This window comes from Vibrio sp. 03_296, from assembly GCF_002265885.1.
On sequence record NZ_NPKW01000148.1, the window covers coordinates 1 to 115,343 of the forward strand.

Annotated in this window: 97 protein-coding genes, 4 tRNA genes and 3 pseudogenes (1 of these 104 running past the window's edge); 74 read left to right on the forward strand and 30 right to left on the reverse strand. The window is 45.0% G+C overall.

The genetic code is table 11. From position 1 onward, the window contains the following. Positions 1-169 (reverse strand): annotated as a pseudogene (locus CIK04_RS20105) (IS5/IS1182 family transposase); the annotation flags it as partial. Positions 170-498: 329 nt separating this feature from the next. Here CIK04_RS20105 and CIK04_RS20110 point away from each other — a divergent pair. The 7 genes from CIK04_RS20110 to nspC all read left to right on the forward strand — a co-directional run bounded on the left by CIK04_RS20110 (position 499) and on the right by nspC (position 6,839). After that, positions 499-572 (forward strand) — tRNA-Cys (locus CIK04_RS20110). 3 nt (positions 573-575) lie between these two features. Next, positions 576-651 (forward strand) — tRNA-Gly (locus CIK04_RS20115). Positions 652-710: 59 nt separating this feature from the next. Continuing rightward, positions 711-797, forward strand: a tRNA-Leu gene (locus tag CIK04_RS20120). 25 nt (positions 798-822) lie between these two features. Further along, a tRNA-Gly gene (locus CIK04_RS20125) sits at positions 823-898 on the forward strand. 589 nt (positions 899-1,487) lie between these two features. Continuing rightward, on the forward strand, positions 1,488-4,367 hold the full coding sequence (locus tag CIK04_RS20130; RefSeq protein WP_097353080.1) for a pyridoxal phosphate-dependent class III aminotransferase: 2,880 nt from the start codon (positions 1,488-1,490) through the stop codon (positions 4,365-4,367). 15 nt (positions 4,368-4,382) lie between these two features. Further along, entirely contained in the window at positions 4,383-5,627 is a 1,245-nt protein-coding gene (locus CIK04_RS20135) for a carboxynorspermidine synthase (RefSeq protein ID WP_017422337.1), read from the forward strand. A 78-nt stretch (positions 5,628-5,705) separates the two neighbouring features. Next, positions 5,706-6,839, forward strand: a complete 1,134-nt coding sequence (gene nspC, locus CIK04_RS20140; RefSeq protein ID WP_097353079.1) for a carboxynorspermidine decarboxylase — start codon at positions 5,706-5,708, stop codon at positions 6,837-6,839. A 62-nt stretch (positions 6,840-6,901) separates the two neighbouring features. Here the strand turns inward: nspC and CIK04_RS20145 are convergent, their stop codons facing one another. Both CIK04_RS20145 and CIK04_RS20150 read right to left on the reverse strand, forming a co-directional pair. Then, entirely contained in the window at positions 6,902-7,414 is a 513-nt protein-coding gene (locus CIK04_RS20145; RefSeq protein WP_026060845.1) for a glycine cleavage system protein R, read from the reverse strand. Positions 7,415-7,611: 197 nt separating this feature from the next. Beyond that, positions 7,612-8,508 carry a DUF3943 domain-containing protein gene (locus tag CIK04_RS20150; protein ID WP_176463392.1) on the reverse strand — a complete coding sequence of 299 codons (897 nt, stop codon included), beginning with the start codon at positions 8,506-8,508 and terminating at the stop codon, positions 7,612-7,614. 184 nt (positions 8,509-8,692) lie between these two features. Here CIK04_RS20150 and CIK04_RS20155 point away from each other — a divergent pair, with 184 nt between their 5' ends. After that, a complete protein-coding gene (locus CIK04_RS20155; RefSeq protein WP_097353077.1) occupies positions 8,693-9,928 on the forward strand; it encodes a CinA family nicotinamide mononucleotide deamidase-related protein in 1,236 nt (411 codons plus the stop codon). A 93-nt stretch (positions 9,929-10,021) separates the two neighbouring features. Here the strand turns inward: CIK04_RS20155 and yfaE are convergent, their stop codons facing one another. From yfaE to nrdA, 3 genes are all read right to left on the reverse strand, one after another. Next, the gene (gene yfaE / locus CIK04_RS20160) at positions 10,022-10,300 is read right to left on the reverse strand and encodes a class I ribonucleotide reductase maintenance protein YfaE (protein WP_017422333.1); all 279 of its coding nucleotides are present in this window, start codon (positions 10,298-10,300) and stop codon (positions 10,022-10,024) included. After that, positions 10,300-11,433, reverse strand: coding sequence for a class Ia ribonucleoside-diphosphate reductase subunit beta (gene nrdB, locus CIK04_RS20165; protein ID WP_011080847.1), 1,134 nt, complete (start codon positions 11,431-11,433; stop codon positions 10,300-10,302). Before nrdB ends, yfaE begins: the two co-directional genes overlap by 1 nt. Before the next feature lie 80 nt (positions 11,434-11,513). Further along, on the reverse strand, positions 11,514-13,796 hold the full coding sequence (gene nrdA / locus CIK04_RS20170) for a class 1a ribonucleoside-diphosphate reductase subunit alpha (protein WP_097353076.1): 2,283 nt from the start codon (positions 13,794-13,796) through the stop codon (positions 11,514-11,516). Positions 13,797-14,064: 268 nt separating this feature from the next. Between nrdA and CIK04_RS33470 the strand changes: the two genes are divergently transcribed. Further along, complete coding sequence (locus tag CIK04_RS33470; RefSeq protein ID WP_325205728.1) at positions 14,065-14,208, forward strand: hypothetical protein; 144 nt, start codon at positions 14,065-14,067, stop codon at positions 14,206-14,208. Positions 14,209-14,263: 55 nt separating this feature from the next. Here CIK04_RS33470 and ubiG read toward each other — a convergent pair whose 3' ends face one another. Beyond that, positions 14,264-14,971, reverse strand: coding sequence for a bifunctional 2-polyprenyl-6-hydroxyphenol methylase/3-demethylubiquinol 3-O-methyltransferase UbiG (gene ubiG / locus CIK04_RS20175; RefSeq protein WP_011080845.1), 708 nt, complete (start codon positions 14,969-14,971; stop codon positions 14,264-14,266). A gap of 289 nt (positions 14,972-15,260) precedes the next feature. Here ubiG and gyrA point away from each other — a divergent pair, with 289 nt between their 5' ends. The 3 genes from gyrA to CIK04_RS20190 all read left to right on the forward strand — a co-directional run bounded on the left by gyrA (position 15,261) and on the right by CIK04_RS20190 (position 19,298). Further along, the gene (gene gyrA, locus CIK04_RS20180; RefSeq protein WP_097353075.1) at positions 15,261-17,972 is read left to right on the forward strand and encodes a DNA topoisomerase (ATP-hydrolyzing) subunit A; all 2,712 of its coding nucleotides are present in this window, start codon (positions 15,261-15,263) and stop codon (positions 17,970-17,972) included. Between the two features lie 145 nt (positions 17,973-18,117). Further along, positions 18,118-18,759 (forward strand): hypothetical protein, encoded by a 642-nt coding sequence (locus CIK04_RS20185; protein ID WP_097353074.1) that lies wholly within the window; start codon positions 18,118-18,120, stop codon positions 18,757-18,759. Between the two features lie 308 nt (positions 18,760-19,067). Next, positions 19,068-19,298 (forward strand): hypothetical protein, encoded by a 231-nt coding sequence (locus CIK04_RS20190; RefSeq protein WP_039540077.1) that lies wholly within the window; start codon positions 19,068-19,070, stop codon positions 19,296-19,298. A 62-nt stretch (positions 19,299-19,360) separates the two neighbouring features. Here CIK04_RS20190 and nrfA read toward each other — a convergent pair whose 3' ends face one another. Then, on the reverse strand, positions 19,361-20,785 hold the full coding sequence (nrfA, locus tag CIK04_RS20195; protein WP_097353073.1) for an ammonia-forming nitrite reductase cytochrome c552 subunit: 1,425 nt from the start codon (positions 20,783-20,785) through the stop codon (positions 19,361-19,363). Between the two features lie 451 nt (positions 20,786-21,236). Between nrfA and nrfB the strand changes: the two genes are divergently transcribed. The 7 genes from nrfB to CIK04_RS32790 all read left to right on the forward strand — a co-directional run bounded on the left by nrfB (position 21,237) and on the right by CIK04_RS32790 (position 26,616). Beyond that, positions 21,237-21,824: a cytochrome c nitrite reductase pentaheme subunit gene (gene nrfB / locus CIK04_RS20200; protein ID WP_097353072.1), complete on the forward strand. Its 588-nt coding sequence runs from the start codon at positions 21,237-21,239 to the stop codon at positions 21,822-21,824. 1 nt (position 21,825) lies between these two features. Further along, positions 21,826-22,512, forward strand: coding sequence for a cytochrome c nitrite reductase Fe-S protein (nrfC, locus tag CIK04_RS20205; protein WP_039540081.1), 687 nt, complete (start codon positions 21,826-21,828; stop codon positions 22,510-22,512). Position 22,513: 1 nt separating this feature from the next. After that, the gene (gene nrfD, locus CIK04_RS20210) at positions 22,514-23,470 is read left to right on the forward strand and encodes a cytochrome c nitrite reductase subunit NrfD (protein ID WP_017790663.1); all 957 of its coding nucleotides are present in this window, start codon (positions 22,514-22,516) and stop codon (positions 23,468-23,470) included. A 13-nt stretch (positions 23,471-23,483) separates the two neighbouring features. Continuing rightward, positions 23,484-25,403 (forward strand): heme lyase CcmF/NrfE family subunit, encoded by a 1,920-nt coding sequence (locus CIK04_RS20215; RefSeq protein WP_097353071.1) that lies wholly within the window; start codon positions 23,484-23,486, stop codon positions 25,401-25,403. Beyond that, positions 25,384-25,905 (forward strand): DsbE family thiol:disulfide interchange protein, encoded by a 522-nt coding sequence (locus CIK04_RS20220; RefSeq protein WP_097353070.1) that lies wholly within the window; start codon positions 25,384-25,386, stop codon positions 25,903-25,905. The genes CIK04_RS20215 and CIK04_RS20220 overlap by 20 nt, the downstream gene beginning before the upstream one ends. Continuing rightward, entirely contained in the window at positions 25,886-26,323 is a 438-nt protein-coding gene (gene nrfF, locus CIK04_RS20225) for a heme lyase NrfEFG subunit NrfF (protein ID WP_097353069.1), read from the forward strand. Before CIK04_RS20220 ends, nrfF begins: the two co-directional genes overlap by 20 nt. Positions 26,324-26,439: 116 nt before the next feature. Then, positions 26,440-26,616, forward strand: coding sequence for a hypothetical protein (locus CIK04_RS32790; protein WP_011149954.1), 177 nt, complete (start codon positions 26,440-26,442; stop codon positions 26,614-26,616). Positions 26,617-26,712: 96 nt separating this feature from the next. On the opposite strand, the gene CIK04_RS20230 is transcribed toward CIK04_RS32790, so the two are convergent. After that, a complete protein-coding gene (locus CIK04_RS20230; RefSeq protein ID WP_045613763.1) occupies positions 26,713-27,525 on the reverse strand; it encodes a hypothetical protein in 813 nt (270 codons plus the stop codon). A gap of 315 nt (positions 27,526-27,840) precedes the next feature. After that, a complete protein-coding gene (gene metG / locus CIK04_RS20235; protein WP_038940253.1) occupies positions 27,841-29,913 on the reverse strand; it encodes a methionine--tRNA ligase in 2,073 nt (690 codons plus the stop codon). 156 nt (positions 29,914-30,069) lie between these two features. Between metG and apbC the strand changes: the two genes are divergently transcribed. The 3 genes from apbC to CIK04_RS20250 all read left to right on the forward strand — a co-directional run bounded on the left by apbC (position 30,070) and on the right by CIK04_RS20250 (position 34,224). After that, positions 30,070-31,149 carry an iron-sulfur cluster carrier protein ApbC gene (gene apbC / locus CIK04_RS20240; RefSeq protein ID WP_097353068.1) on the forward strand — a complete coding sequence of 360 codons (1,080 nt, stop codon included), beginning with the start codon at positions 30,070-30,072 and terminating at the stop codon, positions 31,147-31,149. 182 nt (positions 31,150-31,331) lie between these two features. Then, a complete protein-coding gene (gene udk / locus CIK04_RS20245; RefSeq protein WP_011080832.1) occupies positions 31,332-31,973 on the forward strand; it encodes a uridine kinase in 642 nt (213 codons plus the stop codon). Positions 31,974-32,115: 142 nt separating this feature from the next. Further along, positions 32,116-34,224: an AsmA family protein gene (locus CIK04_RS20250; RefSeq protein WP_097353067.1), complete on the forward strand. Its 2,109-nt coding sequence runs from the start codon at positions 32,116-32,118 to the stop codon at positions 34,222-34,224. Positions 34,225-34,296: 72 nt separating this feature from the next. Here the strand turns inward: CIK04_RS20250 and cobO are convergent, their stop codons facing one another. After that, the gene (gene cobO / locus CIK04_RS20255; RefSeq protein WP_045588867.1) at positions 34,297-34,938 is read right to left on the reverse strand and encodes a cob(I)yrinic acid a,c-diamide adenosyltransferase; all 642 of its coding nucleotides are present in this window, start codon (positions 34,936-34,938) and stop codon (positions 34,297-34,299) included. A gap of 80 nt (positions 34,939-35,018) precedes the next feature. Between cobO and CIK04_RS20260 the strand changes: the two genes are divergently transcribed. Then, entirely contained in the window at positions 35,019-35,477 is a 459-nt protein-coding gene (locus tag CIK04_RS20260; protein WP_026060841.1) for a low molecular weight protein-tyrosine-phosphatase, read from the forward strand. A gap of 46 nt (positions 35,478-35,523) precedes the next feature. Here the strand turns inward: CIK04_RS20260 and CIK04_RS20265 are convergent, their stop codons facing one another. Both CIK04_RS20265 and rne read right to left on the reverse strand, forming a co-directional pair. After that, entirely contained in the window at positions 35,524-37,083 is a 1,560-nt protein-coding gene (locus tag CIK04_RS20265) for a SulP family inorganic anion transporter (RefSeq protein ID WP_097353066.1), read from the reverse strand. Positions 37,084-37,343: 260 nt separating this feature from the next. Beyond that, positions 37,344-40,475 (reverse strand): ribonuclease E, encoded by a 3,132-nt coding sequence (gene rne / locus CIK04_RS20270; protein WP_097353065.1) that lies wholly within the window; start codon positions 40,473-40,475, stop codon positions 37,344-37,346. Positions 40,476-41,132: 657 nt separating this feature from the next. Here rne and rluC point away from each other — a divergent pair. After that, positions 41,133-42,080 carry a 23S rRNA pseudouridine(955/2504/2580) synthase RluC gene (rluC, locus tag CIK04_RS20275; protein ID WP_097353064.1) on the forward strand — a complete coding sequence of 316 codons (948 nt, stop codon included), beginning with the start codon at positions 41,133-41,135 and terminating at the stop codon, positions 42,078-42,080. A gap of 39 nt (positions 42,081-42,119) precedes the next feature. Here the strand turns inward: rluC and CIK04_RS20280 are convergent, their stop codons facing one another. Continuing rightward, on the reverse strand, positions 42,120-42,704 hold the full coding sequence (locus tag CIK04_RS20280; RefSeq protein WP_017422311.1) for a nucleoside triphosphate pyrophosphatase: 585 nt from the start codon (positions 42,702-42,704) through the stop codon (positions 42,120-42,122). Between the two features lie 149 nt (positions 42,705-42,853). Between CIK04_RS20280 and yceD the strand changes: the two genes are divergently transcribed. The 15 genes from yceD to CIK04_RS20355 all read left to right on the forward strand — a co-directional run bounded on the left by yceD (position 42,854) and on the right by CIK04_RS20355 (position 55,968). Continuing rightward, the gene (gene yceD / locus CIK04_RS20285; protein WP_011080824.1) at positions 42,854-43,378 is read left to right on the forward strand and encodes a 23S rRNA accumulation protein YceD; all 525 of its coding nucleotides are present in this window, start codon (positions 42,854-42,856) and stop codon (positions 43,376-43,378) included. A 35-nt stretch (positions 43,379-43,413) separates the two neighbouring features. Beyond that, positions 43,414-43,584 carry a 50S ribosomal protein L32 gene (gene rpmF / locus CIK04_RS20290; protein WP_011080823.1) on the forward strand — a complete coding sequence of 57 codons (171 nt, stop codon included), beginning with the start codon at positions 43,414-43,416 and terminating at the stop codon, positions 43,582-43,584. 10 nt (positions 43,585-43,594) lie between these two features. Next, complete coding sequence (gene plsX, locus CIK04_RS20295) at positions 43,595-44,620, forward strand: phosphate acyltransferase PlsX (protein ID WP_017790652.1); 1,026 nt, start codon at positions 43,595-43,597, stop codon at positions 44,618-44,620. Between the two features lie 5 nt (positions 44,621-44,625). After that, the gene (locus tag CIK04_RS20300; RefSeq protein WP_017790651.1) at positions 44,626-45,576 is read left to right on the forward strand and encodes a beta-ketoacyl-ACP synthase III; all 951 of its coding nucleotides are present in this window, start codon (positions 44,626-44,628) and stop codon (positions 45,574-45,576) included. A 75-nt stretch (positions 45,577-45,651) separates the two neighbouring features. Then, positions 45,652-46,575 carry an ACP S-malonyltransferase gene (gene fabD, locus CIK04_RS20305; RefSeq protein ID WP_038940245.1) on the forward strand — a complete coding sequence of 308 codons (924 nt, stop codon included), beginning with the start codon at positions 45,652-45,654 and terminating at the stop codon, positions 46,573-46,575. A gap of 12 nt (positions 46,576-46,587) precedes the next feature. Next, positions 46,588-47,334 (forward strand): 3-oxoacyl-ACP reductase FabG, encoded by a 747-nt coding sequence (fabG, locus tag CIK04_RS20310; RefSeq protein ID WP_011080819.1) that lies wholly within the window; start codon positions 46,588-46,590, stop codon positions 47,332-47,334. A 165-nt stretch (positions 47,335-47,499) separates the two neighbouring features. Then, positions 47,500-47,736 carry an acyl carrier protein gene (gene acpP, locus CIK04_RS20315; protein ID WP_011080818.1) on the forward strand — a complete coding sequence of 79 codons (237 nt, stop codon included), beginning with the start codon at positions 47,500-47,502 and terminating at the stop codon, positions 47,734-47,736. Between the two features lie 91 nt (positions 47,737-47,827). Next, positions 47,828-49,069 (forward strand): beta-ketoacyl-ACP synthase II, encoded by a 1,242-nt coding sequence (gene fabF / locus CIK04_RS20320; protein WP_017422308.1) that lies wholly within the window; start codon positions 47,828-47,830, stop codon positions 49,067-49,069. Positions 49,070-49,154: 85 nt separating this feature from the next. After that, positions 49,155-49,958, forward strand: a complete 804-nt coding sequence (gene pabC / locus CIK04_RS20325; RefSeq protein WP_097353063.1) for an aminodeoxychorismate lyase — start codon at positions 49,155-49,157, stop codon at positions 49,956-49,958. Beyond that, a complete protein-coding gene (gene mltG / locus CIK04_RS20330; RefSeq protein ID WP_039447714.1) occupies positions 49,955-50,971 on the forward strand; it encodes an endolytic transglycosylase MltG in 1,017 nt (338 codons plus the stop codon). The genes pabC and mltG overlap by 4 nt, the downstream gene beginning before the upstream one ends. Further along, positions 50,968-51,606, forward strand: a complete 639-nt coding sequence (gene tmk / locus CIK04_RS20335; RefSeq protein ID WP_017422305.1) for a dTMP kinase — start codon at positions 50,968-50,970, stop codon at positions 51,604-51,606. The genes mltG and tmk overlap by 4 nt, the downstream gene beginning before the upstream one ends. 4 nt (positions 51,607-51,610) lie before the next feature. Then, on the forward strand, positions 51,611-52,567 hold the full coding sequence (locus tag CIK04_RS20340) for a DNA polymerase III subunit delta' (protein ID WP_097353062.1): 957 nt from the start codon (positions 51,611-51,613) through the stop codon (positions 52,565-52,567). Then, on the forward strand, positions 52,558-53,325 hold the full coding sequence (locus tag CIK04_RS20345) for a TatD family hydrolase (protein WP_097353061.1): 768 nt from the start codon (positions 52,558-52,560) through the stop codon (positions 53,323-53,325). The genes CIK04_RS20340 and CIK04_RS20345 overlap by 10 nt, the downstream gene beginning before the upstream one ends. Positions 53,326-53,767: 442 nt before the next feature. Beyond that, the gene (gene ptsG / locus CIK04_RS20350; RefSeq protein WP_013572065.1) at positions 53,768-55,198 is read left to right on the forward strand and encodes a PTS glucose transporter subunit IIBC; all 1,431 of its coding nucleotides are present in this window, start codon (positions 53,768-53,770) and stop codon (positions 55,196-55,198) included. A 368-nt stretch (positions 55,199-55,566) separates the two neighbouring features. Continuing rightward, a complete protein-coding gene (locus CIK04_RS20355; RefSeq protein ID WP_017422302.1) occupies positions 55,567-55,968 on the forward strand; it encodes a hypothetical protein in 402 nt (133 codons plus the stop codon). Between the two features lie 67 nt (positions 55,969-56,035). On the opposite strand, the gene CIK04_RS20360 is transcribed toward CIK04_RS20355, so the two are convergent. The 3 genes from CIK04_RS20360 to CIK04_RS20370 all read right to left on the reverse strand — a co-directional run bounded on the left by CIK04_RS20360 (position 56,036) and on the right by CIK04_RS20370 (position 58,642). Continuing rightward, entirely contained in the window at positions 56,036-56,131 is a 96-nt protein-coding gene (locus CIK04_RS20360; RefSeq protein ID WP_017422301.1) for a MetS family NSS transporter small subunit, read from the reverse strand. A gap of 2 nt (positions 56,132-56,133) precedes the next feature. Then, a complete protein-coding gene (locus tag CIK04_RS20365) occupies positions 56,134-57,594 on the reverse strand; it encodes a sodium-dependent transporter (protein WP_011080809.1) in 1,461 nt (486 codons plus the stop codon). Positions 57,595-58,048: 454 nt separating this feature from the next. Beyond that, complete coding sequence (locus tag CIK04_RS20370; RefSeq protein WP_026060840.1) at positions 58,049-58,642, reverse strand: hypothetical protein; 594 nt, start codon at positions 58,640-58,642, stop codon at positions 58,049-58,051. Between the two features lie 125 nt (positions 58,643-58,767). Here CIK04_RS20370 and CIK04_RS20375 point away from each other — a divergent pair, with 125 nt between their 5' ends. Both CIK04_RS20375 and CIK04_RS20380 read left to right on the forward strand, forming a co-directional pair. After that, a complete protein-coding gene (locus tag CIK04_RS20375; protein WP_026060839.1) occupies positions 58,768-58,860 on the forward strand; it encodes a YnhF family membrane protein in 93 nt (30 codons plus the stop codon). Between the two features lie 15 nt (positions 58,861-58,875). After that, on the forward strand, positions 58,876-60,054 hold the full coding sequence (locus CIK04_RS20380; protein ID WP_017422298.1) for a patatin family protein: 1,179 nt from the start codon (positions 58,876-58,878) through the stop codon (positions 60,052-60,054). A 32-nt stretch (positions 60,055-60,086) separates the two neighbouring features. Here CIK04_RS20380 and pyk read toward each other — a convergent pair whose 3' ends face one another. Then, a complete protein-coding gene (gene pyk, locus CIK04_RS20385) occupies positions 60,087-61,535 on the reverse strand; it encodes a pyruvate kinase (protein ID WP_097353060.1) in 1,449 nt (482 codons plus the stop codon). Between the two features lie 269 nt (positions 61,536-61,804). Here pyk and CIK04_RS20390 point away from each other — a divergent pair, with 269 nt between their 5' ends. Beyond that, the gene (locus CIK04_RS20390) at positions 61,805-63,022 is read left to right on the forward strand and encodes an ROK family protein (protein ID WP_011080805.1); all 1,218 of its coding nucleotides are present in this window, start codon (positions 61,805-61,807) and stop codon (positions 63,020-63,022) included. A 182-nt stretch (positions 63,023-63,204) separates the two neighbouring features. Continuing rightward, positions 63,205-64,146 (forward strand): chemotaxis protein CheV, encoded by a 942-nt coding sequence (locus CIK04_RS20395; protein ID WP_017422296.1) that lies wholly within the window; start codon positions 63,205-63,207, stop codon positions 64,144-64,146. Positions 64,147-64,206: 60 nt separating this feature from the next. On the opposite strand, the gene CIK04_RS20400 is transcribed toward CIK04_RS20395, so the two are convergent. The 4 genes from CIK04_RS20400 to CIK04_RS20415 all read right to left on the reverse strand — a co-directional run bounded on the left by CIK04_RS20400 (position 64,207) and on the right by CIK04_RS20415 (position 70,252). After that, positions 64,207-67,281: an error-prone DNA polymerase gene (locus CIK04_RS20400; protein WP_039547520.1), complete on the reverse strand. Its 3,075-nt coding sequence runs from the start codon at positions 67,279-67,281 to the stop codon at positions 64,207-64,209. A 15-nt stretch (positions 67,282-67,296) separates the two neighbouring features. Beyond that, complete coding sequence (locus CIK04_RS20405; RefSeq protein ID WP_176463390.1) at positions 67,297-68,694, reverse strand: DNA polymerase Y family protein; 1,398 nt, start codon at positions 68,692-68,694, stop codon at positions 67,297-67,299. A 2-nt stretch (positions 68,695-68,696) separates the two neighbouring features. Continuing rightward, the gene (gene imuA / locus CIK04_RS20410) at positions 68,697-69,380 is read right to left on the reverse strand and encodes a translesion DNA synthesis-associated protein ImuA (RefSeq protein ID WP_097353058.1); all 684 of its coding nucleotides are present in this window, start codon (positions 69,378-69,380) and stop codon (positions 68,697-68,699) included. Between the two features lie 128 nt (positions 69,381-69,508). After that, positions 69,509-70,252 carry a YciK family oxidoreductase gene (locus CIK04_RS20415; protein ID WP_013572058.1) on the reverse strand — a complete coding sequence of 248 codons (744 nt, stop codon included), beginning with the start codon at positions 70,250-70,252 and terminating at the stop codon, positions 69,509-69,511. A 130-nt stretch (positions 70,253-70,382) separates the two neighbouring features. Here CIK04_RS20415 and sohB point away from each other — a divergent pair, with 130 nt between their 5' ends. The 14 genes from sohB to CIK04_RS20485 all read left to right on the forward strand — a co-directional run bounded on the left by sohB (position 70,383) and on the right by CIK04_RS20485 (position 87,965). After that, positions 70,383-71,444, forward strand: coding sequence for a protease SohB (sohB, locus tag CIK04_RS20420; RefSeq protein WP_039451644.1), 1,062 nt, complete (start codon positions 70,383-70,385; stop codon positions 71,442-71,444). Between the two features lie 192 nt (positions 71,445-71,636). Beyond that, positions 71,637-72,317 (forward strand): (d)CMP kinase, encoded by a 681-nt coding sequence (gene cmk, locus CIK04_RS20425; RefSeq protein WP_011080798.1) that lies wholly within the window; start codon positions 71,637-71,639, stop codon positions 72,315-72,317. Positions 72,318-72,426: 109 nt separating this feature from the next. Further along, a complete protein-coding gene (rpsA, locus tag CIK04_RS20430) occupies positions 72,427-74,097 on the forward strand; it encodes a 30S ribosomal protein S1 (protein ID WP_017422289.1) in 1,671 nt (556 codons plus the stop codon). A 250-nt stretch (positions 74,098-74,347) separates the two neighbouring features. Beyond that, positions 74,348-74,629 carry an integration host factor subunit beta gene (ihfB, locus tag CIK04_RS20435; protein WP_008078046.1) on the forward strand — a complete coding sequence of 94 codons (282 nt, stop codon included), beginning with the start codon at positions 74,348-74,350 and terminating at the stop codon, positions 74,627-74,629. A gap of 138 nt (positions 74,630-74,767) precedes the next feature. Continuing rightward, positions 74,768-75,034: a LapA family protein gene (locus CIK04_RS20440; protein WP_011080795.1), complete on the forward strand. Its 267-nt coding sequence runs from the start codon at positions 74,768-74,770 to the stop codon at positions 75,032-75,034. A gap of 15 nt (positions 75,035-75,049) precedes the next feature. Beyond that, the gene (gene lapB, locus CIK04_RS20445) at positions 75,050-76,219 is read left to right on the forward strand and encodes a lipopolysaccharide assembly protein LapB (RefSeq protein WP_011080794.1); all 1,170 of its coding nucleotides are present in this window, start codon (positions 75,050-75,052) and stop codon (positions 76,217-76,219) included. An 84-nt stretch (positions 76,220-76,303) separates the two neighbouring features. Beyond that, entirely contained in the window at positions 76,304-77,002 is a 699-nt protein-coding gene (gene pyrF / locus CIK04_RS20450) for an orotidine-5'-phosphate decarboxylase (protein WP_038964552.1), read from the forward strand. A gap of 542 nt (positions 77,003-77,544) precedes the next feature. Further along, positions 77,545-78,567, forward strand: coding sequence for an ABC transporter permease subunit (locus CIK04_RS20455; protein WP_011080792.1), 1,023 nt, complete (start codon positions 77,545-77,547; stop codon positions 78,565-78,567). Further along, on the forward strand, positions 78,567-79,610 hold the full coding sequence (locus tag CIK04_RS20460; protein ID WP_011080791.1) for an ABC transporter permease: 1,044 nt from the start codon (positions 78,567-78,569) through the stop codon (positions 79,608-79,610). The genes CIK04_RS20455 and CIK04_RS20460 overlap by 1 nt, the downstream gene beginning before the upstream one ends. A 26-nt stretch (positions 79,611-79,636) precedes the next feature. Then, complete coding sequence (locus tag CIK04_RS20465) at positions 79,637-81,478, forward strand: extracellular solute-binding protein (RefSeq protein WP_097353057.1); 1,842 nt, start codon at positions 79,637-79,639, stop codon at positions 81,476-81,478. Between the two features lie 18 nt (positions 81,479-81,496). Continuing rightward, the gene (locus CIK04_RS20470) at positions 81,497-82,363 is read left to right on the forward strand and encodes an ABC transporter ATP-binding protein (protein WP_011080789.1); all 867 of its coding nucleotides are present in this window, start codon (positions 81,497-81,499) and stop codon (positions 82,361-82,363) included. Between the two features lie 2 nt (positions 82,364-82,365). Continuing rightward, positions 82,366-83,178 (forward strand): ABC transporter ATP-binding protein, encoded by an 813-nt coding sequence (locus CIK04_RS20475; RefSeq protein ID WP_097353056.1) that lies wholly within the window; start codon positions 82,366-82,368, stop codon positions 83,176-83,178. Positions 83,179-83,424: 246 nt separating this feature from the next. Next, complete coding sequence (locus CIK04_RS20480; protein ID WP_013572052.1) at positions 83,425-84,291, forward strand: hypothetical protein; 867 nt, start codon at positions 83,425-83,427, stop codon at positions 84,289-84,291. Between the two features lie 29 nt (positions 84,292-84,320). Continuing rightward, positions 84,321-87,965 (forward strand): zinc-dependent metalloprotease, encoded by a 3,645-nt coding sequence (locus tag CIK04_RS20485; RefSeq protein ID WP_097353055.1) that lies wholly within the window; start codon positions 84,321-84,323, stop codon positions 87,963-87,965. A 70-nt stretch (positions 87,966-88,035) separates the two neighbouring features. Here CIK04_RS20485 and miaE (CIK04_RS20490) read toward each other — a convergent pair. From miaE (CIK04_RS20490) to CIK04_RS20510, 5 genes and pseudogenes are all read right to left on the reverse strand, one after another. Then, positions 88,036-88,671: pseudogene (gene miaE, locus CIK04_RS20490) on the reverse strand (tRNA isopentenyl-2-thiomethyl-A-37 hydroxylase MiaE); the annotation flags it as partial. A gap of 206 nt (positions 88,672-88,877) precedes the next feature. After that, entirely contained in the window at positions 88,878-89,642 is a 765-nt protein-coding gene (gene miaE / locus CIK04_RS20495; protein ID WP_097353054.1) for a tRNA isopentenyl-2-thiomethyl-A-37 hydroxylase MiaE, read from the reverse strand. Positions 89,643-90,012: 370 nt separating this feature from the next. Continuing rightward, positions 90,013-92,214, reverse strand: coding sequence for an AAA family ATPase (locus tag CIK04_RS20500; protein ID WP_097353053.1), 2,202 nt, complete (start codon positions 92,212-92,214; stop codon positions 90,013-90,015). Between the two features lie 141 nt (positions 92,215-92,355). Continuing rightward, a pseudogene (gene miaE, locus CIK04_RS20505) lies at positions 92,356-92,505 on the reverse strand (tRNA isopentenyl-2-thiomethyl-A-37 hydroxylase MiaE); the annotation flags it as partial. Between the two features lie 71 nt (positions 92,506-92,576). Then, positions 92,577-93,341 carry a hypothetical protein gene (locus CIK04_RS20510; RefSeq protein ID WP_011149997.1) on the reverse strand — a complete coding sequence of 255 codons (765 nt, stop codon included), beginning with the start codon at positions 93,339-93,341 and terminating at the stop codon, positions 92,577-92,579. 336 nt (positions 93,342-93,677) lie between these two features. On the opposite strand from CIK04_RS20510, the gene cysB reads away from it, so the two are divergent. Both cysB and CIK04_RS20520 read left to right on the forward strand, forming a co-directional pair. Beyond that, positions 93,678-94,652 carry an HTH-type transcriptional regulator CysB gene (gene cysB, locus CIK04_RS20515; RefSeq protein WP_011080770.1) on the forward strand — a complete coding sequence of 325 codons (975 nt, stop codon included), beginning with the start codon at positions 93,678-93,680 and terminating at the stop codon, positions 94,650-94,652. Positions 94,653-94,710: 58 nt separating this feature from the next. Beyond that, positions 94,711-95,913 (forward strand): methyltransferase, encoded by a 1,203-nt coding sequence (locus tag CIK04_RS20520; RefSeq protein ID WP_097353052.1) that lies wholly within the window; start codon positions 94,711-94,713, stop codon positions 95,911-95,913. 116 nt (positions 95,914-96,029) lie between these two features. Here the strand turns inward: CIK04_RS20520 and ald are convergent, their stop codons facing one another. Continuing rightward, on the reverse strand, positions 96,030-97,154 hold the full coding sequence (gene ald, locus CIK04_RS20525; RefSeq protein WP_045594480.1) for an alanine dehydrogenase: 1,125 nt from the start codon (positions 97,152-97,154) through the stop codon (positions 96,030-96,032). Positions 97,155-97,309: 155 nt separating this feature from the next. Here ald and lrp point away from each other — a divergent pair, with 155 nt between their 5' ends. From lrp to serS, 5 genes are all read left to right on the forward strand, one after another. Then, positions 97,310-97,804, forward strand: coding sequence for a leucine-responsive transcriptional regulator Lrp (gene lrp / locus CIK04_RS20530; protein ID WP_011080767.1), 495 nt, complete (start codon positions 97,310-97,312; stop codon positions 97,802-97,804). Positions 97,805-97,948: 144 nt separating this feature from the next. Beyond that, positions 97,949-100,906, forward strand: coding sequence for a DNA translocase FtsK (locus CIK04_RS20535; protein WP_080532718.1), 2,958 nt, complete (start codon positions 97,949-97,951; stop codon positions 100,904-100,906). A gap of 72 nt (positions 100,907-100,978) precedes the next feature. After that, entirely contained in the window at positions 100,979-101,575 is a 597-nt protein-coding gene (gene lolA / locus CIK04_RS20540) for an outer membrane lipoprotein chaperone LolA (protein ID WP_097353051.1), read from the forward strand. Positions 101,576-101,581: 6 nt separating this feature from the next. Continuing rightward, on the forward strand, positions 101,582-102,931 hold the full coding sequence (locus tag CIK04_RS20545) for a replication-associated recombination protein A (protein ID WP_097353050.1): 1,350 nt from the start codon (positions 101,582-101,584) through the stop codon (positions 102,929-102,931). A gap of 91 nt (positions 102,932-103,022) precedes the next feature. Next, positions 103,023-104,330 (forward strand): serine--tRNA ligase, encoded by a 1,308-nt coding sequence (gene serS, locus CIK04_RS20550; RefSeq protein ID WP_017422278.1) that lies wholly within the window; start codon positions 103,023-103,025, stop codon positions 104,328-104,330. A 60-nt stretch (positions 104,331-104,390) separates the two neighbouring features. On the opposite strand, the gene bioA is transcribed toward serS, so the two are convergent. Continuing rightward, positions 104,391-105,668 carry an adenosylmethionine--8-amino-7-oxononanoate transaminase gene (bioA, locus tag CIK04_RS20555; protein WP_039448962.1) on the reverse strand — a complete coding sequence of 426 codons (1,278 nt, stop codon included), beginning with the start codon at positions 105,666-105,668 and terminating at the stop codon, positions 104,391-104,393. A gap of 140 nt (positions 105,669-105,808) precedes the next feature. Between bioA and bioB the strand changes: the two genes are divergently transcribed. The 4 genes from bioB to bioD are packed head-to-tail and all read left to right on the forward strand — an operon-like array spanning position 105,809 to position 109,491. Beyond that, a complete protein-coding gene (bioB, locus tag CIK04_RS20560; RefSeq protein ID WP_097353049.1) occupies positions 105,809-106,861 on the forward strand; it encodes a biotin synthase BioB in 1,053 nt (350 codons plus the stop codon). Further along, positions 106,845-108,002, forward strand: a complete 1,158-nt coding sequence (gene bioF, locus CIK04_RS20565) for an 8-amino-7-oxononanoate synthase (RefSeq protein ID WP_097353048.1) — start codon at positions 106,845-106,847, stop codon at positions 108,000-108,002. The genes bioB and bioF overlap by 17 nt, the downstream gene beginning before the upstream one ends. Then, entirely contained in the window at positions 108,002-108,811 is an 810-nt protein-coding gene (gene bioC / locus CIK04_RS20570) for a malonyl-ACP O-methyltransferase BioC (RefSeq protein WP_097353047.1), read from the forward strand. The genes bioF and bioC overlap by 1 nt, the downstream gene beginning before the upstream one ends. Continuing rightward, positions 108,808-109,491 carry a dethiobiotin synthase gene (gene bioD / locus CIK04_RS20575; RefSeq protein ID WP_017422273.1) on the forward strand — a complete coding sequence of 228 codons (684 nt, stop codon included), beginning with the start codon at positions 108,808-108,810 and terminating at the stop codon, positions 109,489-109,491. Before bioC ends, bioD begins: the two co-directional genes overlap by 4 nt. Before the next feature lie 50 nt (positions 109,492-109,541). Here the strand turns inward: bioD and CIK04_RS32795 are convergent, their stop codons facing one another. Then, positions 109,542-109,709 (reverse strand): hypothetical protein, encoded by a 168-nt coding sequence (locus tag CIK04_RS32795; RefSeq protein WP_013572034.1) that lies wholly within the window; start codon positions 109,707-109,709, stop codon positions 109,542-109,544. Between the two features lie 352 nt (positions 109,710-110,061). On the opposite strand from CIK04_RS32795, the gene htpX reads away from it, so the two are divergent. From htpX to CIK04_RS20605, 6 genes are all read left to right on the forward strand, one after another. Beyond that, positions 110,062-110,928 (forward strand): protease HtpX, encoded by an 867-nt coding sequence (gene htpX, locus CIK04_RS20580; protein WP_097353046.1) that lies wholly within the window; start codon positions 110,062-110,064, stop codon positions 110,926-110,928. A 241-nt stretch (positions 110,929-111,169) separates the two neighbouring features. Further along, positions 111,170-111,589, forward strand: a complete 420-nt coding sequence (locus CIK04_RS20585) for a nuclear transport factor 2 family protein (RefSeq protein WP_097353045.1) — start codon at positions 111,170-111,172, stop codon at positions 111,587-111,589. Next, positions 111,586-112,311, forward strand: coding sequence for an SDR family oxidoreductase (locus CIK04_RS20590; protein ID WP_097353044.1), 726 nt, complete (start codon positions 111,586-111,588; stop codon positions 112,309-112,311). Before CIK04_RS20585 ends, CIK04_RS20590 begins: the two co-directional genes overlap by 4 nt. 16 nt (positions 112,312-112,327) lie before the next feature. Next, positions 112,328-113,620 (forward strand): NAD(P)/FAD-dependent oxidoreductase, encoded by a 1,293-nt coding sequence (locus CIK04_RS20595; protein ID WP_097353043.1) that lies wholly within the window; start codon positions 112,328-112,330, stop codon positions 113,618-113,620. Continuing rightward, positions 113,617-114,390 carry a DUF1365 domain-containing protein gene (locus CIK04_RS20600; protein ID WP_039467769.1) on the forward strand — a complete coding sequence of 258 codons (774 nt, stop codon included), beginning with the start codon at positions 113,617-113,619 and terminating at the stop codon, positions 114,388-114,390. The genes CIK04_RS20595 and CIK04_RS20600 overlap by 4 nt, the downstream gene beginning before the upstream one ends. Positions 114,391-114,425: 35 nt before the next feature. After that, on the forward strand, positions 114,426-115,343 hold the 5' portion of the coding sequence (locus CIK04_RS20605) for a cyclopropane-fatty-acyl-phospholipid synthase family protein (RefSeq protein WP_038968618.1). 339 nt of this gene lie beyond the right edge of the window; the window shows 918 of its 1,257 coding nt (coding positions 1-918); it begins with the start codon at positions 114,426-114,428; the stop codon falls past the right edge of the window.

The window sequence follows — 115,343 nt, forward strand, 5'->3', positions numbered from 1 at the left end:
CAACAGGTGGACGCCCATTATCTTTACAATAAAGATGAGCGACTTCATCACGAATGAATTCAAAGTCGATAGCATTATCGATTTTGCGCACTAAATGGTCTTTAGGAACTAACTGTTCCATCGTCACCATTTCCAGTTCGTATTGTTGCGGGGTGGGTTCTTGAAGCATATCGGAGTATCCATATTTCGATACCCCTATTAGATCAAAGGTCTAGCTCGAAAGCTAGACCTTTGTCAGCAGTCTGAACGGGCGCAAGCCCGTTTTTTTATGCGTGAAGTTCGCGATCAAGGCGTAAGTATAAGTTGTGTAAGACAAGGATTATTCTAGATAATCTTGACTCTATGTGGRAAAGTCTGCCTTWAAATGAGCAATTTGTGGCTTTTAGCATATTTTGTGCTCAAACGATTTAAAAACAAAAAATAGTGTTGACTCGTTTTAATGAATGGGTAGAATGCATCCCGTACCCAAGAGAGAACAACCTCTTAAGGGGGATGTAAGGCGCGTTGGCAGAGGGGCTATGCAGCGGATTGCAAATCCGTGGACCTCGGTTCGACTCCGGGACGCGCCTCCATTTGCGACACTAGCTCAGTTGGTAGAGCGCAACCTTGCCAAGGTTGAGGTCACGAGTTCGAACCTCGTGTGTCGCTCCAAATTTTAAGATATGGCGAAAGCGATATCGACATGGTGCAAGCCATAACAAGTTTTGTGTGCCCTGGTGGTGAAATTGGTAGACACAAGGGATTTAAAATCCCTCGACTTTCGAGTCGTGCCGGTTCAAGTCCGGCCCGGGGCACCATTTAATATCGTTCGAAAGAACAGATGCGACACTAGCTCAGTTGGTAGAGCGCAACCTTGCCAAGGTTGAGGTCACGAGTTCGAACCTCGTGTGTCGCTCCAAACACAAAAGCTCAGCAGAAATGCTGGGCTTTTTTGTTTTCAGCGATTCTTCAAGTCGATGTTGCCCGTGTGGTGTCGTTTCGTCCCGTTTTCTTCTTGTTATTCTCTATTCTTGCATTTTATAGTGCGAGCTAATCAGCAAAATTATTATTAAAACTTGTTGCCAGTCTATTTCTAATTGTGCTAAATTCGCGCGCAATCTCGGACAGTAGTTCTGGGGGACACGCGTAGTGACCATTCAAGCTGATTGTGACACTACGTAGGGTAGGTATCGACAGAGCCTTTTGTCGATAGACGGGATACTAATGTTGCTTAAGCAGCGGCATGTAAATGGGAAACCCAACGTTGAACTTTTTTAATAATCACACATTAATCAGCTTCATACTTCCTGAATGCCCTGTTTTGCAAAACAGAAGCATTACCGAGCCTTGATTTTAAGACCGATACTTTACCATTCGATGTAATGGTCGCTATTCCGTACCCGTTATTTAACGCCAATCGGAAGGCTTGGTCATGTCCCAATTACGTACTAAGAGTTACTGAGTGCGCCGGGGGCGAGAATCATTTTTTTTATTTCAAGGGAAAATGTATGAGCACCGCCTTTGAAGTCGATACTAACACTATCGCGACTATCTTTTCTTCTCAAGTTCCTGTTGTTGAAGGAATTTATGATTTAACGCCAGATCAAGTGTTACTTGATCAGGCTGAGCACGAGTCAGAAGTACGTTCTTACCCACGCCGTTTGCCTATCGCAATTAAGCAGGCTTATGGCTGTCTAGTGGAAGATACTCGCGGTCAGATCTTTTTGGACTGTCTTGCTGGTGCGGGTACTTTGGCACTGGGTTACAACCACCCGGAAATCAATCAAGCGCTAAAAGAGCAGCTCGATTCTGGTCTTCCATATCAAACACTTGATATTGCGACGACAGCAAAAACCAATTTCATCAAATCGGTAAAAGCCTTCCTACCTGAAGAGCTTAGCAACAACTGTGTGATCCAGTTCTGTGGCCCATCTGGCGCGGATGCTGTGGAAGCGGCCATCAAACTGGCGAAACAAACTACTGGTCGCAACACCATGTTTGCTTTCCGCGGTGCATACCACGGTATGACGAACGGTACCATGGGTATGATGGGTAACTTGAATACCAAAGCTCGTCGTACTGGTTTGATGTCGGATGTGCATTTTATGCCTTTCCCATACAGCCTACGCTGTCCGTTTGGACTGGGTGGTGACGAAGGTGCAAAAGCGAGTATTCGTTACATCGAACGTCTGCTTAATGATGACGAAGCGGGTATCATGAAACCGGCAGCGATCATTGTTGAGCCTGTGCAAGGTGAAGGCGGTGTTATTCCTGCTCCAGCTTTTTGGTTACGTGAACTTCGTCGTATCTGTGACGAACACGGTATGCTATTGATTTTCGACGAGATCCAATGTGGTGTCGGCAAATCAGGTTATCACTTCGCGTTTGAAGAAGCGGGCATTGTGCCTGACGTATTGTGTCTATCTAAAGCCATTGGTGGTGGTCTACCAATGTCGCTACTAGTGATTAACAAAAAGCATGACACATGGCGTCCGGGTGAACACACGGGTACCTTCCGTGGTAACCAGCTCGCGATGGTTTCTGGTGCAAAAGCGCTTGAAATTATCACGCGTGATAAGCTTGTTGAACACGCAAATGTGGCAGGTCAGTACCTACGTCACGGCTTGGAAAAAATCCAACAACGCGTCGATTGTATTGCGGAAGTTCGTGGCAAAGGCTTGATGCTGGGCGTTGAAATCCGTAAGCCAGGCTCAGAGTTGAATAAGTTTGGTGAGCCTGTTTCTGATGGTCAGCTGACTCTTGCCATTCAACGTGCTGCGCTAGAGCGCGGTTTGATGGTCGAGAAAGGCGGTCGTGACGGTTCGGTTATCCGTTTCCTTCCTCCTCTGATCATCTCTTTTGAGCAGCTTGATTTTGCCCTACGCATTCTGGAAGAAGCGATTCTCGCGGCGGGTGGCAATCTAAAAGCGGTTGAAGAAAATGCCGAGTGGAAAAAACACTTTATCCACACCGGCGTAAACGGTAGCAAAGAGTTCGCATCGGTGATGAACCACACGACTGCGGCACTGAAGAACGCGTTTGAAGAAGTGGATGCACCTTACTCAGGTATGGATCCGAAAGCGTTAGAATCTGCGATTTACGCGGTTGATCTAGACAACAAAAACGCACCACTTAAAGCGATCATCGACGAAACAACAGAGCTCGTTGTTAAGAACTCAATCTTTACTCAGCACCCTGACTGTATCGCGCATTTGCACACGCCTCCACTGATGCCAGCGGTGGCTGCAGAAGCAATGATCGCTGCATTGAATCAATCTATGGATTCATGGGATCAATCTTCATCTGCCACTTACGTTGAACAGAAAGTGATTAACTGGCTGTGCGACAAGTATGAGCTGGGTGCGAAAGCAGACGGTATCTTCACCAGTGGCGGTACTCAAAGCAACCAAATGGGCCTAATGCTGGCTCGTGATTGGATTGCAGACAAACTGAGTGGCCACTCAATCCAGAAGCTTGGTCTTCCAGATTACGCTGACAAACTACGCATTATCTGTTCTAAGAAGTCGCACTTCACAGTGCAAAAATCCGCTTCTTGGATGGGCTTGGGCGAAAAAGCGGTTTTGACCATCGATGCACATGCCAATGGCACAATGGATGTGACTAAGCTGGAAGCTGCGGTAGAGCAGGCGAAAGCCGAAGGTTTGATTCCATTTGCTGTTGTGGGTACAGCCGGTACGACAGACCACGGTGCGATTGACGATTTGAACACCATTGCTGACGTGGCAGAAAAACACGATCTGTGGATGCACGTTGACGGTGCTTACGGTGGTGCTCTGATTCTGAGCAGTCAGAAAGCGCGCTTAAAAGGGGTTGAGCGTGCGCAATCAGTGAGTGTTGATTTCCACAAACTGTTCTATCAAACAATCAGTTGTGGTGCTGTGCTTGTTAACGACAAGCAGAACTTCAAGTTCTTGTTGCACCATGCCGATTACTTAAACCGCGAACACGATGAACTACCAAACTTGGTGGACAAATCGATCGCAACTACTAAACGTTTTGACGCTTTGAAAGTGTTCATGACGATGCAAAACGTGGGTCCGAAAGCGCTAGGCGCGATGTACGACCACATTCTAGGTCAAACACTTGAGGTGGCTGACTTAGTGCGTAATACAGAAGGCTTCGAATTATTGGCTGAGCCTTCACTATCCACTGTCTTGTTCCGTTCTACTCTAGGTTCGGATCTGGATGAGTTGAATAAAACGCTGAGACTGGAGGCACTGACTCGCGGTGTGGCAGTCCTGGGTGAAACAATCGTTGATGGCAAAACAGCGCTGAAATTCACGATTCTTAACCCATGTCTGAAGATGTCAGATTTTGAATCTTTACTATCTAAAATCAACACTCTAGCGGCTGAGCTAGCGCAATAAAGGTAACGGAAAACTATGGCAATTTTACAAATTGGTGCAGGCGGCGTAGGCTGGGTAATTGCACACAAAGCAGCACAAAACAACGATGTTCTAGGTGACATTACTATCGCTTCTCGCACTTTAGACAAGTGTGAAAAGATCATTGAATCGATTCATGGTCGTAACAACCTGAAAGATTCAAGTAAGAAACTTGAAGCTCGTGCTGTGAATGCTGACGATGTGGACTCGCTGGTTGCACTGATTAAGGAAGTAAAACCTGACTTGGTTATCAATGCAGGCCCTCCTTGGGTAAACCTGACCATTATGGAAGCGTGTTACCAAGCGAAAGTGTCTTACCTAGATACATCGGTAGCGGTTGACCTATGTAGTGAAGGTCAGCAAGTACCAGAAGCTTACGACGAACAGTGGAAATACCGTGCTAAGTTCGAAGAAGCGGGCATCACGGGCATCCTTGGTGCGGGTTTCGATCCTGGCGTTGTTTCTGTTTTCGCAGCGTATGCAGTGAAGCACCTATTTGATGAGATCGATACCATTGACGTGATGGACATCAACGCAGGCGATCACGGTAAGAAATTTGCAACCAACTTTGACCCAGAAACGAACCTATTGGAAATCCAAGGGGATTCTTTCTACTGGGAAAACGAAGAGTGGAAGCGCGTTCCTTGTCATACTCGTATGCTAGAGTTTGATTTCCCGAAATGTGGCAACTTCAAAGTGTACTCAATGGCGCACGATGAAGTTCGCTCGCTGAAAGAGTTCATTCCTGCTAAGCGTATTGAATTCTGGATGGGTTTTGGTGATCGTTACCTAAACTACTTCAACTGCATGCGTGACATCGGTTTGTTGAGCCCAGAGCCACTAACACTCCATGACGGTACTGTGGTTCAGCCTCTGCAAGTGTTGAAAGCGATGTTGCCAGATCCAACGTCTTTGGCTCCAGGTTACACCGGTTTGACGTGTATCGGTACTTGGGTTCAAGGTAAGAAAGACGGCAAAGCGCGTAGTGTGTTCATCTACAATAACGCAGACCACGAAGTTGCTTACAAAGACGTCGAGCACCAAGCCATTGCCTACACCACAGGTGTTCCTGCGATTACTGCTGCACTGCAGTATTTCCGCGGTGCTTGGGCAGAGGCTGGCGTATTCAACATGGAACAGTTGGATCCAGATCCGTTCCTAGAAACCATGCCAGCCATTGGTTTGGACTGGGATGTGCTAGAGCTAACACCGGGTCAACCAACGATTCATACACTGAAGTAAGCCTTTCGCTGTATTATTCAGTCCTATCTTCAAGCCGGTGCGTTGCACCGGCTTTGTTCAGTTAAAGTGATGATAAAGATGAACAAAGAGCAATTGAAAACTCCATTTTTCATGATTGACGAAGCAAAGTTGATCCAAAACCTAGAGATTGCTAAGCAGTTAAAAGAAATTTCTGGGGTTAAATTGGTATTAGCACTGAAGTGCTTCTCGACTTGGGGTGTATTCGACATCATCAAACCTTACCTAGACGGTACGACGAGCTCAGGCCCGTTCGAAGTGAAGCTAGGTTATGAAAAGTTTGGTGGCGAAACACACGCTTACAGTGTGGGGTATAGTGAAGATGATGTTCGTGAAGTTGCGGAACTGTGCGATAAAATCATTTTCAACTCACAGTCTCAGCTGGCAGCACACCGTCATATCGTTGAAGGCAAAGCATCTATCGGTTTGCGCTTGAATCCTGGTGTGAGTTACGCAAGCCAAGATTTGGCAAATCCCGCTCGCCAATTCTCACGTTTAGGTGTACAGGCTGATCATATTGATCCGGCAGTATTTGATAGCATCAACGGCGTCATGTTCCACATGAATTGTGAAAACAAAGATGTGGACGCCTTCATCGCGCTACTGGATTCCATCTCTGAGCGTTTTGGTGCTTACCTCAACAAACTTGATTGGGTCAGCATGGGCGGAGGCGTGTTCTTCACGTGGCCAGGTTACGATGTAGAAAAACTGGGTCTAGCGCTGAAAGCGTTCTCTGAGAAGCACGGCGTACAGATGTATCTAGAGCCAGGTGAAGCGATCATCACTAAAACCACCGATTTGGTTGTGACCGTGGTGGATTTGGTTGAAAACGGCATGAAAACGGCAATCGTAGATTCTGCAACAGAAGCACACCGCCTTGATACGCTGATCTACAAAGAACCTGCATCAGTGCTTGAAGCATCAGAAAATGGCAAACATGAGTACGTGATTGGTTCTTGTTCTTGTCTGGCTGGTGACCAATTCTGTGTGGCTAAGTTTGACCAGCCTCTGCAAGTTGGCCAGCGTCTGCACATTCTTGATAGTGCAGGTTACACTATGGTGAAACTGAACTGGTTCAACGGTCTGAAGATGCCTTCCGTATACTGTGAGCGCACCAATGGTGAAATTCAGAAACTCAACGAGTTTGGCTACGAAGACTTTAAACGTACATTATCACTTTGGTCGGTACAGTAAGTCCGGTTATGGTTATATAGAGTAAGAAAGGAGAGCAGCCAGTTGGCTGCTCTTTTTGTTTGTTAAGACTCGATAATCACGCGAGTGTCTTCACTCAAGGATTCTAGCTCGTTGGCGACGTCTTCTATATCGAGCTCGACAGGCAATTTAATCGCCATATTAGCGGTAAATAAACTGGAGCTTACACCACCACCGCCAGCAATAAATACGCGTTGGCAATCCATGTCAAGAATGCTGATGCCTTGATTGTCGAGCACGTGAGTGATCTCATTGACAATACCGGCTCGATCATTCGAATCGAGACGAAGTTGGAAGATGGTTTCTTTGTCGTGAATCGTTGAGTCTGAATCCACAAACTGAACAATCAAGTCTGGGTGAGAGCTGAAGGCATCTTTAACGGTTTGAACGTGCTGTGACGGCATGTCAATTTTAATCACTGCGGCCACTTGGTCTTCAATGAAGTTAACCTTGCTGATTAGCCATTTACCCCCATTTTCATGAGTAATAGCCGCTAACTGTTTGATCGTTGTTGGAGAGGCTCTACCAACGAAATTAACGATGAATACACTGTTCATAACTTCCCCCTGACACATCAAGCAACTTGTTGATTAAAAGAAATAATCCTTGTCTGATTTCAGTGTAGAAGCTATCGATGTATGACAGGTTTGACTAAGGTCAAGTTTTTCACCTAATCCCCAAAGTGGATGGAGAAATTCAGTGGTAGGGCACAAAAAGGGCGACCGTTGAGGTCGCCCGATACAAAAATGGCTGGTTAGAATGTGACTTTGAAATCAAACCCATAGAACTGGTTGTCGTAAGCGTAGCCAGAGTCTAAGGCATATTTGGCCGCATCCTGATTACCAAACCAAGGATTAGAAACAAAGTTGACTTCGGCACTGCCACCCCAAGCGTTACTGACCCAGTAATGGATATGACCAACAGGGTTAAGGAAAAACAGTGACACATCGCCCACGGTTTCGGATCCTAAAACTTCACCACCATTGGCGATAATGTTTTGCTCCGTTTCGAGCATGATTTCACCAACCACGGCACCGAAAAATGGCGTAATGAAGATATCTTGCCATGATGGTACTTCTGCAAACGCTTCTACGCCGTATTCCCAGAAGAACGTCGACATGACAGAAGAGTAAAGAAACGATTCAAATTCGTTGTATCCAGCGTGACGTGCTGCTGTGTAGTACACACCACCAAAATATGGGTGCATGATGTAGTTTAAGAAGTGCTCGTCGCGGTCCCATACTGGACCCGAGGAAACGTTGTCTTTCCACTTGCTACCTAGATTACTGATGTCTCGAGCATCGTCATCCCACTTGGTAATGCTTTCTGGTAACAAAGTCATCAAGCCTACTGTCGCTACACTCAAACCAAGAATGGTGTAAGTTTGGCCCATCAGATAGTCCCAGTCTTTATCTTGCGGGACAATGTAGTGCTTAGGTTGCGTACCGGCGTCCAAATTCAGTTCATTGCTCGGCTCATCTAAAGACAACGTAGTAGCAGGCTTGTAGCTATACAAGTTGTCGCTGACACAGTACTCTTGAAGGCAGTTTGTGCTGTATGAAAATTCTATATGCTTACTGAAGTCGTATTGTTCGGTAGCAGATGCAGAAGCGGTAAGAATGAGTCCACTCAAAGCTGTAGTTTTTAAGATTTGCTTTGACACAAAAGGTCTCCAAGTTGTGTTAGATGATCGAGTTCACAATTATCCCTTAAAGTGACCTTTATGGGAACAGTTGTCATCAATTTAGCCGAAACAATTGGCGTAAGAGTTTGGTCTAACCGAAATATATCGCTTTAAGAGTGAATGACTCCAGATTATTTAAGGAATACGATTCGTGAAAATTGCCATGTTGAGTACAGGTGAAGAAGTCCTTCAGGGTGACATTGTCGACACGAATGCCGCTTGGCTTTCAAGCGTCATGTATGAGCAAGGCTTTGCCCTGACTAAGCGTTCGACCGTTGGGGATCAAATGAATGCCTTGGTCGAAGAGCTACTCATGCTGAGCTTTAACAATGATGTCGTCATCGTCAATGGTGGTTTAGGACCAACCACAGATGATATGAGTTCGGCAGCGGCAGCCAAAGCCGCCGAATGTAAAATTGTGCTGTTTAAAGAGTGGTTGACTCGCATGGAAGAGATGTACCGTGAGCGCAATCGCCCTATGCCGGACAGCAACTTGAAACAAGCCATGTTGCCTGAAATAGCCGAGATTGTAGATAACCCGATTGGTACTGCGTGTGGTTTCAAAATGAATATCAATGAGGCGGTATTTTACTTTACGCCTGGTGTGCCACGTGAGTTCAAAGTGATGGTGGAAACGCAGATTTTGCCAGATTTGAAAAAACAATGGCCAGACAACGAAGCGTTTCAATGTAGCCGTTTGTATACGTTTGGCCTGTCTGAGTCTGGCATTTCAGATAAGCTCGATGCACTGAAGCTGCCTCAAGGCTACGAGTTAGGTTACCGCTCAAGTTTGCCATTTATTGAAGTGAAACTGTTTGGACCAAAAGATGCCCTTGATGAACGTGTCAAGGTAATGCAGCTGATTTACAAGTTGCTGGAAGGCAACGTGGTGAGTGTCGATGAGTCGATGACGCAGCACATAGGTCATATGTTGAAAGAGAAAGGACTCACCTTGGCAACCGCTGAACAGAGTAGTTTTGGCTATTTAGCGAGTTGGTTGCAATCGGATGACAACATTGCAGAGCAAAGTGGTCATGCTTGGGTGTTGTCGGCGAAAGGCAGTGAGAGCATTGATAACAGCAATCCGCTGGCTGCCGTCTTTGCCTTGGCAGGAGCGACGCGTGAAAAATGTTCGACGGATCTGGCATTGGTGACCGGTAAACTCAACGGAAAACAATTCTCTGTGGCGTTATCAGCACATGGTGGTGAGTGGGGCATGGTGCTTGAGCTCAATCGAGTATATGGTAAAGAAGACGCGAGTAGAGTGATTAGCACGGTGGCTGCAGATTTATTACGCCGCTATTTGGAAAAGAAACCGATGTTTGGTGAGTATTTCTCGGTGACAAAAGTCAAAGAGATGTTTGTACCGAGCAGTCTCGTGAAATAAATCTGTTGGGTTAAGCGCGATTTGTTTTTGCCCACGCAGAAATGAAAAGAGCCAGCATATTTTTGCTGGCTCTTTGTCTTTCGGTCAAAAACACTAAGCGCGTTTTTCTTTCATCACGTAATTGACGTCACTCAATATCACATCAGTTTTCGCGCGGCAGATACACGGCAAAATCTCATTGCTTTGCGTATAGGCCATGGCAAAACCCACATACTCCACTTCGCCAGACTCAAGCTTGCAGCGACATGCACCACAGTGCCCATCCCGACAGTTATATTCTGGCAGCAACCCTGCTTGTTCCATCGTTTCCAAAATGGTGTTAGCACGATTAGATTCAAAACTGTGTAGTTTGTTGATGCGGATTTTAGGCATTAGAGTTCAAAGCCCTCAAAATCGTCTGAGTGAACTTCGTTGTCAATTTGTCCTACCAAGTAAGAGGAAATTTCCGCTTCCTGTGGTGCCACTTGCACGTTATCAGAAGACAACCAAGCGTTAATCCAAGGAATTGGGTTCGAGGTTGCATTCGGGTACGCGACTGGAAGACCAACGGCTTGCATGCGGATGTTGGTAATGTATTCAACGTACTGACAAAGAATGTCTTTGTTCAGGCCAATCATCGAACCATCTTTGAACAGGTATTCTGCCCATTCTTTCTCTTGCTCAGCCGCTTCTTTGAACAAATCAAAACACTGTTGCTTGGCTTCTTCTGCTATTTGCATGAAAGAGAAATCATCTTGACCATTGCGCAGCAGGTTAATCATATGCTGAGTACCGTTAAGATGCAGTGCTTCGTCACGAGCGATCAGTTTGATGATTTTTGCATTGCCTTCCATAAGCTCACGCTCTGCGAAAGCAAATGAACATGCAAAGCTCACGTAGAAGCGAATGGCTTCGAGCGCGTTAACGGACATCAGACACAAGTAGAGCTTTTTCTTCAGTTCGTACAGGCTAACTTTAATGGTTTCGCCATTCACCACGTGCTCACCTTCGCCAAAGCGGTGGTAGTCGTTGGTCAATTGAATCAAATCATCGTAGTAGTGTGCGATATCTTTCGCACGCTTAAGAATATGTTCGTTTTCGACGATGTCATCAAACACGACACTTGGATCATTGACGATATTACGAATGATGTGCGTGTAAGAACGAGAGTGAATCGTTTCAGAGAAAGACCAAGTTTCAATCCATGTCTCTAGCTCAGGAAGAGAAACTAACGGAAGCAATGCCACGTTCGGGCTACGGCCTTGGATCGAATCAAGCAGCGTTTGGTACTTCAAGTTTGAGATGAAGATGTGCTTCTCATGATCAGGCAGTTTGTTGTAGTCGATGCGATCGCTCGATACGTCGACTTCTTCTGGGCGCCAGAAGAAAGACAATTGTTTTTCGATCAGCTTTTCAAAGATCTCGAACTTTTGCTGGTCGTAACGTGCAACGTTAACCGATTGGCCCAAAAACATCGGTTCTTTGAGCTGGTCATTTTTAGTTTGGTTAAAAGTACTGTAAGCCATGATGCCTCAATTCCTTTTAACCTCCCCTTCAGGGGAGGCATTCGATAGTCTGTATTGGTTTCGATTATGGGTGGGGAAGATTAAATCTTACAACCGCCGCCTGCACAATCGTCATCTTGTGGTTGAACTGCGTCTTTTTGCTCGTCTTTCGCGCCATCACGGGTGTTATGGTAGTAAAGCGTTTTTACGCCAAACTTGTACGCGGTGAGCAAATCTTGAAGCAGTTTCTTCATTGGCACTTTACCGCTCTCGTAGCGAGAAGGATCATAGTTCGTGTTTGCCGAAATGGCTTGGTCTACGAACTTCTGCATGATACCAACAAGATGTAGGTAGCCATCGTTTGAGCCGATATTCCACAATAGCTCATAGTTGTTCTTCAACTCGATGAAGTCAGGCACAACCTGCTTCAAAATACCGTCTTTCGATGCTTTGACCGACACATAACCACGTGGTGGCTCGATACCGTTCGTCGCGTTAGAAATCTGAGAAGAGGTCTCGGAAGGCATTAGCGCGGTGAGTGTCGAGTTACGTAGACCATGTTCCATAATCTCAGCACGCAGTGCATCCCAGTCGTAATGAAGGGGTTCATCACAGATCAAATCGATGTCTTTCTTGTACGTGTCGATCGGCATTAAGCCTTTTGCATAGTTGGTTTCGTGGAACAGTGGGCACTTACCTTGTTCTTTCGCCAACTCAACCGACGCTTTCAATAGGTAGTACTGAATCGCTTCAAACGTACGGTGAGTCAAACCATTGGCACTGCCATCTGAGTATTTCACACCATGTTTGGCAAGGTAGTACGCGTAGTTGATCACACCCACACCCAAAGTACGACGGTTCATCGTTGATTTGTACGCCGCTGGTAGTGGGTAATCTTGATAATCAAGCAGTGCATCCAGAGCACGCACCACCAATTCAGACAACTCTTTTAGATCGTCAAGTGTGTTGATTGCACCAAGGTTGAAAGCCGACAAGGTACAGAGCGCGATTTCGCCTGAATCATCTTCTACGTTAGCAAGTGGTTTGGTTGGCAGTGCAATTTCCAGACACAAGTTTGACTGGCGAACTGGTGCGACTTCTGCATCAAACGGGCTGTGTGTATTACAGTGGTCCACGTTCTGAATGTAAATACGGCCAGTAGACGCACGCTCTTGCATGAGCAATGTAAACATCTCGAGCGCTTTTACCGTCTCTTTCTTAATTGACGGATCGTTTTCGTATTTCACATACAGACGTTCAAATTCCGCTTGGTTCTCGAAAAACGCATCGTAAAGTCCTGGGACATCGGATGGTGAGAACAGAGTGATGTTGCCACCCTCAACTAGACGTTGGTACATCAGTTTGTTCAACTGAACGCCGTAGTCCATGTGGCGGACACGGTTTTCTTCAACGCCGCGGTTGTTTTTCAGTACCATGAGTGAGCGAGCTTCGCCGTGCCACATTGGGTAGAATACTGTTGCTGCACCACCACGCACACCACCCTGAGAACAACATTTCACGGCAGTTTGGAAGTATTTGTAGAACGGAATACAACCCGTGTGGAACGCTTCACCACCACGGATTTCAGACCCCAACGCACGAATACGACCTGCGTTGATACCGATACCCGCACGTTGAGAAACGTAACGTACGATAGAGCTCGCTGTCGCATTAATCGAATCTAGGCTGTCACCACATTCGATCAGAACGCATGAGCTGAACTGACGAGTCGGTGTACGCACGCCAGACATGATTGGCGTTGGTAGCGAAATCTTAAAGGTCGATGTCGCGTCATAGAAACGCTTAACGTAATCTAGGCGTGTCTCTCTTGGGTATTTTGCAAATAGGCAAGCGGCTACCAAAATGTACAGGAACTGTGCACTTTCGTAGATTTGACCACTTACACGGTTTTGCACGAAATACTTACCTTCAAGCTGTTTTACAGCTGCGTAAGAGAAATCGAGGTCACGTTTGTGATCGAGGTAAGCATCCAGCTCATCGAGCTCTGCTTTGGTATAGTCTTCAAGGATATGCTTGTCGTATTTGCCCATATCAACGAGGCGCGCAACGTGATCGTACAGCGTTGGTGGCTCATATTGACCGTATGCTTTTTTACGCAAGTGGAAGACTGCAAGACGAGCCGCCAAATATTGGTAATCTGGCGTCTCTTCAGAAATCAAGTCAGCAGCAGATTTGATGATAGTCTCGTGGATATCGCTCGTCGTGATGCCATCATAGAACTGAATGTGAGCGCGCAGTTCTACTTGTGAAACAGAGACGTTGTCTAGGCCTTCGGCGGCCCAAGTAATCACGCGATGGAGCTTCTCTAGATCGATGTTTTCTTTACGGCCATCACGCTTGGTGACGGTAAGTTGTTGGTTCATTCTGCTTTCTTTCCCTAACAAAACTGATAAAAGCCTTATTTTTGTGTGTTTCTATTGAAACAACTGTAAATTTCTTCGTGGCTTTGTGATCAAAGTCTATCTACATATTGTAGTTCAAACACAACATATAGGGGTACTAATGTTTTCGGGTTACAAGATAGTGCTATTGGCATCTGTTTTCAAGGCACAGACTCTGGATGACTTGTGGATAACTTGCAAAATTACAAAAAACTGTAAGTAAACACTTACCGATGAGAAAAGAGCGCACTTGGATGAAGAAAAGTGTGATTTTTGGATCGGTTTATTCTTAACCGCAAACGAAAATATTTTTCTTGATCTTTATGCTTTTTTGTATGCGAAAACTGGCTTGATTAAAATGGAATCGCAAGCACAAAAAACGTGCATGCGTTAACTAAAAAAGGCAGTAGTTTTGTGCTACTGCCTTTAAAAAATACATTCACTTTACGTTAAAACTTCTGAGTGTGAACGATGTAATTGACATCAACATTACGCCCTAATTTGTAGGTGTCGCTCAGCGGGTTGTAGTGCAAGCCGGTGATGCCTTGTTCACACAAATCGGTTTGGTCGATCATCTTAATCAATTCAGAAGGGCGGATGAACTTGTCATGGTCGTGTGTTCCTTCGGGAACGATTTTCAATAGTTTCTCCGCACCAACAATCGCAAACAGATACGATTTGATATTGCGATTTAAGGTAGAAAAGAACACGTGGCCGCCCGGTTTAACCAGTGCGGCACAAGAACGAATTACAGACAGTGGGTCGGGAACGTGCTCTAGCATTTCCATGCATGTCACGACATCGTACATTTGTGCATTTTCAGCAGCGTGATCTTCAATAGTGCTTTGGATATACGTGAGTTTGGTACCGGTTTCAAGAGCATGCAGACGAGCAACCTCAAGGGGTTCTTTGCCCATGTCCAATCCCGTCACAACAGCGCCTTCTTTTGCCATGCTTTCGGCTAAAATGCCACCGCCGCAGCCGACATCGAGCACTTTCTTGCCAAATAAACCATCTGCTTTTGACAGTACGTAATCCAGACGCAACGGGTTGATTTGGTGAAGTGGCTTAAACTCACCTTCCAAGTCCCACCAGCGAGAAGCCATGTCTTCGAATTTTTTGATTTCGTTTGGGTCAACGTTTTGTGTTTTAGTCATAAGCGCTGCTCTGGATGATTCTGCTTCCTTGAAAATAGGACGGCATTATAACGCCTTCGCTTTTTTCCTCCATAGAGAAACTGCTTTTTGTGCTGAACTGGTCAAAATTACACCCTTTATCAGCAGCATAGACAAAAAATGTGCAATTTCTCTTCGATTGATTCTCAACCGAGGTCACAACCTGATAAAAGGACAGGGAAAGTGATGCCGAACTAGGGAATTGTGTGTTATATTTTTGCACCTTACACGTATTGTACATACGATCAGAAAATAGAGGGATAATGGCTCTATGAGCGATCTAGCTAAAGAGATCACGCCCGTAAACATTGAAGATGAGCTAAGAGGTTCATACCTTGACTACGCGATGTCCGTTATCGTGGGTCGTGCTCTTCCGGATGTGCGTGATGGCCTAAAACCAGTACACCGCCGCGTGCTTTACGCGATGAATGTACTAGGCAACGACTGGAATAAACCATATAAAAAATCTGCCCGTGTCGTCGGCGACGTAATCGGTAAATATCACCCTCATGGTGATAGTGCGGTATACGACACCATCGTGCGTATGGCACAACCGTTCTCGCTACGTTACATGCTGGTCGATGGCCAAGGTAACTTTGGTTCGATCGATGGTGACTCCGCGGCAGCAATGCGTTATACCGAAGTTCGCATGGCGAAAATCGCCCACGAGCTTTTGGCTGACCTAGATAAAGAAACCGTGGATTACGTACCAAACTATGACGGTACAGAACAGATCCCTGCGGTTCTTCCTACGAAAATTCCAAACCTGCTGGTCAACGGTTCTTCCGGTATCGCAGTAGGTATGGCAACCAACATTCCTCCGCACAACTTGACGGAAGTGATTGATGGCTGTCTTGCATACATCAATAACGAAGCCATCACGATTGATGAGCTGATGGATTACATTCCTGGTCCAGATTTCCCTACGGCTGCTTTGATTAGCGGACGTAAAGGCATTATTGACGCGTACAAAACTGGTCGCGGCAAAATCTACATGCGTTCAAAAGCGGAAATCGAAGTCGAGAAGAATGGCAAAGAGACCATCATCGTTACTGAGATCCCATATCAAGTGAACAAAGCTCGTTTGATCGAAAAGATCGCTGAGCTGGTGAAAGATAAGAAAGTTGAAGGCATCAGTGCACTGCGCGACGAGTCAGACAAAGACGGTATGCGCATTGTTATTGAATGTAAGCGCGACGCAGTGGGTGAAGTGGTTCTAAACAACCTTTACGCCCAAACTCAGTTGCAAACGACTTTCGGCATCAACATGGTTGCGCTTGATAACGGCCAGCCAAAGCTATTCAACTTGAAAGAGATGTTGAAGTGCTTCGTTGATCACCGTCGTGAAGTCGTCACTCGTCGTACTATCTTCGAGTTGAAGAAAGCACGCGATCGTGCCCATATCCTTGAAGCATTGGCGCTGGCTCTTGCGAACATCGATGAAATCATCGAACTGATCCGTAACGCAGCGACTCCTGCAGAAGCGAAAGCGGGCTTAGTAGCTCGTGGCTGGGATCTGGGCAACGTAGCTGCCATGCTTGAAAGCGCCGGGACTGACGCTGCTCGTCCAGATTGGCTTGAACCTCAGTACGGCATCCGTGATGGTCAGTACTTCCTAACGGAAACTCAGGCTCAAGCGATCCTTGATCTACGCCTACACAAACTGACCGGCCTAGAGCACGAGAAGATCCTAGATGAGTACAAAGCGCTACTGGACGAAATCAAAGAGTTGATGCATATCCTTGCAAGCACGGAACGTTTGATGGAAGTGATTCGTGAAGAGCTGCAATCGGTTCGTGATGCCTTTGGTGATGTTCGCCGTACCGAGATCACAGCGGCTACGCATGATATCGATTTGGAAGAGTTGATCGCTCGTGAAGACGTTGTTGTAACGCTTTCTCACGAAGGTTACGTTAAGTACCAAATTCTAAGCGACTACGAAGCACAGCGTCGTGGTGGTAAAGGTAAGAGCGCAACTAAGATGAAAGATGAAGATTACATCGAACGTCTGTTGGTTGCGAATACGCACGATAACATTCTATTGTTCTCAACACGTGGTAAGACTTACCGCCTGAAAGTATACCAATTGCCTCTCGCCAGCCGCACGGCTCGTGGTAAGCCAATTGTTAACTTGTTGCCGCTTGAAGAAAACGAACGTATTACGGCTATTCTGCCTGTGACAGAGTTCAGTGCTGATAAGTTTATCTTCATGGCGACTGGTGATGGTACCGTTAAGAAGACCTCACTTGATCAATTCTCTAACGTACGTGCAAATGGTCTTATTGCTGTTAACTTACGTGACGAAGATTCGCTGATTGGTGTTGATATCACTGACGGCGAAAGCGAAATCATGTTGTTCTCTAAATCTGGTAAAGTGGTGCGCTTCAAAGAAGCTGAAGAGAGCCCAGTACTGGATGAAAATGGTCAACCAGTTCTTGATGAGAATGGTCAGCCAGAGATCAAGTTCAAAGGTGTACGTCCAATGGGCCGTACCGCGGCGGGTGTTCGCGGTATGAAACTCGCTGACGGCGATCAAGTTGTATCGCTGATCGTGCCTAAGAATGAAGGCGATGTACTGACTGTGACTGAAAATGGTTACGGTAAACGTACTGTGTTGTCAGAGTACCCAACCAAAGGCCGCGGCACTCAGGGTGTTGTGTCTATCAAGGTTTCTGAGCGTAACGGTAGTGTTGTTGGCGCGGTTCAAGTTGAAGACGGCGACGAATTCATGATGATCACGGACGCTGGTACACTAGTACGTACTCGTGTGGCGGAAGTGAGCCAAGTGGGTCGTAACACTCAAGGTGTCACCCTGATCCGTACTGCAGAAGACGAATCGGTCGTGGGCTTACAGCGCATTGATGAAGTTGAAGAAACTGAGCTGCCAGAAGGCGAAGAAGTGGACGCAACGGAAGCAACTGAGCAAGCACCTCAGACACAAGCTCCTCAAGCAGACAACGATGACGCAGCCGACCAAGAGTAATCTTGCTTAGCAACGACATAACAAAGCCAGATAGTGCAAACTATCTGGCTTTTTTCTTTTTTGTCGATAGGAAGTTGGCAATGGGTCAAAGCGGGCGCTGAAAAAGTTTGCTAAGCTGAATGCTCATTTTCTAAAGGATAATCATATGGATAGCTGGTTAATTATCGCGACAATTATGATGCTGTTTTTTCTGATCAGTATCTGGATGGCGGCCGCGAAATGGGCGGCGAAACAATGGTATCTACTTAGCTTCTTAACGCTGGTTGGTGCTGTGATTACCTATGGTGTACTGCAGAGCTCCCGCCCTGAACCAAAGCCAGAAAATACGATGTTAAAGAGCATGACGGTGGAGGACTTGATGGCGCAACTGCAAGTTCAATTAAAAGAGAATCCGAATGATGCGGAGTTGTGGTTTCAACTTGGGCAAGGGTACCTGCTTAATAAAGAGTTGGATGCTGCTTTGATCTGTTTCGACTATGCAATACAGCTGACCGAGCAGCCGTCCTCTACTCAACTTGCGGCAAAAGCAACCGCATTGTACTACCTTGGATCTCAGCAAATGAGTGGTGAGGTAAGCCTTTTGCTTGAGCAAGCCTTACAGCTTGAACCTTACAATGAGGCCGCCTTATCGCTGCTCGCGAATGATCATTTTATCTCTTTTCGTTTTCAGCAAGCGATTGATACATGGACCTATTTGCTGGATTCCAATGATCCTAAATTGGACAGAGAATCGGTCATCCGATCCATTGATCAAGCCAAGACATTGATGCAGACGTCAACTCGTTAAGCGTTTTGTTGATAAGAAATCTAAGCGATCCATTAATTGGCGTTGTTCAAGTAAATGTTGCCAAACATGAGATGGGTTTCGGTATTTTTGAAACTGAGTGCTGCCATATGACCATTTTCCTAACCAACTCTGCTATCCTCCTCAGGTAATTCCTTGGCGCAAGCGTCAGCAAGGTTGTTGTTTGGCTTACTCACTCTAAGCAAAGAGTTTGCTGTGTTTAAACAGGTGGCCTGACCGCGAACTGTAACGCTAAGCTGCTAGGGTATTGTTTAGGTATATGGAAGTATTCTTATAGGGAGGTAACCAGGATGGAACTACTCTCAACCTATCTGACGATCATTATGGTAATGCTTATTGCTTATCCGTTTGTTTTAGTCGGTTTAAAAGCGGCCAGTAACGGATGTGAGGTTACAAAAGTCAAAGTAACCAATCGTTTTAACTATGGATTTTCGTTGATTCTTTTGATTTTCATGATAGCGCATATCCAGACAGAAACTTTTCACGCCGCAGGTTTGCTTGAAATGTTCAAACCAGAATAAGCAACAATCGCTCAATAAAAACGTCAGCCTGAAGGCTGACGTTTTTGGTTAATTGTACTTGGCTAGTATTTAGACTCGCGCTCCGCAGCCGCTTTATCCCAGTCAGGCACAACGGTTTTTAAGAAGTGTTGTTTCTCTGCGTTCATTTTCTCCATATCCATACCAAGTGCTTTTTGTGCAGCAGCTTTGCTGGAAATGTCGGGAATTTGAACCGGCTCGGTGATGCCTTTTTTGGCAAGGAGACGAACGAGCTTGGTTCTGGCATCTGCTGCACGATCGACCGCAGTGCCTAACACTTCAAGTGCCACTTCAGGTGCGTGCATATGGACGCCGTGTGATGCGATCGCGTAGTCCCAACGCCATTGAGCATGACGAATATCTTGCAAAATTGGTTTCATCTCATCTTCAGTAGCGCCCGCTTTCCACGCTGCACCCGCTTCAAAGTGAGCCGCTACGATTTGTTTTTCGGCAGTCAACTTCATGTTTAGTACCTGCGCTTTGCGGGTAGAGACAATTTCACGTAGCTGATCTTTACTCTGAGTGTGGCACTGCGCACAGGTATCTTCGAAACGGTCGAAAGGATTACCTACTTTGTGATCGGTGTAGACGGTACCATCTTCTTTCTTCACTTTTGGCATATGGCAATCAACACAAACCACTTTATTTTTGCCATGAATGCCTTCACGCCACGTCTCAAACCCTGGGTGCTGCGCTTTTAACATGGGTGCTTTAGAGACCGCATGCGTCCAGTCAGCGAAGCCTAGAGCGTCATAGTACTCTTCCATCTGTTGCACGCCTGTGCCCATATCCCAAGGGAATTTGACGGCCTTGGTTGGGCCAGTGAAGTAGTATTCAACGTGGCACTGAGCACAAACCGATGCTTGTTTGTCTAAGCGGGATTGCTGCTCAAACGGTTTGTTGATCGCTTGGAAAGCGCGTTCTACATAAGGGCGGGTCAGTGCTAGCTCAGGCTCACCGTTTTTGAACTTCTCGCTACGAGTATCGTGACAGTCGGCACAGCCAATAGGATTAGCAATTTCCGCCCCTAAACGTGCCCACTTACCTTCAAAGTAACCATCTTCGCCACGCTCATCAATTACGCGGGCAACATCTGGGCTTTTACAGCTCCAACAAGCCATTGGCATTGGGCCTGATTTCGCATCTTGGGGTCCGCCAGTACGCAGTGTCTGTCTGACATCGTCCAATGCGTAAAAGTGGCCGCGCGCTTTGTTGTAATCTTTAGCAAAGCCATAGCCAGCCCAGAGAATCACCATATTTGGATCTTCTGCTAAGGCATCTTCAATTTCGACGCTTTCAGAGGTTTTTTTCCAAGATTGATATTGGTCTGGGTGATTTTGTTCAAATGCGTCGTTACGCGGATCAACCAGTCCTTTTTCTTCTGCAGAAACTGCAGTGATATTCAGCAATGCTGTCATCACAAGGGCAGTCACTGAGACTGAGGAAGCCATCCAGTGTTTTATGCTCACGGTGTTATCTCCATATTCGTTTTTATTAGCAGCGTTGTGAGTTTGCTATTTCCAAATAAGAATTGGAGATCTGATGTTTATATTAGGTCAGTAACATTTAGAAAAGAATTGGCGAAAATATATTCATTGCTTTAGATCAATTTAGATAGGTGATCGCTATCACGATAAGATTTATATACCCCTAAAGGGGTAGATTTATTCTTTTTTAACTCAATGATTTAGCAAAATTTCACAACAGAAAATGAGTGACTAAGGTCGCTTTTTAAGCAAAAAATAGATACTACTAAAGAGTAGTAGAGTTATGATGATTGACAGGTATAGCGTTGTGGCTTTTCCGAAATAAGAATTGATGTCATTTGAAATAATCGTGTTATTTCGAAGGAATTAATTTATCACCAAAGAAATAATTGAAAATGATTCTCAATTATTATTTGGATAAGGAAAGGATAAAATGGGCAATATAAAATTGGCCATAGTCATAATGCTGAAATCTATTCTCGCATTCTCTTTCTATGGCTATTCATTCTCAGCGATAGCAGACACTTCTGTAGCCACAGAAGCCACTGACTCGTCGCGATTCCAGGTCGAACTGATCCGTGACCGTGATTACAAATGCGTTCAATGCCATAAGGACTCGAAGGAAACACTTTCTGGTTCTCATGGAGAAGATGCGCATAAAATTCTCGGTCGAGAAGTTAACTGTACGGAATGTCACAACAACATTGGACCAGACCACCGAGAGGGCGCCCCCCTTGTTACTAAATACTCTTCGGCGCAATCTAAACAAGGTTCGGAAAAAGTGTTCATGGACACCAGTGCTATTCTGAAAGCCAACAGTGCTTGTACCGACTGTCACCAACCTCAGTATCTGCGAGAAGACAGTTGGACCCATGATGTGCACGCGAAAAATCTGACTTGCTCGAATTGTCATGATGTTCATGCCAATAAAGCTAAAGTATTGGGCTTGGAGCGCAAAGAGAAAATCAAGATGTGTGTGGATTGCCACTCTGACTTTAACCAGAAAGAAGAGGAGAGGTAATATGAGTTGTTCAAGACGAAATTTCCTAGCTGGTGGTGGTGCGTTGATCATGACAACGGGCATTGCTGGCACTTCTATGGTGACTGGGCGCTTAGCGTTTGCGGAGGAGGAGAAGGGTCAAGCGATTCGTTATGGCATGATCCACGACGAGACCGCCTGTATCGGATGTACGGCTTGTACCGATGCCTGCCGAGAAGTGAATAAGGTTCCTGAAGGTGTGAGTCGGTTGGAGATCATACGCAGTGAGCCGCACGGTGAGTACCCGAATGTCGATTACCGTTTCACCCGTAAATCTTGCCAACACTGTGAAAACCCACCTTGTGTTTATGTTTGCCCTACTGGTGCGGCGTACAAAGATGAAAAAACGGGTATCGTGGATGTACACAAAGAAAAATGTGTCGGTTGCGGTTATTGTCTTGCCGCGTGTCCATATCAAGTGCGCTTCTTTAACCCAGTTGATCACTCGGCCGATAAATGTAATTTCTGTCGTGACACCAATTTGGCTCAAGGCAAGCTACCTGCATGTGTGGAGTCTTGTCCAACTAAGGCACTGATTTTTGGTGATTTAAATGATCCGCAAAGTGACGTGAATCGAGTATTGACTGACAAGGTCTATTACCGAGATAAAGTGCACTTAGGCACGAAACCCAAATTATTCAAAATCCCACATCAAAAAGGGGAGGTGTAGCATGAACGGATTTGAATCTGCATTCCACTTTGATTCTCTGGTCTGGGATTGGATCATTGCGATCTATCTTTTCCTTGCCGGTATGTCTGCAGGGGCGGTGATGATCACCGTGTACTTAAAACGCAAGGTGATTGTCGGCGATCCAGCACAAAATGGCATCATGAAAGCGATGGCTTGGCTGGCGCCGTTTGGCATCATTTCGGGTTTAACGATCTTGATTTTTCACTTAACCAAACCTCTTGAGTTTTGGAAGATCATGATTTTCTACAATCCAACTTCCGTTATGTCGATGGGGGTTATTCTCTTCCAAGTGTACATGGCTGTGTTGTTTGTTTGGATTGGGATTATCTTTCAGAAAACGATCGTTGATTTTCTCGGTGATAAGTTGACCTTTGTTGATGGTTTGTTGACCTGGTTCAAGCGTTTTGAAAACAGCATCGAGTTGTTTTTGGCCTTTTTAGCGTTAGTGCTCGCGGCTTATACGGGTTTCCTGCTGTCTGCATTGAAAACGTATCCGATGCTCAATAATCCAGTGTTGCCACTGCTGTTTCTTTTCTCCAGTTTGTCTTCAGGTGCTGCCGCGTGTTTGATGTTCGGTATTTTGGTGTTTAAAGAGTCAGTAAAAGATCCAAGTGTCAGTTGGGTACATGGCTTTGAGCGTCCTGTGGTCTTGTTTGAGTTATTTGTATTGGTCACATTCTTCACCGGGTTGATCTTTGCGGGTGGACAAGCGGAAATGGCGGCTTGGAATGCTATCTCTGGTGGATTTTGGGCGCAGTGGTTTTGGGTTGGTGTGGTGCTGATTGGTATGTTGCTACCGCTGGCACTCAACTGGTTAGTACCAGCCGAAGTGAGGCATAAACATGCTTATATTTTTGTGGTCACGACACTTAGCATGGTTGGCGTTTTGATGCTGCGTACGTTTATTTTGTACGCTGGCCAGATGACGGTTGTCTAATTAAGGAGTATAGATGGAGGCAGAACTGGGCCTAATTTGCCTGATTTTTGCGGCAGTCGGCAGTAGCGTAGCAGTGATACTGCACGCCATGAATCGACTGTTATCGAAGCAAACACCCCTCGCATTAATGTTGGGTTGTGGGTATTTAGTGGCGCTCAGCTCTGCTTTTTCCTTGTTGTATCTGATTCTTGCTTTCGTTGCGGATGATTTCGCATTGGCTTATGTGGCAAGCCATTCCAATAGCCAATTACCCGTGATCTTTAAAATTGCGGCGAGTTGGGGAGGACATCAAGGCTCGATGCTGTTTTGGGTCGTCACCTTAAGTTGGTGGGCTTGCTTGATTCGATCTCGTGATGAGTTCTCATCGCAGTATAAAGCCGATTATATTGCGGTAATGCTCATGCTGACCGCCATTTTCGCCTGGTTTACTCTGTTAACCTCAAACCCATTCGAGTACGCGCCATCACTGGCCAGTGATGGACGCGATCTCAACCCAATGTTGCAAGATGTTGGGCTCATTTTGCATCCTCCGTTACTGTACCTTGGTTATGTTGGTTTCGCTTCTATCCTGGCGTTGGGGGTGGCGGCGTTGTTACAGCCATCGGCCATCCATCATTGGTTTCAGGCTGGCCGAGACTGGGCGATGGTTGCGTGGGGCTTTCTCACCTTAGGCATTATTGTCGGCTCTTGGTGGGCATACAATGAATTAGGCTGGGGAGGCTGGTGGTTCTGGGATCCGGTTGAAAATGCCTCTTTGCTACCTTGGTTAACAGCAACCGCCTTGTTACACACACTTGTCCAATCAAAGCGGCAAGGTGGGGTCAATAAATCCAGCTATGTGCTCGCTTTTTTGACCTTCGGTTTCAGTGTTCTCGGCACTTTTATTGTCCGCTCGGGGATTTTGACATCGGTCCATGCGTTTGCCGTGGATCCAACCAAAGGTATTGTGCTTTTGCTAGTCATGGCGTTCATTTTTTTACTCACTTTTGCGTTATTGATCCTCAAAAGCGATAGCATTCCCGCCAAAGCCATTACCCATTGGCTAAGTCGCCAATACCTTACGCTGGTGGCGATGGGACTGTTATTGATCGCAACCAGTACCGTGTTCCTTGGCACCTTCTACCCAATGATTTATGAGCTGTTGCGGCTTGGAAGCATCTCAGTGGGTGCACCGTATTTCAATACGATGATTGCGCCATTAAGCCTCTTAGGGCTGCTAGCAATGGGCTGGGGGCCGTTACTAAAATGGCAACAAGGACTGTTTCAGAGCCGCAAACGCGTTTTGATGGAGTTTGTGCTCTCAGCGTTACTCGGTGCCATGCTCTATTTGCTGCAAGTGCAGGTATGGGCGCCAATGACTTTGTTGTTCTGGTGTGTTACGACCTGGGTGAGCGTCAGTCACCTTCGGCTATTGTTTGTGATGCCACCGACAAAGAGGCGCCAAAAACTGCCAATGGTGCTTTCTCATATTGGTATTGCATTGGTGTGCTTGGGCGCGATGATGAATGCCCAACATTCGTTTGAACGAAATGTTCGTGTGGAACCTGACTCGTACCATCAGTTTGATGGCTTTTCCATTCGTTATCAGGGGATTGACTGGTCCATTGGACCAAACTATACCGCAGAGCGAGCGTCGGTCTCACTCATCCTTGCCGATAGGCAATTTCAATTGTTGCCTGAAAGACGTCATTATCCGGTGAGGGTTATGAACATGACAGAGCCCGCGATCAAGTCTTTTTGGCATGGGGATTACTACCTGACTCTGGGTGAGAAAGTCGGGCCCAAAGCCTATGCGTTGAAGATCCAATACCGTGCTTACATTTGGTGGATCTGGCTAGGCGGTTTGATGGTTGTTGCTGCGGTGTTCACTGCATTGCAGCCAGTTCAGCAACGCGTTAAGGTGGAGCGCTACTGTGAACAACAAAGTTATTAAGTTGCTTGTGTTGGTGAGTATGGTCGGCATCGTTACGTTTACCGCAGTTTTGGGCATTGAACGACAAAATGCTGGTCACACAACGCCTGCCACTGTGATTCCCTTGCCCAATATTGATGCAAAAGATCTTTTTTCGGCGAATACGATCACAACGCAAGATCTTATTTCCGATCAATACCGTGTGATGAACGTTTGGGCATCTTGGTGTGGGATTTGTCGAGATGAGCATACGTTTATTATGTCGCTTAAACAGCAGGGTATTGACGTGATTGGCTTAAATTATCGTGATAATAAGCGAGAAGCGTTGGACTATTTGGAAAGTGAAGGTAACCCTTATTCCAAGGTTATTTATGATCCAGACGGGATCGTCTCAATCGATTTTGGCGTGATTGGCACACCGGAAACCTACTTAATAAACCCTAATGGGGAAATAATGATCAAATTTCGAGGTAAATTAGATCGAAAACAGTGGAATAAACATTTTGCTACGTATTTTAAATAGAACATTATTATCGACATGGATTATCTTATTCATTGCTTTTGTCTCTTTCTCTAGTCAGGCAGAGAACGTGAATACAAGCTCTAATCACGTTGATTTGTTTCAGTTTCATAGTGTCGAGCTGCAAGAGAGAGCAATACGTTTATCCAAGGAACTGCGCTGCCCCCAATGCCAGAATCAGAATCTGCTTGAATCCAATGCGCAAGTGGCGCGAGATCTGCGTTTTATTGTGTATAGACAAGTAAATGATGGGAAAAGCGATCAAGAAGTGGTGGACTTCATGGCCAGCCGATATGGCAATATGGTGTTATATAATCCGCCAATAAATAGCAGTACATTATTACTTTGGATCTTTCCTGTCGTTATTTTGATCATTTTCTTTGTTATTTCGATCCGAAATATTCACACAGAAAGAATGTGACAATTATTCCATAACAAGCAATTAATTGTGCAATTATCATGCAAGCTGTTATCATTTTTGAAAATTATATGAAATAGTTAATTCAGTTATTGTAGGTTTACTGACGGGTAATCAGAGTGGATACAATTAAGACGCAATTAAAAAAGGATTTTTATTCGCAAATTTATTCACTGCAATCAAGTGCATCGTCGCATACGACTTCAACACTTGCTTTACTTACAGAAGAAGAAATCAGTGAACTTGAAGCGTTATGGATTGAATTGGTGGTTTGGAAGAAGAGCCAAACACATTAAAAGCAAACGAATTTAAACAAAAAACCTCAAACCATGTTTGAGGTTTTTTGTTTCTCAGCATCCCGTAGGTGCATTGTCCTTCGCAGCAAGTGCATGCTAGTTAAAACGCAGTGCTAATCTGGGTAACGGCAAGTAGAGGCTCTCAATCATTTCATCCAGCATCTCATCGTAGCAACGGAAAATCGTGGCTGAGATGAGCGAGGTTAGCTCATAGGCGTTAACCTTGTTCAACTTTTCCTGCTGCAAGTTAGCGTACATTTCTAGCTCGCGTATGACTTCTACGCTCGCCGGTGCTGCAATGTGATAAGGGCTAAGTAAAGTGAGCTGATTCAAACGCCTAACCATGCGCTGAGCATAATGTGCAAAGCGTTCTCTTCCTTGTGGTTGATGTAAGTCTTGAATCGCAATACGCAATTGCGTCAATGCATCGAGATTTTCAATGATCACCTGCCAATGACAATGATACTCATCAATTAATTCGTCGCGCTCAGATTCCGCTAGCCAAGCCACGGTCGTTTCATCGACAAGAAACAATGTGTGGCGCAGCATTTTGCCGTGCAAAAACTGATTCTTGGCAATGCTCTGTTCCTGCCAGTGTGAGAATAGAGTTTGATATTGACTGAGTAAAATCCGATACAACGGTTTGCTTTCTCCTGAAGCAAGCTCGATCAGTGCTTGGCATTTGGCCAGTACTTCCGTTTGGGTACGATGGATTTCGCTAGAGTGCACTTGTTTATACAAAAGACTCAAGTGGGTTGCGCTGCGATGCTGTCTCAAAAGTTGCACAATCTCACGTAGTGTGCTGATCACTTGATATTTTTGCTCTTGTTGACGCTCTCGTTTGTGGGAGAGATAAAACAGTACGAGCAAGATTGCAATTGAAATGAGAGATGAGAGTAGAACGAACATAGCAGACTCCTTGTATGCATGATACTCAGCCCTTCCATGTTGGATCTACTACGGTGCGTTGTGGTTCTCTACAGCACAAGATCTCTATGCGTAAGGAGAATCACTCATACTCTATCGACCAGCAGTAGCAACTGGCTTGGGCATGGCATAATAGGAGCAGTTTTGATGCCATATTAAATCTCTTTACAAAACAATGAGATGAAATGTTCTAATTTGAGTCTATGGTTAATTTGGTGCATCAAATGCACTAATAGTGTGATTTTGGGCACAAAAAAGCCCTGCAGGTGCAGGGCTTTGAAAGATTGAAGCGTTGAATTACATCACGCGCATGCCTGGCTGTGCGCCTTCATGTGGTTCAAGGATCCAAAGATCTTTGCCACCAGGGCCTGCCGCTAGGATCATGCCTTCAGACATACCAAACTTCATCTTACGTGGTTTCAAGTTTGCCACAACCACTGTGTACTTGCCGACAAGATCTTCAGGATTGTACGCCGCTTTGATACCAGAGAAGACTTGACGCATTTCACCGCCGATATCCAATTGGAATTTCAACAGTTTGTCAGCTTTTGGCACCGATTCACAAGAAACGATTTTGGCAATACGAAGGTCCACTTTGGCGAAGTCATCAAACTCAATTTCTTCGGCAATTGGATCTTTGCTTAGCTCAGTCTCTTGAGCTGCATTAGAGGCTTCTGCTTTCTCTTTTGCCGCCATTTCAGCCGCCGCATCTTCTTTTGATGCTTCAATCATGGCTTCGATGTTTTTCGGATCGATACGATTGAACAGCGCTTTAAATGCGGTGATTTCGTGTGCCGTTAATGGCTGAGCAACACCTTCCCAGGTCAGCTCTTCATTTAAGAAGGCTTCAGTGCGAGCTGCAAGAGCAGGCATGACTGGTTTCAAGTAAGTCATTAGAACGCGGAACAGGTTAATACCAACAGAACAGATTTCCTGAAGTTCCTGATCTTTGCCTTCTTGTTTTGCCACAACCCAAGGTGCTTTTTCATCAACGTATTGGTTAGCTTTGTCCGCCAATGCTGTGATTTCACGGATTGCACGACCGAACTCACGCGCTTCGTAAAGTTCAGCAATACGATCTGCCGCGGCAACAAATTCGTTGTAAAGCTCTGGCTCGACGAAGTTTTCAGCGAGCTTGCCTTCAAAGCGTTTCGCAATGAAGCCTGCATTACGTGATGCTAGGTTAACAATTTTGTTGACGACGTCAGCGTTTACACGCTGAGTAAAGTCTTCAAGGTTAAGGTCTAGGTCGTCAATGCGGCTGTTTAGTTTCGCGGCGTAGTAGTAACGCAGACACTCTGGATCTAGGTGGTCAAGGTAAGTGCTCGCTTTCACGAACGTACCTTTAGACTTCGACATCTTCGCACCGTTTACGGTTACGTAGCCGTGAACAAAAACGTTGTTTGGCTTACGGAAACCAGAGCCATCTAGCATTGCTGGCCAGAACAGGCTGTGGAAGTAAACGATGTCTTTACCGATGAAGTGGTACAGCTCCGTTTTGCTGTCTTTATTCCAGTATTCATCGAAATCAAGATCATCACGCTTATCACAGAGGTTTTTGAATGAACCCATGTAGCCGATTGGCGCATCTAGCCAAACGTAGAAAAACTTGTCTTTTTCGCCTGGAATTTCAAAACCGAAGTAAGGTGCATCACGTGAGATATCCCACTGCTGCAGACCAGACTCAAACCACTCTTGCATTTTGTTTGCGGTTTCAGTTTGTAGAGAGCCAGAGCGAGTCCACTCTTTTAGCATGCTTTCAAACTGAGGCAGGTCGAAGAAGAAGTGCTCTGAATCTTTCATCACTGGCGTCGCGCCAGAGACGGCAGATTTTGGATTGATCAATTCTGTTGGGCTGTAGGTTTCGCCACAAGCATCACAGTTGTCACCGTATTGATCTTCAGATTTACACTTCGGACACGTTCCCTTCACGAAACGATCGGGTAGGAACATCTCTTTTTCTGGGTCGAACAGCTGAGAAATAGTGCGGCTTGAAATAAACCCATTTTTTTTCAGTTGCAGATAAATGTGAGAAGCCAGTTCACGGTTCTCATCGGAATGCGTACTGTGATAGTTATCGAAGCTAATATCAAAGCCAGCGAAATCTTTTTGGTGCTCGATGCTCACCGCAGCAATCATCTCTTCTGGAGACATACCCATCTGTTGCGCTTTAAGCATGATTGGCGTGCCGTGAGCGTCGTCAGCACAGATGAAGTTTACAATGTTGCCGCGTAGGCGTTGGTAACGAACCCAAATGTCCGCTTGGATATGCTCAAGCATATGGCCAAGGTGGATCGAACCGTTAGCGTACGGAAGGGCACAAGTTACCAGCAATTTCCTTGGGGGAAAGTTTCTTGGATCGTTTGCCATACTTAATATTCGCTTATCTCGATAGGTATAAAAATTGATTGGTAATACTAACTCAGGAAACCTTTAAGTCCAAGGTGCTGACAAGGATAATCACCTGGTTTTTTTAGGGTTCAGTCAGACAAGACTCGGTGATAGGATGTCGAAAAAGGAGGAGTTATGCATCAGTTCACTTCTAAACAAGATTTTTGTCATTGGTTGAATCAGTTTGAGCACGAAACGTTAGCCCCGCAATGGAGCGAAGTGCATGGTGTTGTGATGGTTCAAGCCGATGGTACTTTCGCCATTCAGTTCCCATTTGCTGCTCAGCAACTTCAAGACGCGCTCAGCGAGTGGATTGTTCAGCAACAGCAGCGTGGTGCGGTTCCAGCGTTTGCTTTCACGGTAGGTCAGCAAGTTAAGGCGTTAGAAACTCAAGTTTCTCAGCCTGTTCGTGGGGTTAAGAATATTATTGCCGTCACGTCCGCTAAAGGCGGTGTGGGTAAATCAACCACAGCGGTGAATTTGGCGCTAGCGATCGCTTCTCAAGGCGCAAAAGTGGGGTTACTAGACGCGGATATCTATGGGCCTTCTTTGCCTATCATGCTGGGGAGTGTCGATCAAAGACCGGATGTTCGTGACGGAAAATGGATGCAGCCGATCCTCGCGCACGGCATCTACACCAACTCTATTGGTTACTTGGTGGATAAGAATGAAGCGGCCATTTGGCGTGGGCCGATGGCATCGAAAGCGCTCTCTCAATTACTGAATGAAACTGAGTGGCCAGATTTGGACTATTTAGTGATCGATATGCCTCCTGGCACTGGGGATATTCAGTTGACTCTTTCACAGCAAATACCCGTTACTACCAGTGTTATCGTCACCACACCGCAGGATCTTGCGTTAGCCGATGCGAAGAAGGGCGCCGCGATGTTTGAAAAGATCGGTGTTCCCGTGGCGGGTATTGTGGAAAACATGAGCTACCACATTTGCAGTCAATGCGGTGCCAAAGAGCACATTTTTGGCCAAGGTGGCGCGGTACAAATGGCGCAACAGTTTGGTTTATCTTTGCTGGCGCAAGTGCCATTGCATATCAGCGTTCGTGAAGATCTCGACTCGGGTGTGCCGACGGTGGTCGCAAGGCCAGAGAGCGAGCACGGCAGAATATACCGTCAGCTTGCTTTGCAGATATGCAGCTCGATGTATTGGAATGGTAAGGCAAAGCCTGAAACGATCCTGTTTACCCGTATAGACGGATGATTTTATTGCGAGTTAAAGAATAAATAATGACCAGGTAAACGTTTGCCTGGTTTATTATTCTTCGTAGTACACACAATGCACCACGAAACTGGGAAAAGCGACTAGTATCTAATGAGTGAACTCCTTATAATCAGGCGGTTTATCTTATTCCCACTGCAAAAAATCATCATCGGGTGCAACTAATGTCTGAAAAAAGTCAATGCGTCATCGTCGGTATTGCTGGCGCTTCTGCTTCTGGTAAAAGCCTCATCGCCAGTACGATTTATAACGAACTACGTGCAAAGGTGGGAGACCATCAAATCGGTGTGATTACGGAAGATTGCTACTATAACGACCAAAGCCATCTGAGTATGGAAGAGCGCGTTAAAACGAACTATGACCACCCGAATGCACTTGATCACGATCTTCTTTGTGAACACTTAGAAAAGTTAATGAAAGGCGAGTCGGTTGAAGTACCTGAATACAGCTACACGGAACACACTCGTACAGAAAACACCACCACGATGACACCAAAGAAGGTGATCATTCTAGAAGGCATCCTGCTTCTGACGGATCCTCGTCTGCGTGATTTGATGCATGCGACAGTGTTTATGGACACGCCACTTGATATCTGTCTACTTCGCCGTGTGAAACGCGATGTGGAAGAGCGTGGTCGTACGATGGAATCGGTACTCAAACAGTATCAAAAAACCGTTCGTCCAATGTTTATGCAGTTTATTGAGCCGTCTAAACAGTACGCAGATATCATCGTTCCACGTGGTGGTAAAAACCGCATCGCGATTGACGTACTGAAAGCGCACATTGCAAAACTATTGAAAGCTTAAGTCATTGTCTTGTCAGTGAGCTTTATTTTTATTTAAGAAAGTGGCACTTTAAGTGCCACTTTCTTTTTTTGGAACAAGAACCGCGTAAAATAGGTGTTATCTCTGTTCTTGTCTCAACTCTTGCATGCAAAGGAATACGCATATGAAAAAACTGTTCCTTATTCTGGCTGCGCCTATCGCGGTTGTCGTGATGGCTGCGATAGCGCTAGTGACCTTAGTGAACCCCAATCAATTTAAACCGCTGATCACCGAACAAGTGGCCAAGCAAACGGGTTTAGAATTGGTGATTGAAGGCGACATTGAATGGCAATTTTTTCCTTCGATTGGTTTTTCTCTAGGCAAAACGGAATTAAAGAATCCTCAGGGCTTTTCTCAAGAAAACTTGTTTAAAGTTGAGAGCGTTGGGATCGATATCTCGGTGATGCCTCTGCTTGATAAAGTCTTGCAAATTGGTGATGTTCGCCTTGATGGTGCGGAGTTCCATCTAGAGACGCGTAAAGATGGGCAAAAGAATATTGATGCGTTGACTCAGCAGCAGAAAGCGCAACAAGAAACGGTTCAGCAAGAGGTGAGTTCGGAGCCTACTACGGATGCATCCCAGCAACCTGGTGCGGCGGCAGGTTGGCGTATGGAGCTGGCCGGGATCACGGTGAGCAATGCCAAGCTCGTTAACCAAGATCGACAAGCAGGTACTTCACTTGAACTCTATGATGTGAATTTCTCACTTTCAGAATTCGCCTTTGATCAATGGACCAAAGCGGAATTTTCAGCCAAAGGAAAAAACAACCAGCAACAGTTCAGTGCAAACGGCAAGCTTGAGTTTCAGTTGGCGCAAGATTTCTCTTCTTATGCTCTGCGTAATATCGAGCTAAACAGCCAGTTTAGCGATCCAGCCACGAAGATGGATACCATCAAGTTGGTACTGGACACTTTCGAGTTTGATAAAGACAACGCACTGACATTTGAAATCAAAGGCCAAGCATCGGGCATGGAGCTTTCGGCCAATGGCTCGGCGCAGTTGCATGTGGATGCAGCCATCAACACAGTGATGGTGAAGGCATTCCAGTTGGAGTCACAATTAAATGGGAAATCACTGCCTCAATCGCCAATGAAGGTGGCAATGAGCTCTGAGGTGACCTTTGATGTGCCAAGCAGCCATCTATCGCTTGTGCTGAATAAATTGACCGCCAACGCCATTGCATTAGACGGTAAAGCCGATGTGACGTTAGCTGAGATTCCGAAAGTGCGCTTTTCACTGCACAGTCCAGAGATTGATCTCGATGAATTTCTCGGCCTAACGCAGCCATCGCAAGAAACGGCAAGCACAAACAGCAGCAATGACAAAAACGCGCATCCAGAGGCAAATAACGAAGTTGAGCCTGACCTGAGTGCATTAAAAACGTTGGATGTGATTGGCCAAGTGAGTATTGATAAGTTCAAAGCCAATAATGCCAAGCTGCAAAATGTCATCACCAAGTTCACGGTGAACCGTGGCATCGCGACGTTAGATCGCTTTGATGCCAATCTATATCAAGGTTCTATCAATGCCAGCGCGAAACTGGATGCACGTCGTTCACCAGCCACTTATAGTGTGAAAAAGCGCATCAAAGGTGTTCAGGTGCAACCGCTGTTGGTGGACGTGGCACAAAACGACAAGCTGGAAGGTACTGGCAATATCGATGTTGATGTGAAGGGATCAAGCTTAACGCCAAGCGGTATTCAGAAAAACCTTGTCGGCACGGTTGAAATCAATTTTGCTGATGGTGCCGTCAACGGCATTAACGTCGCGCAAATGATTCGTGAAAACTACGCCAAGATTAAAGGTAAAAAGTTAGATGCCACTGATGGGGTGCAAAAAACCGACTTCAGTTCAATGACGGCAACGTTGACGTTGAACAAAGGCAAGGTGACAACCAATAACATGCACATGCAATCTCCGCTACTGCGTATTCGTGGGAAAGGGGAAGCAAACTACATCAATCAAACGGTTGATTTTACGGTCAGCACTTCAATTGTGGGATCGCTAGAAGGCCAAGGCGGTAAGGACATCGACGAACTGAGAGACGTGACCATTCCTATTAATATTTCAGGCAGTTGGGCGGATCCAAAATTCAAGTTGGTGTTTGATGATGTGTTAAAGCAAAAAGCCCAAAAAGAGATTGACCGCGGAGTCGAGAAGTTGACCGATAAGATCAAAGATGAGAAAACCAAAGAGGCGGTGGATGGTTTACTTAAAGGCTTGTTTAACTAGCTAAGTCATAGAAAGAGCAGGGCGACATCATGTCGCCCTGTTTATAGATTGGCGTAGGTAAAAGCATTTCCGTTACCAGTCGACACCTTTTAGTGCCTTGATGCCCGATTCAAACGCATGTTTCACATTTTTTACTTCGGAGACGGTATCAGCCATCTCAATTAAGGTGCGATGAGCGCCGCGTCCAGTAATGATGACCGATTGCATTTTGGGCCTATTATTGAGCGCTTCAACCACCTCTTCTAATTCGACATAGCCATAGCTCACCATGTAGGTTAGCTCATCAAAGAGCACCACATCGATCGAGTCGTCTTGAAGCATACGCTGACACTCTTTCCATACCGTTTGAGCGGCTTGAGTGTCGCTTTCCTTGTTTTGTGTTTCCCAAGTGAAACCCGTCGCCATCACTTGAAACTCAACGCCCAGTTTTTCTAAAAGATTACGCTCGCCATTGTCCCAAGTTCCTTTAATGTACTGAGCGACGGCGCATTTTTTCCCGTGCCCAACTGCGCGAGCGATCGTCCCAAAACCGGAGGTTGATTTGCCTTTTCCATTGCCCGTAATGACGAGAAGCAGTCCCTTTTCTTCCTGAGCTTGAGCAATTTTAGCGTCGACTTGCTCTTTCACTTTTTGTTGGCGCTCTTTGTGTCGCTGAGCTTTTACTTGCTCTGTGGATAGGTTTTCGCTTGATACGCTTTCGTCAGACATAGACATCCCTTTTCAGCTTTTCGATTTTGCGGCTATGATAGACCATGTCGAATGGAAGAAAAACCACTGATATTACAGGGGATAGAATGAAGAAAATTTTGGTTGTCTGTATGGGAAACATTTGTCGTTCCCCAACTGGAGAGGCCGTATTAAGAGCAAAAGCACAGCAACTGGGGGTTGATGTAGAAGTGGACTCTGCAGGGACGATAGGTTACCACGCAGGCAATACCCCGGATCATCGGGCCATGCAGGCAGGGCAGCAACGTGGTTACTCTTTTAGTGGCATTCGTTCGCGTCAAGTTGACGCCGAAGATTTTGTTAAGTTCGATATGATTCTAGCGGCAGACAAAGCGAACTTAGCTGACCTTTTTGATATTTGCCCAAAGGAGTATCGTCACAAAGTGTCACTGTTTCTCAGCCATGCAGAGTTGGATGTGGATGAAATTCCTGATCCTTATTACGGCGGTGAGGAAGGGTTTGATTTGGTGCTGGATCTTATCGAAGCCGCGTCAGAAGCGATTCTTGAGAACGTTGCAAAGAACTAACGACCCTACAAAAAAGGGGATGACGTGAACTCATCCCCTAAAGTGATTATCCCGCGAGTACGTCGGTGGCGACTTTATAGCTCGGATCTTCTTTGACGTTAATCTCGACCAAACTTCCAGCCTTATCAAGCAACTTGCGGCAATCTGGACTCAAATGACGCAGGTGCAGCGTTTTGCCAACGGCAGAGTATCGCTCCGCTAATGTTTCGATCGCTTCGATTGCCGAGTGATCGGTAACACGAGAATCGGCAAAGTCGACGATGACATCGCTTGGGTCTTGCTGCGCGTTGAATAGTTCAAGGAAGTTAGCCGTTGAACCAAAGAAGATAGGACCATGAATCCTGTACTCTTTAGAACCTTCCTCGTTCATACGGGTATCTGCGTAAATGTGTTTTGCGTGGTTCCAAGCAAACATCAGTGCTGAAGCTATCACGCCGACAGCAACTGCCACTGCTAGGTCTGTCATCACTGTTACGACCGTCACGAGCACGATAACAAAGAAATCTTGCTTAGGTACGCGGCGTGCCAGCTTGAAGGTGGCCCATTCAAAGGTACCGATCACCACCATAAACATTACCCCAACGAGAGCAGCAAGAGGGATCATTTCAATCAGTGCGGCAGCAAATAAGATAAACATCAGCAGCGCCACAGCAGCAACGATGCCTGAAAGACGCCCTCGGCCACCTGAATTGACGTTGATCATCGATTGGCCGATCATCGCACAGCCACCCATTGCTCCGAAGACAGAACAGGTCATGTTTGCCATACCCTGCCCGATACACTCTCGGTTTGACTGACCACGGGTGTTGGTCATTTCGTCCAACACGGTGAGCGTTAATAGTGATTCAATCAAGCCAATAGCCGCAAGAATCACCGCGTATGGGAAGATGATTTGCAAGGTTTCCAGATTAAAAGGAACCATAGGTAAAGCAAAGGTCGGTAGGCTACCCGCGAGAGTGGCGCCTTCGTCACCAGACATGGTACGTAGGAAATCAACCACCGTACGAGTCTCAAGATCAAAGCCAATCACTAAGCCTGTTACCGTCACGATGGCAACAAGAGATGAAGGGACGACCGTGGTTAACTTTGGTAAGAAGTGGATGATGGCCATAGTAAGAGCGACAAGGCCCAACATCAGCAACATCTGATCTTGAGGTAACCAAGTGAGTCCACCTGCTGCATCCGCCATTTTAAACTGGCCGAGTTGCGCGAGGAAAATCACGATCGCGAGACCATTGACGAAGCCGATCATAACTGGATGCGGCACGATACGGATAAATTTGCCCAGTTTAAATAGACCTGCGGCAATCTGCAAAATACCTGCGAGCATAATCGCGGCAAACAGATACTGGACACCATGTGAAGAAACGAGCGAAACCATGACAACTGCCATTGCGCCAGTTGCGCCGGAAATCATACCTGGACGTCCACCGAAAATCGAAGTGACTAAACCCACAATAAAGGCTGCGTAGAGGCCAACCATAGGGTCAACGCCAGCAACGAAGGCAAAAGCAACGGCTTCTGGCACCAATGCTAGCGCAACGGTGAGCCCGGAGAGCACATCATTTTTTACTGAGTGCTTTGAAAATTGAGGAAATTCGAACATGTGTTTTGGCTAATATCGTTAAATGAATTTACCCGACACAAGTTCGCAAAGCATTAAAACTGAAACCTATCCTTGATCTGCGATTAAGGTTCGCTGATTGAGGAAAAAAGAGCTTGTTTGCACCCGTGCCGAAAAGCTGAGTCGCAAGATGCTACAGAAAAGTGTGATTAAGTTCAATAATGATTAGGGTGATGAATGGATATTTACAAGTAATAAAAAGGGCCATCCGAAGATGACCCTTATGTTTTTAGCTTAAGGCGTTACACCATGTCTGGCTTTGTCATTGCCGCTGAGGCTTGACTTGTCGCCACTTGGCTACCCGCACCACGCTGTGAATAGCGCTCTGCTTTAAATGGTGCCGCGACAACTTGGATCTCAATAAGCTCTTGAGGGCCAGGTGCCTTAGTCATCGGTGCTGAAGCTTGCGCTTTAATTACCTTGATAGAGCTTTCGACTACTGCCACAGTTGCTTCGGTTTCGTTTGAGACTGTTTCCGTTGCGCTTTCCACTTCTGCGACAACCTCAGTCGTTTCAACGATTTCTGCCACTACTTCTGTAGTTTCGATAGAAACCTGTTCTACTGGTTGTGAAGCACTTTCAACTTGAGGCTCGATTTTCTGAACTTCAGTTTCTTGAATCGGTGCTACAGCCGCGTTCTCTACCATTGGTTCTTCAGTAACCACCTCAACAACGGCTGCTTTTGCTGGCCTGTTGTTACGAGATTTAGAACGTTTTGGCTTCGTTTCAGTCGGTGCTTGTGCAGCGGTGATATCGCGACTGATGATCACTTTACCCATCGCCATTTCTGGACATGCGACACCACCTTGCATTGCAGGTACTGCAGCAACGGCTGTTACAACCTCTTCTTTAACCGCTTCTTCTTTCTTAGCAACTGGTTTTGGAATGTAACGAGGCATCACTTTACCCATGGCCATTTCTGGAGAGGCAACCCCACCTTTACGTAGGCGGAATGGGTTAGGGCGACGATCACGACCGCGACGACGACGTTGTCCACTTGCTCGTAGATGACGAGGAGAACGACGATTACGACGTGGTTTTTCTTCGTTTTCGTTGTTGTCCATCGCATCGACAGAGTCAGCAACCACTTTCTCTGATTTCTCAGATACCGGTGTGTTTTGCTTATTAAAGACTTCTGCTTCAACGACTGGAGCTACATCCATAAGCGTTTCTTCAGCTTGTTCTAGCTGATCTTTCACGCGAACAGGTTTGTTGAGTTTACGACGCTGACGGCGCTCTTTCACTTTCTCCGCTTTGCTTGGCGTTTTCTGACCTTCTTGCTTCGACGCACCTTGTGCTTCGGCAGCAAGCTGTAGGCCTTTCTCTGCCACTTTCGCGTTTGCTTTGCTCTCTACTGCATTATCTGCTTTGTTTTGAGCCGGTCTCTGCTTACGCTTTTGCTGAGAACGTGGTTTGATTGCTTCATCTTGAGTCTCAACGACGTTTTCATCACGATTGCGCTGACGACGTTTGCCATCACGGTCACGATTGTTGTCGCGGTTGTCACGGTTATCACGGTTATCACGGTTATTACGACGACGATCGTTACGGTCACGTTTTTGACGACGGTTGCCTTTCTCACGGTCGTCTTTGCGTTCGGTCTTCTCTGCTTCTGCTTTTTCTTCAGCAGAACCGAATAAGAAGCTACCCAATGCTTTGATTAAGCGACCAAACAAACCCGGTTTCTCTTCTACCTGCGGTTTTTCATTTGCCACTTTAGCAACCACTGCTTTTGGCGCTGGAGTTGGAGCTGGCACAGATTGCGCTGGAGAAGCAAAACCTTTAAGCACAGGCTCTTCGATTTTCTTCGGCTTGTATTCGGTTTCGGGGCTCTCTTTGCCTTCCGCTTCTTTCATTGCTTCGAGTTTCTTCGGTAGCAGGTAAGAAAGCAGATCCACTTCTTCACCTTCACGCACACGAATCACTTCGAAATGCGGCGTTTCCATATCAGAGTTTGGAACAACGGTGATCTTCACTTCTTGAATACGTTCAATGTGGTTCACAGAGCGACGTTTTTCATTTAGAAGGTAAGAGGCGATAGGCACAGGTACAACAGCCAATACTTGTGCAGTGTTGTCTTTAAGTGCTTCTTCTTCGATAAGACGAAGAACAGAAAGAGCAAGAGATTCGTTATCGCGAACCACACCTGTACCACTACAACGAGGACAGATATGATGGCTTGCTTCTGCAAGAGAAGGGCTCAAGCGTTGACGAGACATCTCTAACAGACCAAAGCGAGAAATACGGCCGATTTGAACGCGAGCGCGATCGAGACGAACGGCTTCACGCAGACGGTTTTCTACCTCACGTTGGTGGCGTACGGGTGTCATATCGATGAAGTCGATCACCACAAGACCACCAAGGTCGCGAAGACGCAACTGGCGAGCGATTTCATCTGCTGCTTCTAAGTTGGTATTCAGTGCGGTTTCTTCGATATCGCCGCCCTTTGTCGCACGAGCAGAGTTGATATCGATAGACGTCAGTGCTTCTGTTGGGTCGATAACGATAGAGCCACCGGAAGGCAGACGCACTTCACGTTGGAAAGCCGATTCGATTTGACTTTCAATTTGGTAGTGGCTAAACAGTGGCACTTCACCGTCATACTTCTTCACGCGATTAACAAAATCTGGGCGAACCAACTGAATGTGTTCTTTGGCACGTTCATAGATGGTGTTGCTATCAATAAGAATTTCACCAATGTCACGGCGTAGATAGTCGCGGATAGCGCGAACGATTACGTTACTTTCTTGATGAATCAAGAAAGGTGCTGGATTGGATTCAGAAGCATCTTTGATGGCGGCCCAGTGCTTAAGCAGAACGTTTAAATCCCACTCTAGCTCTTCAGCGCTCTTACCAACGCCTGCCGTACGCACAATAAGACCCATACCTTGCGGTAGTTCCAGTGTGCTCAATGCAGATTTTAATTCGGTGCGTTCATCCCCTTCGATACGACGGGAGATACCGCCGGCACGTGGGTTGTTTGGCATAAGAACTAAGTAACTACCCGCTAGGGAAATAAAGGTCGTCAATGCCGCACCTTTGCTACCACGTTCTTCTTTTTCGATTTGAACGATGACTTCTTGACCTTCCGTCAGCACCTCTTTGATGCTTGGGCGACCTTGGTAAGAGTAACCATCTGGGAAATATTCTTTGGCAATTTCTTTTAGAGGAAGGAAACCGTGACGCTCAGCTCCGTAATCTACAAATGCAGCTTCCAAGCTAGGTTCAACACGGGTAATACGTCCTTTATAGATATTTGCTTTTTTTGACTCATGTCCAGGACTTTCGATATCTAGATCGTAAAGTCGCTGGCCATCAACCAAAGCGACACGCAACTCTTCTTTTTGAGTTGCGTTAATCAACATTCTTTTCATTGATAATTTCTCGTTGTCTTTATCTTTTATTGTCTTAATTACCTGTCACTGAATATCGCTATCTCATGGTGCCTGATCCCGTGGTTTACGCGTTGCAGCCTCCCGGCTGGAAGGGGATGCTCTAAGGGCACGTCAGTCATCACAAACAAAGAATTGCCTGTGAGCCGCATTAATATCGGTAATTACTCAACATGAGTGTGCGATGAGTAGTGTGACAGTTATGTCGGTTTTGATATGTCTTACGCCAATTGCTGCATTCAAACACCAACAAACTACTCATTTGCTTGTGGATAAATGGTCGGTTTTGCATAAAATTCAACCAGACCTACCTTCGCAGCTGTGAACTATAGCAGTGGACGGTAATATCAGCAACGAGCATTGCGGCAAACGATGAAATTTTTTCGTGTTTCATTCAATTTTGCGTTTGCTAACTGATTGTTTAATAAACAACGATTGAGTTATTAGTAACCTGTGAGTAACTTTGAACTGCTCTATTACACGGTCAGCAAAAATTCTACGGTTTTCCTAGTCGTGGAAAACCGCTAAAATGTGCGGCTTTGCGAACAAATAGCACAAGTTTGCCATAATAATGACTTGCTCGATGCTTGTATCACAACAAGTCAGCAGACCCAGCAAATTTACCTTTAGAATAGCGCCATGAATGAAATAAGAACTAAAGTCCAAATCGTCGATATTGATGAAGATATGGCAGGGCAGCGTATTGATAATTTTCTACGCAACCAACTGAAAGATGTTCCGAAAAGCATGATTTACCGAATTGTGCGTAAGGGAGAAGTGCGCGTAAACAAAAAGCGAGTTAAGGCCGAATATAAATTGGCTGCTGGTGATGTTGTTCGCATTCCACCGGTAACCGTTGAGAAAAAAGATCCTGAAACGGCACCGAGTACGAAACTAAACAAAGTGGCTGAACTGCAAGATTTGATCATTTATGAAGATGACCATCTGTTGGTGTTAAATAAGCCTTCAGGTACCGCCGTCCATGGTGGAAGTGGTCTCAAGTTTGGTGCTATCGAAGCGTTACGTGCACTGCGACCAGAAGCGCGTTTTCTTGAACTCGTGCATCGCATCGACCGTGATACCTCTGGTATTCTTTTGGTGGCGAAAAAACGGTCAGCTCTGCGTCATTTGCAAGCGCAGTTTCGTGAGAAAACAGTACAGAAATACTATTTTGCACTAGTGATGGGAGAGTGGAAAAACAGTTGCAAAGTGGTTAACGCCCCATTACTGAAAAACGAAGTCAACAGCATTGTGCGCGTCAATCCAAACGGTAAGCCATCAGAAACCCGCTTTAAGGTAATCGAGAAGTTTGAACAAGCGACGCTGCTCCAAGCTAGCCCTATTACGGGAAGAACCCATCAAATTCGAGTTCATACTCAATATAGTGGGCACCCCATTGCCTGGGATGACAGATACGGCGATCGACGTTTCGATGCTTATACTGCTCAGCATGGACTGAACCGCTTGTTCCTTCATGCCGCCAACATTCGCTTTACACATCCGGCGACAGAACAACCAATGGAAATCAACGCGCCGATGGGAGAGCAGTTGGAAAAGGTCGTTCAGTCATTGCGAACCAGACGATAAGGAAAAAGGGATGAGCGAATCATCCCTTTTTCTTTTGTATCAACCCAAAATGTGCATGCCTTGTTGAGCTAGTAAGTCAATGAGGTCGATTAAGGGGAGGCCAACTAAGGTATTGGGATCTTTGCCTTCTAACTTTTCAAACAAAGCAATCCCTAATCCTTCACTTTTGAAACTGCCAGCACAGAAGAATGGCTGTTCTTTATCCACATAGCGCTCAATTTGAGCTTGGGTCAGTGGGCGAAAATGCACTTTGAACTCATCAATGCAAGAGCGTGTTTCTCCGGTTTCGCTGTTGTAAACCGCCAACCCAGTATAAAACACAATGGATTGGCCACTTTGAGCGGTCAGTTGTGCGATGGCATTTTGTCGACTATGAGGTTTACCCACAATGTTACCGTCAATAACGCACACTTGATCGCTGCCTATCACCAAGCTTGGTTGGTTGATTTGACACGATTGCGCTTTGCTTTCGGCAAGTCTCAAGACCAACTGTTGTGGGGACTCGCCTTCCAGTGGGGTCTCATCGCAGTTTGGAGAGAGAGTTGAAAAAGGAATTGCCAGTTTTTCCAGCAGTTGCTGACGAAATGGTGAGGTAGACGCTAAAACTAGTTGGTAATTTTCCATTTTGGCTTACAATTTGACGGAGCATTCTTCATAGCATAACGGATTCCCGTTGGAGCATGCTAATGCTCTGTATAACAAGCGCAAAAAAGTACAACTTTTTTGCCTTTTCCTTTGACTAAATTCTTTTTGGAAGATAATATTCGCGCCCTATGCAAAAGGTAAAAATACCGCGAACGGTGGATCCAGCCAAAGCCGCGCAGAAGAGATTGGATTACGATGGCATCATCCAAGCCAGTCTGTTTAAGCGTCTAGCTGAAATGACCGAAGGCGTAAAACGCGACGCAGAAGTCTATTTGTCATTTGAGATAGATGAACAGCGACTTGTTGTTATCTCTGGTAAAGCTAACATCGAAGTCGGTTTAGAATGTCAACGTTGTAATGAGACCTTCACGCATCTGTGTGAAGTAGAGTTCACTTATACTCCTTACTACAGTGAGAAAAGTGAGCAAGATGCCCCAGAATGTTACGATTTGGTAGATCTTAACGAATATGGCGAAGTCGACCTTATTCAACTTGTTGAAGATGAGTTCATCTTAGAATTACCTCAAATTGCAATGCATGACGAAGCGGATTGCAGCGTTGATTCAAATAACATGGTTTTTGGTGAGATTCCTGAAGAAATTGAGGAAACAAAACCAAATCCGTTCGACGTTTTAAAAAGCCTAAAGCGCTAAGCTTTAAGCTGAACCATAACATAGGAGTAGGGTCAATGGCCGTACAACAAAACCGTAAGACACGTTCTAAGCGTGGCATGCGTCGTTCACACGATGCGCTAACTACAGCTGCACTATCTGTAGACGCGACTTCAGGTGAAACTCACCTACGTCACAACGTAACCGCTGAAGGTTACTACCGTGGCAAAAAGGTTATCAACAAGTAAGGTTGACCCTTTGCAAAGTATTACCGTTGCACTTGATGCAATGGGCGGGGATTTCGGTCCACGCGTCACAGTGCCTGCCGCCGTGCAGGCACTGTCTCATTTCCCAGAGCTAAAAGTGATTCTTACAGGTGATCAACAACAGATCACGTCCCAACTTTCCTTATTAGGTTACAAACCTGATGCTCGCCTGAGCGTTCAGCATTGTGATCGAATGATTTCTAATTCCGAAAAGCCTTCTTTAGCCCTGCGCAATAGCCAAGGCAGTTCAATGCGACATGCAATCGAGCTTGTTGCGGACTCAACCGCCGATGCATGCGTCAGCGGTGGCAATACTGGCGCACTCATGGCGCTTTCTCGTTTTATTCTCAAATTGCTGCCGGGAATCGACCGGCCTGCATTGATCTCCGCTTTACCAACCGTAACGGGTGGTCGCAGTTGGATGTTGGATCTTGGTGCCAATGTTTCGTGCGATGCGGATACTTTGTTTCAGTTCGCTGTCATGGGCTCTGCTCTTGCTGAAGAGCATTTGAACCGTGCTCCAAGAGTCGCGGTGTTGAACGTGGGCGAAGAAGAAACGAAAGGCAATGATTTGGTGAAGCGTTGCGCTGAACTGCTATCGCAAACACAAGCGGTTCACTTTGTCGGCTACATTGAAGGGAACCAAATCTTAAAAAACGCAGCAGACGTGATTGTATGCGATGGATTTGTTGGCAACGTCTGCCTAAAAGCCAGCGAAGGAACTGCGCAGCTGTTTATCGAAAAAATAAAAACCAGCATGATGGCTTCGTCGATAAAGGGTTGGATAGCCAGAATATTGTTTTCTGGGCTATTTAATGAACTAAAAACACTGAACCCCGACCAGTATAACGGCGCAAGTTTGCTAGGATTGCGCGGCATTGTCATAAAAAGTCATGGAAGTGCTGATGTATCTGCCTTAGTTAATGCGATTGGTGAGGCGGTACACGAGGTCAAACGACAAGTACCAAGCCGTATAAGCGATCGTTTGGAAGCGGTTTTACTCGAGAGGCATTATTAGTCTTCATGTATAGCAAAATTTTAGGTACTGGCAGCTACCTGCCATCTCAGATCCGCACCAATGCTGATCTAGAGAAAATGGTAGAGACAAGTGATGAGTGGATTGTTGCCCGAACTGGTATTAAAGAGCGTCGTATTGCTGCTGAAAATGAAACGGTAGCTGATATGGGTTTTTATGCGGCTCAAAACGCGATAGAGATGGCAGGTATCGATAAAAATGATATTGACCTGATCATCGTTGCGACGACAAGTGGAAGCCATACTTTTCCTTCATCTGCATGTCAGGTGCAGGCAAAGCTTGGCATCAAAGGTTGTCCTGCATTCGATTTAGCTGCAGCGTGCTCAGGCTTTGTCTACGCACTTTCTATTGCTGATCAACATATTAAAACGGGTATGTGTAAAAACGTACTGGTTATTGGTTCTGATACTTTATCGAAAACTTGCGATCCAACGGACCGCTCGACCATTATCTTATTCGGTGATGGCGCAGGTGCTGTGGTTGTTGGAGCAAGCGAAGAGCCGGGTATTCTGTCTACTCACATCTACGCGGATGGTGAGTTTGGTGATCTTCTTAGCTTAGAAGTACCTGAGCGCGGCAAAGATGCCGACAAGTGGCTGCATATGGCGGGTAACGAAGTATTCAAAGTTGCGGTGACTCAGTTATCGAAACTGGTTAAAGACACTTTGGCTGCGAACAATATGCATAAATCTGAGCTCGACTGGTTAGTTCCTCATCAGGCCAACTATCGCATTATTTCAGCAACGGCGAAAAAATTGTCAATGTCTCTTGATCAAGTGGTGATTACCCTTGATCGTCATGGCAATACCTCTGCGGCAACCGTACCGACGGCATTAGATGAGGCGGTGCGTGATGGGCGTATTCAGCGTGGTCAGACGCTACTACTCGAAGCCTTTGGTGGCGGTTTCACTTGGGGTTCAGCGTTAGTTCGCTTTTAATTAAGAATTCTTAATTTTGCTGTTGCTCGTGAGTAGTAACAGTATTTTATTTAGCTTCGGTTAAGGAAAATTACTATGAGCAAGTTTGCTATCGTATTTCCAGGTCAAGGTTCTCAAGCAGTTGGTATGCTGGCAGATCTTGGCGAACAGTATGAAATCGTTAAACAAACATTTGCACAAGCGTCAGAAGCGCTTGGCTACGATTTATGGGCACTGGTACAAAACGGTCCTGCGGAAGATTTGAATCAGACGTTCCGTACTCAACCTGCATTGCTGGCTTCGTCGGTAGCGATCTGGCGAGTGTGGCAAGAATTAGGTCTTGCTCAACCAGAAAACTTGGCAGGCCATAGCTTGGGTGAGTACTCAGCATTAGTGTGTGCGGGCGTGATTGATTTCCAAGAAGCGATCAAACTTGTCGAGCTTCGTGGTCAACTTATGCAAGAAGCAGTACCAGCAGGGACTGGCGCGATGTACGCGATCATCGGTCTAGATGATGAAGCGATTGCCAAAGCTTGTGAAGAAGCGGCGCAAGGCGACGTGGTCTCTCCAGTGAACTTCAACTCGCCTGGCCAAGTGGTGATTGCAGGTAGCAAAGACGCAGTAGAGCGTGCGGGCGCACTTTGTAAGGAAGCGGGTGCCAAACGTGCTCTTCCTCTTCCAGTTTCTGTGCCTTCACACTGTGCACTAATGAAACCAGCAGCAGAGAAACTCGCGGTTGCACTGGAATCTATCGAATTCAAAGCCCCACAGTTGCCAGTGATCAACAACGTGGATGTGGTTGCAGAAACCGATCCAGCGAAAATCAAAGATGCCTTAGTTCGTCAACTGTACAGCCCAGTTCGTTGGACTGAAAGTGTGGAACTAATGAGTTCACAGGGTGTCGAAAAATTGCTTGAAATGGGCCCTGGTAAAGTATTGACAGGTTTGACAAAGCGTATTGTCAAATCACTAGAAGCAGCGGCAGTAAACGATGTTGCATCGCTTGACGCTGTAAAGTAATAGGGAATAAAAATGACTGACTTATTAAACCTAAGCGGTAAAGTTGCGTTAGTAACGGGTGCGAGCCGTGGTATCGGTCGTGCAATCGCAGAAACTCTGGTTGCACGTGGCGCGACAGTAATTGGTACCGCGACTTCAGAGAACGGCGCAGCGGCAATTTCAGAATACCTAGGCGAAAATGGCAAAGGCTTTGCTCTGAATGTGACGGATGCTGAATCGGTTGAAAGCGTACTAAAAGCAATTAATGATGAGTTCGGCGCGGTCGATATCTTGATTAATAACGCAGGTATCACACGCGATAATCTGCTTATGCGCATGAAAGACGACGAATGGAACGACATTATGGACACTAACCTAACGTCTATTTTCCGTCTTTCTAAAGCAGTGATGCGTGGCATGATGAAAAAACGTGATGGCCGCATCATCAACGTTGGTTCTGTTGTTGGCACAATGGGTAACGCAGGCCAAGCAAACTACGCGGCGGCGAAAGCGGGTGTTATTGGTTTCACAAAATCATTGGCTCGTGAAGTTGCATCTCGTGGTGTAACGGTCAATACTGTAGCGCCAGGTTTCATTGAGACGGACATGACTCGTGCTCTAAATGATGAGCAACGTGCCACCACTTTGGCGAATGTTCCAGCAGGTCGTCTTGGTGATCCTCGTGAAATTGCGGAAGCTGTGGTATTTTTGGCGTCGCCAGCTGCTGCTTACATCACTGGCGAAACACTGCACGTCAACGGCGGAATGTATATGGTCTAAATTATGTTCACTATCTGTGCATGATTTAGGTCAAATATGTAATGAAAATCGGTTAAAATCGCGTAAATTGTGGTTTGACCAGAAAAGTTGGTCTTGCAACTTTTAATAGTTTGAATAAACTACGGAAAACATCGCATAAAGCGAACTCTGTAAAGGAAAAGAAAAATGAGCAACCTCGAAGAACGCGTAAAGAAAATCATTGTTGAACAACTAGGTGTTGATGAGTCTGAAGTTAAAAACGAAGCTTCTTTCGTAGACGACCTAGGCGCTGATTCTCTAGACACCGTTGAACTAGTAATGGCACTAGAAGAAGAATTCGACACTGAGATCCCTGACGAAGAAGCTGAAAAGATTACAACTGTTCAAGCTGCGATCGATTACGTAACTGCGAACGCTCAGTAATCATCTCCCCCAGGCGGTCACCTAGACCGCCTGTGTTTTTTCTAACTTCTTCTATCCTCTCATAGAAATTCAATCCCCGGAGAATTATATCGTGTCCAAGCGTCGTGTAGTTGTCACTGGCATGGGTATGTTGTCACCGGTTGGCAACACCGTAGCAGAATCCTGGAAATCCCTGCTTGAAGGCAAAAGTGGTATCGTCAATATCGATCATTTCGATGCAACTAACTTCTCTACCCGTTTCGCCGGTTTGGTAAAAGACTTCAACTGCGAAGAATACATGTCTAAAAAAGATGCGCGTAAAATGGATCTCTTTATCCAGTACGGCATTGCAGCAGGTATTCAGGCTTTAGACGATTCAGGTCTTGAAATTACGGATGAAAACGCACACCGCGTTGGTGTTGCGATCGGCTCTGGTATCGGCGGTCTAGATCTTATTGAAGCAGGCCACACCGCTTTAGTTGAAAAAGGCCCACGTAAAGTTAGCCCATTCTTCGTTCCTTCAACCATTGTAAACATGGTTGCAGGTAATCTATCTATCATGCGTGGTATGCGCGGTCCAAACATCGCGATTTCTACGGCATGTACTACTGGCTTGCATAACATCGGCCATGCAGCGCGAATGATCGCTTACGGCGATGCTGACGCTATGGTTGCTGGTGGTGCAGAGAAAGCATCCACACCGCTTGGTATGGCTGGCTTTGGTGCGGCGAAAGCTCTTTCTACTCGTAACGATGAACCACAAAAAGCGTCTCGTCCTTGGGACAAAGATCGCGATGGTTTCGTATTAGGCGATGGTGCTGGCATCATGGTACTTGAAGAGTACGAACATGCAAAAGCACGTGGCGCAAAAATTTACGCTGAGTTGGTTGGCTTTGGTATGTCAGGTGATGCTTATCATATGACTTCACCAAGCGAAGACGGCTCTGGTGGCGCACTAGCGATGGAAGCGGCAATGCGTGACGCAGGTATTGTTGGTACACAAGTGGGTTATGTGAACGCTCACGGTACATCAACACCAGCAGGCGATGTGGCTGAAATCAAAGGCGTGAAACGTGCCCTTGGTGAAGAGGGCGCTAAACAAGTTAAAGTATCTTCAACGAAATCTATGACCGGCCACCTACTTGGTGCTGCAGGCTCTGTTGAAGCGATCATTACCGTGTTGTCGCTGGTTGATCAGATCGTTCCACCAACCATTAACCTGGATAACCCAGAAGAAGGTTTGGATATCGATCTTGTTCCACATACTGCGAAGAAAGTGGATATGGAGTACGCCATCTGTAACTCATTCGGCTTCGGTGGAACAAACGGCTCACTCGTATTTAAGAAAATCTAACACTCATTTAGGTTTCTGAAACTTGTATTTAAACGGCTTGATGCTTAGCATTAAGCCGTTTTGTTTTTATTGGGATATAGATAGCATGTATTGGGTCAATGGCGTTGTAGCAACGGAAGTTTCTCTCTCAGACCGATCATTCCAGTATGGTGATGGCTGCTTTACCACCATGAAAACATTGAATGGCCAAATCGAGCATTGGCCATTGCATATTGAACGGATGGAAGCGTGCTTACAGGTTCTTTCCATTCCTCTCCCTGATTGGGCATTGGTTGAACAGTGGCTGCACCAGGCCGCGTTGCCTGATGCGCGAGGTGGGTTGAAATTGCACATTAGCCGCGGAGAAGGTGGTCGCGGTTACAGTCCCAGTGGTGTTGCTACGCCTAACGTTACCATCTCGAGTTTTTCCTATCCTGTTCATTATTCCCAATGGCAACAATACGGTGTCGAGCTCGGTGTGTGCCAAATACCACTCGGTCTCAATCCTATTCTTGCAGGACACAAACATAATAATCGTCTTGAGCAAGTTCTTTGCAAAGCGGAGCTCGATGCGTTGGGGTACCAAGATGGGGTGACGTTTAATGTGCAAAACCATGTGATTGAAACTACAATAGCCAATCTTTTTTGGGTTAAGAATGGTGTACTTTTTACTCCCGATCTCACTTTGAGTGGGGTGTCTGGTGTGATGCGTCGCTTGGTGATGGGCGAGGCACAACGTCGTGCGATAGCGTGTCAGGAAATCAAAGCAGACTTGTCCTCTTTATTGGAGGCTGAGGAAGTATTCATGACCAACTCGTTACTGGGTGTTGCTCCGATCAACCAGATTCTCGAAACCCGGTACCCAATCGGTACCACAACACGATATTTTCAAGGAATTTTTAACTCGTGATAAAAAAAATAATAGGGCTGCTCTTTATTGCTGCGTTGATGATAGGCGTTGCCGCTGTTTGGGCATATTCACAAACCAAAACCTACGTTAACCAACCGCTCAAAATCGAGGGCAGTGAGATCATCACCATTCCTTCAGGAAGTGGCTTTGGCCGCACATTGGCCATACTGACAGAAAAAGGCTGGATTGATGAACCCACACCTCTGGCGCGCTTAATTCCAAAACTCTACCCAGAAATTACTCGAATTAAAGCAGGTACTTACCAAATCCAATCAGAGATGTCGCTTTATCAAGCGTTGGAAGTGTTCAATCTTGGCAAAGAGCATCAATTTACCATCACATTCGTCGAGGGAAGTCGTTTCCAAGAATGGATGGTGCAGATGGCACAAGATCCTTATTTGGTTCATGAATTAGCAGGTTTGAGCGAAGCAGAAATTGCCAAGCGACTGGAGATTCCCTATGAAAAGCTTGAAGGCCTTTTTCTCGCGGAAACCTATCACTATACCTACGGCACCTCTGATGTTGAGTTACTCAAACGCGCACATGAGAAGTTAAACCGAGTGCTGGATAAACATTGGCAGCAGCGTCAAGAGAAGTTGCCGTTAGACAACAGTTATGAAGCATTGATTCTTGCCTCCATTATTGAGAAAGAAACGGCTATTGATGAAGAACGAGAGCGAGTTGCTTCTGTATTTGTGAACCGTTTGAATAAGCGAATGCGTTTGCAAACGGACCCTACGGTGATTTATGGCATGGGGGAGGCTTACGATGGCAACATTCGCAAGAAAGATCTGCGCACGCCAACGCCCTACAATACTTACGTGATTAACGGATTACCACCTACGCCAATTGCGATGGCTGGAGAAGCCTCTATCGCTGCCGCATTAAATCCAGAGAACAGCAGTTATCTTTACTTTGTCGCTAGCGGTAAAGGTGGGCATGTGTTCTCAAAAACATTAGCTGAACATAATAGAGCAGTAAGAGCATATCTGCGGGAATTAAAGAAAAGATGAAGCAAGCAAAATTTATTGTCATTGAAGGTTTAGAAGGCGCTGGGAAAAGCACGGCAATTCAAACAGTTTTGGACACATTACGCCAAGCAGGGATTAATGAGATTGCGCAAACACGTGAACCGGGTGGCACACCTCTGGCGGAAAAGATGCGAGCTCTGGTGAAGGAAGATCATCCTGGCGAGCATTTGCATGACATGACCGAGTTGCTACTGCTCTATGCTGCGCGAGTTCAGTTAGTTGAGAATGTCATTAAGCCTGCGCTACACGAAGGAAAGTGGGTGGTGGGTGATCGTCATGATCTCTCTTCCCAAGCGTATCAAGGCGGTGGTCGCCAAATTGATGCGACACTAATGAAAAATCTGCGTGACACTGCATTAGGAGAGTTTAAGCCAGCCTTTACTCTGTATATGGATATCGACCCTAAAGTGGGCTTGGAGCGAGCGAGAGGGCGAGGAGAGCTTGATCGCATCGAAAAAATGGACATCAGCTTTTTCGAAAGAACACGTCAGCGTTATTTGGAGTTAGCGAAGAGCGATGCGTCTATCGTTACGATTAACGCAGAGCAAAGCATTGAGCAGGTCGCGAACGACATTCGATCTGCGCTCAACCTTTGGCTAGAACAGTTACAGGATTAAGGTTTTGACACACTATCCTTGGTTAGCATCGACATGGCAAGGGCTGCAGTCGGCCATGTCAGCACAGCGGTTACCTGGTGCCATCTTGTTGCAATCCGACGTTGAACTCGGTGTTGATGAGCTTATCGAAAAGTTTTCGGCGGCTTTGCTGTGTAAGACTTACCCTGATGAGGGGTGTGGCTTTTGCCATAGTTGCGAGCTGTTAAAGTCGCAAAACCATCCTGATCTTCATTTCATTAGGCCAGAGAAAGAAGGCAAGGCTATTACTGTTGAGCAGATACGCCAATGTAACCGTCAGGCACAAGAATCCTCTCAAATGGGCGGATATCGTTTGTTTGTTATCGAACCTGCGGAAGCGATGAACGAATCGGCTTCAAATGCGTTGTTGAAAACATTGGAAGAGCCGTCTGGGAGCTGCCTATTTTTGTTGATTTGCCACGATAAGAAACGGTTGTTGCCTACTATCATCAGCCGTTGTCAACAGTGGAGTATAACGCCTCCTGAGGTCTCTGAGTCTATGCAATGGTTGCAACAACAAGGGATCAGTGTGAATGAGTCCTTTCTGAAACTGGCTCATTACTCGCCCGTGACGGCAATGCACATGGCAAAAGAATCAGAGTTTCAACACTATGAAAAACTCGAAAGACAGTTTGTGGATTTCTTAATTCAGGCGGATTCTGACTACGTGTCACTATGTCAGACAATTCAAGCAGCAACGTTACGTAATCTCTCGTGGTTGTGGTTACTGCTTTCTGATGCGCAGAAGGTTCATTTTGGCTTGCAAAATGAAGAAACATTGCAAGGTGGTCAAGCGCTAGGGCAACTGCCTTTGAGCGGATTACAAACCTCAATGGTAAAACTCAATCAATTAAATCAACAGTTACATCAGTTTTCGGGTTTAAACGAAGAACTGATGATCATCAACTGGTTAATCGAAACTAGAGAGGCATTATGTTTGTAGATTCTCATTGTCACCTAGACAAATTGAATTACGATGATCTGCACATAGATGTTGCTGACGTGATCAACAAAGCCAAGCAGGTAAATGTTGAGCAATTGCTGTCTGTCGGTGTGACATTGGATTCTTTTCCAAAAATGCTTGAGCTCATTGAGCCTTTTGACAACGTACACGCCTCTTGTGGAGTGCACCCATTAGACGTGGAAAGTCCCTTTTGTTTGGACAAAATGAAAGCCTACGCCTCGCATTCTAAAGTTGTGGCTATTGGTGAAACGGGTCTTGATTATCACTATAAGCCAGAAACGCAAGCCTTGCAGCGCGAACGTTTTGAACAGCAAGTCGCACTCGCGGTTGAGCTGAATAAGCCACTGATTATCCATACGAGGCAAGCGAGAGAAGATACCTTAGCCATTCTTCGCAATGGGGGGGTAGATAAATGCGGTGGCGTGATTCACTGTTTTACCGAAGATCTTGCTTTTGCTGAAGCGGCAATGGCGCTCGGTTTTTACATCTCTATCTCTGGAATTGTCACGTTCAGACAAGCAACGGAGCTTAAAGAGGTAGTAAAACACATTCCTTTGGAACGGTTGTTGATTGAAACGGATTCCCCGTACTTGGCACCTGTACCTCATAGGGGCAAAGAGAATCAACCCGCCTATGTTATCGAAGTTGCTGCATATATCGCACAGCTTAAAAACATTTCCTTAGCAAGTGTTGGTGAAAAAACCACCCAAAACTTTAAAAATCTTTTTTTGCGATAGAAAAAGAAAAATTGATTAAAAAGAGAGCAAATGCTCTCTTTTTTTATTTTTTCCCCATAAATTAAATTAAATTTTCTTGTTAACTAAATCTGTTGATTGAAATTGACGAAATTTAATCAAATGTAATTTTGTTACTAAAAATAACATTGCAATCAATTTTATTTACCCATCGAAATTAATAGTGGTATTAATATAATTCTTATAAAACAATAATATATGATTAGATGTAAGCGTATTGATAGGCTTGTTTGTGTGTGATCCGTGACTTGTTTTGAAACTAATTTTCGTAACTCTGTAGAAAGTTTGAGGGGCATCAAGATATATTTAGAGGCGGAAAATATAATGCAACATGTGGTTACATTTTCATAGGGTGCTAACATTTAGGCTACGGGGGTGTGCCGTTAGAACCCAAAATACTAATAAATTAATCAGGAGCATAAACATGTTTAAGAACCTTTTTGCTAACCTGCAAAAAGTTGGTAAAGCGCTGATGCTACCAGTATCGGTTTTACCAGTTGCGGGTATTCTACTAGGTGTGGGTGCTGCCGACCTTAGCTTCATTCCAGATATCGTATCAAATCTGATGGAGCAGGCGGGTGGTTCTGTATTTGGTCAAATGGCACTACTGTTTGCGGTAGGTGTGGCACTTGGCTTTACGAATAATGACGGCGTAGCAGGTCTAGCTGCGATCGTTGGTTACGGCATCATGACAGCAACACTTGCAGTTATGGCTGGCGTAATGGGCGTTGAAAAAATCGACACAGGTGTCCTTGGTGGTATCCTAGTCGGTGGTGTTGCTGCTTGGGCATTCAACCGTTTCTTCAAGATTCAACTACCAGAATACCTAGGCTTCTTTGCTGGTAAGCGTGCTGTGCCGATCATCACTGGTTTCACGGCTATCGCTCTTGGTATCCTACTATCAATCGTATGGCCTCCAATCGGTGGTGCTATTGCTTCTTTCTCTGATTGGGCTGCTCATCAGAACCCACAAGTTGCATTCGGTATCTACGGTATTGTTGAACGTTCTCTTATCCCATTCGGTCTACACCACGTGTGGAACGTACCATTCTTCTTCGAAGCGGGTAGCTGTGTGAACGCTGCAGGCGAAGCTCAAAATGGTGTTCTAACGTGTTACCTAGTTGCAGATGAAGCTTCTCGTGCTGCGGGCAATGGCTTCGGTCAGCTAGCTGGCGGTTACATGTTCAAGATGTTTGGTCTACCAGCAGCAGCGATCGCTATCGCACACTGTGCTAAGCCTGAGAACCGCGCGAAAGTAATGGGTATCATGGCGTCAGCAGCGCTGACTTCATTCCTAACCGGTATTACTGAGCCAATCGAATTCTCATTCCTATTCGTTGCTCCTGTACTTTACGGTATCCACGCTCTACTAGCGGGTTCTGCATACGTTGTTGCTAACACTCTAGGTTTTGTACACGGTACTTCATTCTCTCACGGTCTGATTGACTTCCTAGTTCTATCTGGTAACGCGCAGAAGATGGGTCTGATGATTGGTGTTGGTCTCGTTTACGCAGCTATCTACTACGTAGTATTCCGCTTCGTTATTCAAGCGATGGATCTTAAGACTCCAGGTCGTGAAGATGAAACGGAAGAAGCAACAGCGACTTCTGGTTCAGACCTTGCTGGTGAATTGGTTGCTGCGTTCGGCGGTAAAGCAAACATCACAGGTCTAGATGCATGTATCACACGTCTACGTGTGGCTGTTGCTGACACAGCAGCGGTAGACCAAGATAAATTGAAGAAGCTAGGTGCAGCAGGTGTTGTTGTCGTTGCAGGTGGTGTTCAAGCTATCTTTGGTACTAAATCTGACAACCTAAAAACTGAAATGGATGAGTGGATCCGTAACCACGGTTAATCCCTAACACTCATTGATTGACAAAAGGAGGCTGAGGCCTCCTTTTTTATTGTCCCTCCCGACTTGAAGCTACAGCGATGCAAGCTACGTTCGTTTATGGAATCGCCAGCCAGGCACCATCACATCGTGTATCTGTACTCAAGGGGATTCATTCATTTGCCGCTTATCTGCTACTCAAGTCATTTGGCTGCATCCTTCCCTCAATCTTCACACCCTCATTTGCAACGAATTATCGTAGGGCTAACCGTTGGCTGACATGGCGTAATGGCTATACGGACAAAATTGCATCACTGCTATTGCAGAGCAACGCAAAACCTGATCTGTGGCGATGTTTACAGCTTTTGTTTTTTTATTAATAGGACGTTTAGATGAAAAAGTGGTTAGTGGCTTCTCTTTGTTTATTTCCTTTCGCTACTCTAGCTGCAGAACAAAAGACCGACCTTGCTGTCGGTATGGCAGTGGACCAGCAGTTAAGTGTCGTGATTGAATTGAATCAGCAGTACCGAGGGGTGATTGGTAATGATGGTTTAGCATTGGATTACCTCGCGAAAAAAGGCACGTTTAATCAAGATATCCCTGTGACTTGGTATGTTGGCGTAGGTGGCTGGGCTGAGTGGAATGATGACTTTGGCTTTCGCGTGCCGCTGGGGCTTAATTGGGACCTCACTCACGGTTGGGATCTGTATGGTCAGATACAACCAGAGCTCAGTTTATACAAAGGTGCAGAATTGCAGCTTGGTGGCGCAGTAGGTATTAAATATCAGTTTTAGAAGACAAGAAAACCGGCTTAAGCCGGTTTTCATTTATGTGCAGTATTATCGAGAAATAAGAGACAAGTTATTGTTTGTCCATCGCTCGTTTAATACAGATGGCTGCACCACCCCAGGTAATGCCAAGGCCAATCAGCATCATGATTATTGCACTCGTCGCCATAATTATGCTTCCTTACGATTTGTTGCGTTGATAACAAAGCCCATCACAAACAGCGCTGCGATAATTGCCCAGCCAAGCGTCAAGTCATAACCACCGTAGCCTTCGGTAAACAGCGTCATCAGCTTGGTGGCTAGAATCACAGCAAGAACCGCTGGGGTAATGAATTTCAGGCAAACATCGAACCAAGTGCCAATCGTGAAATCGGAAATCTTGTTCACGTATTCGCGAACATCGGCCACTTTGTTGAGCAGCCACGCCATTAGTACGATTTCAACTAAACCACCGGCCATGATACCGACGTTGTTTGCAAAGTGATCAACGAGATCGAGCAGTAACAAACCACCATTGGTTGCAAATGCCATAGAGACAACCAGTCCACTACCGATGACAATAGTGGCCGCTTTTTTACGGCTCCAGTTTAGCTTGTCGATAAGCGCAGAAGTGACCGCTTCCATGATTGAAATGTGCGAGCTTAGACCTGCCACCACCAATGCTAAGAAGAATAATGGACCAAGGATGTAAGGAGCGGGTAACAAGTTAATGGCTGCCGGGATCGTAACAAATGCGAGGCCCACACCAGCAGACACCACTTCCGTGATCGGTTTGCCTTGTTCTTGCGCCATATAGCCAAGTACCGAGAAAATCATAATGCCCGCAAGAATCGAGAAACCACAGTTGATTAATACGGTCATGAAAGCATTATTTGTGATGTCCGATTTCTCAGGTAGATAGCTTGAATAAGCCAGCATGATGGCAAAACCAATACTGAGGGTAAAGAAGATCTGCCCGTAGGCTGCCGCCCATACTTTAACGTCCCAAATCTTGCTAAAGTCTGGCTCAAACATGTAGTTCACACCATCCAAAGCTCCGGGTAAGAAGATCATACGACCAATCAGCAGCAGTACCATGATGAAAAGAATCGGCATCATGATCTTCGATGCTCGCTCAATACCAGATTTTACGCCACCCACGATGGCGGCATAGGTGATCCCCCACGCAATCAGCATTGCCAAAGCAATTTTCCATTGAATGGAACCTAGATTGGTTGGTGAGTTATCGCCAAGTGCCAGATATTCACTGAAGAAAAAGGCGTTGGTATCGCTTCCCCAACTTTGTGTAAATGACATGCCAAAGTAAGAGATTGCCCAGCCAATAACGGCTACGTAGTACACTGCAATAACGGCCGCTACGCCAACTTGGAACCAACCTAACCATTCAAATTTAGGGTGGATTTTACCTAAGGTTGCTGGCGCTGAGCCGCGGTATTTTTGTCCCATACTGAACTCTAGGATCATAAAGGGAATACCTGCGGTGATCATGGCAAAAAGGTAAGGAATAAAAAATGCGCCGCCACCGTTCTCGTAAGCCATATATGGGAAACGCCAAATATTGCCTAAACCGATCGCTGAACCGACTGCCGCTAAAATAAATCCCGCTCGGGATCCCCATTGTTCTCGCTTCATAACTAACTCCTTTACGACTCCCTGAGGAATGAAGCTTTTCTCTTTGAATGACGAGTATGTATGAAAAACGGTCTTTCATACTGTATTCGAGCAATTAACCTAATGTTAATGTCATTGTTAGTTTTTGTGTCGAATCAAGAGAGAAAATTCAGAATTAAATTCCAATTTATTTAATGTGTGTTTGCGTTGGTTGAAATATTCAACTGTCGCGTAAGGTGGAGAGTAGCGATTTATTTTGCGTTAAGCAACAGAATGTAATTGTTAAATTTGGATTTATATTTGGTTTTCATTTTGCTTTTTGGTGTGTATGCAAAGTTAAGTAATGGTGTTTTGTGGTCTTTTTAGTGGAATGTGTTGGTTTGTTGGTTGTTGCTGGGGGATGTTACTTTTTTGAACATTTAGGGCGTATAACTGATTTTTATACGCCCACCAGAATATTTTTGTTGTATTAATGTTAAAACTTGAAGGTTAATCCTAAATTAGATTGAAATTGGTTTACCCAATCGGTCTCAAATTGAATGACACAGTTTTGTCCCGTGGTGGGCACAACGCAAGCGGCGCTTGAGTCATTGTCGACCACTGTTCCTAGCCAACGAATTTGGGCTGAAATCAGCAAATTACTGGTAATTGGGTATTCAATTCCGCCAAAGATACTGGTGGAGAAACCAACTTTGTCATCTGCCCAATCTACATCAGCGTAAGAGGCACCGAGTCCCATACCGAGATAACTGCTTAAGCCAGAATCTGTTGGATAGTAAATGCTGCTTTGGAAGTATAAATAGTGGAAACCATAATCTTGTTTGATGACATCCACTTCCGAGCTTTGATAGGAGTAGAACAGACCCACTCGTCCCTTATCCAGAGGGGTTTCGATGGCGATGGCGTAGTTTGGTGCGGCATTGAGATCGAATGTGTTCTGATTTTCATCTTCAACAGCACCACCAAAGGTATAACCAACAAAAGGCGTTACAATCAGTTTGTTGGCTGATGCCAGTGGCGCAAACATAAGTAAGAGTGTGCAACTGAGGAGGGAGAGATGTTTCAACATGATAAATTCCTTTTTCGCCAACTATTTATTTGTGATGCTAACGTCAAATTTGTATGACATCTTTAGACATTTTCCAGACATCCCCCATACTACTGTTATTACTTTGTTACAAGTTGGAGGTGTTTATGGAACACGATCTAAAAGCAGCCCTAATCATCACAGCAACTGTCTTTGCAGTTCTACTCTCTTTTGGTTTTATTGCGATCACTGCCGCTTAAATTTAGGTAACGCCGATGGCAATAAACAGTGGTATTGTCACGAACAGTTACACCAATCTTGACATAGAGCGGTACGCCAAATACCAACAGGGAAAAACATCTTTGGTTGCCCAAGGGGGTGGCCAAAGAGGTATTTTTACTGCTGGTGTTTTAGATGCTTTCATCCTCTCTGATTTTGACCCTTTCCACGAGTTCTATGGTACCTCTGCTGGCGCTTTAAATTTGTGTGCTTACTTGTGTCGTCAGCATGGATTAGGAAAAGCCTTCATACTCGATCTCACCACGGATTCTGAGTTTTTTAACCTATTTGGTTACATTCGGCAGAAGCAATATCTGGGTTTAGAATGGGCATTGGATAAAATTCGCTCTTATCCCTATAAGTTGGATCTTGATCTTGGTGAAACCATATTGGGTGAACGACAAGCGTATGCTTCGGTGACGGAAACATCGACATTAACTGACCGTTATTTGCCAATGTTTGGTCCGATATGGCACGACACCATGCTGGCAACGTGTGCCATTCCTAAGCTATATGCGAAGCCTGTGATGATCAATGGTACCGAGTATGTGGACGGTGGGGTATCGGCGTCTGTTCCGGTTCAGGAGCCGTGGCGACGTAATGCCCGTTCTATTGTGGTGATCCGAACCGAACCGTTTAGTGCAACCGAGAATACTGCGCCTCTTAATCTTAATGAGATGAAACCGAGAGAAGCTGATTGGTTTCGTAATTCATTCGGTAATGTGCAGTTGAAATGGCAGGATAGGGTGAGCCGCTGGCGTGAAGATTGGAGCTTGTTCTTTCAACAACAAATTGCCGATTCTCAAGCAACTCCCGATCACAAATTTCGCTTGTTGAACGGGGGGCGTTGGTTATTTGGTGCCGATAACATCTACCGCCTTAGCCACCTGATTGGTGACAATTTTGATTCGGGATTAGCCGATATGCTGATGGTGCATTATCAAACGTATTCGTTAACCCGAGATTTTCTTGCTAAGCCACCTGACGATACGTTTATCATTCAAATTACACCGGATGCGCCACTGCGATCCAGTTCATTGCTCAGTGGGCGAGACGAATTGCTGTTTGATTACGATTGTGGTGTGCAGGCCGGTTATCGCTTTATTAAACAGTATCAATTGGTTAAACAGCAAAGAATGCTGTCACGGTTGAATCAGACAAATGACAACCGCTGAAGGGCGGTTGTCATTATCACTAATGAAGATATTTAGTCGAAAACAGGCAGGATTCTCATGCAGTTAGTCGAGCCTTCAACATCCATGATGTCCCCCTGTGTGATGATCACTAAATCCCCAAAATCGAGCAGTTTTTTCTTTCTAAGCGTGCTCAATGCGGCCATTGCGACATCAAATCCAGTTTCTACTTTGGTATCAAAAAATACGGGGGTGACGCCACGATAGAGAGAGCAGCGATTAAGGGTTCGCTCATTAGGCGAAAGCGCAAAAATGGGCAGTGTTGAGTTCAATCTTGACGTCATTAATGCGGTTCTTCCCGATTCAGTCAACGTAACCATCGCTTTGACACCTTCCATATGATTTGCGGCGTAGATTGTCGACATTGCAATGGTTTCTTCGGCGGTGACAAAGGATTTATCGATGCGATAATTCTGGCTGCCCGGTTCCCAAGTTTTTTCTGCCCCAATGCAGACTTCTGCCATAGAGCGCACCGTTTCAACTGGGTATTTACCAGCGGCGGTTTCCCCTGAAAGCATCACGGCATCGGTGCCATCTAGTACCGCGTTGGCTACGTCCATGACTTCTGCTCGAGTGGGCATTGGATTCTCAATCATTGATTCCATCATTTGTGTTGCCGTGATGACGACACGATTGAGTTCTTTGGCTCGTTTGATGAGTTTTTTCTGTACACCGATCAATTCCGGATCGCCGATTTCTACCCCTAGATCGCCACGAGCAACCATAATGACATCGGAAGCCATAATAATATCGTCGATGTTTTCATCGTTTCGAACGGTTTCTGCTCGTTCAACTTTGGCAACAAGTTTGGCTTCCAAGCCGGCATCTCTGGCCAAGCGACGAGCGTAGTCCATGTCGGCACCATTACGTGGAAAGGAGATCGCGAGATAATCGACTTTGATCTCGGCGGCGAGCAAGATGTCTTGTTTGTCTTTTTCCGTCAGAGCGTCAGCAGAGAGTCCGCCCCCTTTTTTATTGATACCTTTATTGTTTGACAGTGGTCCGCCCACAATCACACGAGTGTTCACCTTGTTACCATCGACTGTCAGTACTTGCAGTTGTACACGTCCATCATCAAGCAGCAGAATATCTTCTGGCCCCACATCCTGAGGCAGTGCTTTATAGTCTAATCCCACTGATTTCTGATCGCCTTCGCCTTTGGGCAAGTCGCTGTCTAAAGTGAAGAGGTCACCCACTGAAAGGAAAATTTTCCCTTCTTTAAAGGTGGATACTCGGATCTTCGGGCCTTGCAAGTCACCTAAAATAGCCACTTGTCTGCCAAGTTTAGCGGCAATATTTCGTACTTTTTCTGCGCGAGTTTTATGATCCTCTGCGCTGCCGTGAGAAAAATTCATCCTGACCACATTCGCGCCGGCTCGAATAATTTCTTCTAGTACATTATCTTTGTCAGTTGAAGGACCTAAAGTGGTCACGATTTTTGTTCTTCTTAATGGCTGAGTCATAGCTTCTCCTGCGATAGACGTATGTCATAGATAGTTATACAGAGAAGCGTGGTCTCTTTGCTGTTGACTTTCCACAAAATTCAGAAATTTTTTCAAGAAAAATAAGTTTGAGGTGATGCGATGTGTCGCCGACTAAATGATGGATATTTGATTCGATACACAAACATTCATGTTTATACGTGATGCTGGTCACGGGGATTTATCAATTCACTTCACAATTACTTCGCAAAGTAAAAAAATTGCTCCGTTATAGAATGTTGGAGTGCAAGATGTACATGGCTCAACCGGGCCATATTGATCATATCAAACAGGTCAATGCTGGTCGTGTATACAAACTAATTGACCTTAAGGGTCCAATCTCTCGAATCGATTTGTCAAAAGAAAGCGAGCTGGCACCGGCGAGTATTACGAAAATTACCCGTGAGTTGATAGAAGCACATCTTGTGCACGAAACTACCGTGCAAGAAGCGATTAGCCGAGGAAGACCAGCGGTCGGTCTTCAAGTGAATAATGCTGGATGGCAATTTCTTTCGATGCGGCTTGGACGAGGTTATCTCACCATTGCACTCCATGAATTGGGTGGTGAAGTCCTGATCGATACAAAAATCGATATCCACGAAAGGGATCAAGATGACGTTCTTGCTAGACTCCTACACGAAATCGAAGAATTTTTCCAAACCTACGCCGATCAACTGGATCGTGTAACCAGTATCGCGATTACGTTGCCTGGTTTAGTCAATTCAGAACAAGGCATTGTGCTGCAAATGCCGCATTACAATGTTGAAAACCTTGCTCTCGGTCCAGAGATTTACAAAGCGACGGGGCTCCCGGTTTTCATCGCCAATGACACACGAGCTTGGGCTTTGGCGGAAAAACTATTTGGTCACTCTCAAGGTAACGAAAACTCGGTGCTTATTTCGATCCACCATGGTTTAGGTGCCGGTATCATACTTGATGGACGGGTATTGCAGGGCCGTCATGGGAACATCGGCGAATTAGGTCATATCCAGATCGATCCACAAGGCAAACTTTGCCATTGTGGCAACAGAGGGTGCCTTGAAACGGTCGCAAGTTCTAAAGCCATTCGTGAAGAGGTAATGGAACGCATCGCTAACGGAGAGTCGTCCATTCTCGAAGAGCTGGAAGACGTCACAATTGAAAGCATTTGTGAGGCCGCAGCGAATGGAGATGCATTAGCTGTGGATGTCATTGAGAAACTCGGCCGCTATCTCGGCTCGGCGATTGCGATTGTCATTAACCTATTTAACCCAGAAAAAGTGCTGATCGGCGGTGTAATCAACCAAGCGAAGGAAGTTCTCTATCCGGCTATTCGACGCTGCATTGAAGAGCAAAGTTTGCCTGTTTATCACCAAGATCTTGAACTGGTGGAATCGCGTTTCTATAAACAGGCAACCATGCCAGGGGCGGCATTGATTAAGCAGGCGCTTTACGATGGTTTGCTATTAATGAAAGTGGTCGAAGGTTAATTCCCAACTCGCGGCAAACCTGGAGCTTCTCCAGGTTTTGTTTTATTCAGCCTTGAAATCAGTGACCTGCCTATCTCAATTGTCCCTCATCAATTGATCTCTGTTTTTCATTCATGTACTTTTGCCATGACTTATGTTTTTTAGGCTATTTTTAATAGAGTTTTAACCCATTAGGATGTTGTATGTCTGGAGTTTTAAATACTGTAGACCAGCGAACCAATTTGGTTGGTGAAAACCGTCTGGAACTTCTGCTGTTTAGTTTAAATAGCCGTCAGTTATTTGCGATCAACGTATTCAAGGTGAGGGAGGTACTGAAAGTGCCACCGCTGACCAAGTTACCTGGCGCTCACGCAAACATCCGAGGCGTCGCTTCCTTGCGAGGTGAGCCAGTTCCGGTTATTGATCTTAGACGCTCGATAGGTTTCCCTGCCTCGAAATTAGAAGGGCAAGAAGAGAACCTCATTATTACCGAATACAACCGATCCATTCAGGGATTTTTGGTTGGCCAAGTGCGCAATATTATTAATACCGCTTGGACGGAAATTCAGCCGCCGCCGAAGACGTCAGGGCGCAGTAATTATTTAACGGCGATTACCCATGTGAAAGAGGGGAAAGAGAGCAAAATCGTCGAGATTATTGATGTTGAAAAAGTACTGGCAGAAATCATTGATTACGACGTAACGATTTCTGAAGGCATTTTGGATTCGAAGCTGTCGAATGAAATGGTGGGGCGTAAAGTGTTAGTGGTGGATGATTCGTCTACGGCACGTAATCAGATACGCGATACTTTATCTCAGCTTGGCCTTCATATTATTGAATGTTGCGATGGCCTAGAGGCACTGAATCTGCTCAAATCTTGGTGTGATGAGGGCAAGGATTTAAATAAAGAGTTGCTGTTAATGATCACCGATGCGGAAATGCCAGAAATGGATGGTTATAAACTCACACACGAAGTGCGCAGTGATCCGCGTATGTCTAAGTTGTTTATTACGCTCAATACATCATTAAGCGGCAGTTTCAACGAAGCGATGGTACAAAAGGTAGGGTGTGACCGATTTATTTCTAAGTTCCAACCAGATCTACTGGTGCAAGTCACCCAAGATCGCTTAAGAGAAATCATTTAACGGTGGTTAAAAGGAGTGAAGATTCACTCCTTTTTTATTGCCTTTGGTTGGCATTTTTTCTTAATGAAACTCACGAGATTTTGGACTTAAACCCGAAAGCTTCTCCGTCAGATCAATCAATCTTCCTGCGATCACATGTATGACGTCTCCTTCGCGCTCCAAAATGCCTTTCACCATTAACAGTCTCGCGGTTAAGTAGGCTTGCTTTTGTGCTCTTGAGGTTGCCTGCCAGACCACCACATTAATATTCCCCGTGTCGTCTTCTAAAGTGAAAAACGTGACACCCGCGGCGGTTCCGGGAGATTGTTTTCCGGTCACCAGCCCGATCACCGTCACCAATGAGCGATGAGAGCATTGGTTTAATTGGTTGGCGCGCGTAAAGCGTGTTAAGCCGCCCGCTTTTTCTAGCAGAGCGACGGGATGCTCAGCCAAAGAGAGCCCTGTTGCCGCATAGTCCTCTAATGCATTTTGATAATCGCTTGGCTTCGTTAAAGGGTTGTTGCTTATGCTGGGTAATGTTTGGAATAAAGGCAGTTCATCAAGGTTGTCCATCACCTGCCAGCGAGCTAAATAGCGATTGTCAGCCAATTGATAAAACGCATTAGCAGAGGCAAGGCTCTGGATATCTTTTGCCTGACGCAGGATTTGTTTCACTTCGCTTATGCATTGGTAGCCTTGTGCGGGGCGGTGAGTCAGTAGGCGAGTGATGCCTTCGTGGCTTAACCCTTTGATCAGATTGAAACCAAGGCGAATGGCTAACTCGCCGGATGCTAACGTCACCAGTTGATGTTCTGCATTAGAGAGATTGACACAAATGGGTAGCACAGCAATACCATGCCTTTTGGCGTCTTGCACCAGCTGTGATGGGCTATAAAAACCCATGGGCTGGCTGTTGAGTAGCGCAGTATAAAACTCAGCTGGGTAGTAGTGTTTTAACCAAGCAGAGCAATAGGCTAAAACTGCGAAGGAAGCGGAGTGGCTTTCTGGAAAACCGTATTCACCAAAGCCGCAAATTTGCTCAAAGATACGTTCTGCAAAGTCTAACTCATAGCCTCTTTCCAACATGCCATTGATTAACTTTGTTTTGAATTTGAAGACGTGACCGTTTTTTTTCCATGCCGCCATAGCGCGGCGCAATTGATCGGCTTCTCCGCCGCTGAATCCCGCAGCCACCATCGCCAATTTAATCACTTGTTCTTGGAAAATCGGTACACCGAGTGTTCGTTCTAATACTTCTTGGACGTGTACCGATGGATAACTAATCGGCTCCTCTCCATCACGTCTTTTTAGAAAAGGGTGGACCATATCACCTTGAATCGGGCCTGGGCGGACAATCGCAATCTGAATCACAAGATCGTAGTAACACGCAGGTTTAAGCCGTGGCAACATACTCATTTGCGCTCGAGATTCAATTTGAAAGACGCCGATAGTGTCGGCTTTTTGAATCATCTTGTAGACGGCTTGGTCATCTTGGCGGCGAGTAATGTCGGCAATAGAAAGTCGTTGTTGGTGATGTTGCTCAATTGAGCGGAAGCACTTACGGATTGCGGTAAGCATACCAAGAGATAAAACATCGACTTTCAGTAACTTTAGGCTCTCAAGATCGTCTTTATCCCATTGGATAATGGTGCGCTCAGGCATGGCGGCATTCTCGACTGGAACCAGTTCGTATAGTGGCCCAGAAGAGATAACAAACCCACCCACATGCTGTGAAAGATGACGAGGAAAACCAATGATTTCTTCGACTAACTGAATAAAGTGTTGCCCTTTGAGTGAGTCGGGTCTTAAACCCAGTTCGACGAGTTGTACTTGCCAGCCAGCCTGGCGATCACGACGGTTGATGTTCTTCAAGAAAAAATCGAGCTGTGTTTCCTCGATACCCAAGGCTTTTCCTACCTGTCGAACGGCACTTTTGAAACGATAGGAGATAACCGTCGCTGCCAGCGCGGCTCTTTGGCGACCATACTTTTGATAGATATATTGAATGACTTCTTCACGTCGCTCGTGTTCGAAATCAACGTCAATATCTGGCGGCTCATCACGCTCTTTACTGATAAAACGCTCGAATAGTACCGCGATCTGTCTAGGGTCAACGGAGGTGATCTGTAAGCAATAGCAGACGACGGAATTGGCCGCCGAACCTCGGCCTTGGTAGAGAATGCCTTGCTGTTTGGCAAACATGACAATGTCATGGATAGTGAGGAAGAAAAATGGGTATTTTTGCTCTTTAATCAGGGCGAGCTCTTTTTGAATCGTTTGCTCGATAGCGTTAGGGACTCCTTCAGGAAAGCGCTGTTTCTTGCCCTGTTCGACAAGATGTTCGAGGTAAGAGTCGGGTGTGTAGCCATCAGGAATCAACTCGCTTGGGTATTCATAGCGTAAACTGTCAAGGTCAAAACTGCATAGGCTGGCGATATACAGACTCTCTGCTAGCCACTGAGGTTTGAACAGCTTGCGGAGTTTCTTCTCCGAACGCAGAGACTGCTCTGCATTGGTCAATAACTGTGTGCCCAATTGTTCTACCGTACAACCTTGGCGAATGGCGGTGAGCGTGTGCTGTAGAGGTAATCGCTCGGGTCTGTGCATTAATACTCCACCGCAGGCTGTGATGGGCAAATCAAACTGGTTTGCCAATGTTTGGCAGTGATGAAGGTAATGTTCATCATCATGGCGAAGATGGCGCTGTAAGCCAAGCCAAAGACGTGATTGTTGATAACGAGAAAGCCATGTCGCCCATTGTTCATCGCTCGTTTGCCCTGTCGGAAGCCAGATGAGCAAGCAATGTTTTATCGACATGACATCCCACTGCGACAGTTGGTATTGACCTTTTTCACAACGTCGACGAGCGTTGGTGATGATTCGACATAATTCAGCGTAGGCTTCGCGGTTGGGGCAGAGCAAGACAAACTGACATTCTGTATTGAGTTTAAAAAAGCTACCAACGATTTGTTTGACCGAAAGTTGATGTTGCTTAATGGCACTGTGGGCTCTTACGATGCCTGCCAGTGAGCACTCATCCGTGATCGCCAGCGAGTGGTAGCCTAAAAAATTCGCCTGCACGATGAGTTCTTCAGGGTGAGAAGCCCCCGTCAGAAAAGAGAAGTTGCTTTGGCAAAAGAGTTCAGCGTAAAACATAACGACCTTCATTGATTAACAAAATAAACCGTGTAAAAACCACTGCTTTTTTTGATCGCGAAATACCCAAAGCCACTGGCCTTGATCGGTTCTCGCAATGAAATAATCACGCATGATCTCATCGCCATCCCACCAACCACTGACAATACGTTCAGGACCATGTATCAAAGAAACATGATGCTGCAAGGGCTCTGGTGTAGGGAGTAAAAAACTTGGGCGTAGTAGCTGGCATTCAATCTCTTCGCTTGGAGCTTCCGTTAATGTTGATTGGTAACGGGTTGCTTTTTCTGGTCTAGGATCATGATTCAAGCTCAAAGTGGCTATGGAATCTGCGCCTAATTTTGCTTGCAACAGTGAGTACAACTCGAGGCGAGAGAGTTGCCCAGTTCGATGAGAAAAGAGATCCGTTGGGTGAGCGTTGGGCTCTCCTTCACGGATGACCTCTAGTTGCAGACGTGTAACGGGAGCCTGAAGAACCGTGGATTCTAAAGTTAGAGCGGAGAGCTTTCGCCATTGTTGGCTACGATACTCACCTTGCGCGGAGTGAAGAGAAATAGCCTCGCTTAAGTCATTACGTTGGAATAAGGTGAGTTGCAGCTCATGCGCGGTTTTATTGCGTATGGTGAGGTAGCTCTCTAACTGCCTAAATAGCTTCTCTAGCGGCTTTTCCAGCCATTGGACATTGTCTAACTCAAACAGCAGTTCTAATTCCTGTTTAAAACGAGAAGGTGGATGATAAAAGTCCACTGGGTGCTTGAGTTGGCCAGTTAACTTTCCAATGTAATTAACCAGTTCGATATCGAAACGTCGAGCGAGCTCTTGTAAAGGAAGCGTCAGCAGTGCATCGAATGTATGGATACCAATACGTTGCAGTTTTTCGATAGTGGTGGCTTTCAATTCGCTAAATGTGAGTGGGTGTTTTTTTACTTTTGTGAGTAGATCCGTTTGGTTGTCGCTAATGATCGGATGTCCTGCCTTGGCAAGTAATTTCGCCGATAGGGGAGAAAACCCCGTCGAAGCGTGGTAGCTGACTGCCAGTGTCGCTAGGTGCTCACTGAGAGTGTGCCAGTAATTATCAAGCCCTTGATAGAGATTCAGCATATGGCTGACACGTACCCATATACCACTCGGAGGATCTAACACGAGGTCAGCCGTCATAAAATAGAGCCATTGTGCGATCTCTTTGAGTTTGCGATGTTCCAATTTTTCATCATAAACAATAACTTGTAGCTGGGAGCAAAGTGTTGCGGCACTGGCTAATCCCATACCGACAGCAAGACCCACATCTGAGGCCAAATCGTTTATTTGAACCACTTGGTGTGACTGAGGATGCACCACAGCAAGGGGATGTTGTGTCGCCAGCATAGAGTCTGTTTGCAGTCGAGGAAACGACAGATATAACCATAAGTGCATGTTCACCCCTGCATAACGGCAGGAAAAGGAATGACAGTGTGGTTTGGTATTTGGCTTGCCAGTGTCAGCTGGGGATACTGACGGTGGTAATCAATATCAACAGCTCCTTGTCCCCATCCCCCTCGGCGTTTTAAGAGTTCGACATGTATGCCGTGCTCGGTAGGCGAAAGACGCAAGCTTAAGGACAGTGGTAAAGAAAGGCGATGTGATTGATAAGGGCGGAACATAAACAGTACACAACCCCCTTGCTCGCTGGCCATTTGTAAGCGTTTGACTTGATGAATCTCCATCTCATCTTGCCAAAGGATAACGGTACGACACACTCCGCTTTTTAGGCATTGCTCGGTGGCCCATAATGCTTCTTTGGTTGACACTGAGTGGATCACGAGACAATTGGCTAAGGGAAAATCCATATTACGCCAAAAAGCGGCATTCAAAACGGCAGGGGGATGGATCAGCACGATCAGATCCTGCTGCTGTTTAAGATAATTAGCCAGTAAGCGCAATTCACCGATGCCGAGTGCAGATTCCATTTCCACCACACCATGCTGTGGGAATCCACCACCAAGCAGTTTATCTAACTCATCAATACCAGAAGTTTGGTAACGAGATTCATTAGCGCACCTTGTTGAATTTGCATGCCAAATCAACTGTTGGTTTTTTAAGGTCTGAATGATGTTCTGCATAATAAAATACCTGTATATACATACAGTATATTTAACTACCAGAAAGGCGCAAGATTTTTATCGTACAGAAAATGAAAAAAGGCAGCGTTTGCTGCCTTTCTAATCAATGGAAGTAGCGAGAATCTGCGCTAGCGCTTTGGTTGTGCGTCAATGCATTGGCCATTCACGTCAGTGGTTGCAGGATCCATTAAATGGAGATAAAGCGGCATCAAATCTGCTGGTGTTTTCAGTGTATTTGCATCTTCACCAGGGTAGGCTTTTTCGCGCATTCGTGTGCGTGTGGCACCTGGATTAATGGCATTAACACGAATTGGAGAATTGCTGAATTCATCGGCTAGGATCTGCATCATACCTTCAACCGCAAATTTAGAAATGGCGTAGGTACCCCAAAATGCGCGGCCAGAATGGCCTACGGTGGATGAGGTGAATATGATGCGACCCGCTTGTGCTTTACGCAGTAATGGCAATAACGCTTGGGTCATCAAAAATTCGGATTTGACATTGATTTGTAAGATGTCATCAAAGTCTTCTTCGCTGATTTGATCGAAAGGACTTAAGGTGCCCAAGACGCCTGCGTTATGCAGTAAACCGTCCAAGCGACCAAATTGGCCCTCAATGGTTTCAGCCATATCGATGTAGTTTTGTTTGGTGGCACCTTTGAGATCAAGAGGGATGATTGCCGCTTGTGGGTAACCAGAGGCTTCTATTTCATCGTAGACGGATTCAAGGTTCTTAACGTTACGGCCTAAGAGAATTACGGTGGCACCATGTTTTGCGTAGGTCAATGCAGCTTGACGACCGATGCCAGCACCAGCACCCGTCACCAGTATAACTTTATCTTTCAGGGCATCTGTAGAGATTGAATAATCCACTGTGCTCAATCCTTATATTTCTATTTGTTCTATCCTGCGTTGCAAAATCAAACAGATATGCAACGGAAAGTCTTGGTAATCGTGACAAGATGGTTACAATACACCAATTCACACTCTAGGGGATATTACATTGGAATTTTTATTAGATTACGGCTTGTTTTTAGCGAAAGTCGTTACCTTTATTGTGGCCGTTGTCGTGTTACTCATACTGGCCAAATCTGTGAGTGGAAAATCTTCCGCAATCAAAGGCGAGTTAGAAATTACCGACTTGTCGGAGTTGCACAAGAGCAATGTTGAACACTTGGAGCATTATCTTCACGATGAGGCTTATCTCAAAGCACGTCATAAAGCTGAGAAGAAGGAAGAAAAAGAGAAAGATAAGCTGCGTGAAAAAGAGATAAAAAAAGCCGCCAAAGAAGGTAAATTGGATCACAAGCGTGAACCACATCTGTTTGTCTTGGATTTCAATGGCAGTATCGATGCGAAAGAAGTGAAATCATTACGCGAAGAGATCACCGCCATTCTAGCCGTTGCAGGGGAAGGAGATGAAGTATTGCTGCGTCTAGAATCTGGCGGCGGTATGGTTCACGGTTATGGCTTGGCCTCGTCACAATTGGATCGTATTAAAGCCGCGGGATTACCGCTCACTATTGCGGTTGATAAAGTGGCAGCCAGTGGGGGTTACATGATGGCTTGTGTTGCGGATAAAATTGTTTCTGCCCCTTTTGCCATCGTTGGCTCAATCGGTGTCATTGCCCAGATTCCAAACTTCAACAAGCTATTAAAGAAGCATGATATTGAGTTTGAACAAATGACGGCCGGTGAATACAAGCGCACCTTAACTATGTTTGGTGAAAATACCGACAAAGCTCGAGAGAAATTTAAGCAAGAATTGGAAGAAACGCATGATCTGTTTAAAGATTTTATTCGTGAACGTCGCCCTGAATTAGAGCTTGAAAAAGTCGCAACAGGGGAGCACTGGTTTGGAACGCAGGCTCATGCGTTAGGATTAGTGGATGAGATTGCGACTTCCGATGATCTCATTGTCGCGGCATGCAAAGAAAAAACCGTTCTGGCAGTACATTATGTACAAAAGAAAAAACTGGCAGATAAATTAGCCGGTAGCGCGGCAAAAGTGGCAGACAGTGTGATTCTTAAACTGGCTGAGCGTGGACAAAAGCCAATCGTTTAATGCGTACGCGCAGGCTGCCATCATTACGGCGAAGGTTTTCACTTTCGCCGTTTTTCATTATGGTCGATTAGATCGTCAATGTAATCGATTACTTAGGGATTTCTCCTCGCCCCAATTAGCGATTCCCTTTATAATACGCGCCTCTGAAACTGGGTATTAACCCGAGAAAGAAAACAAAAGGTGGAGAAAAACATGTCGTCTCAGACTCCGGTAGTGACCGTAGATGGACCAAGTGGTGCGGGTAAAGGTACCCTTTGCATGCTGCTGTCAAAGAAACTCGGCTTTCAATTATTAGATTCTGGTGCGATCTACCGCGTACTAGCACTGGCTGCTATTCATCATGGCGTAGACACAGAGTCTGAAGATGCATTAGTCCCACTTGCCACTCATTTGGACGTACAGTTTGTTGCTGAAGGCGACTTGGTTAAAGTGATTCTTGAAGGCGAGGATGTCTCTAAAGAATTGCGTAAAGAAGAAACGGGCATGGCGGCTTCAAAAGTGGCAGCATTGCCTCGTGTTCGTGAAGCTTTGCTGCGTCGTCAAAGAGCATTTGAAGCAGCGCCTGGCTTGGTGGCCGATGGCCGTGATATGGGAACGGTTGTTTTTCCAAATGCCAAAGCTAAAATCTTTCTTGATGCGAGCGCGGAAGAACGTGCACATCGTCGCCTTAAACAGTTGCAAGATAAAGGGTTAGATGTTAGATTTGACGACCTTTTAAGCGAGATCCAAGAGCGTGACGATCGCGATCGTAACCGCCCAGTGGCACCATTACGCCCTGCAGAGGATGCGCTTGTGCTAGATTCTACCTCGATGAGTATCGACGAAGTGGTCGAAAAGGCACTACAATATATCGAATCTAAGCTGGCTGAGTAATTTCACTCAGGCAGGTAAGAACGTCGATCGCAAGGATGATGATTGGCGAATTTAATAACCCCATGCGGTAGGATACCCATGGAAGTTTAATTTTTTGAAGATTAAATAAATGACTGAATCTTTTGCTCAACTCTTTGAAGAGTTTCTAAACGAGACTGAATTCCAACAAGGTACTATCGTTAAAGGTACTGTAGTAGCTATCGAAAACGGCTACGTTCTTGTTGACGCTGGTCTTAAGTCTGAGTCTGCAATTCCTGCTGAACAGTTCAAGAACGCTGCTGGCGAACTTGAAGTTGAAGTTGGTTCTGAAGTAGACGTTGCTCTGGACGCTGTAGAAGACGGTTTCGGTGAAACTCAACTTTCTCGTGAGAAAGCGAAGCGTCACGAAGCTTGGATCGTTCTTGAGAAAGCTTACGAAGAAGCTGCAACTGTTGTTGGTATCATCAACGGTAAAGTTAAAGGCGGTTTCACTGTTGAACTAAACGGTATCCGTGCTTTCCTTCCAGGTTCTCTAGTAGACGTACGTCCTATCCGTGACACTGCTCACCTAGAAAACAAAGAGCTAGAGTTCAAAGTAATCAAGCTTGACCAGAAGCGTAACAACGTAGTTGTATCTCGCCGCGCAGTTATCGAATCTGAAAGCACAGTAGAACGTGACGAGCTTCTAGAAACTCTACAAGAAGGTTCTGAAGTTAAAGGTATCGTTAAGAACCTAACTGACTACGGTGCGTTCGTAGATCTAGGTGGCGTTGACGGTCTTCTACACATCACTGATATGGCGTGGAAGCGTGTTAAGCACCCATCTGAAATCGTTAACGTTGGTGACGAGATCCTAGTTAAAGTTCTTAAGTTCGATCGTGACCGCACTCGCGTTTCACTAGGTCTTAAGCAGCTAGGTGAAGATCCATGGGTAGCAATCGCTAAGCGTTACCCAGAAGGTCACAAACTATCTGGTCGCGTAACTAACCTAACTGACTACGGCTGTTTCGTTGAAATCGAAGAAGGCGTTGAAGGTCTAGTACACGTTTCTGAAATGGATTGGACTAACAAGAACATCCACCCATCTAAAGTTGTTAATGTTGGCGACGAAGTTGAGGTTATGGTTCTTGAAATCGACGAAGAACGTCGTCGTATCTCTCTAGGTCTGAAACAGTGTAAAGCTAACCCATGGCAGTCATTCGCTGAAGCTCAAGCTAAAGGCGATAAAGTAACTGGTAAGATCAAGTCAATCACTGACTTCGGTATCTTCATCGGTCTAGACGGTGGTATCGACGGTCTTGTTCACCTATCTGACATTTCTTGGAACGTAGCTGGCGAAGAAGCGGTTCGCGAATTCAAGAAAGGCGACGAAATCTCTGCAGTAGTTCTAGCAGTAGACGCAGAGCGTGAGCGTATCTCTCTAGGCATCAAGCAAATGGAAAACGACCCATTCAATGCTTACGTTGCTGACAACAAGAAAGGTGCTCTAGTTAACGGTACTGTAACTGCAGTTGACGCTAAAGGCGCAACTATCGAGCTAGAAGATGGCGTAGAAGGTTACATCCGCGCGTCTGAAGTTTCACGTGATCGCGTTGAAGACGCAACACTGATCCTAAGCGTTGGTGACAAAGTTGAAGCGAAATTTACTGGTGTTGACCGTAAGAACCGCGTAATCAACCTTTCAATCAAAGCGAAAGACGAAGCTGAAGAGCAAGAAGCAATGGCAAGCATCAACAAAGCAGACGATGCTGCGTTTGGTAATGCTATGGCTGACGCTTTCAAAGCCGCTAAAGGCGAATAATAGACGTCTTAAAAAAGGAGCCGAAAGGCTCCTTTTTTTTACACGAAAGTCTGCTATAAGTTTTAATGGTGACTGTAGTAGTAATTTCACTGAATATTGCCGCCTAGCTTTTGGCTGGGGCTTAAATGAAATTTCCCCAAAAGGATTACATCCAAGTAGCGGATTTTTCACTACAATTTGTAGCAAGTATTTGGTGTAATTGATATTACTTACTATAATAAGTGATAAAAATGACTCGAAGAGGGAAACTATGACTAAGTCTGAACTGATTGAAAGACTCTGCGCTGAACAGACACATCTTTCAGCCAAAGAGATAGAAGATGCTGTCAAAGATATTTTGGAGCATATGGCTTCAACCTTAGAAAGCGGTGATCGTATCGAGATTCGTGGTTTCGGTAGTTTCTCGCTTCATTTCCGTGAACCGCGTGTTGGTCGTAATCCAAAGACTGGCGATAAAGTGGAACTAGAAGGTAAATACGTACCGCACTTCAAGCCAGGTAAAGAGTTGCGCGAGCGCGTAAACATTGGCTGATTTACATAAATCGTGATTTAAAAGCGGCATACCTAGAGTATGCCGCTTTTTTATCGTCAGATAATTGTTATTATCCGTGGTCGGCAGGTGGGTTTTCCTGCATAATTGTATCGGCTGATATCTTCAAGGTGATGACAGATGAAAATTATAAAAATCATTGCTGTAATAGCTCTCTTTCTTATTGCACTGGCGTTAGGTTCTCAGAATCAAGAAGTTGTTACTTTCAACTACTTACTGGCAAAAGGGGATTTTCATTTGTCCACTTTGCTGGGTGGTGTGTTTGTCGCAGGCTTTGCATTGGCGTGGGCTATTTTTGCTAGCTTGCAGTTTAAGATGCGATTAAAAATCAGAAAGCTAAACAAACAGATCAAAAAGCAAAGCACACAGGTCGAAAAACAAGCGTAAGGGCGAATCGGTTTAATGCTTGAATTACTCTTCTTGTTACTTCCTATTGCCGCTGCGTATGGTTGGTATATGGGCCATCGCAGCGCACAGGATGACAAGCAGAAGCACTCCAATCAGATCTCTCAACAATATGTGACGGGGCTGAACTTACTGCTGTCTGATCAATCGGACAAAGCGGTAGATCACTTTATTGAGTTGCTTCAAGTCGATAACGATACGATTGATACTCATCTGGCGTTAGGAAATCTCTTCCGTTCTAGAGGGGAAGTTGATCGTGCCATTCGTATACATCAAAATTTGATTTCTCGTTCCGGCTTGACCATTGAACAAAAAAACATCGCGCTACAACAGTTGGCGAAAGACTATATGGTGTCGGGTTTTCTGGACCGCGCGGAAAAAATATTCGAGCAGTTAGTTGAAGAGCCAGAACATCGTGATGCTGCTTTACAGCAATTAGTCTTAATCTATCAGCAGACACGAGAGTGGGACAAAGCGATTCACTATGCCCACCTTTTAGTGAAGACTGGAAAAAAATCGATCAGAAAAAACATCGCCCATTATTGGTGTGAGCTAGCGATGTTAGAACAAGCGGATGGCAATAAAACCAAGTCCATCAGCCATTTCAAAAAAGCACTGCAAGAAGATCCTAAATGTGTGAGAGCATCGATTTCTCTTGGGCGTATTTACCTCGAGATGGAAGAATATCGCAAGACGATCGAGTATCTAGAACATGTTCTAGAACAAGATGCGGATTTCGTTAGTGAAGCGTTGCCTATTCTTGCTGAGTGTTACCACCATCTAGGCCAAGAAGATCAACTTGTCGAATTTCTGCGCGCGTGTATTAGTAAAAAAGCAGGTGTGTCTGCTGAGCTAATGCTGGCCCAACTGGTTGCACATCACGAAAGTGTTGGTGCTGCCCAAGAGTTGTTAACAAGGCAATTAATTAAAAACCCGACGATGAAAGGTTTTTATCGATTGATGGACTATCATCTTGCAGAAGCGGAAGATGGAAGGGCCAAAGAAAGCTTAACAACGCTGCAGGCAATGGTCGGAGAGCAGCTTAAAATTAAGCCTCATTACCGATGTCGCAAATGTGGTTTTTCTACGCATTCCCTTTATTGGCATTGTCCTTCCTGTAAAGGGTGGGGGACGATCAAGCCAATCCGAGGATTGGATGGCGAATAGTTTCAATGCAGCTGACAGAGTTTCTGTTCGCTGCATTTTTTTAACCTTTTATTTAATAAGAACCAAAAACAGTTAGGAGATGAAATGATCGACCAAAAAGTTATTGTCGCACTGGATTACGATAATAAAGCCGATGCACTGGCCTTCGTAGATAGAATTGATCCTGCGTCATGTCGCCTAAAAGTAGGCAAGGAAATGTTTACGCTATTTGGTCCTGATTTCGTACGTGAGCTTCATAAACGTGGTTTTTCTGTCTTTCTAGATCTGAAGTTTCATGATATCCCAAATACATGTTCAAAAGCCGTTCGAGCAGCCGCTGAGTTGGGTGTCTGGATGGTGAATGTACATGCAAGTGGTGGCGAACGGATGATGACAGCATCTCGTGAGATTCTTGAACCTTATGGTAAAGATCGCCCGTTACTGATTGGTGTGACCGTACTCACCAGCATGGAGCAAAACGACCTAGCTGGCATTGGTTTGAACGTTGCACCACAAGATCACGTAATTCGCTTAGCTACGTTGACGAAGAATTCTGGTTTGGATGGTGTTGTTTGTTCTGCTCAAGAATCCTCGCTGCTGAAGAATGCGCTGGGCAAAGAGTTTAAATTGGTTACGCCGGGTATTCGCCCACTCGGCTCAGAACAAGGTGATCAACGTCGTATCATGACACCACTTGAAGCGGTACAAGCAGGTTCTGATTACCTTGTTATCGGACGGCCAATTACGCAGGCAGTAGATCCTGAGGCAGTCTTGCAAGCTATAAATACAAGCCTAACCAAATAGCTTGAGCTCATAGATTGATACTTATGCTGTTTTTATTGTGATGCTTGTCGCAAAATAAATGGCGCGTCATGAAAATATTTATATTGAATTTTTATGCACTTTTTGTGACTATCAAAGAGTGCATTTTTATTTGATAGGGCAAGTAAAATCAAATGAATTTTGGATTGTTGAGTTTTCTATTGGTTCGGTGAATGGGTTTGTTATGCGGTAAAGTGAATGGGAGTCGACTATCTATGCATGTTTGGATCCGTAACGCGCTCTATATTAGAAAAGCCGAATTTGATATCACCCTAACATTTGGTTTTTAATTGATGCTTGTGTGTTAATTATTCGTAATCATAACCACACTTTCATACGTTTTACCGTGTGATTAACTAAAAAATATATGTAAGACAGAGCGTTCAAATGTTGCGGATTGTAACTGAGAACATACTTATTGATATTTTTGTGATTATATATCATCAGAAATTATCGTTTGGCCGCAACAAGGTCGTTGTGGTCTTAAGACAATCAATTTGTCACAGCATGGAGTTAGAGCGTAGGTGTTATCTTATATCCTCAGACGTATGGCGTTAATCGTGCCGACGTTTCTTGGCATTACCATCTTAATTTTTGCCATTACCCGTTTTGTGCCTGGTGGCCCTGTAGAGCGTATGCTGGCAAGTATGCATTCTGGCAGTGATAGCGCTACGGTCAGTGTCGCTGGCAACAATTCTGCCCTTTCCGAAGATCAAATGGCAGAGCTAAACGCTTTCTACGGTTTAGATAAACCGGTTGTTGAAGCTTATTGGGATTGGTTGACTCGTCTTCTTGTCTTAGATTTTGGTGAATCCACGCGCTATTATGAGCCTGTTGGGACTATGATCGCCGAGCGTCTTCCTGTTTCCTTATTTTATGGCGGCATGACGTTTTTTATCAGTTATTTTATTTCCATACCCTTAGGTTATTACAAAGCTATAAAGCACGGTTCTGTTTTTGACTCAGCATCATCGATAATGATTTTTGTTGGTTATGCTTTGCCTGGTTATGTTGTTGGCGTATTTTTGATCACCGTTTTCGCCTATAACCTTGAATGGTTTCCTATGGGTGGTTTTGTCGGCGATGACTTTGATGACTATGAAACCTTCTGGCTTCAATTTAAAGATATTATGTGGCACGCAGTCTTGCCGCTTATTTGTTATTTGATTGGCGACTTTGCAACGTTAACAATGACGATGAAGAATAGTTTAATGGAAAACCTTTCTTCAGATTATATCCGTACCGCGATTTCTAAAGGGCTGCCTTTTAAAAAAGCAGTTAAAAAGCATGCTTTGCAAAATAGCTTAATTCCAATCGCAAGTCATTTTGGTAATTCTCTATTGTTCTTTATGACAGGTTCATTTTTGATCGAAGTTATTTTTAATATTGATGGTATAGGGCTTCTTGGTTACGAATCTATTATTGAGCGTGATTACCCCGTTGTAATGGGTATTGTTGCTATTAATGCTGTTATGTTGATGGTGGGCAATATTCTTTCAGATCTTTGTGTGGCATTAACTGACCCACGAGTAAGGTTTGGTGCCTGATGTTTACTGTAAGTCCATTAACTCAAAAGAAAATTAAGGCATTCAAGAATATTAAACGTGGCTATTGGTCATTTATTGTTCTCGCGACTTTACTGGTTCTGTCTCTATTCGCTGAGTTATTAGTTAATAGCAAAGCTTTAATCGTAAAGTACCAAGGGGATTGGTTTTTCCCAGTGATTAGTGATGTGCGCTCAGGAACAGATTTCGGTTTGGATTATGCTAGTGAAGCAGATTATCGAGTGCTGCAGAAAAAGTTTGCCCAAGCGGATGAAGGCAACTTTGTACTCATGCCAATCGTTCCTTGGAATCCATACGAACAAGATTTCTCGGGTGACTTTCCTCCAACAGCGCCCAATGCAGAGACGAAGCATTATCTAGGAACTGATGTCATTGGACGAGATATTTTGGCGCGCTTGGTGTATGGCTTCAGAACTGCGATGGGATTTGCGCTGGTTACGATGGCGATATCCTATGCAATTGGCACCGTAGTCGGTTGTGCAATGGGATTCTTTGGTGGCAAGTTTGATCTGTTCGTCCAAAGGCTGATTGAAATATGGTCTATGGTGCCGTTCCTCTATGTCATTATGATTCTCGTTTCTATCACCCAACCAACCTTCGCGTTATTTGTCGCTATAAACGTGTTATTTGGCTGGATGGGGATGACTTGGTACATGCGCACCATGACATATAAAGAATCTGCTCGAGAGTATGTGATGGCTGCGAAAGCGCTAGGTGCCTCGACCATGCGAATTCTATTGCACCATATTTTGCCGAATACAATGGTGATGATAGTAACCCTAGCTCCATTCACTATTGCGGGTAACATTACAGCGCTAACCGCTTTGGACTATTTAGGGCTAGGCCTAATGCCACCAACGCCAAGTTGGGGTGAATTATTACAACAAGGTAAATCGAACTTAGACTCTCCTTGGATCGTGTCATCTGTCGTTACGTCTATCGTAGCGGTATTAGTTATGGTGACTTTTATTGGTGAAGCGATCCGCGCAGCCTTTGATCCAAAGAAATTTACTCGATACGTATAAGTATCAGTTTCAAGGAAGATACACAGATGCAATACACAAAAGTAAGTCTCGCTACATTAGCTGCTTTGTCTGCTTTGAGTTTTCAGACATTCGCACAATCTCTGCCTAGTGACCTTAATTGGTTAACGAATAAAAACGAGCCGCTATTTGCTTCAGAAGAAGCCAAACGTGGCGGTACGCTAACGACCTATATGGTGAGTTTCCCTCAGACATTGAGAAGTGTTGGTCCTGATGCCAACTCTGGTTTACGCCATTACTTTATGGATGGCGCGCCAAAACTCGCGCAGCGCCACCCTAATACAGGTAAGTGGATTCCTCAATTAGCAGACTCTTGGGCTTTTGATGCGGACAACAAAACTGTCTACTTTAAGCTGGATAAGAACGCAAAGTGGTCTGATGGTGAAAGTGTTACCGCCGACGATTATGTGTTTATGATGAAGTATTATCAGTCAAAGGACATCATCGACCCTTGGTATAACGATTTCTTCACCAACAGCATAAAAGAAGTCGTCAAGTATGACGACTACACCATTGCTATCAAAACGGCCACTGCGCAGAGTGATGATGCCTTGATGGTGCTGATCAACATGGCAAGTAATGGTGTACAGCCCCGTCCGGAGCACTTCTTTAAAGGTACTAAAGACGACAATAAAGATGGTATGCCAGACAACTTTGTTCGTGCATTTAACTTTAAGGCAGAACCCACTACAGCCGCTTATTACATGGAAAATGTAGAAAAAGGCAAACGCGTTACTTTTAAGCACGTTGGCGAGGATTGGTGGGGCTACAGTAATCGCTACTACCAAAACCGTTACAATGTTGACAAAGTTCGCATTAATGTCATTCGTGATCAAGATATTGCCTTGAAACATTTCGAAAAAGGCAGTCTTGATTTCTTCGATATGATTCTACCGGAGTATTGGCACAGCAAAGCCGATTCTGAAGGCTTTGAGAAAGGGTATATCCAGAAATTTTGGGGTTATAACCAAGCTCCACAGGGCGCTGGTGGTTTGTGGATGAATACTGCTATGCCGCTACTGAATGACATCAATGTTCGTAAGGGGATCATGCTTTCAACAGACTATGACGGTATGATCACGAACATCATGCGTGGCGATTATTCACGTAAGCCTCATGGTCTTGGTTTCGGTCACGGACAATATGACAAGCCAGACAATAAAGCACCTGAATTTGATGCAGAAAAAGCCATCGCTTATTTTGAGAAAGCAGGCTTCGACAAAATCGGTGCTGATGGTATTCGCGTGAATGAAAAAGGGCAAAGATTGTCTTTTGCCATTACTTACGGCTACCAATCGTGGACTCCTCGAATCGCCTTCTTAAAAGAGCAAGCTAAACTCGCTGGCTTGGAGTTTACTTTGAACCTGGTGGATGGCTCTTCAGCGTTTAAATACATCCTTGAAAAGAAACATCAACTGGCATTTCTAAATATGGGCTCAGGTGAAATCCCTGCATATTGGGAGTATTTGCATTCAGACAACGCCAATAAACCTCAAACCAACGCTCATACCAATTACAGCAGTCCTGAGTTAGATAAGTTGATCGAAGCATACGATGCTGAATTTGACCAAGAGAAGCGTTTCGCACTTTCTCACCAAATTCAAGAGTATGTAGCAGACGCCAATATTATTGTCCCTGGTTATATGGTTCCTTACACCCGAGCAGTTCATTGGCGTTGGTTGAAAACACCTCAAACAGCAATGACTAAGGCGACAGAAAACATCTTCCACCCAATGGATATCGGCAATTTCTGGATCGACAAAGAGCTCAAAAAGGAAACTGAGAAAGCGATGAAGTCAGGTAAGACATTCCCGAAAGTTGCCGTTGTTGATGACAGATACAAGATGTAATTAAGTAGGATCAGGAAGATGAACAGTGAAGTAGTTCTAAGCGTTAAAAACTTAGAGACTGAGTTTCAAACGGATGATGGTGCTGTACAAGTACTCCATGGTGTCAGTTTTGATGTAAAAAAAGGACGTACACTAGGTTTGGTTGGCGAATCTGGATGTGGAAAAAGTGTCACGTCCATGTCTATCATGGGCTTGTTGCCTAAGCCGTACGGACGAGTTATTGGTGGCGAAATCCTCTATCGAGGCAAAGATCTCGTCACTCTTCCTGCGGATGAAATGTATGCCATGCGCGGAGATCGTATTTCGATCATCTTCCAAGATCCTATGACAGCACTCAATCCTGTCCATACGGTAGGTAAGCAGCTTATGGAAGTATTGAAGCTTCATCGACCTGATTTAGATAGAAAAGCCCGTCGTGAACAGGCGTTGGAAATGTTGAAAAAAGTTCGCATCCCAATGCCTGAAAAGCGTTTAGATGAGTACCCACATAATCTATCTGGTGGTATGAGACAGCGAGTCATGATTGCAATGGCGTTGGCTTGCAAGCCTGAGATTCTGATTTGCGACGAACCCACAACCGCTCTAGATGTTACCGTTCAGGCCTCAATATTGGAGTTAATTAATGAACTGCAAGAAGAGACAGGCATGGCGGTTATCTTTATTACCCATGACCTCGGTGTCGTAGCAGAGATATGTGATGATGTAGCGGTCATGTATGGCGGCAAGATAGTCGAATATGCCGATGTTTTTGAATTGTTTGATGCCCCTAAACACCCTTATACAGAGCGATTAATGGGATTGATGCCAAGTTTAGAGCATGAACCTAAACAATTGATCGAAATTAAGCCAATTGACGTTTCAAAATTTCCTGAATTTCGAGGTTAATTATGGATGAGATACTGAGAATCGAAGGATTGAAGCAGCACTTTGTTTCCGGGAAAAAACTTTTTTCCAAGGGATATACTGTAAAAGCCGTTGATGGTGTTTCCTTAACAGTGAAACGAGGAGAAACGTTAGGTCTTGTGGGTGAGTCGGGGTGTGGGAAAAGTACGCTTGGTCGCACTATTCTCAAGCTATTTGAGCCAACCGACGGAAAGATCTTCTTTGAAGGACGTGATATTACGAAACTCTCTGCGAAAGAGATGCGCCCTTTGCGCAAAGAGATGCAAATTGTCTTTCAAGATCCACTTGAATCGTTAAATCAGCGACATACGATTGGTATGATTTTGGAAGAGCCTTTCATTATTCACAAAGTAGGAACGCAGCAAGAAAGAAAACAATGGGTATTGGAGTTACTCGAGAAGGTGGGACTCCCTGCGAACGCGATCAATCGCTATCCACATGAATTCTCCGGTGGACAGCGTCAACGTATTGGTATCGCAAGAGCGATTGCATTAAAACCAAAGCTGCTTATCTGCGATGAATCGGTTTCAGCGCTCGATGTCTCTGTCCAAGCACAAATCATTAACTTGCTTTTAAAATTACAGCAAGAAATGAATTTAGCCATTATCTTTATTTCACATGATTTATCAGTAGTGAGACAAGTGTCAGATAATGTTGCAGTGATGTATTTTGGTGAAATAGTGGAATATGGTAAATCAGTAGAGCTATACAATAATCCACAAAATGACTACACAAAAAAATTGCTTTCGGCGATACCAATAACGCATCCAAAATACAGAGTTAAAAAAGAGAAGTGACTCGAAAAATATCATAATTTGTTACATATAGGAAAAATGAATTTTTTAGAATTTAATATTATTTTCCATAAAGTAGCACAAGCGTTAAATTGAAAAATAAATATGGATTTAACCGTAAAGAGAACTCTTCACGGTTAATAGGCTTATCGGAACAATTTGTTACGAAGGACACGTGCAAATGTAATTCGGTAAACCGTTTAACTTAAGTTTATTCAAATAAACTTAAATCTCATGGAAGTTAACAATATGCAGCACACAACAAAGTGGAAGATAACGCCGCTCGCTATTCTATTAGGTGCATTATTTTCTTCTTCTATATATGCAGAAGAAAATAGTCAAACTAATGGCGAAAGCAACACGGAATCGACCTCAGAAGCACAGTCTTCGTGTATTTGGTGTAATGTCAGCGGTTCAGCTTCACTTGCCTATGACAGTAATCTATACGACACGAATGATTATCGCTCGGTTAGAAACTTTTCATGGAATGGAACTCTTAACTACAAGTTATCAGATAAGACGGGGCTATATTTTTCTACAGGTGGCTATAGAGCCTTAGAAGATAAAGTCGGTACTTATGCAACAGACTCTGTTTTTGGAGCAAGTTACTCCAATATCTACGAGTTTGGTGAGACAGGTAAGATAGGGTTAAGTGGCCAGCTAACCATTCCTACGTCAGAAATATCACAAGACACCAAGCTATATACAGCGATTCGGATATCAACCCCAATTCGTTTTCAAATGCTAGGCGGAAATTATTCCGTTACGCCTAGAGTGAGAAAAAACTTTTACAAATATGAAACCATGAATGGCCGAGTTTTAACCGAATGGGTTTACTCCATATCTGTAGGCGGTAGTTATAGTTTTGATGATCTAACGATTGGAGCTTCGGCTTTAGGCGGTAATGGCATGAGTTACAAAGGAACTCGCAGTCGTCAGTTTACTTATGGGGCGTCAGCATATGCCTCATATGGGATTACGGATAACTGGTCTACGTCATTCACGGTCTCAACGGCAGGTTTCTATTCAGACGCAGAGCGAGGAACGCTAGGCAATATCGATTTGTTCGATACTGATAAAGCGACCTATATTGCACAACTAACGTTCTCTTTCTAGGGAAAAAAATATTATAACAGGACGATAATATGCATTTTAAAAAAGTAGCATTAGCGTCTGCAATAACAGCTATTTTAGCCGGCTGTGGCGCAGATGACCAAGCATATGACACACTAAGCAAACCAGAAAATTCGTTTGAAAAAACGAATGTAAAAACAGACCAAGTTTATCTTTATATGCCATCTATGGCGAATGCTCCTAAGTTTGCAGGCTCAATGGCCCCGTTTATGCAGGGACAAGAAAAGCTTGTAACTCTGGCGTTTGAAGCGAGCCAGGATAACTCGGGATCTGGTGAGTTGAAGGTACGAATGATTAGCCCTGATGTTATTAGCCAGGGAGAAATTGATAAAGGTCAATTAGGACGTTGGATCAATAATCCAGACGACACAAGTCTAGTTCTTTCCATTCCAGTTGACTACGTAGACTACCAATGTCGTGAAAATGACTACGGGGAGTGTACGAATAAAGAAGAAAAAGTAGATAACAATGAAGTGCGTTGGCAAGACCGCCGCTTTTTTGAACCTAGCTTTGATGATGTAAAAGTTGCTGAAGCAACATGGAACCAGTTGTTCACATTCGCAAGTGGATGCTATACGAAAGTGGGTAGCCCTCGAGTTGCTGCAAACGCCAACACGGGTTGGAAAGGATACGAAGTTACAGCCGATGGCGTAATTAACTTTGAAGTTAAACAAGATTATCGTATCGCAAACAACTGGCGCTGCATGATTAACTCCCTAAGTAGTAACGGCTTTGACATGGATAAGTTGTCGTTTACGGCATCTCAATTCTATTCTCTTGTGCCTCTCGACCTTGTTCGCTCTTCATCGACAGAATATGAACCAGTGATGTATCTGAAAGGTGATGAGGATACATTTGGCTTCTTTGCTAATGAAGTAGGCCGTCCTGATCCATCGTATGTAGATGGACAATTTGATCAGAAGTTTAGCTATCTTCACCGTTTTAACCCAAGCCTAGAATTTATTGATTACCATCTTTCGGACAGTTTTGATCAAAATGAAGAAACACGGTTCTTTAAGCAGGTCACGAAAGATGTTATTGACCGAATTAATCCACAGTTAGAGAAAGTGGGTGTTCCCAAAATTCGTCTTCACGAACCTTCCGGTAAGTTGTCAGGTGATTTGAGATACAATGTTATCAACTTGATTGATGAGCCGCTAGACAATGGTTTGGCTGGGTATGGCCCCTCAGCGGTTAACCCGTTGACAGGCGAAATTGTTCACGCACATGTAAACCAGTACTCAGGTGTTTTGCGTTCAATCTCTGATTGGCTATGGGATCGTATTGCTCAAGATTATAACAAAGGGCGAGTTGAATTAGTTGCAAAACCGGATGCGGGTTCTACATCTAACGCGACAAACAGCACTGGAGAATCAACTACATCACACTCTGTCGCCTCTATTACTGAAGCGTCTCAGTCTACTGAAGTTGTTTCTTTGGGAGATATGGTTGCGTTTGAGCAATCTCCAATGGCGAATGAGTCTATGGCCGATGTCATTGCCGCTGTTAAAGAAGAACTTGAAGCCAATGATGAGAATGTTTCATTTGAAGATTTAAGTGCCATCAAAGAGTTGGAGCGTCGCCTGTGGGCTGAGAACAATATGTACCCAGTTTCAGCGCTTCGATCTGGTGCTACATTGAAGAGTCTGCCAAGTTCTATTGGTGGTATGAGCTTCAACTTCCAAGATGCATCTCTTTGGAGCAATGGTCAAATAGGCGAAGTTGGTAGCCTAAAAGAATGGGCTGATTTGACGGAGAAACAACAAGAAGAGCTGAGTCTGTTCATTGTTGGCGTATTCTATGCGAAAACGCTTGTACATGAGCTAGGCCATAACTTTGGTCTTCGTCACAACTTCAAAGGTAGTAATGATGCTTCAAACTACTTTAAAGATCATGAGCTTGCCGAGCACGGTCTGAAAGTAGTACCTGGGTATTCTTCGATCATGGATTACAACCCATCGCTATTAAATGCACTACCGGTTTTTGGTCCTTATGATTTGGCCGCTTTACGTTTTGGTTATAAGCGTCAAGTTGAAGCTACTGAAACGGTAGTGAATCAAGCAGACAATACCACGAGCGAGCAAACTGTTTATCTCGATGCTGGCCAGTATGATGCGCAGCTTCGCGAGGAGATTCTTGATCCTTACAAGGCTCCTTCGGATCTTCTAAGTGACGGTACAATCAAAGCACTAGTATCGGAAAACCCTGCGATTCCGATGAGAGACTTTGCGTTTTGTACTGACGGAAATGTAAGTTTAAATGATGACTGTAACCGTCATGATGAAGGGCGCAACCGTTCTGAAATTATGTCTTACAAGTTAGAAACTTACGATGACCTGTACTACAAACGTACAGTACGTGGCATGAGAGAGAACTTCTCTGAAGGGACGATGATGAGTTACACAGTTCGTCGAGTTCAAGAGTTCCAAGATTGGCGTAATGCCCTACATGTATACGATCGCTACCGTGAGTTAGTATTCTCTAGCCCTCTTTCACATATCCAAATGCAGGGCTTGCCAAAAGCACAGGAAGCGTTCTGTAGTGACGAAGCAAATGCAACTCGTTGGCCATTTGCCGTTTACTGTGGTGCTCCATTGGCTGTTGATAAAGCGCGTGATCAACTTGTAAACATCCTGATTACTCCAGACCATACGTGTGAGATTGAGAAAGCTGACGGTTCATTTACTTACAAGAAACTTGCAGAGATCATGGGCAATTATTCAATGCGTAATAATTTCCCTATCAACTTTGTCCCGACGACATGTTTTGATGACACTATCAAAGCGTCATTAGCAACAGGGGAAAAAGTTGTAGGTGAGATAGGTAAGTTCCTAAACAGTGGCAAGGCTCCACGTCCTGCTCCAGTAAATAACTACTCTAACTACATCGATTACATCGGTCATTGGCCAGATAAACTAGCGGCATCTGTGGCACTAGTTGATCGTGTTGGTATGCGTCGTTCAACTGATCGCTCTACGACATCACTGTTAGAACTACCAGAAACGACAGGCTTAGCAAATGGATTTTTCCAGTTCTATCCGAAAGGGGATCTCTTGCTAGATACTTTGATTTTGGGTGAAGAGTTTCTTTATCTGAACTTCAAAGATGAACAAGGTAATTACTCTCGACCAAAAGGTGACTTCACTGCAATAACATGGAACGATAAAATCGAAACTATGCCTTATTACGGTAGTTGGAGTGTACGTAATTACTTTGCACTTCCTCGTTTCGAAGAAGTTCCATTGACCAAAGCTATTTTGACGGCAATGGTTTGGCATTCAGCAGGAAATATGGTGGATCAGCGTGATGAAGTATTAGCTCGCAAGATCAGTATGCGAAGTGAACCTGTTGGCTCAATGAGCGATTTACGTACATTTAAACGCTCAAACGGCACTACTTACTACGCTACACCAGAAAACAGCTACGCTTGGAATATGATTGCATTCACGAATGACATTAAAGCGTTGCAAGAAGCTGAAGCAGCCTCTGTTGATTTGACAACGGTGACTTTAGAAGCTGTGGTGCTTGCAGATTATCAAGATGCTGAAAAACGAGCTGAGTTGCTTAAGAAGTATGCCTACCAGTTGAAGTCTCTGGAGAATTTACCAGTATATAACCGTACTAGTTACTTATCTGATGACTTACACGCACACTAATCATTGAAAAATAACTCAAAGCCCGCTAACCAGCGGGCTTTTTATCATTTTAATCAATACACAATATTTTTCAGAGTGTAGGCACGCCACTGTGAAACTTAAAGTCGTTGTCTTTTGAGCAAATCAGCTGTGCTTCTATTTGGCCAAAATAGGCGACTCGCTCGCTGATGTCTTTGCCAGCGATCTGCTCTGCGATGGTGAGGTAATCTTGGTAATGTCGTGCTTCTGAGCGCAGCAGAGAAACGTAGAACTTGGCTATGTCATCGTCCACGTGAGGAGCGAGCTTTGCAAACCGCTCACAAGATCGTGCCTCGATATACCCTCCGACAATAAGCTTATCGATCAGTGTCTCTGGCTCATGTGTCTTCATGTATGAGAGCAAACCTTTTGCGTAGCGGCTTGCGGTCACGTTTTCGTATTCAATCCCTCTGGAACACATGATTTCCAGAACTTGGTAAAAGTGGTGTAACTCTTCTTTAATGAGTAAGACCATTTTATCAATGAGCTCTTGGCTATAAGGTGAGTCTGACTTAGCCATAATGGCTTTAGAAATGTTACTTTTGCCCTTTAGTGTCTCAATGGAGCCAATTCCACGATAGGCAAAATCTTCGTATGGCTTAAACCAATCGAGTAGGGTATGCGAGCTTTCTTTATCCACCGCATATTTACGGATCAAATACATCGCTGATTGCCCAGCTTTCAGCTCACGCAAATCATGGGAATATTGAAACTATCGAAAAACAGACAGAAAACTTACCAGAATGAACTGTTATCAATCTAAATTCTTTAATTAAAACAGTATGATATGTGTTTTCTGGAAAAGTCAAATTTTGGCAAAAAAGCAATATGCACGACTCGGCCTTTAGAAGAGTCACCGTGCATATTGCTACCTATATTGTTGTTTTTTTTATGCTACGTAGCCAGTTTTGGTGCGCCAGAGTGGAAGCGAAATTCTGAATCGTCAGAGGTAATTAATTCAGCTTCAACATTAGCGAAGTGTTCAATACGCTCTGAAATATCTTCACCTGCAATCTGCTCTGCGAGTTCCAAGTAGTCTTGGTAGTGCCGTGCTTCTGAGCGTAGCAATGAGATGTAGAACTTCTCAATTGGTTCATCAAGGAACGGGGCAAGCTTGGCAAATCGTTCGCAAGAACGAGCTTCAATGAATGCACCAATAATCAGCTTGTCGATAAGAGCTGCTGGTTCAAAAGTGCGGATATGTTTAATCATTCCCTTAGCATAACGACTTGCTGTAATAGGGCGGTATTCTAAGCCTTGTTCTTCAATGATCTCCAACACTTGGTAGAAGTGGTGTAGCTCTTCTCTAATCAGTAGAACCATCTTATCAATCATATCCTGCCCGTAAGCACAGCCATCTTTGGGCTTGATTGATTTAGAAATGTTGCTTTTACCTTTGAGTGTTTCAAGGTTGCCAATACCTTTGTAAGCAAAATGCTCATATGGCTCAACCAATTGAGTAAGTTGTTCTTTACCTTCTTCGGTTAAGACATAGCGTTTAAGCAGGAAAACCGCACTCTGCGAAGCTTTCAACTCGCATAATAAATGATCCCGTAAAATCACCGATAGGTTCTCAGGCTTACGAGCCTCTTCAATCCAAGAGTCTGGTGTTGAGCATTTTAGGAAGCTATTTATTGGTTCTAATAATTCTTTATACATCTATGATTACGTGTCTGTGTTGAGCTTTGTTTTGAGTTTAACACGATTGAAATTGGGGCTGAATGTTGAAGTGCTAAACTATTATAGCCCTCTACTAACTATCTAATTTACTTAATGTTTGTTTTTAACTAAAATACTCAAGTTACCACTTCGGCAATTCTCCTACCTACTGACCCAAAGTAGCTTATTACATTGTGTGATGAGGCTACCTGTGGCAAACACAGGTCTTTGTGGAGATTTGCAAATGAGACCTAAAGTTGTTGATGTACGAAAGTACACTCGCTTTCGTCTTGGCAAACTTGAGGTAGTGTGCAAACACCGCCGTTCGTTACCAAGACGCTAAGTTGAATGAATGCCTTAGTGGTAACGTTTATTGTTCCATCATACAGTCATAGTGCTCTCTATCCTGAGTAGCGACAAAGATCCCCTCGAACCGCTCTAAATATGCTTGTGGGTTTATATTGACCATTAAGCCTATATTGGTTGGATCAGAGTGTGAGCCTCTATTGATGTATCTGTAAAAAGCTTTATGACCTTGTTCTGGTTCTTTGTCTGCTAAGTCATTAAGTATTCCTGATAGCTTGTCCTTCTTGTGAACGAAGCCAAAGTAGTATTCTGTAATGTTTCTCATAACATTCGGAAGTACAACAGGGTTTGCTTTACCATTCATTACATCTTTTAGGATTTGCCAGAGAGACTGGTAGTCGTTTTTCAATTCATCCCGTGTCATTGGCTCTACGCTAGAGTATTGGTTCTTATTTAGGCGATAAAGAGTGTACTTCTTATCGAATTGCTCTGCGTTGTTTGGGGACAGCTTGATCAGTTCTTGGAAGAAAAATAGGCTATGAGTAAGCACAATCACTTTTTTGAATTTTTGGCCTTTAATGATCTTTGATTGAATCAATGAAGCAATATCATAGATGTAATTTTGAGAAAGGCTTGAAATAGGGTCGTCAATTACAATCAGTTTTTCTTTAGCCGCAATGTCGGTGTCTTTGCTCATACTGCCATTACACTTTTCAATGAAATATAAGAAAGTGATAAGCGTTTTTTCTCCCTCACTGAGAGAACGGAAGACAGGGGTTGTGTTGTCTGAGCTATCTCCTCGACTAAGCATAAAGAAGTTTTTTTGCTCTGTATTCGTGGAAGCCACAATTTTAAAGTTTGTAATACCTAGACTGATCAAGTTCTCATTGATCCTCTCTATTGTGTCGTCAATATTAGAGGTTTTTGAGCGAAGAGAGCTGATTCGATCCGCTACTTTTTTGCCAATACGTCTTATTTTTTCTTGTTGTTTTCTAAGCTTCTGAATCTCTTCTTCTTTTTCATCTAACAGTGTTTTTTCCAAGGAGAATACAGGGGTTGTATGGAACTTAACTGAATCCCACATACGTGATCTAATGTTTTCTTCACTCTCTTTGAATTGTTTGGCCTTGTCGATAATTGCCTGAACCGATTTGTTGATTCTTTCTGCTAGTGTGAGTAATGGTTTGAACTGTTCTGTACAATCGGCAAGCTTGATTGAAAGGGTTGGGTTCTTAATTTTTGAAACGATCTGGTCTAGGTTACTAGTGTAAGCGTGTTCTAGAAGCTCTAATAGTGGTTCGGCATTGTGTTGGGTAGAGTCGTATATCGAACAATTTTCAAATGCAGACTTAATCGAATCAATGTGTTTCGTTATATTGTCACGGTATGAGCTCTCTACTAGTTCGACTTTCCTCAAAGTAGACTCATATGTTTTATCAAATAGAGCGGCCAATTCTGACCGAAACTCTTCGTCAATAGTTTCTTTCTGACAGAATGGGCATGTAGTCTGTGAGTCGTCTAGGTAGTTATCCTGCCCAACTTTCACCCAACCTAGATTGTCAACTTTGTTAATGAAATCTGTTAGTTGGCTACTTGATGAGCCGACAATTGGCTCAAATAACAAGACACTATCCTGCGGAGAAATCTCTAGAATTGGTTCTAGTGATATCTTTGATGGTTGATTTTTATCGAATTGATTTAGCTCTTGATACTCGTGATCTAAGGCTTCAATGGTCTCGTCAGTAACGCCTTTCTGCTTTTTTACTTGTTCATAGAATTTTCGTTTAGGGGTTTTGAACGATCTAAGGAAAGGATCAAGTGAGGTCTTTTCAATTATGTACTTTTGTTTGAATACTTCCTCAATGGCAGAGTCGGTTGCTTTTCGTTGAACACTTTCAGCGGCGTCAATGAGTTTCTTTGTTTCATTAAAGGCATCTAATAGCTTTTCTCTCAGCTTAGATTTATTTGTAATTTGAGCTTCTAGATCCGCATTATCTTTACTAAGCGTGAAGACACCTTCTTGCACTGAACTATTAACAAAATTGTCATCCACAAACTTTTGGTTATAAACGATAGGAGTGTAGTTACCTTCAACACTAATGCTACAACTAGGATATTTGTTAGCTTTATACAAAAAGTTTGAAATTGTTGATTTTCCAGATCCATTCAATCCAAAAATGAAAGTGTTCTGCTTCGTAATGTCTAATGTTTCAGGACTGCTAGGGTGATAACTCGTCACCCCTTTGATAGACAATGTATCTGCCACAATTTTCTTCCTACGCTATTTATATGGAACAACATTACTATGTTTTCTTGTTGTGTACTTTGATCTAGCAGGAAAAACGGTAGGAGGGAGGATTGCAATAATAGTGGTTGAATATGGACTTTTAAATAATATGCACACCTATGCTTTCAGCTCACAAAGCAAATGATCTATCAAGATGGTGGAAAGATTTTCAGGCTTTTTGGCCTCTTCGACCCATTCACTAGGTGTTTCACATTGTAGAAAATGGTTAATGGGGCCAAGCAGATCTTGGTACGCTTCGAGAGATATCATAAATCAGTTTAACTAGTGATGAAAAAAGGCCGCGTTTGCGACCTTTGTAAAGAGAATCGTAGTGGTAAATCTTACCACTTTTTCTTATCACCGAAGAGTGCATCCATGTCGTTGTTACGCTCTTTTTCTTCCATTTGCTGCAGTTCTACCGCGTTTTTATCTGAACGCTTCTTATCAACCTCATTAAGCATTGTTTCTAGCTTTTCTTTGGCTTGGACTGAGTAAGCATCGTTTTTTGTGCTCAGTACATCAATACCTTTACGAAGCAATTGAACCGCGGTGCCTGCTTGACCGCGAGCAATAGAATCATGCGCACGCTTGATGACGTTTTCAATGTTAATTCGAATCTGCATAGTCTCAAGGCGAGCATTTTCTTCAACGTAAGCTTGAGTATCAAAGCGACCTTTGTTGTGCTCGTTACGAATGGTGTCTCTCAGGCGTTTGACAAGTTTCAGCATCACAATCGCTTGCTTATCACTGTTCGGAACTTTAAAGGCTGTGCTTTCACCACCTTGGTAATTGTTTTTAAGGTGTTCGATTTGCTGCTTCATGGCTTCGACCCGTTGAGCAAGTTGCTTGCTCTTGGGATCAAGTGCCGCCATATTTTCTAAAGCATCTAGGATACGGTTATTTAAGCAGACGAGTAAGTCTTTACTGTAGGGGATATGGTGAGCGTGTCCGATCAACTCCTCTGTTGCATCTATAACGGCAACATAACGCGCTGACTCCTGTCTTTTCGCGGTTTCTGCCTTTACTTTGTACTGCAACATAACGTTGTAACCAATAACAAGTACAAGTAAAACGGCGACCAGAGCGATGATTAAACCAATATTCATATCTGTTTTGTCTGCTTTATTTATTAACGGCTAACGAGTAAGGATACACGATTCCTTTAATGACATGCACCTATTAATCATATTCTTAGTGATTATTGCTGTTATTTAAAGCTTTAATAATCAAAAGTTGCTAATCCGATTGAAGAATGAGGTATGCATTACAAAAACCATCGTTGATGAGATCTCCAGTTAAGTAATGACAGAGAAAACTATCAATTTCACTGTTCATTTTTAACGTTACACGTTATAACTAATAATTATATTTGAGAACTTAGTATGCGCAAGTTCTGCTCAAATGAGTGAGATTTGTTATTAGTAACGGATTACGGGGCCAGTATGAAACTGCAACAACTGAAGTACATTGTTGAAGTCGTTAATCACAATCTAAATGTCTCGGCGACCGCCGAAAGCTTGTATACCTCTCAGCCAGGGATCAGTAAGCAAGTCAGGCTTTTAGAAGATGAGTTAGGCATTCAGATATTTGAACGAAGTGGTAAACACCTCACTCAAGTGACTCGAGCTGGGGAAGATATCGTGCGAATTTCGCAAGAAATTTTAGCTCGAGTTGAGAGTATTAAAGCCGTGGCAGGTGAGCATACTCATCCTGAGATGGGCACACTGAACATTTCTACCACCCATACACAGGCTCGTTATGCTTTACCGGATGTCATTAAAGGGTTTGTAAAGCGTTACCCGAAGGTCTCCTTGCACATGCACCAAGGGACGCCAAGTCAAATGTCCGAAGCGATTGCAAAAGGCACGGCGAACTTTGCGATTGCGACAGAAGCTCTGCATTTGTACCAAGATGCGATTATGTTGCCTTGTTACCACTGGAATCGTTCGATTGTTGTACCTAAAGAGCATCCATTGGCTAAGAAGGAAAAAGTGACTATTCAAGATTTGGCTTCTTATCCATTAGTGACTTATGTGTTTGGTTTTACCGGTCGCTCGGAGCTTGACACCGCATTTAATAGAGTAGGATTAACGCCGCGAGTGGTGTTTACTGCAACCGACGCTGATGTTATCAAAACTTATGTACGTATGGGGATTGGTGTGGGTGTGATTGCCAGCATGGCGGTAGATAAAGAGCAGGATAAAGATCTGGTCTCGATCGATGCGAGCCACTTATTTGGCGCAAGTACCACCAGTATCGGCTTCCGCCGAGGTACGTTCCTACGTTCATATATGTTTGATTTTATGGAAAGATTTGCCCCTCATTTGACAAGGCCAGTAGTAGAACAAGCGATCTCGTTGAAATCAAATGCTGAGATTGATGAAATGTTTAAAGACATCGTTCTTCCCGTTCGTTAAAGCGCTTTCCTCCACCGCTTCTTCCCCCTAAAATAGCGTCGCAATTTTAGGGGGATACATGCAAAAACAATTTCAATTGCTCGATGAATGGCTTACTGAGCACCAACGATTCTGGCGTTTTGAACCATTTCATCAAAGTTTGCATGAACAACTTCCTTGGGTAGACACGCATCCTGACATGTGTGCGTGGTTAAACTCGCTCTCAGTGCAAGAGTTATCACAATACAAACTCGATCCCACTAGTTTGATTACAGATCTTGGCAGGTTTATTCCAGATAGCAAAACGGTATTAGCGAACATTGCATTGGCACCACACTCGACAACGACCATAAAACTCGCTGAGCGTTTTGACGTCGGAATCCCAGGACGAAAACTTAAGCAAATTGAAGCAATGGGCTCTTATAGCCTAACTCGTCATCAAGGGAGCGAATGGCTAGAATGGTGCTCGGGGAAGGGATACCTAGGCCGAGTTCTTTCTTCTCAAACTAGGCAACGCGTGACGAGTTTTGAGTATCAGTTACCCTTGTGTCAAAGTGGTCAATCCGAAGCGGATGCACTGAATCTGCCCATGCATTTTGTTCAAGGTGATGCTCTTGAATGTCAATCTAAACAATGCTTTAAGCCCGAACAGCATGCTGTCGCCTTACATGCCTGCGGAGATTTACATGTTCGAATGATGCAGTATGGTTGCGAGAAAGGCGTAGCAGCGATGACGATTGCTCCTTGTTGTTATCACCTCATTCAGAGCGACGCTTACCAAGTATTGTCGAGTGTGGCCAAGCTCTCGAGAATACGTCTTAGTCGAAGTGAACTGCGAATTCCATTGCAGCAGACGGTGACTGGTGGAAGCCGGGTTCAGCGACATCGACAATTAGAGATGACTTTTCGTCTTGGTTTGGATCTGCTACTAAGACAAGAATGTGCTTTTAAAGAGTATGCGCCTGTACCGAGCATTAAAAAGTCACAGCTTTCGCTAGGCTTTGAGGCGTTTTGTCGTTGGGCTGCGGAGCTGAAAGAATGGAGCTTGCCTCAAGTGAACTTCGAGCTGTATGAGGCTGAAGGTGCGAAACGTTTTTGGCGTATGGAAATGCTAAGCTTGGTGCAGCAAATCTTTCAACGTGCAATTGAAATGTGGCTTATTTATGACAAAGCCATGTATCTCCAAGAACAAGGGTATCAAGTATCGCTAAGTGAATTTTGCGATCGAGATATTACTCCGAGAAATATTCTTATTCACGCATCTGACAGAAAGAACACCTAAGAAATACTTATTTGGCAGTGTTACGTATAGAGTTTTTTGTTATAACTTAGATTCTTTTGCAATAAAAAAGCTCGCATTTATGCGAGCTTTTTACTGAGAGCATTAGAATCTGCAGCTTAGTTAAACATGCGAATGGCTTCTGCTGGATCTACGTATTCTAGGTTAAAGCTTTCTGCAACCTCTTTGCAGGTCACTTTACCGTGAATCACATTTAGGCCCAGTAGGAAGCCTTTATCTGTCGTCAATGCTTCACGATATCCTTTGTTTGCAAGCTTCACAATGTAAGGTAGAGTCGCATTATTAAGGGCAAAAGTAGAAGTGCGAGCGACGGCACCTGGCATGTTAGCAACACAGTAGTGTACGACATCGTCAACAATGTAAGTCGGCTCTGCGTGTGTGGTTGCGTGAGAAGTTTCGAAACAACCGCCTTGGTCGATTGCAACGTCAACAACTGCAGCACCAGGCTTCATCTTCGCGATGTGCTCTTTTGTGACCAGTTTTGGTGCTGCTGCGCCTGGGATAAGCACCGCACCGATGACAAGATCGGCTTCTAGAACGTGCTTCTCGATTGCATCTTCTGTAGAATAAACAACTTTAGCGCGGCCTTGGAATTCTTCGTCTAATTTACGAAGCGTATCCACGTTACGGTCAAGGATAGTAACATCAGCACGTAAGCCAACAGCCATACGAGCAGCGTTAGCTCCAACGACACCGCCGCCAATAACAACGACTTTAGCTGGTTCAACGCCCGGTACACCACCAAGAAGTAAACCACGGCCACCGTGAGATTTCTCTAGAGTTTGTGCACCAGCTTGGATAGACATACGACCAGCAACTTCAGACATTGGAGCAAGTAGTGGTAAGCGACCCATATGATCTGTTACAGTCTCATAGGCAATGCAGACAGCTTTGCTCTTGATTAGCTCTTCAGTTTGTGGAAAATCTGGAGCTAGGTGTAAATAAGTAAATAATATTTGCCCCTCTTTGAGCATGGCTCGCTCAACAGCTTGAGGTTCTTTTACCTTTACAATCATTTCTGCTTTCGCGAAGACGTCAGCAGCAGTAGGAAGAATGGATGCGCCTACAGCGATGTAATCATCGTCTGAAAAACCGATGCCTGCACCGGCATTAGTTTCAACAAAAACTTGGTGACCATGTGAGATAAGCTCTCTCACACTGGCTGGGATCATACCAACACGGTATTCGTGGTTCTTGATTTCCTTTGGAACGCCAATAATCATCCTGACTCCTCGTTTTATTCTGGTTGTATTGACTATGTGTAGGGTGTAATGTCGAATTTGTGCCTAGTATAGATGTGATGTGGCAAAATTTGATACTGAATATTAAAAAGTTGTAGTATATTTTTTTGCAAGGAAGTAATAAGGTGGAATAAAAAATGGTAGATAACTACAAAAAGCCGTCCAAGGATCTAGACCGTATCGATCGCAATATTTTGAATGAATTGCAGAAAGATGGTCGAATTTCAAACGTTGAACTCTCTAAACGCGTGGGGCTTTCTCCAACTCCATGTTTAGAGCGTGTTCGTCGCTTAGAGCGTCAAGGATACATTACGGGTTATACCGCATTGTTAAACCCTCAGTACCTAGATGCCTCGTTGCTCGTGTTTGTTGAAATAACGTTAAATCGTGGTGCGCCCGATGTATTTGAACAGTTTAACGCCGCGGTTCAAAAACTGGATGATATCCAAGAGTGTCATCTTGTTTCTGGTGATTTCGACTATCTATTAAAAACGCGTGTATCTGATATGGGTGCTTACCGTAAATTGCTCGGTGATACCCTGCTTCGTTTACCAGGTGTAAATGACACTCGAACCTACGTTGTAATGGAAGAAGTGAAGCAAACCAACCAACTTGTGATTAAAACACGTTAAATTCTTGTAAGGAAAGCGGCTTATATCGCTGCTTTCACCTTCCAAGCGTTGGGTTTTTCCTTTCGATATGGTTAAATCGACTTATGAATCCGAGCGGCACAGGCCGCTCGGAATGTTTCAGTTACTGTTGATTCAAGTTGATTTATGTTCAAAGAGAACGCTAAAAAAGTACAAACCATTATTAAAACAAGCGAAGAGGCTCAGTCTTCTCGTCTGAACGGTTTTCAACGTCTCAAAGAGTGCTGCCTTATTCTAGGCGTACTGACTTCTGCTTTCCTTTCAATTGCCCTAATAACCTTTAGCCCAGCTGACCCTTCTTGGTCTCAAACCTCATGGGGTGGAGACATCAGCAATGCAGGTGGACAATTTGGTGCTTGGGTAGCGGACACTCTCTTCTTTACATTTGGCTTGTTGGCTTATCTGTTGCCAGTGCTATTGGTGATTGTGACATGGGTCTTTTTCCGAACCAGAGACGAAGATGAACACATTGACCTCATGTTGTGGGGAACGCGTTTGCTCGGTCTGGTGATACTAATTTTAACCAGTTGTGGTTTGGCGGACATCAATTTTGACGATATCTGGTATTTCTCTTCTGGTGGTGTGCTTGGTGATGTTCTTAATAGTCTAGCGTTACCCACACTGAACCTACTGGGTACAACGTTGGTGTTGCTGTTTGCTTGGGGGGCGGGTTTTACTCTACTTACCGGCATCTCATGGCTCTCGATTGTCGAATGGATCGGTAGCTTGTTTCTCGATGTTTGTCAGTGGGCGCTTAATCGTCTTCGCGGTGAAAAAACAGAAGTTATCGCACCTGAATTACAACCAATGGCATTGTCTGACGATGAGCCTAAAGCTCAGCTACAAATAGAAGCACAACAAGATGAGATTGTTGAGGAAGAGCGTATTCCTGATCCGCTACCAATGGAGCCTGTGGTTCAAATACGCAGAGAATACCCGATCCATATGCCACAGACAGTGAGCTACCAAATGGTCGCTGACGAGCTGGATGAACTGGAGGATAACTCCTTTGAGCGAGCGAAAAAGCTTAACGCCACAATTGAAGAGTTAGAGCAAGAAGCACTGTCGGTTAATGACCTGCCTGATGACGCCATGAGTGCAGAGCGTGCACGTTATAATGTTGCCGACATCGCTCAAGTTTCTGCAAAACACTCTCAAACAACACAAGTTGAACATGCGCAAGATTTCAGTGTAGATGTGGAAGAGTTTGATCACGTTATCTCACTTTCCGAACTGGATAAGATATCAGAAGAAATCGATGAGCCTGTCATGGTGGGTTTTGCTGAAGAAGCACCATTGCATCACAATGAGGCGCAGAGCGTTGCAATCGCAGAGTCGAGAGAGCCAATGTTCTCTCACCCAGGAGTAGAATCAACTACTCAACATACTACTCAAGAAGAGACCGTGGAGTTGCCTGCTGCTGACAGTGTGGGTGATGTGAATCCAGAAGTGGAAGATTATGTGGAAGAGGATGAAGAGCAAGATCAAGATGTCACCGCCTTCCAAAACATGGTCTCCAAAGCGCAGCAAAATATGGCGGCGACACAAAATCCGTTCTTAATGAAGCAAGATACAACGCTACCAGTCCCTAAAGAGCCGTTACCAACGCTTGAGTTACTTTATCACCCTGAAAAACGCGAGAATTTCATCGATAAAGAAGCTCTAGAACAAGTAGCAAGATTGGTCGAATCTAAACTGGCCGACTACAAGATCACCGCGGAAGTGGTTGGGATCTTCCCTGGTCCTGTGATCACCCGTTTTGAACTTGATTTAGCGCCGGGTGTAAAAGTAAGCCGTATTTCGAGCTTATCCATGGACTTAGCGCGTTCACTTTCCGCTATCGCTGTTCGAGTTGTGGAAGTGATCCCTGGTAAACCCTACGTGGGGCTTGAGCTGCCAAACATGAGCCGTCAAACGGTTTACCTTTCAGACGTAATTGATAGCCCACAGTTTAAGAATGCAACGTCACCGACCACGGTGGTTCTAGGGCAAGATATTGCTGGTGAAGCATTGGTCGCAGACTTGGCGAAAATGCCTCACGTGCTGGTGGCTGGTACCACGGGCTCGGGTAAATCTGTTGGGGTAAACGTTATGATTCTTAGCATGCTCTATAAAGCAAGCCCAGAAGATGTGCGTTTTATTATGATCGACCCGAAAATGCTGGAGCTTTCGGTGTACGAAGGCATTCCACACCTATTAGCGGAAGTGGTTACTGACATGAAAGATGCCTCCAACGCGTTGCGCTGGTGTGTTGGGGAGATGGAGCGTCGTTACAAACTGATGTCTGTGATGGGCGTGCGTAACATTAAAGGTTTTAATGAGAAACTGAAAATGGCGGCAGACGCGGGCCATCCTATTCATGATCCTTTCTGGCAAGAAGGGGATAGCATGGATACGGAGCCACCATTATTAGAAAAACTGCCGTATATCGTTGTCGTTGTGGATGAATTTGCGGATCTCATGATGGTGGTCGGCAAAAAAGTGGAAGAGTTGATCGCACGCTTGGCGCAAAAAGCGCGTGCCGCGGGTATCCACTTGATCCTAGCGACACAACGTCCATCGGTAGATGTCATTACCGGTCTGATCAAAGCGAACATTCCAACACGAGTCGCATTTACCGTATCCACCAAAACCGACTCTCGTACCATCCTCGATCAAGGTGGTGCTGAATCGCTATTGGGCATGGGTGACATGCTTTACCTTCCTCCGGGTTCGAGTCACACCATCCGAGTGCATGGTGCCTTTGCCTCAGATGATGATGTGCATGCGGTTGTGAACAACTGGAAAGCGCGTGGTAAACCAAACTATATTGACGAGATCATCAGTGGTGATCAGGGGCCAGAAAGTTTGCTGCCAGGTGAACAAATGGAGAGCGATGAAGATCTTGATCCCCTTTTCGATCAAGTGGTTGAACATGTTGTTCAGTCACGTCGTGGTTCGGTTTCTGGTGTTCAGCGCCGTTTCAAAATTGGCTATAACCGTGCGGCGCGTATTGTAGAGCAGTTGGAAGCTCAAGGTATCGTGAGTGCACCGGGCCATAATGGCAACCGAGAAGTGCTGGCTCCTGCACCTCCAAGAGAATAATGAACTTTCGTTTAGAAGTAGGAGTCAAAACGTGCAACTCCTTTTAAACCTTAGCCGTGAATAGGTATAAAAATGAAAAAATGGTTAGTTGTATTTTTCCTTAGCGCGTCAGCATTGGCAAATCCACAGCAAGAGCTGAATCAGAGATTAGGCATGAATGATGGCTTTAGCGCAAACTTTAACCAAACGGTGACAAGCCCAGATGGTGAAGTCGTGATGGAAGGGGAGGGCAGCGTTGATATTGCCAGACCAAGCCTGTTTCGCTGGAGTACCTCTTTACCGGATGAAAACCTGTTGGTTTCGGATGGAAAAACCTTATGGTATTACAGCCCATTTATTGAACAGGTGAGTATTTACTGGCAAGAACAAGCCGTACAACAAACACCGTTTGTTTTACTCACTCGTAATCAGTCCAGTGATTGGGAAAACTATCAAATCACGCAAGATGGTAATATGTTCACTCTTGTGCCGAAAGCGGCAGACTCTACTCAGGGGCAGTTCCAAATTGATATTGATGCAAAAGGGATTGTGCATGGTTTTAATGTCATTGAACAAGATGGGCAAAAAGGCATCTTTAAGTTTACGGATATCAAGTTAGGAAAGCCTGCTGCTGCCCGCTTCACCTTTAACGTCCCAGAAGGGGTTGAAGTGGATGACCAAAGGAACTAATCGCCAGTGTCAAATTACACCTTAGATTTTTCAGGGGACGAAGATTTTCGTCCCCTTGCTGCTCGTATGAGACCGGAAACGATCGAACAGTACATCGGTCAGCAGCATATTTTAGGGCCTGGTAAGCCATTGCGTCGCGCGCTTGAGGCCGGCCACATTCATTCAATGATTTTGTGGGGACCGCCAGGTACAGGCAAGACAACGTTAGCAGAAGTGGCTGCAAACTACGCCAACGCGGAAGTTGAACGCGTGTCTGCGGTCACGTCTGGCGTCAAAGAAATTCGTGCCGCAATTGAAAAAGCACGCGAGAACAAAATGGCGGGTCGTCGCACCATCTTGTTTGTGGATGAGGTACATCGCTTTAATAAATCACAGCAAGATGCCTTCTTACCGCACATTGAAGATGGAACGGTGACCTTTATCGGCGCGACCACAGAAAACCCATCGTTTGAACTGAACAACGCATTATTGTCACGTGCTCGTGTGTATAAGCTTACGTCACTCAACAAAGAAGAAATCTCACTGGCATTAAACCAAGCGATCAACGATAAACAACGTGGTCTGGGTAATACACCAGCACACTTTGCTGATAATGTCTTGGATCGTCTGGCTGAGCTCGTCAATGGTGACGCTCGAATGTCTCTGAACTATCTTGAGCTTCTGTATGATATGGCAGAAGACAATGCTCAGGGCGAAAAAGAGATTACGCTAAAACTACTGGCGGAAGTGGCGGGGGAGAAGGTATCTCGCTTTGATAATAAAGGCGATATTTGGTACGACTTAATCTCTGCCGTGCACAAGTCCATTCGTGGATCAAACCCGGATGCTGCGCTTTATTGGGCGGCGAGAATGATCTCTGTCGGTTGTGATCCACTCTATATCGCGCGACGTTTACTGGCCATTGCCTCTGAAGATGTGGGCAATGCGGATCCGAGGGCAATGCAAGTGGCACTTTCCGCGTGGGATTGCTTTACCCGTGTTGGGCCTGCAGAAGGCGAACGCGCAATTGCACAGGCGATCGTTTACCTTGCGTGCGCACCGAAAAGTAATGCGGTCTACACCGCTTGGAAGCAAGCGCTGTCGGATGCGCATAATCTTCCAGAGTTTGAAGTGCCTTTCCATTTGCGTAATGCGCCGACCGGATTGATGAAAGATCTCGGTTATGGGGAAGGTTATCGATACGCTCATGATGAGCCTGGAGCCTACGCCGCGGGTGAACAATATTTGCCTGCCGAAATCGCTGATCGCAAGTACTATCAGCCAACAAATCGAGGCTTAGAGAGCAAAATCGCTGAAAAGTTAGATTACTTGGCTAATTTAGACGCAAATAGCCCACAAAAGCGCTATGAAAAGTAGGCATTTTTGGATACATTTGTTCGGTTAATTTTTTCAACGTGCTCGACAGGATTGGGTGCGTACCTTCACAACAAAAAGCATAGGATTAACAATGCTGGATTCTAAATTACTTCGTACAGAGCTGCATGAAACAGCTGCTAAACTGGCACGTCGTGGCTTTAAGCTAGACGTAGAGACAATCGGTAAACTTGAAGAACAACGTAAGTCCATTCAAGTAGAAGTTGAAAATTTACAATCCACGCGTAACTCCATCTCCAAGCAAATCGGTCAACTGATGTCGGCTGGTGACAAAGAAGGTGCAGAAAAGATCAAGCAACAAATCGGGTCATTAGGCTCTGATTTAGATGCGAAAAAACTCGAACTTGACGCACTGATGGCGCAGTTAGATGACATCATCCTTTCTGTTCCAAACATTCCTGCGGATGAAGTGCCAAATGGCAAAGACGAGAACGATAATCTTGAGATTTCGCGTTGGGGTGAGCCAAAGTCTTACGACTTCGAATTAAAAGATCACGTTGACCTAGGCGAAATGGGTGACGGTCTAGATTTCGCAAGCGCAGTTAAGATCACTGGTGCACGTTTCATCGTGATGAAAGGTCAATTTGCTCGTCTACACCGTGCCATCGCTCAGTTTATGCTTGATCTTCACACTGAAGAGCATGGCTATACGGAAATGTATGTGCCTTACCTTGTGAACGCAGACAGCTTGTTTGGTACGGGTCAACTACCAAAGTTTGGTAAAGATCTTTTCCACACAGAGCCACTGACAGAAAAGGCAAGTGATGAAGAGCCACGTAAACTGTCTCTTATCCCTACGGCCGAAGTACCAGTAACGAACTTAGTTCGCGACACGATTTCTGATGAAGCAGATCTGCCGCTTAAGATGACCGCTCATACGCCATGTTTCCGTTCAGAAGCTGGCTCGTACGGTCGTGACACTCGTGGTCTGATTCGTATGCACCAGTTTGACAAAGTCGAGCTGGTACAAATCACCAAACCAGAAGATTCAATGAATGCACTAGAAGAGCTGACTGGCCATGCTGAGAAAGTGCTTCAGCTTCTAGAGTTGCCTTACCGTAAGGTGCTATTGTGTACAGGTGACATGGGCTTTGGTTCGCACAAAACTTACGATTTGGAAGTGTGGGTTCCGGCTCAAAACACTTACCGCGAAATCTCATCTTGTTCAAACATGTGGGATTTCCAAGCGCGTCGTATGCAAGCGCGTTTCCGTCGTAAAGGCGAGAAGAAACCTGAACTTGTACACACACTAAACGGTTCTGGTCTAGCGGTAGGTCGTACCATGGTTGCTATCCTAGAAAACAACCAAGAAGCAGATGGCCGCATTGCCATTCCGACCGTACTTCAGAAGTACATGGGCGGCGCAACGCACATCGGTTAATTGATTAACCATAAAAATATCCAAACCCAGCCACTGCGCTGGGTTTTTGTTATCTCGTGGCTAAACAAAACACTCTGGACGCTGAAGTGCGGTTTCAATGGCGTTTACCAATTGTTCTATATGAGCCGGCTCGCTGATAAATGGCGGCATCATATAGATCAGTCTGCCAAAGGGGCGAATCCACACGCCTTGCTCAACAAACAGGGCTTGGATGGTTTCCATATTCACTGGGCGATGTGTTTCTACGACGCCAATCGCACCTAACCAACGGGTGTTTTTCACCAAGTCGTGTTCTTCAAGTTTTGGCAGTAACTCAGAAAACAGCGATTCGATTTGCTTGGTTTGCTGTTGCCATTGGCCTTGTTCTATCAACTCTAAACTGGCGGTTGCGACGGCGCATGCGAGTGGATTACCCATAAAGGTTGGGCCGTGCATGAAACAACCTGCTTCACCGCCACAAACTGTATCGGCGACGTGTTTGCTGGTTAAGGTCGCGGAAAGGGTCATGTAGCCCCCAGTCAGTGCTTTACCCACACACAGAATGTCCGGTTGGATATCGGCATGCTCGCAGGCAAACAGCTTGCCAGTACGGCCAAAACCAGTCGCGATTTCGTCTGCTATTAGCAGTAGACCATACTTATCACAAAGTGCTCGAACGCCTTTCAGAAACTCTGGATGATAGATACGCATTCCTCCCGCGCCTTGAACGATGGGTTCGAGAATCACTGCCGCTAATTCTTGATGGTGCTGCTCAATCTTCTGCGCAAAGTCAGTGAGATCTTCTTGCTTCCACTCATCCCAAAAGCCACCAGTCGGCGACTTCGCGAAGATGTGCTCTGGTAAAAAACCTTTGTAGAGTGAATGCATCGAGTTATCGGGATCGGTGACCGACATGGCTGCAAAGGTATCGCCATGGTAGCCATGTTGTAATGTCAAAAATTTCGGCCTGCGCTCACCTTTTGCGTGCCAGTATTGCAAGGCCATCTTTAAGCTCACTTCAACGGCTACTGAGCCCGAATCAGCGAGAAAGACATGCTCTAGGTTGTTTGGCACCAAGGACAGTAATTTTTTACACAAACTGATCGCTGGCTGATGAGTGATACCACCAAACATCACATGGGATACTTGATCAATTTGACGATGTGCCGCTTGATTCAAATGAGGGTGATTGTAGCCATGAATGGTCGACCACCATGAAGACATGCCATCGATGAGCGTGGTTCCGTCTTCGAGTTTGATATACACACCACTTGCGGAGTTCACGGGGTAGCAGGTCAGAGGTGTCAGTGTTGAAGTGTACGGATGCCAGATGTGCTGGCGGTCGAAGGCCAAATCCATAATAAAATCCAAGTGAGAGTAGATTAAAAATAAACCAGATGTAAACTTTGAATTATCTGTCAATGTTGACAGTTTATCGGAGCTCGGTAGACTGTCAACAAAACAAAAATAGCAAGTTAACTATTACGCAAGGAATACACGTGGAAGTACGTCATAACTGGACTCATGCGCAAGTTCGTGAGTTGATGGAAATGCCTTTTATGGATTTGTTGTTTGAAGCGCAGCAAACCCATCGTCAATACCACCCTAAGAACTATGTGCAAGTGAGCACCTTGCTTTCGATTAAAACCGGTGCTTGTCCAGAAGATTGCAAATACTGCCCGCAAAGCGCTCGTTATCAAACGGATGTTGAAAAAGAGCGATTAATGGAAGTGGAGCGTGTTCTGGACGCCGCGCAAAAGGCTAAAAATGCCGGTTCGACACGTTTTTGTATGGGAGCAGCTTGGAAAAATCCGAAAGAACGCGACATGCCGCTGTTGACTGACATGATCAAAGGCGTCAAAGATATGGGGCTGGAAACCTGTATGACTCTGGGCATGTTAACCCCAGAACAAGCTAAGCAACTGGCAAGCGCGGGTTTGGATTATTACAACCACAACCTCGATACCTCACCGGAGTATTACGGTAACATTATTACCACACGCACTTATCAAGATCGCCTTGATACCTTATCTCATGTACGTGACGCAGGCATGAAGATCTGCTCTGGCGGTATCATCGGTATGGGTGAAAGCGCTAATGACCGCGCTGGGTTGCTTGTTGAGTTGGCCAATCTGCCTACTCATCCAGAAAGTGTTCCTATCAACATGCTGGTTAAGGTGAAAGGGACGCCTTTGGAAACGGCTGAAGAGGTTGACCCGTTTGACTTCATTCGTTTAATTGCCGTTGCTCGTATAATGATGCCGACCTCAGCCGTTCGTTTGTCGGCAGGGCGTGAAAACATGAATGAACAAATGCAAACCTTGTGTTTTATGGCGGGAGCCAATTCTATCTTTTACGGCTGTAAGCTGCTTACAACACCAAACCCTTCCGAAGATAAAGACATGCAGCTGTTTAACAAGTTGGGTATTAACAGCCAGCAAGTCTCACAAAAACCCGATGAAATTACAGAAAACGAATTGTTAGATCGTGTAGTCGAAAGCGTGGCTGCTCGCCCAACAAAAGACGATCTGTTTTATGACGCAAGCCTTTAACGAAAGAATAGCACAAGCCCTGAAGCAGAGACGCAAACAGGGCTTGAATCGCCAAAGTGAAGTGATTTTCTCGGGAAATCAAACGGTTTTAGAACATCAAGGGAAGCGCTATATCAATTTTTCTGCCAACGACTATTTGGGATTGGCGAACGATCAATCTTTAGTTCGAGCTTGGCAGCAGGGTTTGAGTTTATATGGTTGTGGCAGCGGGGCATCTCCATTGGTGACGGGTTACACCCCTGCGCACAGCAATCTCGCGGCTTCCTTATGTGATTGGCTAGGGTATGAAAGTGCCACTCTGTTTGGATCGGGATTTTCGGCCAATCAAGCGCTGTTGTTTGCACTGCTTGAAAAAGGTGATCTCCTAGTGCAAGACAAATTAAATCACGCTTCTTTAATTGAGGCGGGGCTTTTTTCTCCTGCAACTATGAAGCGATTTAAGCATAATGATCTTAAAGCACTAGATACGATTTTAAACCGAGCTGATTGCCCAAGTTTGGTGGTGACGGAAGGCGTATTTAGCATGGATGGTGATTGTTCACCATTAGCTGAAATGCACACACTCACACAACGCCATTCGGCAAGCTTAATGGTGGACGATGCGCATGGTGTTGGCGTACTGGGTGAAGAAGGTCGCGGAAGCTGTGCGCTCGCTAATGTGAAGCCAGATTTTTTGGTGGTCACTTTTGGTAAAGCATTCGGCTTATCGGGGGCTGCACTTCTAACGGATAAATCTAGCGGTGATTTCCTTGCTCAATTTGCTCGTCACCACGTTTACTCTACCGCGCTTCCGCCAGCACAAGCTTTCGCGTTGACGCATGCGGTAGAGCTGATTCGAACGCAGCAGTGGCGACGAGACAAACTTAATGAGCTGCAAACCCTTTTTGCGGAATATTTGGGGGAGCATGATAGTTATGTATCCACTCAAACGCCGATCAAACCGTGGCTCATTGGAGAGACACAACAAGCCGTGACGGTTGCACAGCGTTGCCGAGAACAAGGCATTTGGTTGACAGCGATCCGTCCGCCGACGGTACCCCAAAACACCGCGCGCCTGAGAATAACCTTGTCTGCTAATCACACCAAAGAACAGATGCACACACTGGCACAAGTACTGCTGACAGTCACAGGAGAGCACTAATGGAAATGGCTAAAGTATCCTTTACTGTGGAAGAAGCGTATGTGGATAAGCTGGCTATTGCTCAAGCATTCGGTAAGGCAGCAAAAAGCTATGACCAGCATGCTGCATTTCAACGAGAGGTTGGACATAAGTTATTAGATAAACTGCCCCAAGATTTATCGGGTCTGCGTGTTTTGGATCTTGGTTGTGGCACGGGGTATTTCTCGTGGCAACTTTTGCAACGAGGCGCTGTAGTCGTATGTGCCGACTTGTCGCATGAGATGCTTGAGCAGGCAAAGGCGCGTTGTGGGCAAGAGTCGGTGTCGTATCGCGTTGCAGATGCGGAGTCTCTGCCATTTGAACGAGATGAGTTTGACATTGTCTTCAGTAGCTTAGCCTTGCAATGGTGCGAGGATTTATCGCGGCCTTTACGTGAAATGAACCGTGTTGTAAAACCGCATGGGCAAGTGCTGTTTTCCACATTACTGGATGGCTCACTCAATGAGCTAAAGCAAGCCTGGGCAAAAATTGACTCATATCAACACGTCAACCGTTTTATCTCTGCCAATCAGGTAAAAATTGCGTTAGCGCAATCTCATAGTCATAACCATCATCTAGACTTGACCGATATCACAGTCTGGTACGAGTCTGCGTTTGCTGTTATGCGTGATCTTAAGGGTATAGGTGCGAACCATGTAAGCGGGCGCTCACATGGTTTAACGACAAGACAAGCATTAAAACGAGTGGAAAGAGAGTACCAGACATTTCAGAACCATTTAGGTCAAGTACCGGCAAGTTATAAGGTTTGTTTAGGGGTTATACAGTTATGATGAAAGCATTTTTCATTGCAGGTACGGATACCGATGTGGGCAAAACCGTGGCATCTAAAGCGATTCTTCACGCATTAGCGGCCAAAGATCTACGTACTATTGGTTATAAACCAGTGGCAGCAGGCAGCGATAAAACACCAGAAGGTTGGCGTAACTCAGATGCCTTGCATCTGCAGAAGGCGGCAACAGTGGTCGTTGATTACGAGGACATCAATCCATATGCCCTCGAGTTGCCAGCCTCTCCGCACATTGCAGCAAAACATGAAAAAGTAGAGATTGACTATGCTGTGCTGAGCAGCAAACTTGCGCAGCACAAAGAGAATGCAGACGTCGTGCTGGTTGAAGGTGCGGGTGGTTGGCGAGTCCCAGTGTCAGACACTGACAGTTTGTCTACTTGGGTTAAGCAAGAAGATCTGCCTGTTGTGTTGGTTGTTGGTATCAAATTGGGTTGTCTCAGCCACGCGTTGCTGACCGCTGAAGTGATCAAAGCCGATGGCCTCAATTTGGTTGGATGGGTTGCAAACCGAGTGAATCCTGGCACGGAGCATTACGCAGAGATCATTGATATGTTGGAAGAGCGTTTGGAGGTTCCAAAGCTGGGTGAAATTCCTTATATCCCAAGCGCTAAGCGTAAAGACCTCGGTAAATACATCAATGCGGATGTGTTACTCGAGCTTTAAAACATCAAAAGGGCTGCCATTGGCAGCCCTTTCTTTATCAGGTCTTGTGCTTATTTGTCTTGAACTAAGCCCATAAGCGCCTGTTGAGTATCAGAGATTTGCTTTGCAACTTGCTGCTCAGTTGAAATGCCGAGCTGCTGTTTTGCCTCTTCTTCAGAAATCCCTAGGTGACAGCACAATAAATCAATAGCCATTTGATAGTTGTTAGCTTCTACCATGATCATGTCCTTTGTTAACATGGGTTTATTTCTGCCCTGTTTGAAACGCTTTTCGTTGGCACAGATAAGACGATTCGATCTAGTTCAGAGCAGTATTGAATATCTGAGACTGAAAATAGCACGAAGCCGAATAAGCACAATAAGACAAAAGTCTAACGCCTGAGAGGACGTTTGAAACAAAACGATGCAGAGAATTTCGATGGTGTTGATTTCTAACAGATAAGCAACTTGGTAAACAAATGTTGCAATTTATCGCTTAACCTTGTTTTTAAACAAATTAGACTATATCTATTAGCAAAAGAGGCCAGTGTTACTGGCGTTCAATATAAATAAGCTTCTTTGGAGAAAAGTAATGAAGCGAGTCATGTTGTTTTTGATTACCAACCTTGCTGTGGTTTTAGTCCTCAGTGTTGTGTTGAACATTGTTTATGCTGTAACTGGAATGCAGCCAGGAAGCCTCTCAGGTTTATTGGTAATGGCTGCGGTATTTGGTTTTGGTGGTGCATTTATCTCCTTGATGATGTCAAAGGGGATGGCACTACGCTCTGTCGGTGGAGTGGTGATCGAGAGCCCTCGTAACGAGACAGAGCACTGGTTATTGGAAACGGTGAGCCGCCAAGCTCAGCAAGCGGGTATTGGTATGCCAACCGTTGCTATCTATGATTCACCGGACATCAACGCATTTGCAACTGGTGCAAAGTGTGATGATTCACTGGTCGCGGTTTCGACGGGTCTGTTGCACAACATGACGCGTGATGAAGCAGAAGCGGTGCTGGCGCATGAGGTGAGTCACATCGCCAATGGTGACATGGTGACCATGACGTTGATGCAGGGTGTCGTGAACACCTTCGTTATCTTCTTATCTCGTTTTATTGCCAACATGGTGGCCTCTAACAACAGTGATGAAGAAGGTGAAGGTTCAAATATGATGGTGTATTTCGCGGTTTCTATCGCGCTTGAGCTGGTGTTTGGTTTCCTCGCGAGCTTCATCACCATGTGGTACAGCCGTCATCGTGAATTCCATGCCGATGCGGGTGCCGCCCGTCTAGTTGGTAAAGAGAAAATGATTGCGGCTCTAGAGCGTCTAAAAATGAGCCAAGAATCAAAACTGGATGGCACCATGATGGCGTTTGGTATCAACGGTAAGCAATCTCTGACTGAGCTACTGATGAGTCACCCACCGCTAGATAAACGTATTGCAGCGCTACGTAACTTCTAATGTTATTGATTAATCACGAGCGTGGATAATCGCTTCCAATGGGAGCAAACATCTTGTGAGTAATGATGAACGAAAGGCTTGGAGAAAACTCCAAGCCTTTTTTGTTGGTGGCATGATCCAAATAGTCTTAGTTAACGTATTACCGCATGATATACAAATTTAATTATGTAACCGTTGTAGGCTAGTCTACGTTTTATATGTGACTAATTTTTAATACTTTAACTCTTGTGGGATTGGCAATATGGATGTGATAGCGGTCAGCAATGTCTACCAGTCATTGAGTAAATCAAATTTAGAAATTTTAGCCGATGTCTATCACCAACAGGTCGTATTTGAAGACGCGGCGCATCGGCTTGAAGGTTGGTCTGCGCTTAAGGACTACTTCCAATCGTTGTATGAAAATGTCATCGACTGTCGCTTTGATATTCATGAACACCAGCAAGTCGACCAGTCTGGCTTTCTTACTTGGACGATGACCTTAAAACATCCGAAGTTGAAAAAAGGGGAGGCAGTAAGCGTGAAAGGCGTCTCCCATTTGAAGTTTTATGAGGGAAAAGTGATATACCACCGTGACTATTTTGATTTGGGTGAAATGCTGTATGAGCATCTTCCCATTCTCGGCTCGGTTGTTAGAAGCATTAAGCAGAGGCTAGGGCAATGAACTCGGTACTGATCACTGGTGCGACATCAGGCATCGGAAAACAGCTCGCGCAAGATTATGCTGACGCGGGTGCAAAAGTGATTGCATGCGGACGCAATCGTCAGGTTCTCCAAGAGCTAGAAGATTATTCCCCCGCCATAGCAACGATCAGTTTTGATGTCACCGATTACCAGCAAACGCGAGAAGCATTATCGGTGCTGCCCTTTATTCCAAACGTGTGGCTATTTAACGCTGGTGATTGTGAGTACATGGACGATGGCATCGTTGATGCCCAATTGATGCAACGTGTGTTCAGCGTCAATGTTTTTGGTGTGGTGAACTGTATCGAGGCCAGCCAAGCCCATTTTCAACCTGGACACAAAGTGGTGATTGTCGGCTCCATTGCTTCGGAACTCGCCCTGCCAAGAGCGGAAGCGTATGGCGCGTCTAAGGCCGCGATTGGGTATTTTGCGCGTAGCTTGTCGCTGAATCTTCAGACCAAGGGCATTGATGTTGTCACTGTCTTTCCTGGTTTTGTTTCCACTCCGCTGACGGACAAAAACACGTTTGCCATGCCGATGATCATCACGGTTGAACAAGCCTCAACGGCGATTCGGCAAAAACTGGCTTCCGGGAAGCAGCACATCTATTTTCCCGCTCGGTTTACCGCGCTCATTCGGTTACTTGCGTTACTGCCTTACCGTTGGCAGAAGGCGTTAGCTTCAAAATTAATTGCCCAATAAATTCAAAGGATAATGTATGAAAATTGCAATTATAGGTACAGGCATCTCCGGATTAACATGTGGCTACCATCTGCACAAAGTGCATGACATTACGCTGTTTGAAGCCAATGATTACATTGGAGGGCATACGGCGACGATCGATTTTGAACTCAACGGTAAAGACTACTCGGTTGATACGGGGTTTATTGTCTATAACGATCGAACCTACCCCAACTTCATCAATATGATGGATGAAATTGGCGTGACCGGGCGAGCAACCCAAATGAGCTTTAGTGTTCGTAATGACAGCAATGGACTGGAGTACAATGGCCACACGCTGGCGACACTGTTTGCCCAAAAAAGAAACTGGTTTAAACCGCAGTTCTACGGTTTTATTTTTGAAATTCTGCGTTTTAACAAACTGGCGAAAGCGTCTGCACACGATGACCAGATTGCCCAACAAACACTTGGGGAGTTCTTAGATACGCATGGCTTTAGTGACTATTTTAGCGACAACTATATCCTGCCGATGGGGGCTGCGATTTGGTCATCGACATTAGCGGATATGCGTGCATTTCCGCTTGCGTTTTTTCTACGTTTCTTTCTCAATCACGGCCTTCTTGATGTCACCAATCGACCACAGTGGTATGTGATTGATGGCGGCTCAAAAGCTTATATCCCGCCACTAACGAAGGGCTTCTCTGATCGCATTCGTTTGAACTGTCCCGTTGAAAAAGTGATCCGTGACTCAACGGGTGTCACATTATATGTGGCAGGAGAAGCACAACGTTTCGATCACGTTATTTTTGCCTGTCATAGCGATCAAACGATGTCGTTATTAGAGGATGCCTCCAGTGATGAAGCTTCGATTTTGTCGCCTATGGCATATCAAGCCAACGAGGTTGTTTTGCATACTGATGATAGCTTGCTGCCTCGTAGAAAGGCTGCTTGGGCGTCGTGGAACTATTTACTCGATGGTAAGGAAGGAGAAGAAACACGCCTACCTTCGTTAACCTACAACATGAACATTCTTCAACACATTGAAGCAGAACATACGTTTTGTGTGACGCTCAATAGCAGCGACAAGATAGACGAAAACAAAGTTATTCGTAAGTTTGTTTACCACCATCCGGTATTTACCACGGAGTCCATCGCGGCACAGCAGAGACGAGATGACATTCAAGGGCGAAATCACACATGGTTTTGTGGCGCGTATTGGTACAACGGATTCCATGAAGATGGCGTTCGCAGTGCCTTGGATGTAGTGCGAGGCATCAACCTTGTGCAAGCGAAAGAAGATACGATCTCTTTTCACCAAGGGGCAGCGTGAGCATGGTCATCAGCAGTCGTTTGTTTGTGGGTAATGTTCGGCACCGCCGCTTCACCCCAGTAGAACATAGTTTGAATTATCAATTGTTCATGCCAGCGATCGATTTGGACGAGTTAGCGCAGCTTGAAAAAGAAGTGTGGGGTTTTGGCACTCGCTGGTGGCATTGGGCGCGATTTAAACGCAGTGACTATGTGGGAGAGGGCTGCCTCAAACGCGCAGTGCAAGAGAAACTTACAGAGCTCACCGGAGAGTCAGTCAGCGGGAGGGTCATCGCGGTGTGCCACCTACGTTATCTTGGGCTCTACTTTAGCCCGGTTAATTTCTACTACGTTTTTGATGAGAAAGAACACTGGCGCTATTTACTGGCGGAAGTGAGTAACACTCCTTGGAATGAGCGTCATTATTACGCTATTTCTGCTGATGAACATGACTCGTCTTTTGGCTGGAAACAGACCAAAGCGTTTCACGTTTCGCCCTTTAACCCCATTGAACAGTCTTATATTTGGCGACTTAAACCGCTGAGTGAAAAGTTACATATTCATTTGGAATGCCACAAAGAAAATAAACAGTTTGACGCCACCATGGCGATGAGCGCAGAGCCATTTTCTAGTAACAATCTGCTAAAACGACTGATCGTAACGCCTATTCAAACAGTAAAAGTGTTGGTAGGGATTTACTGGCATGCGTTCAAATTATGGAAAAAAGGCGCACCATTTTACTCGCATCCCAAATACCGCTCTCCAGCCAACCAGACTGAGAATAACAACTAAACTGTGAAGAATAATAAATTTAGGGAGAATTCTGCATGTTAAATACCTCTTCGATGGCATTGACCTCTCCATTATCTACAGCACAAAAGGCGGCTAGAAACCTGATATTTAAGTGCTTACAGCGTATGGAAATCGGCACTTTGACGGTCATTGAAAGTTTTCAAAGCGACACTCAAGAGCGTAGTGAACGCTTTGTCGGTACCCACAATCACAAGCCGGGTGTGGCCATTAGCGCAACAATAGAAGTCAAACACCCGGCATTTTATTCGCGTTTAATGCGGGGTGGCAGTATTGCAGCGGGTGAAGCCTATATGGATGGTTGGTGGGACAGTCCAGATTTAACTTCGTTAATGAAATTAATGGCGCTCAATCTGAATGCATTAGATGGATTAGAAAATCAAAGTAGCTGGGTCACCAAACTGCTTTACAAACTCAGTCATTGGAGCAATCGAAATACGCAGGAAAACTCGCGTAAAAATATTCATGCCCATTATGATCTTGGTAATGATCTCTACAGAGTATTCTTGGATGAAAGAATGTTATATTCGTCAGCCATTTATCACTCGGATAGTGAATCATTAGAGCAAGCACAAATAAATAAAATGGATCGACTGTGTCAGCAATTGCAATTAAAACCCACTGATGAGGTGATTGAAATCGGCACTGGTTGGGGGGCAATGGCGATATACATGGCGGAAAACTATGGCTGCCGGGTGACAACGACGACGATTTCAGATGAGCAATATGACTACGCGCAACAACAGATTGCAGAAAGAGGTTTGACTGAGCGTATTCAGTTATTGAAGAAAGATTATCGAGATTTAACTGGGCAGTTTGATAAATTGGTTTCTATCGAAATGATAGAAGCGGTAGGTAAGCAATATCTACCGTCTTACATCAAAGTGTGCCAGTCGTTATTAAAACCTGGTGGTTTGATGGCAATACAAGCGATC

What these genes read in the sequence shown, in the direction of transcription:
- CIK04_RS20460 (WP_011080791.1), top strand. Translation starts at nt 78,567, where the DNA reads ATGTTTACTGTAAGTCCATTAACTCAAAAGAAAATTAAGGCATTCAAG.
- lolA (WP_097353051.1), top strand. Translation starts at nt 100,979, where the DNA reads ATGAAAAAATGGTTAGTTGTATTTTTCCTTAGCGCGTCAGCATTGGCA.
- CIK04_RS20345 (WP_097353061.1), top strand. Translation starts at nt 52,558, where the DNA reads ATGTTTGTAGATTCTCATTGTCACCTAGACAAATTGAATTACGATGAT.
- rluC (WP_097353064.1), top strand. Translation starts at nt 41,133, where the DNA reads ATGAATGAAATAAGAACTAAAGTCCAAATCGTCGATATTGATGAAGAT.
- rpsA (WP_017422289.1), top strand. Translation starts at nt 72,427, where the DNA reads ATGACTGAATCTTTTGCTCAACTCTTTGAAGAGTTTCTAAACGAGACT.
- CIK04_RS20185 (WP_097353074.1), top strand. Translation starts at nt 18,118, where the DNA reads ATGGATAGCTGGTTAATTATCGCGACAATTATGATGCTGTTTTTTCTG.
- CIK04_RS20395 (WP_017422296.1), top strand. Translation starts at nt 63,205, where the DNA reads ATGTCTGGAGTTTTAAATACTGTAGACCAGCGAACCAATTTGGTTGGT.
- serS (WP_017422278.1), top strand. Translation starts at nt 103,023, where the DNA reads ATGCTGGATTCTAAATTACTTCGTACAGAGCTGCATGAAACAGCTGCT.
- udk (WP_011080832.1), top strand. Translation starts at nt 31,332, where the DNA reads ATGTCTGAAAAAAGTCAATGCGTCATCGTCGGTATTGCTGGCGCTTCT.
- CIK04_RS20300 (WP_017790651.1), top strand. Translation starts at nt 44,626, where the DNA reads ATGTATAGCAAAATTTTAGGTACTGGCAGCTACCTGCCATCTCAGATC.
- lapB (WP_011080794.1), top strand. Translation starts at nt 75,050, where the DNA reads ATGCTTGAATTACTCTTCTTGTTACTTCCTATTGCCGCTGCGTATGGT.
- acpP (WP_011080818.1), top strand. Translation starts at nt 47,500, where the DNA reads ATGAGCAACCTCGAAGAACGCGTAAAGAAAATCATTGTTGAACAACTA.
- CIK04_RS32795 (WP_013572034.1), bottom strand. Translation starts at nt 109,709, where the DNA reads ATGGTAGAAGCTAACAACTATCAAATGGCTATTGATTTATTGTGCTGT.
- CIK04_RS20535 (WP_080532718.1), top strand. Translation starts at nt 97,949, where the DNA reads ATGTTCAAAGAGAACGCTAAAAAAGTACAAACCATTATTAAAACAAGC.
- apbC (WP_097353068.1), top strand. Translation starts at nt 30,070, where the DNA reads ATGCATCAGTTCACTTCTAAACAAGATTTTTGTCATTGGTTGAATCAG.
- pabC (WP_097353063.1), top strand. Translation starts at nt 49,155, where the DNA reads ATGTATTGGGTCAATGGCGTTGTAGCAACGGAAGTTTCTCTCTCAGAC.
- CIK04_RS20355 (WP_017422302.1), top strand. Translation starts at nt 55,567, where the DNA reads ATGAAAAAGTGGTTAGTGGCTTCTCTTTGTTTATTTCCTTTCGCTACT.
- cobO (WP_045588867.1), bottom strand. Translation starts at nt 34,938, where the DNA reads ATGTCTATGTCTGACGAAAGCGTATCAAGCGAAAACCTATCCACAGAG.
- fabG (WP_011080819.1), top strand. Translation starts at nt 46,588, where the DNA reads ATGACTGACTTATTAAACCTAAGCGGTAAAGTTGCGTTAGTAACGGGT.
- nrfB (WP_097353072.1), top strand. Translation starts at nt 21,237, where the DNA reads ATGGGCAATATAAAATTGGCCATAGTCATAATGCTGAAATCTATTCTC.
- CIK04_RS20365 (WP_011080809.1), bottom strand. Translation starts at nt 57,594, where the DNA reads ATGAAGCGAGAACAATGGGGATCCCGAGCGGGATTTATTTTAGCGGCA.
- pyk (WP_097353060.1), bottom strand. Translation starts at nt 61,535, where the DNA reads ATGACTCAGCCATTAAGAAGAACAAAAATCGTGACCACTTTAGGTCCT.
- CIK04_RS20480 (WP_013572052.1), top strand. Translation starts at nt 83,425, where the DNA reads ATGCAGCACACAACAAAGTGGAAGATAACGCCGCTCGCTATTCTATTA.
- CIK04_RS20400 (WP_039547520.1), bottom strand. Translation starts at nt 67,281, where the DNA reads ATGTTTTACGCTGAACTCTTTTGCCAAAGCAACTTCTCTTTTCTGACG.
- pyrF (WP_038964552.1), top strand. Translation starts at nt 76,304, where the DNA reads ATGATCGACCAAAAAGTTATTGTCGCACTGGATTACGATAATAAAGCC.
- bioC (WP_097353047.1), top strand. Translation starts at nt 108,002, where the DNA reads ATGGAAATGGCTAAAGTATCCTTTACTGTGGAAGAAGCGTATGTGGAT.
- CIK04_RS20250 (WP_097353067.1), top strand. Translation starts at nt 32,116, where the DNA reads ATGAAAAAACTGTTCCTTATTCTGGCTGCGCCTATCGCGGTTGTCGTG.
- rpmF (WP_011080823.1), top strand. Translation starts at nt 43,414, where the DNA reads ATGGCCGTACAACAAAACCGTAAGACACGTTCTAAGCGTGGCATGCGT.
- CIK04_RS20380 (WP_017422298.1), top strand. Translation starts at nt 58,876, where the DNA reads ATGGCAATAAACAGTGGTATTGTCACGAACAGTTACACCAATCTTGAC.
- CIK04_RS20265 (WP_097353066.1), bottom strand. Translation starts at nt 37,083, where the DNA reads ATGTTCGAATTTCCTCAATTTTCAAAGCACTCAGTAAAAAATGATGTG.
- CIK04_RS20585 (WP_097353045.1), top strand. Translation starts at nt 111,170, where the DNA reads ATGGATGTGATAGCGGTCAGCAATGTCTACCAGTCATTGAGTAAATCA.
- yfaE (WP_017422333.1), bottom strand. Translation starts at nt 10,300, where the DNA reads ATGCCTAAAATCCGCATCAACAAACTACACAGTTTTGAATCTAATCGT.
- CIK04_RS20360 (WP_017422301.1), bottom strand. Translation starts at nt 56,131, where the DNA reads ATGGCGACGAGTGCAATAATCATGATGCTGATTGGCCTTGGCATTACC.
- CIK04_RS20280 (WP_017422311.1), bottom strand. Translation starts at nt 42,704, where the DNA reads ATGGAAAATTACCAACTAGTTTTAGCGTCTACCTCACCATTTCGTCAG.
- miaE (WP_097353054.1), bottom strand. Translation starts at nt 89,642, where the DNA reads ATGTATAAAGAATTATTAGAACCAATAAATAGCTTCCTAAAATGCTCA.
- ihfB (WP_008078046.1), top strand. Translation starts at nt 74,348, where the DNA reads ATGACTAAGTCTGAACTGATTGAAAGACTCTGCGCTGAACAGACACAT.
- ald (WP_045594480.1), bottom strand. Translation starts at nt 97,154, where the DNA reads ATGATTATTGGCGTTCCAAAGGAAATCAAGAACCACGAATACCGTGTT.
- htpX (WP_097353046.1), top strand. Translation starts at nt 110,062, where the DNA reads ATGAAGCGAGTCATGTTGTTTTTGATTACCAACCTTGCTGTGGTTTTA.
- CIK04_RS20440 (WP_011080795.1), top strand. Translation starts at nt 74,768, where the DNA reads ATGAAAATTATAAAAATCATTGCTGTAATAGCTCTCTTTCTTATTGCA.
- cysB (WP_011080770.1), top strand. Translation starts at nt 93,678, where the DNA reads ATGAAACTGCAACAACTGAAGTACATTGTTGAAGTCGTTAATCACAAT.
- CIK04_RS20405 (WP_176463390.1), bottom strand. Translation starts at nt 68,694, where the DNA reads ATGCACTTATGGTTATATCTGTCGTTTCCTCGACTGCAAACAGACTCT.
- bioA (WP_039448962.1), bottom strand. Translation starts at nt 105,668, where the DNA reads ATGGATTTGGCCTTCGACCGCCAGCACATCTGGCATCCGTACACTTCA.
- CIK04_RS20135 (WP_017422337.1), top strand. Translation starts at nt 4,383, where the DNA reads ATGGCAATTTTACAAATTGGTGCAGGCGGCGTAGGCTGGGTAATTGCA.
- CIK04_RS20370 (WP_026060840.1), bottom strand. Translation starts at nt 58,642, where the DNA reads ATGTTGAAACATCTCTCCCTCCTCAGTTGCACACTCTTACTTATGTTT.
- yceD (WP_011080824.1), top strand. Translation starts at nt 42,854, where the DNA reads ATGCAAAAGGTAAAAATACCGCGAACGGTGGATCCAGCCAAAGCCGCG.
- CIK04_RS20390 (WP_011080805.1), top strand. Translation starts at nt 61,805, where the DNA reads ATGTACATGGCTCAACCGGGCCATATTGATCATATCAAACAGGTCAAT.
- CIK04_RS20190 (WP_039540077.1), top strand. Translation starts at nt 19,068, where the DNA reads ATGGAACTACTCTCAACCTATCTGACGATCATTATGGTAATGCTTATT.
- CIK04_RS20215 (WP_097353071.1), top strand. Translation starts at nt 23,484, where the DNA reads ATGGAGGCAGAACTGGGCCTAATTTGCCTGATTTTTGCGGCAGTCGGC.
- fabD (WP_038940245.1), top strand. Translation starts at nt 45,652, where the DNA reads ATGAGCAAGTTTGCTATCGTATTTCCAGGTCAAGGTTCTCAAGCAGTT.
- nspC (WP_097353079.1), top strand. Translation starts at nt 5,706, where the DNA reads ATGAACAAAGAGCAATTGAAAACTCCATTTTTCATGATTGACGAAGCA.
- CIK04_RS20375 (WP_026060839.1), top strand. Translation starts at nt 58,768, where the DNA reads ATGGAACACGATCTAAAAGCAGCCCTAATCATCACAGCAACTGTCTTT.
- metG (WP_038940253.1), bottom strand. Translation starts at nt 29,913, where the DNA reads ATGGCAAACGATCCAAGAAACTTTCCCCCAAGGAAATTGCTGGTAACT.
- CIK04_RS20260 (WP_026060841.1), top strand. Translation starts at nt 35,019, where the DNA reads ATGAAGAAAATTTTGGTTGTCTGTATGGGAAACATTTGTCGTTCCCCA.
- CIK04_RS20590 (WP_097353044.1), top strand. Translation starts at nt 111,586, where the DNA reads ATGAACTCGGTACTGATCACTGGTGCGACATCAGGCATCGGAAAACAG.
- CIK04_RS20520 (WP_097353052.1), top strand. Translation starts at nt 94,711, where the DNA reads ATGCAAAAACAATTTCAATTGCTCGATGAATGGCTTACTGAGCACCAA.
- bioD (WP_017422273.1), top strand. Translation starts at nt 108,808, where the DNA reads ATGATGAAAGCATTTTTCATTGCAGGTACGGATACCGATGTGGGCAAA.
- CIK04_RS20475 (WP_097353056.1), top strand. Translation starts at nt 82,366, where the DNA reads ATGGATGAGATACTGAGAATCGAAGGATTGAAGCAGCACTTTGTTTCC.
- cmk (WP_011080798.1), top strand. Translation starts at nt 71,637, where the DNA reads ATGTCGTCTCAGACTCCGGTAGTGACCGTAGATGGACCAAGTGGTGCG.
- CIK04_RS20510 (WP_011149997.1), bottom strand. Translation starts at nt 93,341, where the DNA reads ATGAATATTGGTTTAATCATCGCTCTGGTCGCCGTTTTACTTGTACTT.
- nrfD (WP_017790663.1), top strand. Translation starts at nt 22,514, where the DNA reads ATGAACGGATTTGAATCTGCATTCCACTTTGATTCTCTGGTCTGGGAT.
- tmk (WP_017422305.1), top strand. Translation starts at nt 50,968, where the DNA reads ATGAAGCAAGCAAAATTTATTGTCATTGAAGGTTTAGAAGGCGCTGGG.
- lrp (WP_011080767.1), top strand. Translation starts at nt 97,310, where the DNA reads ATGGTAGATAACTACAAAAAGCCGTCCAAGGATCTAGACCGTATCGAT.
- CIK04_RS20470 (WP_011080789.1), top strand. Translation starts at nt 81,497, where the DNA reads ATGAACAGTGAAGTAGTTCTAAGCGTTAAAAACTTAGAGACTGAGTTT.
- CIK04_RS20230 (WP_045613763.1), bottom strand. Translation starts at nt 27,525, where the DNA reads ATGTTCGTTCTACTCTCATCTCTCATTTCAATTGCAATCTTGCTCGTA.
- nrdA (WP_097353076.1), bottom strand. Translation starts at nt 13,796, where the DNA reads ATGAACCAACAACTTACCGTCACCAAGCGTGATGGCCGTAAAGAAAAC.
- imuA (WP_097353058.1), bottom strand. Translation starts at nt 69,380, where the DNA reads ATGCAGAACATCATTCAGACCTTAAAAAACCAACAGTTGATTTGGCAT.
- CIK04_RS20130 (WP_097353080.1), top strand. Translation starts at nt 1,488, where the DNA reads ATGAGCACCGCCTTTGAAGTCGATACTAACACTATCGCGACTATCTTT.
- nrfC (WP_039540081.1), top strand. Translation starts at nt 21,826, where the DNA reads ATGAGTTGTTCAAGACGAAATTTCCTAGCTGGTGGTGGTGCGTTGATC.
- rne (WP_097353065.1), bottom strand. Translation starts at nt 40,475, where the DNA reads ATGAAAAGAATGTTGATTAACGCAACTCAAAAAGAAGAGTTGCGTGTC.
- ubiG (WP_011080845.1), bottom strand. Translation starts at nt 14,971, where the DNA reads ATGACTAAAACACAAAACGTTGACCCAAACGAAATCAAAAAATTCGAA.
- CIK04_RS20595 (WP_097353043.1), top strand. Translation starts at nt 112,328, where the DNA reads ATGAAAATTGCAATTATAGGTACAGGCATCTCCGGATTAACATGTGGC.
- ptsG (WP_013572065.1), top strand. Translation starts at nt 53,768, where the DNA reads ATGTTTAAGAACCTTTTTGCTAACCTGCAAAAAGTTGGTAAAGCGCTG.
- nrdB (WP_011080847.1), bottom strand. Translation starts at nt 11,433, where the DNA reads ATGGCTTACAGTACTTTTAACCAAACTAAAAATGACCAGCTCAAAGAA.
- gyrA (WP_097353075.1), top strand. Translation starts at nt 15,261, where the DNA reads ATGAGCGATCTAGCTAAAGAGATCACGCCCGTAAACATTGAAGATGAG.
- CIK04_RS20485 (WP_097353055.1), top strand. Translation starts at nt 84,321, where the DNA reads ATGCATTTTAAAAAAGTAGCATTAGCGTCTGCAATAACAGCTATTTTA.
- CIK04_RS20465 (WP_097353057.1), top strand. Translation starts at nt 79,637, where the DNA reads ATGCAATACACAAAAGTAAGTCTCGCTACATTAGCTGCTTTGTCTGCT.
- CIK04_RS20145 (WP_026060845.1), bottom strand. Translation starts at nt 7,414, where the DNA reads ATGAACAGTGTATTCATCGTTAATTTCGTTGGTAGAGCCTCTCCAACA.
- bioF (WP_097353048.1), top strand. Translation starts at nt 106,845, where the DNA reads ATGACGCAAGCCTTTAACGAAAGAATAGCACAAGCCCTGAAGCAGAGA.